This is a genomic window from Hymenobacter puniceus (genome assembly GCF_014333525.1).
Lineage (GTDB): Bacteria > Bacteroidota > Bacteroidia > Cytophagales > Hymenobacteraceae > Hymenobacter.
The window spans coordinates 403701-519043 of record NZ_JACSCX010000003.1 but is presented as its reverse complement, the minus strand read 5'-3'; the positions used below and the strand labels follow the sequence as shown (position 1 = coordinate 519043).

Sequence of the window (115343 nt, the reverse complement as noted above, 5' to 3'; positions counted from 1 at the left end):
CAGTTTATCCTCATCGACCTGCCCGGCAGTGAAGCCAACTATTAACCTTACGGCATGTCGCTAGAATTTCCAAAGTCCTTGATTCCTGAAAATGAGGCGGCGCGCCTGCGGACGCTCCATCATTACCAGATTGTAAATACCACTGCTGAGCCGATTTTTGACGACTACGTAGCGTGGTCGGCCCAGCTGTTTAACACTCCCATTTCGCTGATTTCCCTGGTAGATGACGACTATGTGCACTTCAAAGCTCTAACCGGGGCCGAGGGCGTACCCGGCCTCGTGCGCGGCGACAGTATGTGCTCGGCCGCTATCCTGTTGGATACACCTGTGGTAACAGGCGACTATTCGGCGCAGAGTTGCAGCCTGATCAGCACTGATGTGGCGCAGGCCCTGGGGCTGAACTTCTACGCCGGCTCGGCCTTGCGCATGCCTGATGGCTCCCGCATCGGGATGCTGGCTGTAATCGGGCGCGAAGCCCGCGGCCTGTCGCCGGTGGAAACAGGGGTGTTGACGGAGTTGGCCGGACTGGTAAGCCGCACAATTGAACTGCGGCTAAAGTATCTCAACTCGCAGCAGCCCGCCGTCTGGGAAGCCGCGCAGGAAGAACTAGCTGAGAACCTCGACGAAAACGCTGCTCTGGCCCGCTACCTCACTTCCCGCAACGGCCGCATCGACCTCGACGACGAGGACGTGCTGGCTTTAGTGCAGCGCCGCCTCAAGAGCGTGACGAAAGTATTGGACCGGCGAATGGCAGACTTGTCCAAGGCAGCCTAGTCAGCGCCGGGCCTACTTAGCGGGCACCGCCGGCCGGGGCTTGAACACGGCTCTGAAGGCGTGGAGGGCGGCCGGGTGATAGATAGTCAGGTGGGTTTCCTGCGGCATGGGCACGTAGTTCCAACTGATGACTTGGTTGGCAGATGCTTGCAAGGCGCGGGTCAGGCGGCCGGTTCCGGCCACAATTTCAGGCTCATTGCTGGTGGCCAGTAACAGCGTTTTAGGGCTTCCCTTATATGCGGCTAGCAGAGCTGGCACCTGCTGCACCAGCAGTTCGTTGTTCCACCACAGGCTGGGGTCGAAGGCTAGGTAGGTATCGAATAGGTCGGGTTCCAGAAACAGGGTTTCCACCACGAATAGCCCCGCCAACGACTCGCCCACAATGGCCTTTTCGTCGGTAGTGCGGTAGCGGCGCTTGATTTCGGGCATCAGTTCGGTGCGCAGAAACTGCCGAAAGGCCACTGAGCCGCCTACGCGAGGCGCTATCTTCTTGTCTTTTTCATTGGTAGTAGGGCCGGTCAGGTCGCGGCGGCGCTCGGTATTTTCGATGCCCACCAGCAGAAACGGCCGCATCGTGCCATTGCCGATCAGTACCTGCATCAAGCCCGCTACGTGCAGAAAATCCTCTCCCATTCCACCATCCGGCATGTACAGCACCGGCAACCGTTCTGTACCCTGCTCGGCATAGCCGGCCGGCAGATACACGTTGATACGGCGCGTTTCGCTGAGCACCCGCGAGTTCAGCGTAAACGTCTGTCCGATGGTTAGGGCATTGCTAACTGAGGCGGCATTTTGAGCGGATACTGCCAGAGGAAAGCACGTAACTAAGGCTGCGGCCAGCATCAGCCGTATGGCGCTTGAAAGGAAAGTCATAGAATCTGGATTTTACTCTCTCGACAATAGAAAAGGTGGCGCCAATAAGAATGACGCTGTGCATTGTCTTATTAAGAAAACGGCGTTGGACTGAGTCCAACGCCGTTTTAGCTTGTCGAATATAGCCGGGCAGCTGCTGCTCCTGGCTACATGGTGTATTTGCGGCCCTTGTTCTGCTCTTTCAGGTAGGCCATCAGGGGCTGGAAGTATTTTACCATGGCGCGGGCCGAAAGTTCTTCGCCGGTTTTCTCTTTCAGCACGGTACGCCAGTCTTTGCTGGCGCCGGGCCGCATGATGTCAGCCAGAAACGCGCCCACTTCCTTGCTGCCGTAGTAGTTGGTGGCGTGCGGGTCCTGCTTGAGGATGTTTTTGCTGATGTGGTCGTGGAGCTGGAACAGGATGACGTAGCTCAGGGCGTAGTCGTAGTACTGCGCGGGGTCGTCGTTGATGTGGGTTTTGGTGGCCGGGTCGAGGTACTGCTCGCCGCGCGGGGTGGGCGGCACAATGCCCTGATACTTTTTGGCCAGCTCCCACCACTTCGCGTTGAGCTGGTCGGCGGGCAGCTTGTCGGCGTAGAAGCTGTTTTCCCACTCGCTCATCACGCCCGACGCAAACGGAATGAAGGTGGCATAGTTGAGGGCTTCTTTGAGCAGCGTCTGCGTCTGGTCGGTTTTCGACTTGGCATCTACCAAGCCCAGGCCCGCTAGAAATGGTTTCTGGGTGGCCGCCAGCCCCATCAAACTGCCCATGGCCTCGTGGTAGGCGCGGTTGGCGCCGCCGCGCAACAGCACTGGCACGTCGGGGTTGGTGTAGGTGAGGTAGTAGTAGATGTGACCCAGCTCGTGGTGGGTGGTTTCGTACCACTCAGTGTTGCCTTCCACACTCATCAAACTGCGCACGTCCTGGTTGAGGTCCATGTGCCAGGCCGAGGCGTGGTTGTTTTTCTTATACGCCGCATCTTTCGGCAGCGGGTAGAGGCTGGATTTCTCGTAGAACACTGGCGGCAGGGCCGGAAAGCCCAGACTCTGGTAGAACCGCTCGGCCTGCTTCACCTGCCACTCGGCGCCCTTCTTGGCTAGCACGGGGTCGAGGTTGAGGCCCTTCACGTCCACCATGGCGCTCCAGTCCTGGCCCCAGCGGTTGGGCAGCCAGGAAGCCGGCAGGTAGTCGGGAACTTGCTTCTGGCCATACTTTTTGGCCAGCTCGTAGCGGGCGTAGGTGTGCAGTTCGCGGTACAGGGGCCGCAGCTCGGTGTTGATTTTGCGCACCAAAGCCAGCATTTCCTCGCGGCTCAAGCCGTAATCGGAGGCCTGGTAAGTGAAGTAGTCGGGGTAGCCGAGGGCCTGCACGGTCTGGTTGCGCAGGTCGCGCAGATTCAGCAGGCCGTCTTTGAGTGTAGGGCCGATTTCCTTGCTGGCTTCCCAGATCTGCTGGCGCTTGAGCGGATTCTTTTCCTTGCGCAGCAGCTCGTCCAGGTCATTGGTCGTCACCGATTTGCCGGCGTATTTGTAGTCGAAGCCGTAGAGTTTTTCGGTTTGGGCGGCTTCGGCCTTGATGCGGCGCTTCACTACGTCGGCAATGGTCTGGGGCGAGTTGGCGGCGTTGTAGAGGGCCGTTTGCAGCTGCTTCACCTGCAGCTCCGTGAGCTGGTCTTTGTGGTCAAGTAATTCCCGGAGCTCCTTGATATTGGTCGCCGAACCCGTGAAGGCCGCCATCCGCTCGTTGGCGCGGGCCGTGGCGCCGGCGTTGCTGGTGTCGCCGGGCACAATGCGGGTATTGGAGCGCCACTCGGCCTCTGTGGCCTGGGTGTAGAGGCGCTGATATTCGGTAGAATAAGCCGTAAGGAAGGTTTCAGCCCGCTCATCCCAACGGGGCACGGCGGGCTGGGTGGCCGGCTCGGGCGTAGCCGTGGGCGCGGTGGCGGTGGGCGTTTGGGCAGTGGGCGCGCAGGCCGTCAGCAAAGCCGCCGCTGTAAGGGTGGGCAGGAAGTAGCGTTTCATAGAGCTGGAAAAGCAGGAAATCGAACGAAGATAAAACAACGCTCCAGTTCAGGCCTAAGCAGGCCATTCTTAACCGAATGCGCCGCTACGCGGCCTGCGCTGCGTGTTGCTGCATGTGGCACTCTTTATATTTCTTGCCGCTGCCGCAGGGGCATGGGTCGTTGCGGCCGAATTTGCGGCGGCTGCGCAGGGTCTTTAGCCACTGCCGCGGGTCGATGCGCCAGCGCTGAAAGCGGCTCTTTGGATTCTGGCGGAAAGCCAGCAGCAGCAGGCCGTACAGCTCCGGATGGTGCTCTTGCAGCTTCTCCGGCTTCTCAAAGAAGTACTCCGTCACGACGGCAAAGAACTCGGCCTCGTTGGTGCCGGCGTAGTCGTTGATTTCTGAATGGCCGGCCCGGATGGCGGCAATTTCGCGCGCCATAACGGCCTCCCACTCCGGGCGTAGCGCCGCCGGAAATACCGTGGCGGGCACGCCATCAATCACGCCGTCGGCCTCATCCAGCAGGTGGGCAAACTCATGAATGCCTACGTTCTGCTTGTCCATCGAGTCCTGAAAGCCACGCTCCAGCGAGGCCTTCGAGAGGTGCATGTAGTGCGAAGTCTGGAAGTTGCGCACCGAGCCCAGCAGCGTGCCAGCCAGCGGCGCAGTTTCCTTGTTGGGGTCCTGCTGTTCCTTCCAGGCATCAGGCACTACCAGCACCTCGCTCAGGTTGCCATACTCCCAATCAGGGAAACCAAATACCGGAATTACAGCCGAGGCGGCTACCAGCACCCGCGTAGTGTCGTCGATGTCGGTCTGGATGCCGGTGATGCGCGTCTGGGCCAGAAATACCTGCAGGCGCTTTTCAAACCGGCTTTTTTCCACGGGCGTGAGCGAACCGTAGAAGGCAACTCGCTCCGCAAGAATCTGGCGCCATCCCTCGGAAAAGTCTTCGGCTAATGCGGCGGCCTTCCGGCGCGAATCAGCGGTAAGATAGCGGTAAAACAGGAAGAGCACTACGGCTACAATGGCCGCAAAAATAAGGTAAGGCATGGCCGGCTAAACGGCCGGAAGAGCGTTTGGTTATAAAAGTATGCCCCTACTCGCGTCTTGTCGTTAGCTCCCTGGCCTTTGGTTGGGGATGTTGTTTAGCTGGCGCGGTTCGGGCCGTTCAGCAACCAGACAAGAATACGCGTCTCTACAGGAAATCGGAAGGCTACAACTCCGGCAGGTGCTCCCGCAGCCGCTCGCGCAACAAGTCCTGCAGGATGTGGTCCATGAACTGAAATTTGTCGGGGATGCGCAGCACTACCAGTGGCTTGCCAGCCAACTCCGCCTGGAATTTCTGCCGTAGAATGTCAGCGTGCTTGCGCTCCATCACAAACACCACATCGGCCCAGCCCAGGTGCCCGGCCGTGACGCGCACCCGCGCCCCCGGCTCGGTGCCGGCCGAGCGGGCTTCGTAGGTTGGATGCCCGTCAAAGAGCCGCTCCGCTGTGAGGCTACGCCAGCGGTTCTGGCTGCAAATAAAGAGGAGCTGGTGGGGCATAATAGCGCCTAGATAGCACGTCATTCCGAGCTTGCCGAGGAATCTCGCGTGCTGAGGTTGAAATACTATTCAGACATCAGCACGCGAGATTCCTCGGCAAGCTCGGAATGACGTTCTGGAGTGTACCCGTTTTTTACTGGTTCTACCGTACTTCCGTCACGCGCACTTTTTTGCCTTTCACTTTAGCACCCAGCAGGCGCTGCACCACGTCCTGCACCTGGCCGCGCGGCACAGCCACGTAGCTGTAGTAGTCGAACACCTCGATGTGGCCGACCTGCTCGCGGGCCACGCCGCCCACATTCACGAAAGCCCCTACCAGGTCGTGGGCACTGACTTTGTCTTTCTTACCGGCCGTGACGTGCAGAGTCACGTTTTCGGGCTTGGGCGCTTTGGGCGCAGCGGGTGGCAGCTTGGGTGCCACCATTTGGCTCCACTTGATGCTTTCGGCAATGGGCCACTTTTTCACGTGGTCCTGCTCTTTGGGGGTAGCCAGGATGTGGGCCGTGCCGGCAGCGCCGGCGCGGGCCGTGCGGCCGGCGCGGTGCTGGAAGCCGTCGGCTTTGTCGGGGGCGTCGTATTGTACCACGGTGTCAAGCAGTGTCACGTCGAGGCCACGGGCGGCTACGTCGGTGGCTACCAGCACCTGGCTGGAACCGTTGCGCAGCTTGAGCAGAGCTTTGTCGCGCTCGGGCTGGGGCATTTTGCCGTGTAGCACCTCGGCCGCCACTTCGCGGCCCTGCAGGAAGCGGGCCAGCTCCATGCACCGGTCGCGGGTGTTGCAGAAGATGAGGGCGCGGCCGGTTTCGGGCTGGCGCAGGATGTGCAGCAAAGCCGCCGGCTTCAGCTCAATCGGGCCGACGTGGCCGAGCAGCGTGAGGTTCTCAGGCAGTTGGTCGTCGTCCTCGCCCAGGTTTATCACGCGGGGCCGGGTGAGGTTCTTACGGATCAGCTCCAGCACCTTATCCGACATGGTAGCCGAGAATAGCAACGTCTGGCGGCGGCGCGGCAGGCGCTTCACAATCTCCACCAGCTCGTCCTGGAAGCCCAGCTCCAGCAGCTTATCGGCCTCATCGAGCACGAGACTTTTGAGCTGGTTCGGGATGATGGTGCGGCGCTCCAGGTGGTCGAGGAAACGGCCGGGCGTGGCTACCACGATGTGCGGAGCCTGCGTGAGGGAGGCCTTTTCCTCGCCGAAGGCGTGGCCGCCGTAGAAGGCCGCTACGCGCAGGTTGGGCAGAAACTTACCCATTTTCTTGAGGGCGTCGCGCACCTGCAGGGCCAGCTCGCGGGCGGGCACCAGCACCAGCATCTGCACGGCGTCGTTTGTTACGTCAACCTGTTGCAGCAGGCCAAGGCCGTAGGCGGCGGTTTTGCCGGAGCCGGTGGGCGCCTGCCCGGCTACGTCCTGGCCGGCGAGCGTGAGGGGCAGCACCTGCTCCTGCACGGGCGTAGGCTGGGTGAACTGCAGCTCTTCGAGGGCTTGCAACAGAAAGGGCGCGAGGCCGAGGTCGGCAAAGGAGGTCATAAACTTGGAATTAGCCTGCAAAGGTACGCAGTTCTAAGGGCCTCCCCTCAGATGGCAGGGAGTGTAGCGCTAACCAGACACCTATGCATGACCCCAAGTATCATTCAGCATATTCATTGATTATCACTTTTTATAATTATTTATTTATTATTTATTAAATTATCGATACAATAAAGTCCGAGCCATAGCGGCTATCCCGCACCTATTCTCACCAGATTTCCCAACAACAATGAGAAAATATATCTACCCAGTGGCTGCACTTCCTTTGCTACCAGTAATTTTCTGCTTGGCAAGTTGCAATTCTAACCCTTCCACATCTAAGGCTTCTGATTCTCAGCCACCCACTATATTACCTACCACCCAGGCAGCAGTGCCCATACGCCCTGACTACCCGGGGGGCAGAGGATTTGGTAAGCCAGCCGATAAAATTAAGTTAAAGGACTTAACTCGGAACTATGCAGCAGTGCATTTTCCAGGCTCTACAAGGCCTTCAGAAGAAGATCCCAAAATCTATTACGTTGCCAAGGATACCATTGCCAAAATCCTAGCCCAAACCGGCTGTATCGGCATTCGCATCTATCCTGCATATAAAAACAGAATTCCCCCTTATAAACCCCGAATGATAATTGTAGGGGTGGAAATTGGCCCCAGCGGCAAAAACAGAGACATGGACGCAAACTACACCAGCAAGCAACTCGTGCCAATAGAATGTACAGTGATAGAAACAGACGACAAATGCCCTGACAACTGCGACGGCACCGCATTTTAATCTTTGATGTCGGAGATTATAAGTCCGTTTTCGCTCTCCGGCTACCCTGGTATAGTTCGTACTTCAGCAGGCGGCAGTCGATGGGGCCGTTATAGAGCGGAATGCGCCGCGAGGTTTTCAGGCCCACGCGCTTGGCCGCTTCCAGGTTGCCGGTGAAGATGAAGGCGTCGTAGCCCTGAAAGCCGGTTTTGAGCGTGTCGCCGATGGTTTTATAGAGGGCATCCATTTCGGCTTCCTCCCCGATTCGCTCGCCGTAGGGCGGGTTCATCACCACAATGCCTGGCTCGCCTTTGGGGGCGGTGGCGTCCTTCACGTCGCGCACAGCGAAGCGGATGAAGTCTTCGAGGCCGGCGGCTTCCACGTTTTCACGGGCCAGCTCGATGAACTCCGGCGAGAGGTCGGAGCCGTAGAGCATAGCCTGGGGCTCGTCGAAGCGGGCCTGCTCGGCATCAAGGCGCACCGATTCCCAAAGCGCCTTGTCAAAGTCAGCCCAGTTCTCGAATCCAAACTTGCCCTGGTGGTAGAGGCCCGGCGCAATGCGCTGGCTGATGAGGGCGGCCTCGGTGAGCAGCGTGCCGGAGCCGCACATGGGGTCTACAAGGGTCTTTTTGCCGTCCCAGTCGGCGAGCAGCAGGATGCCGGCGGCCAGGGCTTCGTTGAGCGGGGCCACGTTGGTTTGCTGGCGGTAGCCGCGCTTGTGCAAGGACTCGCCCGAAGAATCGAGGCTGAGCACCACCTCGTTGTCGAGCATGTGCAGGTGCAGGCGCACGTCGGGGTTCTTCACGTCCACGCTGGGGCGGCTGCCGGTGCGGTTGCGGAACTGGTCCACGATGGCATCCTTGGTGAGCTGGGCCACAAACAACGAGTGCTCGAAGGTGGACTTGTTGACGACGGCCGTAATGGCAAACGTCTGGTCGGGCTGAATGTAGTCGGCCCAGTCGATGCGGCCTACTTCACGATAGAGGCCTTTTTCATCGGGGGCGTAGAAGCCGGCGAAGGGACGCAGGATGCGCACGGCGGTGCGGCACCACAGGTTGGCCTCGTAGCACAGCTGCATGTCGCCGATAAATTCTACAGCCCGCTGGCCCACCTTCTCGATTTTGGCACCCAGTTGATACAGCTCTTCCGCCAGAATTTCTTCCAGCCCAAACTGGGTGGTGGCGGTCATGTAGAACGGGGCGGAGCGGCGGGCCTGGGCCATATGCGGGGTGTTGCGTGGAGGTTGAAGGTGCAAAGGTCGGGAAAGTAACGGGCTTCAGCCCCACCGGCTCTATCTTTACCTGTAGCCAGCCACGGTTGGCCGAGCTGGCTAACGACTTTATTCCAATGAAAGAACTATTTCGCTGGGTCTGGCTGATTACGCCGTTTGCGCTGGAATTTCCGGTTGATGCAGCCCAGTTTGTGTTGCGGCTACAGCCTCACGTGGCGCCTCCTAACCTGAATCCATTCGGCCGGCTGGGCCGCCTCTTTTCTCCCACTATTGCACCCTACAACGGGATAGTGCAGGCCAACTATGTGCGGCTAAAGCCGCTCCCCGATGGCAACCACCTCTTTTTTCCCGCTTTTGAAGGTGCCGTGCTGTCAATCCAAGCGGGCACACGCCTGGAGGGTGAGTTGAACGGGGCCTCCGGTATGCTTCTATTTCCTGCTTTTTTCTATCTGGCTTTCGTGCTTTTTGCTTTTGTATCACTGCTGGTGCGGGATGAAAGCACCACCTTAGCTGACGCGCTGATTACAATGGCCATGCTGTTATTCCAGGGGCTTTTGGTGGTAGGCATTCCGTACATAATAGCTCGAAGACGCCTGCAGAAAACAGCGTTTGAATTGGAGCGAAACCTATTTTACTTCATACAAAAGCCCTGATCCTCTGATCATAAGGCTGCAGCAAATTGGCATACAGGATACTACAGGGGGGCAACCACGCGCCGGATAGCTAGGTTACATCGTCTCCCTGCCTTCCGCCTGCCATGCGCCTTCCTGCTTCCCTCGTTCTGCTACTGTTCCTTTGGCTAGCTTTCCTGCCACCCACCCCAGCCGTGGCCCAGCCGGCGCCGCAAACGCAGGTGCAGTACCTCTCGGGGCGCGACAACCACCCGACCGTGCAGTGGGACTTCTTCTGCACCGGGGGGCGTCAAAGCGGCTTCTGGACCAAAATTGCGGTGCCTTCGTGCTGGGAACAGATGGGTTTCGGGAGCTACAACTACGGCCGCGACTACAAAACCTACGGCAAGAACTTCCGCTTCGCCGACGAGCAGGGCCGCTACCGGCACTCGTTTCAGGTGCCCGCCGCGTGGCAGGATAAGCAGGTGTTTATCGTGTTTGAGGGCTCGATGACGGATACCGAGGTAAAAATCAACGGGCAGGCAGCGGGGCCGGTGCACCAGGGCGCGTTCTATGAGTTCCAACACGACATCACCGACAAGCTCCAACCCGGCCGGCCCAATCTGCTGGAAGTGACGGTGAGCAAGATGTCGGCCGACAAAACCGTGAACAACGCCGAGCGGCTGGCCGACTACTGGGTGTTCGGGGGCATTTTCCGGCCGGTGTACCTGGCCGCGTACCCGAGGCAGTTTATTGCACGCACCGCCATCAATGCGCAGGCTAGTGGCGCGTTCAGCATGAACGTGTTTGTGCGCAACGCACCGGCCGGGGCGCAGGTGCAGGCCGAAATTCTGGATGCTGCGGGCCAGGTGATGGGCACGGCGCAGGCCGCGGCCAACCCACAGGATACCGTCGTGATGGTGCGCACGCAGGTGCGCCAGCCGCGGCGCTGGACCGCCGAAACGCCCTACCTCTACCGGGTGCGCACCAGCTTGCGGGCGGGCGGCACCACGCTGCACGAAACCACCAGCCGGTTTGGGTTTCGCACCATTGAGGTGCGGCGCAGGCAGGGCATTTTTGTGAACGGCACGCAGGTGAAGATGAAGGGCATCAACCGGCACAGCTGGTGGCCCGAATCCGGCCGCACGCTCAACGACTCCATCCAGCTGCTCGACGTGAAGCTGCTCAAAGAAATGAACCTGAACGCCGTGCGCATGGCCCACTACCCGCCCGACGCGAAGTTCCTGGACCTCTGTGACTCGCTGGGCCTCTATGTACTGGATGAGCTAGCCGGCTGGCAGAAAGCCTACAGCACCGCGGCCGGCGCCAAGCTGGTGCGCGAAATGGTGCAGCGCGACGCCAACCACCCCAGCATCCTGTTCTGGAGCAACGGCAACGAGGGCGGTACCAACAAGGAGCTCGACGACGATTTTGGCCGTTACGACCTTAGTAACCGGCCCGTCATCCACGCCCACCACCGGCCCGGCAACGCCCACAACGGCATCGACGGCAACCACTACGAGAACTACTACAGCACCCGTCAGCTCCTGGCCGACTCCCTGATTTACATGCCCACCGAGTTTCTGCACTGCCAGGACGACGGCGGCGGCGGCACCGGCCTGGCCGACTTCTGGGAGCTGCACTGGAACGCCAAACGCAGCGGCGGCGGCTTTCTGTGGGCTTTGCTGGACGAGGGTGTGGTGCGTACCGATCAGCGCAACATCATCGACGTAAACGGGGTGAATGCGCCCGACGGCGTGGTGGGCCCGCACCGCGAAAAGGAAGGCAGCTTCTACGCCATCCGGGAAATCTTTTCGCCCATCCGCATTGCGCTGCCGGAGCTGCCGGCCAAGTTCAACGGCACGCTGCCGGTGGAAAACCGCTACCACTTCACCAACCTCAACCAGTGCTTTTTCCAGTGGGAGCTAGTGAACTTCCGCTCGCCCACCGACGCCTTTCCGGGCGCGATAACGCAGCAGAAAAACCGCCTCAAAAGTCCTGATGTGAAGCCGCTAGGCACCGGGCGCTTGCAGCTGGGGTTGCCCAAAAACTGGCAGCAGTACGACGCGTTGGTGCTGTCGGCTTTTGATGCGCAGAAGAACCTAGTGTACAAATGGACCTGGAAAACCGGCGGCAACGCTAAGGTGTTGGCCGGCTTATTGGACCTGACCGCGCCCGGCGCCGTAGCCGCCACCGATACCGATTCGCTGCTAACGCTGAAGGCCGGCAATATCAGCGTGGGCTTCAGCAAAACCACCGGCCAGCTCACCGGCATCAGGGGCAACAATGGCGACAAGCTTTCCTTCGGCAACGGCCCGGTGCTGGTGAGTGGCGCGGCTGCCTTCCTGGGCCTGCAGCACCACACCGAGGCCGACGGTGAAGTGGTGGAGGCGCGCTACTCCGGCGACCTGAAAACGGTGCGCTGGAAGATGTATGCCTCGGGCTGGCTGCAGCTCACCTACGAGTACGCGCTGCCGCCCACCGACTATGCCTTTGCCGGCCTGAGCTTCACCTATCCTGAAAACTACGTCATCGGGGCGAAGTGGCTGGGCAAGGGGCCGTACCGGGTGTGGAAAAACCGCCTGCTGGGCGTGGCCGACAACGTGTGGGAAAACGCCTACAACAACACCCAGACCGGCGCCGCCCCCTGGATTTACCCGGAATTCAAGGGCTACTTCGCCGACATTGCCTGGCTGGAAATGAACACTGTAGAAGGCAAGTTCCTGGTGGCCAGCCCCGACCCCGGCCTCTACGTGCGCCTGTTCGACTTCTACGGCCTGTCGGGCGTGCAGCCCTCCCCCGTCCTACCCGTCGGCAACCTGTCGTTTCTGGACGCCATTCCGCCGCTGGGCACCAAGCTGGCGCTCAACATCGACGCCAACACCGCCAACCTGGGCCCGGCCAGCGAGCTGAACCACCTGCGCGGCACCCGCCAGCGCACCCTGTTCTTCTACTTCGGCCTCCCCAAAACCGACCGTCAGCCCCAGCCCTACACCGCCCCCGCCAAGGACGACCTGTTTTAGGGCCGGCGGAGAGTAAATATTGAATACTGTAAAACGTCATGCTGAGCTTGCCGAAGCATCTCTCCCGCTTTGCCTGAATGGTAATCAAACGAAGCGGGAGAGATGCTTCGGCAGGCTCAGCATGACGGTCTGATTACCAGTATGGCCTCCTCTCAGGTGGCCCCGGCTTACTTGCTCATTTCCATCTCCACGCCGGCCATGATGAAAGGGCCCACGCCCTTGAAATCGTTCTGCTGGAGTGGCTCGGAGAGGTAGTACTCGTAGCTGCCGTCGCGGTAGGGCGAGCCGCCGAGGCCGCCGACGCTCACGGTGCCGTTGAGAGTCAGCAGGCCGGTTGGCTCCTGCACTACAAACTGCCGCACGATGCCCTCGTAGCCTTTGCGGGCCACTTTGTTGTACTTCTTGTCGAGGTAGCCGAGGCGGCTGCCTTTGGCCAGGGCGTACACAAACATGCACGAGGCCGAGGTTTCGATGTAGTTGCCGGCGCGGCCCGCCTGGTCGGATACCTGCCACCAGCCGCCGGTTTTGGGGTCCTGGTAGCGGGCCAGCACCGGCGCGAGGCGCTGCAGGTATTGCACCAGCTTGGCGCGCTCGGGATGGTCCTGGGGGAAGTAGTCGAGCACGTCCACGAGGGCCATGGCGTACCAGCCCATGCCGCGCCCCCAGAAGTTGGGCGAGAGGCCGGTGGTCTTGTTGGCCCAGCGCTGCTCCCGGCTTTCGTCGTAGCCGTGGTAGAGCAGGCCGGTTTTAGAATCCACGAGGTGCTTTTCCACCTGCGCAAACTGCAGCGCCACGTGGTCGAAGTCGGCGGGTTGGTTGAACACCTTGGCGTATTCGGCCGCGAAGGGCTCGGCCATGTACAGGCCATCAAGCCAGATCTGGTGCGGGTAGCGCTTCTTGTGCCAGTAGCCACCCTCCTTGGTGCGGGGCTGCGCCGCCAGCTGCTGGTGCAGGCGTTGGGCGGCCAGGCGGTACTTGTCGGGCGCCAGCCCGGGCTGCTGGCTGAGCGTGAGCAAGGCGCGGCCGGTGTTAATGTTGTCCAGGTTGAAGTCCTCGTATTTGTAGCGCTGGATGGCGCCGTCGGGCCCGATGGAGTAGTCCAGAATCCGCACCATATAGTCCAGGTATTTCCGCTCGCCGGTTTGCTGCCACACCCGCTCGATAGCCTTGAGCATCAGCCCCTGCTCGTAGCCCCAGCGGGCCGCCTTGTTGTCGGCCAATCCCAGCGAGTCGGGGTAGCGGCGCATGAAGGAGTCGGCCATCTGGCGGACCAGCGGCGCCGAGGCTTTGGGCTTTTGCTGGGCCGGGGCCGCGGTGGCCACCAAGAGGAACAGCAGAACAAACAGGCGAAAAATCATAGGGCAGGGAAAGAGAGGGAGAACCAGGCGGTAGGACAGCCAGACAGGTGGAACCTATTTCTTGGCCACCGTGACGACCTTCTTCGACACCTTTTCGCCCAGCTCCAGCGGCTGCCTGGCCTGGGCGGGGTCGGTGTTGAGCAGGCGCACGTTTTTGGCCTTTTCGGCGCCCGACACGCGCAGCAGCGTGGCCGTGCCAACCGGGTACTTGATGCCGTCGAGGGTGATGTTGCGGCTGTTGTGCACTTCCAGCACCGGGTCGGTGCTGGTAGGCAGCAGCGTCACGTTTTTCAGCTGGATGTTGTCGGCCTCGATGCACACCAGGCCCTTTTCGGCTTGCAGCACGGCGTTTTCGATGCTGATATCCTTGATGGCCATTTCGGGCAGGCCGCGCACCAGGATGGCGGTTTTGGCGCCGTTGCAGGTGACGTTGCGGATGGCAATCTTGCGGAACTGCGGCGTACTCTCATCCACGGGCTTGGCCGGCGACACGGGCCGCTCCTTGGAACCCGCCACCTGCGGCGACGGGTCCTTGATCATGTAGTACATGTCAAACAAGATGGCTTCGCCCCCAATGTCCTTCATGTCCACGTTCTCAATAAAGATGTTCTCCACCACCCCGCCCCGGCCGCGCGTGGTCTTGAACCGGATACCAATGTCGGTGCCGAGGAAGGTGAGGTTCTGGGCGTAGATGTTGCGCGCCCCGCCCGACATTTCAGAGCCGATGACGAAGCCGCCGTGCGCCCGGTACACGGTGCAGTTTCGGATCAGTACATTTTCGGTGGGCATGGCCCGCGCCCGGCCCTGCTCGTTGCGGCCGCTCTTGATGCAGATGGCGTCGTCGCCCACGTCGAAGGTGCAGTTCTCCACGAGGGCGCGGTTGATGGATTCCAGGTCCAGGGCGTCGGTGTTGGGAGTGTAGGGGCCGTTGCGTACAGTCAGGCTGCGCACGGTCACGTCCTGGCTGCGCATGGGGTGCACCGTCCAGGCCGGCGAGTTCTGGAACGTCACGCCTTCCAGCAGCAACCGTTTGCAATTGTCAAGCACCAGAAAGTCGGGCCGCAGGTAGTCTTTCAGGTCGGCGAAGTCCTGCACGTTCGGCTTCTCGGGCGTCAGCACGCCAGCTTCCTTCACGGTGGTCCCCTTCAGGCTTTGCGCCGATGGATACCAACGGTCCTGCTTTTCGTTGAGGAAGCCACCGGAGGCCACCAGCTTCTTCCACTCGCCCTCGGGCGTGCGGCCTTTCTGCACCATCCACCACGCCTCGCCGGCCCCGTCGAGGATGCCGTGGCCGGTGATGGCCACGTTCTCCAGGTTCTGGCCGTAGATGAGCGGCTGGTTGCGCACGGCGTCGAGGCCCTCCCAGTTGGTTTTGATCAGCTGATAATCGGCGCGCTTGTTGCTGAACTGCACGAAGGAGCCCGCCGCCAGGTGCAGGTTTACGTTGGAGCGCATGGTGAGCGGACCGGTGCGCCAGTGGCCGCGCGGCACCAGCACCACACCCCCGCCCTTGCGGCTGCAGGCGTCGATGGCGTCGGTGAATGCCTTGGTGTTGGCAGTAAGGCCATCGGCCACGGCCCCAAACTGGGTGATGCGCACAGTGTCCCGGGGAAAACTGGTGGCACGAACCGGCGGCAGATTAGGCACGAAGGACTGAGCATAAGCGCCGGAAAAACTCAGCAACGCAACAGGCAACAGGTATTTCAGCATGAGAAGCAACGTATGTTGATTTGGGTGGCCGGTTCCAACTTCTGTGAGTTAGGAAACAGCTTCTTAGGTTCTAATCTTCGGGTTCCGTTACGGCATCTTGCTCAGTCCCTCCCACTTCACCTGCCAGCCCTTCGGGATGCCGGGGTTGGGGGATGGCGCGCCGTCGTAGCCGGCGCACATGAGGGCCACGGCCGCCAGCAGCCCCCCGTTGCCGGGCAGGTACACGGGCAGCCGGCCTTCCTGGTAGTTGTGGCCGTTGGGCAGGTAGGTGTTGGTGCGCACGGGCATCAGCAGGGCGTCCACGGCTTTGTCGGGGAGGCCCAAGCGGGTGGCCGTCATGGAGGTCATCGGGAAGTCCCAGCCCCAGGTTTTGTCCCAGCTCCAGCCTTTCCACACCAGATCAAACGTGCGGCGCATGGTGGCCGCATCCTGCTGGCCGGTGGCGGGCATCACGCCCAGCGCCGCCAGCACCGAGGGGTGGTCGGTCTTGAACTCGGGGTTGGTGTAGGAGTCGGAAGCCGACTCCGCGGCCAGGTACACGCCACCGGCCTGCGGCAGCTTGGAGAGCTTGGCCAGCACGTCGTCGTACTTGGCGCTGTGGGGCAAGCCCTGGCGGACGCGCCACTGCTGAGCGGTGGTCAGGGCCCAGTGCCAGTACACCAGCTCGAAGGTGGGGTTGAAGGTCTGCTCGGCCTTGAACCGCTCCTGCGCCGGAATCACGCCCGGCCCCAATATGTAGCGGCCCTTGTCCTGTTCATAAAACGGGAAGGACGCCATGAAGTCGGCGGTGGCGGCCACCCGGTCCTGGTACAAAGTCAGCGTGGCCTTGTCGGGGTGGGCGCGGTAGGCTTCCTCGGCAAAGTAAATCATGTGGGGCTGCTGCCAGATCAGGAACGCGCCCACCGACGACGGCCCTTCCTGGCCCCAGGGGTCGGTCATTTTCTGCCAGCGGACACCCTCGTAGCCCTGGCGCTGGGCAATCTTGCGAGCCTCGGCGCGCACGTCGGGGCGGGCGTACCACACCAGGCTTTTTTCCAGCAGCGGCGAGCGGCCCCACAGCGCAAAGTGCGCCGAGTGCCACCAGTGCATTTCGAGGTGCGGCCGGCCGTACCAGCTGTTAGTGAGCAGGCCGGTTTCCTGGGGTGGCTGCGAGCCGGCGTTGTAGAGTTTGGTGAGGTATTGCGAGAGCACCACGCGGCGCTCCAGCTCCTTGGCGCGCGGGTCGGTGGTACCGCCGAAGTCCACGGCGCCGCCGCTTTTCCAGAACGCCGCCCACTGCTGCTGGCTGTTGAGGCGGGTGGCCGCGAAAGTCGGCACCGCGCCCTGAGGCCGCGACGAGAACCGGGCGCTGACTTCCAGCACCTTGTTTTTCTTGCCGGGCGTCAGCACGAATTCGTGGGGCTTGGTGGCGGCCAGCGTGGCGCCTGGCGCCCAGCTCAGGGCCACGTAATAGGTGGTGGAGTCCAGCTGGTGCGAGACGAGCGCACCGGTCTTGGTCTGGGCACTAAGGGTCGACTTATGCTGGTCGGCGTGGGAGTAGTCGGTGCCCATGTCGGCCCAGCCGGCGGTAGGCCACGGCAGACGCAGCAATACCTGCAGGCGGCCGGTTTTCAGCAACTCCGACTCGACACGCGCGGCCACCACGTCCTGCTGCTGGTGGCCCACTGTCAGCACATCCACGGCGGTGCCTTCCAGGGTGAAGTGGCTCTTGATTTCACCAGTCCAGGGGTTGAGCTCCTGTTGGATGTCGCGCAGATCCTGGATGGTGGCGGGCTGGCCGTTGCGTTTGGTGAGTACGAAGCCGAGGTTGCCGAGCTGCAGCCGGTGCGGGTTGGCACGCAGGTAGTCCACGGCATCCTTATTGGCGGGCTCCTTGCGCTGCACGGCGTAGCTGATCTTGCGCCCGTTCAGGTCGTAGTCGCGCAAGCTTTGCTCGAACTGGTAGCCTTTTGGGTTGGGAAAGCTGTGCCAGCCCCACTCCGACTGGGTGCCCAGCGGCACGCCCTTCTCGTAGTGCGCCGGAAACGTCTGCAGGCCCGTGACATCCACGGTGTAGGCAAAGGCCCCGTTGCCCACCGACAGCGCCGACAGCGAATCGGTGGAAGTCAGGCGCACCTTGTGGCGCTCCACCACCGCCTGGCGGTTAATGGGCGCGCCCGACTGCGCCGCCAGCGGCAGCGCCCCGGCCAGCAGTATACTCAACGAAAGGATTCGAGGAAAGGAAAGCATAGAAGTGATTCTGGCTTTAGGAGGACGGTGTAGAGACGCACTAGCTGGCGTCTCGGCATTGCGAATGTTGGTAGCCTTACCAGCCCAGGCAGCGCGGGTGCGCAGACGCCAAGCGCCGCGTTTTGCCAGCGGGCGGGTGGCCGCTTACTGGCGCACCAGCGTCACGCTCAGCAGGCCAATGACCACGTCGTTGGCCAGGGACTGCACGGTGAGACTTTTGAGTTTCTTTTTGGGGTTTAGCGGCATGTCGAGGATGGTGGCGGCCCCGCCCGCAATGGCGCGGGTGCTGAAACCCTTGATACTGGAGTAGCTCTCCGGCGCCTCCCGGCTCAGCTGCCCCAACTGCAGATACAGCCGGTACGGCCTCGGCGCGCCGGTGCTGAAGGCAAACCCGTCGTCCAACAAATCCTGCTCAATGGGCCACCAGTTGGTGGGGTTGCGCAAGGCCAGCGTGTCGGCCGTACCGTCGGTATACTGCACCACGATGGCGCCGTTATCGAGCTGGCTTTGCATGGGATTGGTGGAGCCGGCCATCAACAGGTAGGCGTGCCGCGCCTTGCCCTTGAGCGGCACGGTGGCGGCGTCGGGGTAGTTGTCCCAGCGCGATACGAACAGCACGTTGGGGGCGGCGGCCGCGCCAGGCGTGCGGAAGGGCGCGCCCCAGGGGGTCTGGATTTCGTTGTCGGAACCCGCCGCTTGGCGCAAACCCGCATCGTTGATGTCGGCCTGGATGAGCGGGTAGCACCAGTTGCCGATGCCCTGAGTGGGCAGTTGCAAGGTTGGGCCGGCCGTCCGGGGCGTCAGGTACTTGTTAGGCTGGAAGATGTTGGTCAGCTTGTCGTTGAAGTAGGCCGTGAGGTCCACAGTTTCGCTTTTGGTGGCCGGCAACGCGGCTACTGCAGCGACCGGAGCAGCGGGCTGCACTTCCAGATGGATCGGTGCCCACCACGTCAGGTCGCCTTGCCGGAGCTGCACGAAGGCTGTGCGGCTGCCGGGCAGGCCAGCCACCTGGGCTTTCAACCACTGTCCGTTATAGGCCGTCGGAGCTACATTAAGTAAGGCGTGCTGAGGATCAGATACATTCTTAATAGTGGCATGGCGGAAATACACGGCAAAGTCTTCGCCGGGCGCGTAGCGGGCAGCCGGCGCGGCCACGTCCGGCGCATCGCCCTGCCACCGGATTTCCACCACGTATTTCGCCTGCGGGGCGCTGCTGATTTCAATGGCCGGCGTACCCACCGCCGCATCCAGGTTGCGCCACTGGGCCGGCTGCCCGTTCACCGTCACGGACTGCACCTGCACTGCCCGCGCCGGCACCTGCAGCCGGAGCTGCAACGGCTGGGCGAAGCGCGGCGTGAGCGTGTAGGTGTCCTGCTGACCAGCGCGGCGGAAGTTGAACGTGACGTCGGGCGTAGTCAGGGCGGCGGTGGGCCAGGCGGCGGGCAGGCCAGGCCGCACCATCAGCACGCCGGCCAGCGCATCGGGCTGAATCCCGAACAAGCCCTCCACCAGACTGCGCGCCGCCATGCCGATGGGGTCGGCAAAGTCGCGGTACAGCTCGCCGCGGTGGGCATCGTAGAACGACACCTGCTGGAAGTTGCCGGGGCTGCTGCCCAGGTACATGCTTTCCAGCAAGGCGCTTTTCCAGAGTTTAAAGGCCTCTTCGGCCCGACCCGCCTGCCAGTTGGCCAGGGTGGTGTGCAGCACCTCGGCCAGCGCCACGTTGTTGATGGACCAGTCGTAGGGCTGCCAGTTGGTGGTCGAAAGCAGGTAGTAGCCGTCATCGGGCAGGCCCGCGGCGCGCACCGGAATGTGCGGAATCTCGCTGTCCACGTAGCGCAGCGCCTGGTAGGCCTGGAACGGGTCGGCCACTTCCGAGTCGAGGGCGTGGTAGACGGTCCAGAGGCCAGCGGCGGGATGGCGCTGCCGCTGGCCCAGAGCGTCCTGGTATTCGGCGTACCAACCCTGCGCCGGCAGCCACAGCTGCGCATTCAGCGCCGCCTTTATTTTGTTGGCTTCCTGCTGATACGGGGTTGGGTTCTCCCCTATTTTGGCGGCCAGCTCGGCGGCCACGCGGTTTGCCCAGTAGTTGTAGGCGGAGGTGTGCGTGACGGCCCCGCCGCTGTACTGCAGCGCGTCGGAGGCCCAGATGGCGGCGTAGGCGTCGTAGAGGCCGTCGTTGTCGGCGTCGAAGTTGCGCTTCTCCCAGGCCAGGTGGCGGGTCAGCACGGGCCACAGCTCGCGGGCCAGCGCCAGGTCGCCGGTCCAGCGGAAGTGGCGCAGCAGCTGGTCGATGTAGCCCAGGTTCATGTCGTAGTGGTGGGGCCGGAAGTCGCCGCCGGGGTTGCGGCTGATGTAGCCGCTGCTGTAGACACTGGTGCCCAGCATTTCCTGCGAGCGGGCCAGGTTCAGGGCCGTGTCCATGGCCAGCACGCCCACAGCGGGGCTGGCCAGCTGCGACTGGGCGTAGGCCCGAAAGTGCGTACGGGCCCGGTCGTGCCAGCCCAGGGCGTCGGCGGCGTAGGGGCCGCGCCAGCCGTTGAGGCGCATGCGCCAGGCCACCGAGCCGTGCAGATACGTGGGAGTTTCCCAGATGGCATCGGCAGCTACGCCCAGCGCGCCGCCCAGCGTGTTGATATAGGGGTCGGGCGTGGTTACCTGAATGCGGCCGGCCAACACCTGCCGGGCAGCTTCGGCTTTCGCCCAGGCAGCCGGCAGGTCGGCAGTGCGCAACGCGGCGCCACTGCCGGGTGTTTGCACCGCGAAGTACAGCGTCTCTGCTGCTTTGGCCTTCACGGCGCCGGCCAGGGCAGGCGTGGCAGAGGCCCCGGAAGCCCACAACTGCTGCGGCGACTCCTGCTGCGTGGCATCGGCAACGTGCATCTCGGACGTTGCCGGCACCACGCCCAGCAGGGTTTTGCGCTCAGCTTTTGGGGCAGACTCGCCCGGCTTGGCTTTGCCAGGCAGGCCGTATTCCAGCGCGAAGCTGTTGTTTTTCAACGCAAACGTGTTGCCCTGGCAGTATTCCGGCTTTAGATAGAAGCTGGATTCGGGGTCGGCCCCAATGTCGCCGTCGCGGCTGAACTTGCGGCCCGTGACGCCGCCAAACGCCCACAGCAACCGCACACGGCCGGCCGGCACGTTCTCGAACTGCGCCTTCACCAGCACGCCCTCGGCATCGGCCATGGCCAGCACCTCCAGGTGCAGCGTGCCGCCGCCTAGCAGCGGGTCTTGAAGGCGGTAGCGCATGGCGCCGGGCCGGTAGCGGGCCTCAATGCTTTCAGCCTTGATCAGCCACTTGCTGTGCCCGCCGGCTAGCAGCCCGAACTTCAGGTTGCCGCCCATGCCGGGCAGGTAGAGCGCAAACTCCGGCAGGTCGCCGGCTTCCACGCGGAAGGCGGTGTTGGTGCCATACAGGGCGCGCGTGAACCGCTTGCTGCCATTCTGAATCACGAAGTCCGGGCCGTCGGGGCGGTAGCGCAGGGTGCGGGCCTCGTTGTGCCAAAGCGGCGCGGCGGGGTTGGCCTGCTGGGCCTGAACGGGCTCAGGGCACAGCCCGCCCGCCACCACGCCGCCGAGCAGCAAAGCCCGACGTACGCATCGCACAGCAGCAGGAAAAGACGAAGCAGATAGAATCATGCGGGGCGCAGTAACAGATTCGGCCTGAACCCCTCCGCAACCGTGCGAAAGCGCCCAGGCCGAGGCCGTTAGTTGGAGGTCAGGTTAGTAGCCAGGGTTTTGCTCGTAGAGATACGACGAAGCCGCCAGCTCATTTTGCGGTACCGGATACAGGATGTCGTTGGCCACGATGGGCTTGCGGATCCGGTTGCGGGTGTCCTCGGTGCTGGCCCAGTTGTTCATAATAGTCACAAGCTGGCCCGAACGGACCAAATCGTGCCACCGCAGGCCCTCACCGGCAAACTCGCGGCGGCGCTCTTCCATCAACTGCGCCAGCGTCACGCCGGTCAGCGGCGAGGCCGTCAGGCCGGCCCGGTCGCGCACCTGCTTCACCAGTCCGTCGGCCACGGCCGAAGTACCGCCTTTGCGAATGAGGGCTTCGGCCTTGAGCAGCAGCACGTCGGCGTAGCGCATCACAATGAAGTTGATGGGCCAGTCGGTGCGGGATGTGCCGCGCAGTGCACCGTTCACGTATTTTTTGAAAGCTGGACGGGTTTCCACGGCCACCGGCGTGGTGGTGGTCGTGAAGCCCACCTGCAACGTAGCTGCCTTGCGGGTATCGGCGGTGGCGTAGCTGGCTACCAGGTTGTCAGACGGTGGGCGCAGTTCGTCGCCGGTGCCGAAGCCGGTGCCGGCCCCAATCGACTGGAAGTAGTTGTTGGTGAGCAGAATCGAGGGAAATGAGCCGCCAATACCGGTGCCGCCGCTTACGTACTGCACATCGAAGATAACTTCCCGGTTGTTTTCGTTGGTATAGGAAAACACGTTGGCGTAGGGGCTGGCCGCAGTGCCAGCCGCCGTGATGAGCTGGTATTTGCCGCTGGCAATTACTTGGTCGAGCAGCGTGATGGCCGCGTCGTAGTCGCTGGTGCCGAGGCCGGGGCCCTGGATGCCGTACGTCGGGCCGGAGCGAGTGAGGTACACCAGTGCCAGCAGGCTTTTGGCGGCGTTGTTGGTGGCGCGACCTAGGTTAGCGGCAGTATGGGTGTCGGGCAACTTGGTGGCGGCGTCCTGCAAATCGGCAATAATCAGGTTATACACCTCCGCCACCGGCGTGCGCGGAATCTTCAGCACCTCCTGCGGCTCCAGCGGCCGGTCAATCAGCGGCACTTTCCCGAAGTAGCGCACCAAATCGAAGTAAAACAGGGCCCGCAGAAACTTGGCCTCGCCCTCGATGCGGGTGCGGTCGGTGTCGGTCAGGACCGTGCCATTCTTGGAGAGCTGGTCGAGCACGATGTTGGCCCGGAACACGCCCACGTAGTCGGTGGTCCAGGTGTCAGCCGGGTACTCGTTGGAGGCAATGGTAGTAGAGAAGTTGTTGATGGGCTCCCAGGTGCGGATGCCCTGGGTGCTCACGCCGTAAATGTTGTCGGAGCGGGTTTCCGACATGGTCAGCTGCCGGTCGGGGTAGTCGCGCAGGTTGCTGTACACCGAGTTGATGGCCTGCGTGAAGTCGTCGGCCGTGCGGTAGAAAGTCGGGACCGAGCCGCTGGAAATCGGAGCCTGGTCGAGGTCTTTTTCGCAGGCGCTCAGCACAAGTACACTGGCAGCCAGCAGCGAGAGGAAGGTCTTTTTCATGGTATCAGAGCAGCCAGCCGGCTAGAAAGTAAGGTTGAGGCCCACAGTCATTGATTTGGTCAGGGGCAGTCCGCCGTAGTCGGTACCCACCGAGAAGCCGCTGCCGCCGGTGTCGGAGTTGGTGGCGTCCACGTTGTAGCCGCCCACATAGGTATCGTGGCCGAAGAAGTTTTCCGCCGACACGTAAATCCGGGCAGCCTGCGCGTATTTCTTGCTCAGGACGCCACCCAGGTTATAGCCCAGCGTGATGTTGCGCACCCGGTAGTAGTTGGTTGAGTACAGCCACGAGTCGCTCTTGAGGGGCGAGAAGTTGGCTTGGGCCTTGCCCCGCTCGCCGGCGCCCGGGTCTTCCACGGAGCGCCACCGGTCACGCTGCAACCCCAGCACGTTCTGGTTGTAGCCCATGTTGGTGTTGTCGATGGCCCGCCCGATCAGCGAGTAGAGGCTGCCGCCCAGCTGGCCTTGCACCAGCACGCTCAGGTCGAATCCTTTGTAGCTGAACGTGTTGGTGATGCCGGCCGTCAGCTTTGGGTTGGGCTGGCCCACAATCACCCGGTCTTTCTCGTTGATGACGCCGTCACCGTTGGCATCGTTGTAGCGCGGGTCGCCGATGGTCTGGCCCTGGATGATGGCCTGGCCGTTGTCCAGGTCGCTCTGGGTGAGGATGCCGGTCTGCTCGATGGTATAGAACGAGAACATTGGCTTGCCCACCATCAGCAGCGTGCTCGACGCGCCATAGGGCGAGGCAATTTCGATGGTCGCGTCGCCTTCGCCGAGGTGCACCACCTCGTTGCGGTTGTGGCTCACGTTCAGCGAGGTACCCCACTGGAAGGCTCCGGTGGTGTTGCGCGAGCGAAGCTCCAACTCCAGGCCCTGGTTGAGCACTTCGCCGATGTTCACGAGCTGCGACGAGTAGCCGGAGGCGCTGGGGCGCGGCACATTCAGCAGCAGGTCTTTGCTGGTTTTGGTGTAGTAGTCAAACGAGCCCGTAATGCGGTTGTCGATGACGCCGAAATCCAGGCCGATGTCGATGGTTCGCGACTTTTCCCAGCGCAGCTCCTCGTTGGGCGCCTTGTTAGGCGACTGGCCCGAGGCCACCACCCCACCAAACGTGTAAGGGTTGATGCCGAGCGTGGCAATGCTGCTGTAGTCGCCGATACCGTTGTTGCCCGACAAGCCAAAGCTGCCGCGCACTTTCAGGTCGCTCACGATGGGTAGCGCCTTCATGAAGTTTTCCTGCGAAATGCGCCAGCCCACCGAAGCGGCCGGGAAAACACCCCAGCGCCGGGCCTCGCCGAAGCGCGACGAACCGTCGCGGCGCACGCTGGCCGTGGCCAGGTACTTGCCATCGAAAGCGTACTGCACGCGGCCGAAGTAGGACAGCAGCACGTTCTGGGTTTCGCTGGTGCCGTTGTCGGCGGTGCCCGTGATGTTGGTGGCGCCGTTGAGCGTGGTGACGGCGCTGTTGGTGAAGCCACCCGACGACCGGAGCCGGTCGGTTTCCGTCTTGAAGAAGTTGTAGGAGTAGCCCGCCAGCGCCGACACGTCGTGCTTGGCGGCAATGATGCGGTTATACGACAGCGTATTCTCGTTGACGAAGGCCTGCTTGCGGTAGCCGCTGAACGTGCCGGTAGCGCCCGAGCCCACCAGGCGGGAGTTCGGAATGTAGCTCTTGGCCCGCGAGTCGGTGTTGTCCAGGTTGAGCGTGGAGCGGAAGCGCAGGTCGCGCACCACCTCGTAGTCGCCGTAAATGGTGCTCAGCGTCCGGAACACGGTGGTTTGCTGCTGGCGGTTGCGCAGCTCGCCTACTGGGCTGATGCTGCTGCCGCCCCAGGTATACACCGGGTTGTCGCCGTAGTTGGTGAGCACACCCGCCGACGACTCGGCCACTGGCACCATCGTAATGAACTTCTGGGCCAGGTTGTCTTTGCCTTCCACGCCGGGGTCGTTGGACACGGCGTAGCTGGGGCTGATGTTGAGGCCGAACTTGAGCTTGTCGGAGGCCTTTACTTCCATGTTGGCGCGGGCCGAGTAGCGCTTGTACGCCACCCCAATCACAATGCCTTCCTGGTCGGTGTAGTTGCCCGACACGTAGTAGTTGACGTTGTTGGTGGCGCCGCTGGCCGAAATCTGGTAGTTCTGCACCTTGCCGGTGCGGAAGATTTCGTCCTGCCAGTCGATATAGTCGAGGCCGGGGTGGCCGGGCTGCAGCCACCGCTCGTCAATCATCTGCGACGGATCGATAGTGGTAATACCCCGGATGGCCTGCCGCTGCGCCGTGGTCTGGCTGGCCAGGCGCACGGGCGCACCCGGCGTGGTTGGCTGCGACCGGACCCAGTTGTTGTTGATGATTTCGGTGGCCCGCTCTACCCACTCTTCCGCCGAGAGCAAGTCTAGCTTTTTGGCCATCTGCGAGTAGCCGCCATACACGTTGAAGTTGATCTGGGGCTTGCCGGTTTTGCCGCGCTTGGTGGTCACCAGCACTACGCCGTTGGCAGCGCGCGAGCCGTAGATGGCCGCAGCTGCCGCATCTTTCAGTACCTCAATCGACTGAATGTCGTTGGGGTTGATGTTGTCCAGGGGGCTGCCGGTGGCGTAGTTGCCGTTGCCGTTGGGCGAGGTGCCTTCCAGCGGGAATCCGTCGATAACGTACAGCGGCTGGTTGTTGGCCGTGATGGAGCCGTTGCCGCGCACCTGCACGTTGAAGCCGCGGCCCGGCAGACCGGTGTTCTGCTGCACGTTCACACCCGCCAAAGTGCCCACCAGCGCCTGATCGACGCGCAGAATGGGCCGCTCTTCCAGCTTGGAGGCATCTAGTGTGGCAATGGCGCCCGTTACATCGGCGCGCTTCTGGGTGCCGTAGCCCACCACCACCACCTCATCCAGCGCCTTGGAATCCTCAGCCAGCTTGATGGTGAAGGTTTCAGCGCCAGAGAATGAGCGCTCCTGGGTGCTGTAGCCAATGAAGCTGAACACGAGCGTACCCGTATTCTCGGGGGCCGTGAGCGTGAAGCTGCCGTCGGCGGCCGTGGTAGTGCCGCGGGTGGTACCCTTCACTACTACAGTCACGCCCGGAATGCCTTCGCCGTTCGGGGAGGTTACTTTGCCGGTGAGAGGCACCTCAGCTACGGCTCTGAGCGAAGGGCGAGCCTGCACGGTAGCAATTCCCGGCCCCGCTAGCAGCAGCAACGGCAGGCAGGCTACCAACTGGCCCCGCCGACGGATGTAACTTTTCTTCATGGGATATTAGGGTAGGATTTTGGAGGTGTGTGCCTAAAGGGGAGTGCTTTAGTGTTGCTAAATTATTTCCTCTCCTAGCCCAAACTGTCCTGTAGACTACCGCCCGGAGTGATTACTCACAAATTATTTTTCCAACATTTAATTGAACCTGCTCCGGCCAGGGTTTCCGGCAGCCGACAGCACCCGTTTTTCTGCCTCGGGTCAGCCTGGCAAAGCAACTCCCGCCACCGAATGCACGGTAGCGGGAGTTGCCGGGAAAAGCACGTGAAAAGCTTAGCTGCCCAGGTAGTTACCCAGGCCCACTACCACCGTAGAGAGCACCACAATCAGGATGCCCAGCGAGATGGTGCGCATGGTGGGGCGGTTGGCACCGCGCCACTCGTGTAGCAATAAGCCCCACATGCTGCTGAACGCAATGATGAAGGCCATGTGCAGCGTCCAGCCCGAGAAGCGATACTCGCCCATCTGGCTGTCGCCCATGCCGTAGAAAAAGAACTGGAAATACCACGTAAAGCCCGCCAGCGCGCAGAAAATGATGTTGCGCAGAATGGGCGCCGACACGCGGGTATAATCAGTGTAGGTCTTGTTTTTGAGGTTGAGGTAGATGGTCCAGAAGGCATTGGTGGTGAGGCCCCCGAGCAGGATAACCACCAGAATGGCATTGTTGACATACAGCGGGTTGGTTCCGCTTTGCGCGGCCAGCTCCGCAATGGGCTGCCCGGCCGTCAGGCCAAACGACATGCAGGCGCTCAGCACGCCCGAGAAAACGGCCACCATCAGGCCCTTGCGCAAGTCGAATTCCGCCACGCCGGCCTGCTTTTCCTCGGTAGTTTGGCTGCGCTCCTTCATGATGCCGGCGCGGCCACAGATCAGAATGCCCACCACGCACACCAGCAGCCCCAGTAGTATTACCTGCCCCGACGTGGTGCTGAGTAGCGTCCCGAACGTGCCTTCCCAGATGGGCGGCACCAGCGTACCGAACACGGCGCACAAGCCCAGCGTCACGGCCATGCCCAGCGAGAGGCCCAGGTAGCGCATGGCCAGCCCGAACGTAAGACCGCCAAAACCCCACAAAATACCCCAGATGTAGGTCCAAACCAGGGTTTCAATCTTGGCCTGGGCCAGCACGCCCCACAGGTTGGGCACGGTCAGGTAGCCGATCAGGATGGGCGCCAGCAACCACGAAAACAGTCCGCCTACCAGCCAGTAGCTTTCCCAGGCCCAGCCGTTCACCTTCTTATAAGGCAGATAAAAGCTCCCGGAGGCAAAGCCCCCGAGGGCGTGCAGTAATACGCCAAGAAAAATACTCATGTGCAAGTAGGTTGGTGGGTTGAATTGTTCAAATCTGCCGGGATTCCAAACCAGAACCCTCCTGCTCCCTCCTGAAAGCAGGATACTACCAGTGAGTGAGTCATCACCTGGTAGCAGCAACACATTTTTTATTTCTCAACGGAGCAGGAGAGTGCAGGAGGTTTGACAAAGGGTTGGTAGCGTCCTTTGGTAAAGAAAAACACCTTATCCGGTTTCCGGCACCCAAATAGAAGCCTCCCAATGGAAAAAACCTTAACCTTTCAGCACGTCAGTTATCTGTGGGACGAGGCCAAAGCCCTGGAACTGGCCCACGACGAAGTCGCGCTGTTCCTGTACCGCTCCAATTTATTGGGCGCCGACTTGCGCCTGACCAACTATGCCGGCGGCAACACGTCGTGCAAGATTACAGAAATTGACCCGGTCACGGGCCAGCCTGTGGAAGTTATGTGGGTGAAAGGCTCGGGCGGCGACATTGGCACGCTCACCAAAGCCGGCTGCGCCAACCTGTATGTAGAAAAGCTGCACCAGCTGAAAAACCGCTACCGGGGCCTGGAATTCGAAGACGAAATGGTGGATCTGTTCAACCATTGCCTGTTCGACCCCAAGTGCGCAGCCCCCAGCATCGACACGCCGCTGCACGGCCTGCTGCCCTTTAAGCACATCGACCACCTGCACCCCGATGCTCTGATTGCCATTGCTGCCAGCAAAGACGGTGAGCAGATCATGCAGGAAATCTGGGGCGACACCATGGGCTGGCTGCCGTGGCAGAAGCCCGGCTTCGACCTGGGCTTGCAGCTGGAGAAAATTGTGGCCGACAACCCTGGCCTGCGCGGCGTGATTCTGGGCGGCCACGGCCTGTTTACCTGGGGCGACACCAGCTACGAGTCCTACATCAACACCCTGGAGGTGATTGAAATGGCGGCCACGTATCTGGAAGCCAACTACGGCAAAAAAGCCCCGGTTTTCGGCGGCATGAAGCTCTCCGCCAGCCCCGACGAAGCCACCCGCCGCCGTATGGCTGCCGACGTGATGCCGGTGCTGCGCGGTCTGGCCTCGGGCCACCGCCGCATGCTGGGCCACTACACCGACGATGCCCGCGTGTTGGAATTCGTGAATTCGCACGATCTGGCCCGGCTGGCGCAGAAAGGCACTAGCTGCCCCGACCACTTCCTGCGCACCAAAATCCGCCCGCTGGTACTTGATGAGGCCATCATGCACCAGCCCGCAGCGGCCGTGCAGGAATACCTGCAAGAGCAATTTGCGGCCTACCGCCAGGACTACGCAGCGTATTACGACCGCAGCAAACACCCGAATTCGCCCGCCATGCGCGACGCCAATCCGGTGGTGATTCTGTGGCCCGGCGTGGGCATGTTCACCTTCGCCAAAGACAAGCAGACGGCCCGCGTAGCCGCCGAGTTCTACACCAACGCCATCAACGTCATGAAGGGCGCCGAGGCGGTGAGCGAATACACGGGCCTGGCCGAGCAGGAAGCCTTCAACATCGAATACTGGCTGCTGGAAGAAGCCAAGCTGCAGCGCATGGCCCCGCCCAAAGCCCTATCGGGCAAGGTGGCCTTCGTGACGGGCGGCACCGGCGGCATTGGCAAGGCTATCTGCGAGGAGCTGCTGAAATCCGGCGCCTGCGTGGTGGCCGTGGACCGCGACCGGCTGGAAGAAACCCAGGCCGAGCTGCGCCAGCAATTCGGCAAAGACAGCGCTCTGACGGCTTCCATCAACGTAACCGATGCCGACAGCATTGCCGAGGCATTGCGGGCCAGCGTGCTGCAGTTCGGCGGCGTGGATATCGTCGTGAACTGCGCCGGCCTGAGCATCAGCAAGCCACTGGCCGACACCACCCAGGCCGATTGGGACATCCTCAACGACGTGCTCGTGAAAGGCCAATTCCTTGTCAGCCAAGAAGCCGTGCGCATTCTGCGGCAGCAGGCCTTGGGCGGCGACATCGTGAACATTGCCAGCAAAAACGGCCTGGTGGCCGGCCCTAACAACGTGGCCTACGGTACGGCCAAAGCGGCCCAGCTGCACATGAGCCGTTTGCTGGCCGCCGAGCTGGGCCCCGATAAAATCCGCGTCAACACCGTCAACCCTGATGCCGTGCTACGCGGCAGCAAAATCTGGGAAGGCGACTGGGCGGCCGGCCGGGCCAAGGCCTACGGCATTTCGGTGGAAGAGCTGCCGCAGCACTATGCCAAGCGCACCCTGCTGGGTGAGGAGCTGCTGGCCGAAGACATTGCCAAGGCCGTACGCGTGTTCGTGGATGGCAGCCTGAGCAAGAGCACCGGGAACGTGCTCAACGTGGACGGCGGCGTGGCCATAGCCTTCGTGCGCTAATTGGTTGCAAGGAAAAGGGACGTGAAAAGGCCAGCTGCTATGCTGGCCTTTTTATGTTTACCGGACTCCTTTACCCGACTCCAGAAAAGCCAGCTGATCTGGTAGTTTTCGGCAACGTTCCCGGTAACGATTGCGCAATTAAACCCGCCGTTTACTTCGGATTGCAGGCTAAGCGCTGTAATTTATCCCGTGACCAGCGTAGTCCCTCGCTCCTACCTACGCCGCACCCGGCTTCATTACTTTCCGGATCGGCGGCATCTGCTCTATTCCTCCCACCTAGCCCGCTGGTCAGCCGGCGCTATGCCCACCCTCTATCCGTCCGCCCAACCCATGTACAAGCTGCAGTTCAAGCCGTTCGACAAAACGCCGAAGTACAAGCAGATTGTGCAGTCCGTCATCACCGATATTGAGCGGGGTACGCTCCGCAAAGGCGACCAGCTGCCCAGCATCAGCGAGCTGAGCGCCGAATACTACCTGGCCCGCGACACCGTGGAAAAAGCGTATCGGGAGCTGCGGGAACGGGGTTTCTGCACGTCGGTGCAGGGCAAGGGATATTACGTGCAGGCCCCCGACAACAACAAAATCAAGATTCTACTGGTCTTCAACAAGCTCAGCTCCTACAAAAAAATCGTGTATTACGCCTTCCTGCAGGCGTTGGGCGAACGGGCCACTGTAGACCTGCAGATTCATCATTACAGCGCCTCCATTTTTCAGGAAATAATGGAGAAGAACATGGGCAAGTACAACTACTACGTGGTCATGCCCCACTTCACCCAGGACCTGGACAAAGCCGACTACAAGAGCATCCTGAACGCCATTCCGACCGACGAGCTGGTACTGCTGGACAAGGAGCTGCCCGAGCTGAAACAGCAGCCGCTGACCGTGTATCAGGATTTCGATAAAGACATTTTCACGGCGCTGGAAGGCACCAATGACCTGCTCGAAAAGTATCACCGCATGGTGCTGGTGCTGCCCAGCGTCGGCAACAACTATCCGGTGGAAATTGCCTGGGGCTTCCGCACGTTCTGCATCAACTATAACAAAGAGTTTTCGGTGAAGGAAAGCGCCATGAACGAGGTGATGGAGCCCGGCACTGCCTACGTGGTGGTAGAAACCACAGACCTGGCCGAGCTCATTAAGAAAGTGCGCCAGACGCACTACCTGCTGGGCCGCGAAATCGGAATTCTGTCCTTCAACTCCAGCACTCTGAAGGAGCTGCTCGGCATCACCGTCATCACCACCGACTTCGAGGCCATGGGCCGCACCGCCGCCGAGCTATTGCTGGAAAAGCAGCGCGTGAAGGTGAAAAACCCGTTCTACACGATTCGGCGCGGCTCGCTGTAGGCTACAGGTTTGTCTGGCGGATTTCCTGACCAGTGTAGAGACGCATCCTTGCGTCTCTACACTGGTTAGTTGACCGAGCTTCGCGCCACAACTCCAGAAGGATTTGGCCCAAGTTGCCGCTGAAAATACCCGGCATACAGGAGAGTTCAGAACAGTTCCGGCGGGGGCAGGTGGTAGGTTGCTTCTCTAAACCCGGCCTGCGCCGCACCCGTCTGGTGCCCGCAGTTAGCTGGCCGGCTTATCCCTCCCACCCTCGTCTTTTCCGCTATGCTCACGGATCAACAGATTCAGGACCTCAACCAGCCGCTGCTGGACGACCATCAGTTCCGCTATCAATTCCTTACCGAGCTGCTGGCCCGCCGTGGCGTGGAAGCGCCGGACGTGGTGCAGCAGCTGGTGGCGTTTCAGGTGGCTATTCCGAGCTGGGCGCTGGGCACGGGCGGCACCCGCTTCGGGCGCTACCCATTGGGCGGTGAGCCGCGCAGTTTGGAAGAAAAAATCCAGGACGTGGCCTTGCTTAACCGCCTCAACGGGTCGTCGAACTCAATTTCGCTGCACATTCCGTGGGACATTCCGCAGGATGTGCCGGCCTTGCAGCAGCAGCTGCACCAAGCAGGTCTGACGATTGATTCGATGAACTCGAACACGTTTCAGGACCAGAAAAACCAGCCCTACTCCTACAAGTTCGGCTCGCTGAGCAGCACCGAAACGGCCGTGCGCCAGCAGGCCATTCAGCACAACATCGAGTGCGTGGAATACGGCAAGCAGCTGGGCGCAAAAATCCACACGGTGTGGCTCGCCGACGGCTCCAACTTCCCCGGCCAGCAGCACCTGCGCCGCGCCTACCAGCGCACTGCCGAGTCGTTGGCCAGCATCTACGAGGCCATGCCCTCCGACATGACGATGCTGATTGAGTACAAGCCCTACGAGCCGCACTTTTACTCCACCGTCATTCCGGACTGGGGCACGTCGTACTCGTTGTGCCAGTATCTGGGCCAGCAGGCGCAGGTGCTCGTGGATCTGGGCCACCATTTGCCCAACACCAACATCGAGCAGATTGTGGGCCGCCTCAAGCACTTTGGGCGCCTGGGTGGTTTCCACTTCAACGGCTCGATGTACGGCGACGATGACCTGACTACCGGCAGCACCAAGCCGTTTCAGCTGTTTCTGATTTTCAACGAGCTGGTGGATGCCGCCCAGGACCAAACTCTGACCGAGGCCGCCGTGGCTTACATGATTGACGCCAGCCACAACACCAAAGACCCGCTCGAAGACCTGCTGCAATCCGTGGAAAGCATCCTGGGCGCCTACGCCAAAGCCTTGCTGGTTGACCGCGCCGCCCTGCACGAAGCCCAGGAGTCCAACGACGTGGTGCGGGCCGAAGAGCTGCTCCGCGACGCCTTCCTGACCGACGTCCGGCCGCTGGTGGCCGAGGCCTACCGCCAGGCCGGCGGGGCCCTGAACCCGGTGGCCGTGTACCGCGCCGGCCAGGTGCGCGAGCAACTCATTCAGCAACGCGGCAAACTCAGCCTTTCGACCGGCCTGTAAGCATGAAAAAATCCATCTACGCCGTGTTCGATGTTGGCAAGACCAACAAGAAAGTTATCCTCTTCGACGAGGACCGCCAGATCATCGACGAGCACCAGCAGGTATGTCTGGAAACCGTGGACGAGGAAGGCTTCCCGTGCGAAACCCTGACGCGCCTCTCGCAATGGGTGCAGGACCGCTGGCAGGCGCTCCGCCACGACACGCACTACAACCTGAAAGGCGTGAATTTCACGTCGTACGGGGCCAGCTTCGTGCATTTGGGGGCTAATGGCCAACCGATTATGCCGCTCTACAACTACCTCAAACCGCTGCCGGCGCCTATGCAGGAGCAGTTTTTTGCGGAGCTGGAGCAGAGCCCGGTCGATTTTGCCATCGAGACCTGCTCGCCACGGCTGGGCATGCTCAACTCGGGGCTGCAACTGTACTGGCTCAAGCAAACCCGGCCCGAGCAATACGCCCGCATCCGCACCTCGCTGCACTTGCCACAGTACCTGTCCTACCTCATCACGGGCGAGGCCTTCAGCGACTTCACATCGGTGGGCTGCCACACGGGGCTTTGGAACTTCAAGCTGGGCCGCTACCACGACTGGGTGTACCGCGAAGGCATCGACGACAAGCTGGCGCCGCTCACCAAAGACTCCATTGCCTCGGTGGTCGATGGCATTCTGGTAGGCGTGGGGTTGCATGACAGCTCGGCCGCGCTGCTGCCCTACCTGCAGGAAAACGAGCAGCCGTTTTTGCTGGTTTCTACGGGCACCTGGGCCGTCACGCTCAACCCGTTTAACCGCGAGCCACTCACGCCCGAGCTGCTGCGCCGCGACTGTCTGAGCTACCTCTCACCGAAAGGCGAAATGACCAAGGCTTCGCGCGTATTCTTTGGGCGGGAGCACGACTTTCAGGTGCAGCGTATCGCGCACTACTTCCACGTCAAGCCCGATTTCTACCACTCTCTAATGGTAGCGCGGCCATATGACGAGGCCTCGCTAAGCTTCCGGCCCTGGTGCATGCACGGCACCGGCCCCTTCCCCGAGCAGCCCGCTACCGAGTGGGACCTGAGCAATTTCAGCACCGCCGCCGACGCCTACCAGCACCTCATGCACGGCCTGATGCGCATCCTCACCGAGTCCATCAACCTGATTCGCAAGGACGAGAAGCTGATTTACGTGGACGGTGGCTTTGCCCGTAATCCGCTGTTCATGCAGCTGCTCGGCTGGAGCTTCCCCGACGCTAAAATCCGTACGCTGGAAGTGCCCCAGGCCACGGCGCTCGGTGCGCTCATGCACATGGAGCAGGGCGAAGCCTGGAAGAAAACGCAACTCTTGTTTAGTTGATTTTTCGCGTCACAGCGCCCTAGCAACTCGTTGTCATGCTGAGCTTGCCGAAGTATCTCTCCCGCAATAGTAGTCACGTTACTTTGGCGGAAGAGATGCTTCGGCAAGCTCAGCATGACGTTTAAAACAACGCATGAAAGTAGCCCTTTTCGTCCCTTGCTACGTCGACCAGTTTTATCCGCAGGTGGCCATTGCCTCGCTGCAGTTGCTGGAAAAACTAGGCGTGCGGGCGCATTTCCCGAAGCAGCAAACCTGCTGCGGGCAGCCGATGGCCAACAGCGGCTGTGAGCAGGACGCCAAGCCGGTGTACCACAACTTCGTGGATGCTTTCCAGGACTACGACTACGTGGTGGGGCCGGCTGGTAGCTGCGTGTACCACGTGCGCAAGCACTTCGACATCATCGAGCAGACGCCGGCGGTGCAGCACGTGCGCACCAACACCCTGGAGCTGTTCGACTTCATCATCAATGTGCTGGGCATCACAGAAATTCCGGGGTCATTTCCGCACAAAGTAGGGCTGCACCTGAGCTGCCACGGCCAGCGCGGCCTGCACCAAGCCAACGAATCGGAAATGACGCCGGTGCGCGACGGGCAGCTGCGGCGGCTACTGAGCGGTATGCAGGGCCTGGAGCTGACGGAGCTGAGCCGCAACGACGAATGCTGCGGTTTTGGGGGCACGTTCTGCGTGAGCGAAGCCGGCATTTCGGCGCGCATGGGCCAGGACCGGGTGCAGGACCACGTGCGCAACGGCACGCAGGTGCTGACCGGCGGCGACATGTCGTGTCTGATGCACTTGGAGGGCATCGTGCGCCGCCAGAAGCTGCCGGTGCGCGTGCTGCACGCCGCCGAAATCCTTAATGGGGTAATTATCAGTTGATGGCTGAGGGTTGATTGTTAGCTGATGGTTGTTGAAAATCGACAGTCGTCAATCACCAACCAACAATCAGCCATCAACCTACAACAATTAACAATCACCCCCCAGCCATCAACAAGCAAGATGAGCCATTCTGAACGCTCCGATATATTCCTGCTGGATGCTGAGCGCACCACCTGGCACGACGAAACGCTGTGGTTTGTGCGCGAGAAGCGCGACAAAGCGGTGTACGCCACGCCCGAGTTTCAGGAGCTGCGCCAGCTGGCTTCCGACATCAAAGACCACACGCTCAGCCGGCTGGATTTCTATTTGCAGCAGTTCGAGGAAAACGCCCGCCGCAACGGCGTGCACGTGCATTGGGCTGCCGATGCCGCTGAGCACAACGCCATTGTGCTGGGGCTGCTGCGCCAGCACGGCGCCACCCGCGTGGTCAAGAGCAAGTCTATGCTCACCGAGGAGTGCCACCTGAATCCGCACTTGCTGGCGAACGGCATTGAGGTGATTGATACGGACCTCGGCGAGCGAATCATTCAGCTGCGCGAGGAAGCGCCCAGCCACGTGGTGCTGCCGGCCATTCACCTGAAAAAGGAGGACGTCGGCGACACGTTTCATAAGTACCTGGGCACCGAAAAAGGCAACAACGACCCGCAACAGCTCACCGAAACGGCCCGCCAGCACCTGCGCGAGAAGTTTCTGGCCGGCCAGGTGGCTATTTCGGGCGTGAACTTCGCGGTGGCCGAAACCGGCACCGTGGTGGTGTGCACCAACGAAGGCAACGCCGACCTGGGCGTGAACCTAGCGCAGGTACACATTGCGTGCATGGGTATGGAAAAGCTGATTCCGCGCCTCTCCGACCTGAGCGTGTTCACCCGCCTTCTCACGCGTAGTGCTACCGGCCAGCCCATCACCACCTACACCTCGCACTTCACCCGGCCCGCCGAGGGCAAGGAGCTGCACATCGTCATCGTGGACAATGGCCGCACCCAGCAGCTGGGCCGGCCTGATTTCCGGGCGTCGCTGAAGTGCATCCGGTGCGGGGCCTGCATGAACACCTGCCCGGTGTATCGCCGCAGCGGCGGCCACAGCTACGACTTCACGATTCCGGGTCCGATTGGCGCGATTCTGTCGCCCAACATCGATATGCGCAAGCACGCCTCGCTGCCGTTTGCCAGCACGCTCTGCGGCTCCTGCACCAACGTGTGCCCCGTCAAAATCGACATCCATACGCAGCTCTACAAGTGGCGGCAGGTGCTGGGGAAGGCAGGCAAGCTGCCAGCCAGCAAGAAATGGAGCATGCGCCTGCTCAGCCGCGTGCTGGCCAAACCGGGGATGTACAGCGCGGGCGGCAAAGTGGCCCGGCAGGCGCTGCGCCTGCTGCCGCACGGCCTCACCCACGGCCAGGGCTACAACCCCTGGGCCATTGCGCGTGAGCTGCCGGAGCCGCCCCAGCAAAGCTTCCGCGAGTGGTACGCCCAACAACCCCAAAACGACCAGGCATGAGCAGCCGCGAGAAAATCCTGGCCGCCGTGACGGCCAATCAGCCCGCCGAAATACCGCTGCCCACCGTCCCGTTTTTCGAGGGCGACGCCTCAGTGGAAAAGTTTACGGCGCTTGTGCAGGCCATTGGCGGGCGCGTGGTGGAAGTCGCCGCCTTGGCTCACTTGGAGGAGGTTGTCCGGCAGCTGTTCCCGGCGGACTACCGCGTGGCCTCCCCCCTGCTCTCCTCTGCCAACGTACCCGTTGATGCGCAAACTCCGCTGGCGGTGCTGGCCGACGTAGAACTGGCGGTGTTGCAGGGCGAGTTTGGGGTAGCCGAAAACGGTGCTATCTGGCTGCCGGAAGAAAACATGCTGCACCGCGCGCTACCCATCATAACGCAGCACCTCGCCCTGGTTCTTAGCCGGCAGCAGCTGGTAGCCACCATGCACCAAGCCTACGCCCGTCTGGCCACGGTGGGTGGCTACGGCACGTTCCTGGCCGGCCCCTCCAAAACCGCCGACATCGAGCAGTCGTTGGTGATTGGCGCGCACGGCGCCCGCAGCCTGACGGTGCTGCTGGTACCTTAGGCTGCGTCTGAAAAGCCGTTTAAAGCGTAGTAAACGTCATGCTGAGCTTGCCGAAGCATCTCTACCGCTTCGTTAAGATTACCACTGCGGTAGAGATGCTTCGGCAAGCTCAGCATGACTGTTCTGGAGTTTTCAGAGCCAGCCCAGTCAATTCTACAGCATATGACCAGCCGTTATTCAGGCATTGGCTAGGGCCCGGTCGAGGTGCACGTAGCCGCCATCGACGTGCAGGATCTGGCCGGTGGTGTGGCTGCTGCGGGCCGAGAGCAGGAAGGCCGTGGTGTTGGCAATTTCCTCGGCCGTGGTCATGCGGTTTTCCAGGGGAATTCGGGCGGTGATTTCGCGGAGCTTTGCGGCCGGATTGGTAAGCGTCTGAATCCAGGATTCGTATTGCGGCGTCCAGCACTCGGCCACCACCACGGCATTCACGCGGATACCGTACTTGAGCAGCTCCACGGCCCATTCGCGGGTGAGGGCATTGCGGCCACCGTTGGCGGCAGCGTAGGCCGATGTATTTCCCTGGCCCGTTTCGGCCGTTTTCGAGCTGATATTGACGATGCTGCCCCGCGACTTTTTTAGCTCCGGCAGCGCGTGGTGCGCCAGCAGGTAGTAGTGCACCAAGTTGCGGTGCAGACTCGCCACAAACCCCTCGTAGCTACCGTGCTCCAAACCCACGCCGTCGTTCACACCGGCATTGTTCACCAGCCCATCCAGGCGGCCAAACTGCGCCACGGCGGCCCGCACGGCCGATTCACACTGCGCCGGTTCCGACAGCTCGGCCACCACCTGGCCGGCGCGGCCACCTGCCGCTACCACGGCCGCTACGGCAGCCTGATTATCGGCTTCGTTGCGGCCGATGATAATCGGCACGGCGCCTTCCCGCGCCAGCACCTGCACAATACCTTCGCCGATGCCTTTGGCGCCGCCACTCACGAGAATCACCTTGTCCTGAAGCTGTAAATCCATGGCTGAAATGACTTATAAGTGGTACACCCGCGCGGCGTTTTCGCCCCAGAAACCGGCCTGCTCCGCCACCGAAAAACGCGTTACGTAGTCCTGCACCAGCTCCACCACGCGGCCGTAGCTGCCGGCCACGTTGCACACCGGCCAGTCGGAGCCAAACAGGACGCGGGCGGGCCCGAAGGCATCGAACACCACATCCAGATAAGGCCGAAAATCCTGCGGCGCCCAGTGCTGCCAGTCGGCTTCCGTCACCAGCCCCGACACCTTGCAGACCACGTTTTCGTGCGCGGCCAGGGCCTGCAGTTCGCGCCGCCAAGGTTCCAGCTCACCAGCTTTAATGAGGGGTTTAGCTAGGTGGTCAAGCACGAACAACTGGTGCGGAAACTCGGCGGCCAGCTTCGCCGCGAACGGCAACTGGTCGGGCTGAATAAGCAGGTCGTAGGTGAAGCCGTGAGGCTGCAACGCTGCAATGCCGCGCCGGAAATCCGGCCGGAGCATGAGGGCGCGGTCAGTTTCGCCCTGCAGAATATGCCGGAAGCCTTTCAGCTTATCGAACTGCGCGTAGTGCGCCAGTTGCTCGGCCACGTTTTCGGCCTGCAGATCAACCCAGCCCACCACGCCCCGGATGAAGTCGTGGCGGGCGGCCAGTTCCAGCAGGAATTCGGTTTCGGCGGTGCTTTGGCTAGCCTGCACGGCCACGCAACCGTCGAGGCCGTGGCGGTGCAGCAGCGGCTCCAAATCCGACGGCAGAAAGTCGCGCTGGATGGCAACCATATCGGGCGTTATCCAGGTGTCGCGCCGGGCGTCGAAGTGCCAGAAGTGCTGGTGCGCGTCAATCCTTGGCATAGGCCTTCAGCTGCTGCCGGGACGTGCCCAGCCCGTCGATGCCCAGCTCCACCACGTCGCCGGGCTTGAGGTACACCGGCGGGTTGAAGCCCAGCCCTACGCCGGCCGGGGTGCCCGTAGAGATGATATCACCGGGCAGCAGCGTCATGAACTGGCTGATATAGCTGATCAGAAACGGAATCCGGAAAATGAGGTTGGCGGTAGTGCCGTCCTGCATCATCTGCCCGTTCACGCTCAGCCACAAACGCAGGTTATCTACGTCCGGAATTTCGTCGGGCGTGGCCAGCCAGGGACCGATGGGCGCGAAGGTGTCGCAGCCCTTGCCTTTGTCCCAGGTGCCGCTGCGTTCCAGTTGAAACTCGCGTTCCGACACGTCGTTGTGCAGCGCGTAGCCGGCAATGTACTCGTGCGCTTCGGCCTCGTCCACGTAGGAGGTGCGCCGGCCAATCACTACGGCCAGCTCCACTTCCCAGTCGGTTTTCACCGAATTTTTCGGGATGATAATGGCGTCGTTCGGCCCTACCAGCGCCGTGGTGGACTTGAAGAACAGCACCGGCTCGGGCGGCGGCGTGGCCCCGGTTTCGCGGGCGTGGTCGGCGTAGTTGAGGCCCACGCACACGATTTTGCTGGGCCGCGCCACCGGGCTGCCCAGGCGTACGTCGTTGGCCAGTTCCGGCAGTTGGCCTGCATTGGCCTGCACAAACTCCGCCAGCCGCGCCAGGCCGTTCCTGGCAAAAAACGACTCGTTGTAGTCTTCGCCGAAAGCTGAAACGTCATACCTCCGGTCGTTGAGAATGATGCCGGGATGCTCCTGCTCAGGCCGGCCGTGGCGGATTAGCTTCATATGATGGATGTTGATTGGTGATTGTTGGGAGTTGATTGTTGGGAAGGTCGGGCAGATGAGTCGGATGTTGCAAAGCACGAAACAATTAGCTTCCACCAATCATCACTTGACAATCAGCCTCCAACAATCACCAATCAACAACCAACAATCAATTATTCAGCGTGATGAAACCGCCATCCAGCGGGTAGTCGCAGCCGGTGACGAAGCCGGCTTCAGCGGAGCACAGGTATAGCGCCAAGGCAGCCACCTCGGCGGGCGTACCCATGCGGCCGATGGGCTGGCTTCTGGAGAGCTTGTCGAACAGCTCCGCCTCGCGGCCGGCGTAGTTTTTGGCAATGAAGCCCTCCACAAACGGCGTGTGCACGCGGGCCGGCGAAATGCTGTTGCAGCGGATGCCCGCCGCCAGGTAGTCGCGCGCCACCGACAGCGTCATGGCGTGGATGGCGCCCTTGCTCATGGAATAGGCAAACCGGTCGGTGATGCCGACGTGGGCGGCAATGGAGGCCATGTTGAGGATGGCACCGCCGCCGTGCTGCTGCATCAGGGGCACGGCCGCAAACAGGCAGTTGTAGGCGCCCTTCACGTTCACCTGATACACCCTGTCGAAGTCGGCCTCGGCGGTCTGCGCCACATTGCCGACGTGGGCAATGCCGGCATTGTTGACCAGAATATCCACTTGGCCGATGGCCTGAAACACGCGCACTACGTCGGCCTGCTGGCTGATATCGAGCCGGTGTGCCTCCGCCGCGCCGCCGGCCCGCTGGATTTCGGTCACGGTTTGAGTGGCCGCCGCCTGGTTGAGCTCGATGATGTGCACACGGGCGCCCTGCTGCGCAAACAGCTGCGCAATGGCCTGCCCGATTCCGCTGCCACCGCCCGTCACGACGGCGCTTTTGCCTTGTAAACTGAACATGAAGGTCTGATTTTAAAGAAGGTAGCCGCGGGCTCAATGTCCGGCCGCCAGGGCCGTAGCCGGTGGCCCCACCGGCACCCTCACGTTGCGGAGAGCAAAGTACAGCACCACCAGAAAGCACGCGCCCGGCACCACGTAGGCCGTTTGGATGGAGCTGGCATCGGACACGCGGCCCATGAGCACCGGGAACACCGCGCCGCCCACAATGGCCATAATCAGCAGCGAGGAGCCATCCTTGGTTCTGGGCCCCAGCCCGCGGATGCTGAGCGAGAAGATGGTAGGAAACATGATGGACATGAAAAACTCCACGCCCATCAGCGCAACCACCGGCAGCTGGCCTTCCAGCGTCACGGCCAGACCCACCAGCAGCACGTTCAGTAAGCTGCACGCCGCCAGCAGTTTCGCCGGGGCCACCACCCGCATCAGCGCCGTCCCGATAAAGCGGCCCGCCATAAAGCTGAGCAGCGCCCCCGACAGATACAGCGTAGCCGTCTGCTCCGGAATGCCGGCCACACTGCCCGCAAACCGAATGAAAAAGCTGCTGATGCACACCTGCGCGCCCACGTAGAAAAACTGCGTCAGCACGCCCAGCAGCAGGTTTTTCTCCTGCCACAACGAGCCTTGCGCGCTGGCATCGTCAGGGGCCGCCGCTTCGATGATATCGGGTAGGCGGGTGAAGTAGAGCACCACGGCCACCAGCAGCACCACGGCCCCAATTACCAGATACGGCAGTTGCACTGCCGAAGCCTCTTGGCTCAGGTAGGCCTCAAGCTGCGCCGGGGCCATGGCCGCCTGCTGCCCGGCCGTCAGGCTCTGGCCCGACAGAATCAGCTTGCCGCCCAGCAGCGGCGCCAGCGTGGCGGCCAGCCCGTTGAACGACTGCGCGAAGTTCAGGCGCTGGGTGGCGCCGGCCGGGTCGCCGAGCACGGTGATGTAGGGGTTGGCGGCCGTTTCCAGGAACGTGAGGCCACTGGCAATGATGAACAGCGCCACCAGAAAGAAGCCGTAGGTTCGCGTTTCGGCGGCCGGATAAAACAGGAACGCGCCCGTTGCAAACAGCCCCAGCCCCACCAGAATGCCGCCTTTGTAGCCGAAACGCTTCATGAACTGCCCGGCCGGCAGCGCCACCAGAAAGTAGGCCGCAAAGAACGCCGAATCAATCAGCGCCGACTGCGTATCAGTGAGCTGACAGGCCTTCTTTACATGCGGAATCAGCACCGGGTTCAGGTTCACGGCAAAGCCCCACAGAAAAAACAGCGAGGTAATCAGCGCTACCGCAAACAGGTTCTGGTTTTTCTTCATCGGTGGCAGAATGAGCAGCAGCAGCTAGGTAACTGTCATCCTGAGCCCCGTGAAGGACCTTGTCACGGCTGGATTAGCGTTGACCGGTTGCCGTTCTGGTCTGATAAGGTCCTTCGCGGAACTCAGGATGGAACTCAGGATGACAGGCGAACTACAGACAGTTTTAGAACTTCATACCCGCGCTGTTCTGCACGGCCACTGGCTCTTGGTCGTCGGCCTTGATGTCGAGTCCCTTAATGCTCCAGCCCTGGGCGAAATCGATTTTGCCGGCTTTCTTGCCCGTGATGCTGATGTTTTCCAGCGTGAAGTTTTCCAGCATCGAAACGGCCAAGCCCTCGGCCGAAATGGCTTCACCGGCCCCGGTGGCGCGCAGGTTGCTGATGCGCACGTTGCGAAAGTGCGGGGTGCCACGCTCTACGGGCTCCACTTTGGCCAGCATCTTCTTCCAGTGCGCAGGCAGCGTGGCCTCGGTATAGCCGGCCGGCAGCGTGGAGTAGCTGTAGGCCGGGTTCCAGTTCATGGTCATGATAATGGGCACGCGCACGCTATCCATCTGAATGTCTTCCACCACAATATCCTCCACCACGCCGCCGCGGTTGGTGGCCGATTTCAACCGGATACCGTACTTGGTGCCCTTGGCCTTGAGGCCGCGGGCAATGACGTGGCGGATGCCGCCCGACGTTTCGGAGCCGCAGGTGAACAGCCCGTCGCCGGCCCCGGCCACGCAGTTCTGCACGAGGATGTATTCGGTGGGGCGGTTCACGCGCAGGCCGTCCCAGTCACGGCCGGCTTTCAGGCAGAAGTTGTCGTCGTTGCAGTCAATGTCGCAGTTCTGCACCAGCACGTAGGAGCTGGAGTCGATGTCGATGCCGTCGGTGCTGGGGCCGTGGCCGCCGATGTTGTTGCGCACCACCAGGCCGTCGGCCGTCACGTGCTTGGAGTACAGAATATGCACCGTCCAGAAGCCGGCGCGCTGCAGCGTAATGCCCTTGAGCGTGACGTTACGGGAGTTGGAAACCAGCAGCGTACGGGGCCGTTTGGCGTCGTAGTCGACAATCCAGCGCAGGCCTTTGGCGTCGTACTCTTTGCGCATGGCCCAGTACTTGTCCCAGAACGGCTTGCCCTGCCCATCGACGGTACCCTGACCAGTAATAGCCACGTTTTCCTGATCAAGAATGTTGATGAGGGCCGCGGGCCACACCATTTCCACGCCCGCAATGCGCGACGGAATTTCGGGATAATCCTTCAGCTCCTGGCTGCCGAGCAGTGTCACGCCCTGCGGAATGTTGAGCGTCACGCCCTTCTTCAGGAAGATAGAGCCCGTGAGGTATTGGCCCGGCGCAAACGTCACGACGCCACCCTTTTTGGCCGCTGCGTCAATGGCTTTCTGGATGGCTTGGGTGTTGAGGGTTTTGCCGTCGGCCACGGCGCCGTATTTGGCGACCAGAAAGGTGTTTTTGGTCGCGGGCATGGAATTAGCACCCACTTCCTTCACCCAGGCGGGGTCGGCGGGGTCGGCGGGGGCAGCCGCGGGTGGCGTCGCAAAGGAGTTTAGCCAAGCCAGCAGCGGCAACAGCAAAGACAACATCAGGTTCATATCGGAAAGCAGATGGGTTGGCAGATTGGGAGAAACTTATAAAGCACAAAACCTGATGGTAGCCGGGCGTTGTGGAACAACGGATTCCCACGGCCGCGGCTCCGATGCCCAGCTACGCATCAGGTTTTTGCTCTCTCACTTCACTCATCCAAAGCTGCCAATTTCCGTTCTCGGCACCCTCCCGCACTCACCTGCAATTCGCTTTTTACAAAAATTTTGTTGGTGAGTACTTACTTTTTATCCTGTGTGGGCGTGGGCCAGGTGTCGGTGCGGAAAGGCGAAGCCGGCAAGCCGGCGGCATTGAACAGGTTCGGCATCGGCGACTTGCGCCAGCCGAAGCGCACGGTCACCGGCTGCGGCACCTGGGCGCTGCTTACCACCACCGTATTGCCCTCGATAACAGCCTGGGCAGGATAAAAAACACCGTCGGCACCCGCCACGGTGAACTCGCGTAGCGTCCCGCCTTCCGCTTTCAGGCCCTCGGCGTAGTCGAAGCTGAGGCGGGCGGTGTTCTTGTCGATTTTCATGGCTTTGTAGATCGGGCCCGAAGTGACGAGCTTTTTCTCGCCGTATTCGTTGCGCAGTGCCCACAGCGCCAGCCGGTGCCCCACGGCCTGCTTATTGCGCGGATGAATGTCCAGCGAGTCGCCCACGTCGGTCGTGACGACCATGCCGGTGTGCGGCACGGTTTGCCAGGACAGCAGCTGGGCTTCACGGATTTCGGGGTTCTGGCCTTTGTGGGGCGTGATCTGCACGAAGTAAAACGGCATGTCGGGCTGCTGCCAGGCCTGGCGCCAGCTGGCAATCATAGCCGGAAACAGCGTGCGGTACTGGTAGGCGCGCTCGGCGTTGCTTTCGCCCTGGTACCAGATGGTGCCGCGCAGCGTGTACGGCTCCAGGCCCCGGATCATGCCGTTGTAGAGCTTGGCCGGCGACTTGTTGCTGGTGGCGCTCAGCGGCTCGCTGGGTTTAGGCTGCTTGGTCTGGGGATTACGTTCTTTCTCCAGTTTCCAGGCGGCCAGCGCGGTTTCGTAGGCGGGCCGCTGGGTGAGGCCGTCGGCGTAGCGGGTCAGAATCGGGCGCAGCGTGGGGTTCTGGTCCAGCACCTCGCGCCGCGTCCAAGACTCGGCCGGCGTGCCGCCCCACGACGAATGGATCAACCCCACCGGCACGCCGGTTTTCGCCTGAATTTCCTGCCCGAAAAAGTACGCTACGGCCGAGAAGTTGCCCACCGTCTGGGGGCTGCACACCACCCAACTGCCCTGCACGTCGCGCTGGGGCTCGTCGGACACGCGCTGCGCTACCGTGAACATGCGGAGGGTGGGCTGGGTGGCTTTCGGCACCACTTCGGCCTCGTTGAGTACGCCCGTCATCCATTTGGCAGCGCCTTTGGCCAGCGGAAACGCCATATTCGACTGCCCCGAGCATAGCCACACTTCCCCTAGCAGCACGTTGCTGACGGTAAGCTTGTTGTGGCCCTGCACCGTGAGCGAGTAGGGGCCGCCGGCTTTGGTGGTAAGCACGCGCACTAGCCAGTTGCCCTGCGCATCGGCCGTGGCCTGCACGGGCTTTTTCGCCCAGCCGGCCGTCACGGTCACGGCCTCGCCGGGCGCGGCCCAGCCCCACAGCGCCACCTCCGATTTCTGCTGCAGCACCATGTTGTCGGTAATAAGGGCAGGCAGCGTGACGTCGGCCAGGGCAGTGTGGGCGCCGGCCAAAAGCAGGGCTGAGAGGAAGCCGGTGAGTCGGGAAGAATGATACATAGTGCGTGGTTTTTGGCGGGGAGTATAAGACGAGGGGTGTATTATGCTAAGCGTAACGCATGCTAATCAAGGTAGTGGCCGTCATGCTGAGCTTGTCGAAGCATCTCTACCGCTTCGTTGGGTTGGCATTACAACGAAGCGGTAGAGATGCTTCGACAAGCTCAGCATGACGGCCTATTTGTTACATGCAAGCCTTTGCCCGCATGATGTTCTGCGAATTGAATTTCTCGCTCACGTAATCCGAAACACAAACGAAGAGGCGGTCATGTATTTGCCGCCTTGCGAGGCGCAGAACAGGTATTCGGGTTTGCCGTCGCGGAGCAGGAGTTGGGGGCGTTCCAGACGGCCATAGCGCTTGAGTTTGGGCGGAGCGGGCGGCTCCTGCACGTCGTAGTCGCGCAGGGCGCGGAAGGCAATTTTGGGGTAGCTCCACTCCTTGCCGTCGCGGGATTCCAGGTAGAGGCCAATTTCGTGGTTGTACACGCCCATATCGCGGGCCAGCAGACAGAAACGGTCGTTTTGTCGCCACACAAAAGCATCCTCGAACTGCTTGTTGTGGCCTTGCCGGGAGAAGTCGATGACGGGGTTGCCGGCGTACTTCACGTAGGGCCCTGCCAGTTGGTCGGCCACCGCCAGCCCGTACTTGCGGTTGCCCCGAATCATGGGGTCTATCGAAGCCACGTACTCGGCCGTATTCCACGACTTGTAGTACAGCCAATATTTGCCCTCGTGTTTTACAAAGGCAGGGTTGGTGGTGCAGTGGTCGTCCCAGGCGCCAGTGGGGCCGGGTAGCAGCAACGGCGCGTCGGGGCGAGTCCAGGGGCCTTCGAGGGTGGGCGCAGTGGCCAGCCCGATGCGCTTGGTGTCGGTTTTGCCGTTGCTGGTGCCCATGAAAAACAGGCAGTACTGGCCGTCCACGAGCTGAATGCTGGGATTGTGGCAGGTGGTAGCGTCCCAGAAGCCAGGGCCGCGCGGGGCCAGCACGGTTTCCTGGTACACAAACGGCCCGGCGGGCGTGTCAGCCACGGCGCGGGCTATTTCGCAGCCGTTGAGCCAGCCACCCATCCCCTTTCGGGCATCCCAGCGCGAAAAAAACACGTGCACCCGGCCATCGGGCCCGTAAATCGGGCTGTTGCACCACACGTAGTAGCCCTCCATTTCCAGGGCCCGCCCAACAGGCTGTAGGTGCTTGCTGAATTTGGCAAAGTCTGCCTTCGGGAAGTCAATCAGCCGGCCCGCCGCAAAGCCAGCCGCCATCCGGGCGAACGGTGCCAACGCAAGGGTAGCAAGAAAGTGGCGGCGGGTAGGCATAACTAATGAAGAAAAACATCCTGTCATCCTGCGCTTGCGAAGGACCTTATCCTGCATGAACGACAGCCATTGCGACGTCTCGTTCTCCTGTGACAAGGTCCTTCGCAAACTCAGGATGAAAGAGTTGAATTGCGTTTTACCGATCTATTGCATCTTGCCCGAGCCGCCGGCTGTTACCGGCGTGAGCGTTACTGGGCCCAGCAAACCAGACTCCTTCGGGTCCCATTTCTCGGCGGTGAACAGGCCGTCGGTGCCCCGGTTTTCCTTGAGCTTCGACGACATATTGATGTTGTAGGCATTCTTGTAGGGCACGTGGTTGCGGTCCATATCGATGATGCGGTTGGCCATGCCGTTGCTGACGCTGACCGTGAGGGTGTTGCGGGCCTGCAGCTGGCTTTTCGGGATGAACACCTGGTAGCTAGGGCCGATGAGCGTGCCCAATTCCTGGCCGTTCAGCTGCACGCGGGCACTTTCGGCCACGAGGCCCAGGTTCAGCAGCCAGCCCTCGCCGGTGCCAGTGGGTTGCGGGAAGCTGATGGTGTACGCCGCCGTACCGGAGAATTTCCGGCCGGCGTCACCGCCGAAATCCGTCCACGATTTCAGCTCCGACATCTGCGCCGGAGCCGGCAGCGCCGGCCCGCCCGACACGAAGCGCACGTTCCAGGTGCCTTGTATAGGCTGCGCAGGGCCAGCGGCCTGATGGTAGGCATACAGGGGGCCGGTCAGGGCGGCGCCGGTGGTTTCCAGCAAACACGACTCGCCGGGGGCCAGTTGCAGGCGCACCTCCGGCGTACCCTTCGCCGACTGGCGCCAGTTAGCCAGCCCCAGCTGCTCGGTCATGGGGTTGTAGAGCGCCACTGATTTGGCGGCGGTTTGCAGCGGCACCCAGGCATCCAGCGGTTTGTCGGAGGAGTTAGCCAGGAAGTAGTAGTGCCCGGCGGCGTGGCGGCGGCGCACGAACTGCAGGCCGCTGTCGGTCAGGGCTTCGCGCTGCACGCCGGCGGCCGCCAGTAGTTGGCTTACATCTTTGCCCACCAGCACCGCGCCCTTGCCCACCGTTGCTTTCTGCACGCCGGCCGTGCCGCTGGGCTGAAATTTCAGCTCAGCCAGCAGCTTGCGAAAGGTGGTGCGGCGCTTATCGAGCTGGCCCAAGCCGGGCACATCGGTGGGAAGCTGGTTTTGCACTACCAGCGTGGCGCCGTTGCGGGCCAGCTGCAGGTAGTGTTCCAGCGTGGCCAGCGGCACGAGGCGCGCATCGGGCAGCAGCAAGGTTTGGTAGGCGGTGCCGCCGCCGGTTTGTAGGGTGCGGCCGGTAGTTTTCGTTTGCCGCAGCTGCTTGTCAGAAATAAAATCGAAGCCATAGCCCTGCTTCAGCATCTCCTCGCCGGTAGCGCCCATCTGCATGCCCTTGAAGCCGTGACTGATGCCGTCGAAGTGCTGCAGCAGTACCTTGCCGGGGCGGGCATAGGAGTCGTAGATGGGCAGATACACCAGCACATCGTTGGCGGGCTGGCCGGCCTGCAAAAAGCTCTGGCAGTGCGCCACGTAGCGGTTCAGCTGCCCGAAATCGTTCCAGAAGGTGTTGTTGGGGTTGAAGTGCACGGCCGCGTAGAACAGCCAGCCTGGCCACGCCGCAGCCTGCGGCGAGTAGTTGGTGCCGTGGTAAAACGTGTGGTTCACGCCCCCGAGCAGCATCATGTCCATGGCTTTCTTCACGTCGCTGAGCTTCGAGAGAAAATGGTCATTCTCCCAGGTCGCCGACTCCGACGAGGTAAGCTGCTTGCCGGTAACGTGCGCCGCCGATGAGGCGAATTTCAAACGCAGCAGATCCTCGCCCTCGGTTTCCGGGATATCGGTGGCGGCGTACAGGTCGAGGATGTTGGCCGGGGAGCCGTGGGCCTGGTTGCGGATAAGCGCGCCGTGCGTTTTGGCCCAGTCGTGCCAGGTTTGGGTGTAGTTTTCGAGCAGCAGCTCCGACACCGTTTCGCGGTAGTCGCTGAGCACACGCTGGTGCTGCTGGTCTTCGGCCTCCTTGCTGAACAAGGCCGGCAGATGCTGGCGCAAATCGTAGCCGCGGCGCTTTTGGAATTCACTGAACATCTGCGGCGTCCAGTTGCCTTCGCCCTGCGCGTCGTCTACCTCATACGAATCGTTGAAAAAAGCCCGGATAGACTGCACGTTGCGGCCCTTGAAGGCCTCATCGAAGCGCGCCAGGTAGTGCTGGGTGGCGGTTTTGGAGAAGTGGTCGATGACGTCGCCCTCGCCGCCGGGGCCGGCGCGCTCCACCTGCTTGCCGTGCCAGCCCTCAAACACGGCGTAGAGCGTCCAGGCGGCACCCGTCGGGGCAGTCCAGTTTAGTTTACCGGCGGCGTCCACTTTGCGGGTCAAATCCAGCGTCTGGCCCTTGTCGGAATACGCCACCAGGGCCTGCAGCGGCAGCAGCTTCTCGAAGCGCACCTGGTCGAAGGCGTGCAGCTGCAGATTCGGGTTTTTGGTGATAGGGTCAGCCAGCTGCTTGATGTCGATGGGCTGGCCGACGGTTTTCACCAGCGGCTTCTGCAGAAAGCGCACGGGCTCCTGCAGCTGGGCGCCGCCCGCCACGGTGTAGGTCTGGTGCGCCACGTACTTACAGGCGTCGTCGGGCGTCACCCAGGGCCCGCCAAACGGCCAGCCCGACGCCTGCGCCATGTCCACGCCCAGCCCCAGCCGCCCGGCCTCCGTGAGCGTGTGCTGCAGCATGTCCATCCAGCGCGGCGCCAGGAAGCTGATGAACTGGTTTTCGGTGCCCTTCACGCCATAAATCGGCGTGATTTCCACGCCCCCCAGCCCCGCCTGCTGGTACTGCGTGAGCAGGCGCGTGAGGTCCTGCTCGTTCACGGCGCTGCCCTGCCACCACCAGCGCGTCCAGGGCTTGTGCTGCTGCGTGATTTCCGGCCAGCGCGGCGCCTGTTGGGCACGGGCGGGCGCCTGGGCTAGAGTGGCGGCAACGAGCAGGGAAAAAGCGAGAGTGGGTTTCATGGGGGCGGGGTGGCAATGGATATTTCAGAACGTCATGCTGAGCGAAGTCGAAGCATCTCTGCCCCTGGCTAGCTAATGCTATTGCAACGAAGCGGTAGAGATGCTTCGACAAGCTCAGCATGACGTTCATTTCTTACACTTTTACTTCATTTTCACCAGCTCCGTGCCGGCGAGCAGGAAGCAGCCGAGGCCGTAGTCCTCGAAGTCGGGCTTGCTGGTGTAGCTCACGGGCTGGCCATCTTTGGGCTCCTTGCCGGTGCCCTGCACGTAGCCCAGGAAGCCGTTCGGGTGCACGCATTCGGTGGCTAGGGCGTTCCAAGCTTTCGTGATGATGGGCTGGTACTGCTTGGCGTCGAGCAGGCCGTGGTTGATACCCCAGGCCATGCCGTAGGTGAACAGCGCCGTGCCGGTCAGCTCTTTGCCGCCGTAGTTGGTGGGGTCGTGCAAACTCACGTTCCAGTAGCCGTCAGGGCGCTGCAGCGGTGGCAGGGCCTTCATCATGGCCAAATACATCTGCTCGTATTCTTCGCGGTGCGGGGCTCCCTTGGGCATTATTTCCAGCACGCGCACCATGGCCGCCACCACCCAGCCATTGCCGCGGCTCCAGTAGCAATCCTCGCCGTTAGGCTCCTTGTAAGGCGGCACGAAGTCTTTGTCGCGCCACCACAGCTGGTCCTGCGAGTTGTAGAGGCCGTTGCCGCCGTGCCGGGTTTTCGAGTAGTTGTAGAGGCGGTACATCTTCTCGTAGTAGGCCGTATCCTGGGTGATGGCACCCAGCTTGGCATAGATAGGCATGGCCATTTGCAGGGCGTCAATCCACCACCAGTCGTCTACCTGCGGGCTTTTCACCATCAGGTCAATGCTGGCTTTGATGTCGCGCATCCGCTCGGGCTGCGGGTCCAGTTCGTAGAGGGCGAGGTAGGTCTGACCGGCGCACTGGTTGTCGGCGTTGCGGGTTTCGATGCCGCGGTGCAGGCCCCACTGGTGCTTCTGGCTCCAGTCCACGGCGTAGTCGTAGTAGCGCTGCTGCTTGTCTACGCTGTGCAGCGCCAGCAGGCCCTCGTAGTACACGGCGCGGGTCCAGATGTGGCTGGGGCGGGTTTTGTTGGTCGTGATTTCCTTGCCGGTGTCGGGCCACTTCTGCATGAAGTAGTCGTTGGCGCGGGTCATCGTTTTGAGGATGGCCTTCTTTTTGGGCAGCTTCTGGGCCTGCGTCGTCAGCGTAAGCAAGGCCAGCAGGCAGGCCGTGAGAATGGATTTGAGCATTGGGTGGGTTTGAGGTCGTCGGTTATGATACCCAGTTCGTCATGCTGAGCTTGTCGAAGCATCTCTACCGCAGTGGTAATCTTAACGAAGCGGGAGAGATGCTTCGACAAGCTCAGCATGACGGTGTTTTGTGTCGGTTTCTACGAGGCGGCTTTGGCTATTTCCACGGCGTACACTTGGTTTTCGCCTTCGAAATTGGCCCGAAAGATCAGCCATTTGCCGTCGGGGGAGAAATGCACGTTGGGCTCCAGGTGGTAGTTGTGCTTGGCCAGGTTCACCAGCTTCTCGGCTTTGAATTTGTCGTTATCAGGCCGGAACAGGTAGATCCACTGGCCGTTGGGCGAGTGCGCCACCGAGCTGGGGTAGCCGCCGTCGCCAGCAAACGTTTTCTGGTCGGGCGAAATGGTGTAGTGCACGCTCCACTCGTCGCGGGTCAGCTCGTACTTCTTCTCTTTGCCGGTTTTCAGGTTGGTGCCCGTCACGAAGAACGTGGCGCCGCGCGGCAGCTGGTGGTCAAACCAGATGGTTTTGCCGTCGGGCGCAAACCACTCGTGGCCGAATATTTCGCGGTCCATCGTGCGCTTGTGCACCAGCTTCACCGCCTTGGTTTTCGTGTCGATGGTCCAGATGCGGTCCACCAACTCCCAAGGGCCTTCGTGGCAGAACATGAGCAGCTTCGGGTCAGTGGGCGAAAACTGCACGTGGTTCAGCCAGGCCGTGTCCGTGAACAGCTTGCTGAGCTGGCCGCCCTCGGTGCTCACTGTGAATAAGGTGCGCGGCAGCTTCGATTCGTAGATGCGGCGGAAGTAGTCCTTTTTCTCCGGATACTGCCGCGAAATCTCCTTTTCCGCATCAGAAGCCCAGGCCCCGCCGAGCTGAGTTTCGTCGGCGTTCAGGGTGGTGATGCTGGCCCGGAAATCTTGGGGAAACACGAATACCAGCCGCGTTTTTCGAGTATCGACGTGGGTGGCGTATACCGAGTCGCCGGTCTGGTAGAACACCTCCCTGCGCTTGGGGGCTACAATTTCGCCGCTCATCTTCTGGAAGTAGCGCGTGAGCGGCTGCACCGCGCGCGTCTTCAGGTTGATGGTGCGCAGCTGCTTGCCCTGGGCATCGGAATGGTAGAACACCATCTGGTCGCCGTCGCTGCCTTTAGCCGCCAGAAAGGGCTTATTGTGGAAGTAGAAGCTGTTGTTATTGCCGCCCAGCGGGGTGAGGCGCATCACGCGGTGGCCGGTGTCCTGGTCGATCCACTCGGCGGCGGGCATGGGCATTTGCGCCCCAGTCACGAGTGTAGCCTGGGCCAGCGCGCCGGTACTTAGCAGTGCCAGGCCGCTCAGCAACGCAATAAACGGGTGGGGTTTCATAGGGCAGAAAAGAGGTTAGGGCGGGGAATACAACTCAAGGAAGTGGTATCTGCTGGGCCAACCCTCCTGTACTGTGCGGTGCGCACCGCTTGACCCGGCTTGTCCGCCGTTATACTTGGTAATATTAGGCCGCCAACTGTCTCCCCTGCTATGTCCCGCTCTACCTTCCTCTTCGACCCCAACAAAAGCTCCCTGTTCTATCTGGTGCTGTTTCTGGCCCTGATTGTGCTGGGGCTGACCGCTTACGAGGCGATAAACGGCCATTACTCCATTATCGGCAGCGTCGCGTCGTTTCTGGGTCTGTTTGTGGCGTTTCAGAGCTGGAAAGCGGCCGATGATGCCTCCCGCAACACCGACCAGGCCCTCACCCAGATGCAGCAGCTGGCCCAGGAAACCCGGCAGCTGGTAGAGCGCAGCAGCGCCGTGGAAGAGCAGATCAAAAGTGCTGTTGTGACCATCAGCGACGCCACGCGGGAGCTGTACAAAGGTTTTCAGCCGATTATGCTGCGCATGGCGGAGTTTCTGGAAGAGTCGGCCGGCAGCGAGTATCTGGCTTTGATGACCGACTCGGCCGCCATCGGCACGTTTTATGCCCGCCACCACCGCCCCGAGCTCAACCAGCGCGAAATGCGCGCCCTCACCGACCGGATCCACGACCTGCTGCTGGACCGCGCCCGCGACGCCCGCGAATTCTACCTGGCCACGCTAGCCGCCGACGAACTGCCCGAAACCCAGCCCCCGACCGCCGACCAGCACGGCCGGCTGCACCATTACGTACAGGGTGTGTGGCAGCAGTTTCATCCGGAAGCCGAAAGCGTTGACCTTGACTACTGGACCGAGCACCGCGACCAGCACCTGGCCACTCTGCGCCAACTCGACGATGCCTTCCAGACGCTCTCGGAGCACCCCGAGCAGCGTGCGGCCGGCCTGGGCATCCATCAGCTAGTACCGGTGCTGCCCCTGCAGCTGCTGCTCCGCTTCGATGCCGAAGCCAAGGAGCCGTTTCGGGCGCTGGTGGTGTTTCTGGGCCAGTACAACCTGGATCGGGTGGCCGAGGCCCGGGCCCTGCAAACCACCGACCCCGAGCTGGTGCGCACCTTTATCAGCATGTTTGAGAGCCTCACCAGCCTCGATGACCACCCCGGCTACCAGCAGCTGCGCCGGCAGTTTCCGCTCTAAGCCGGAAATTCCGTTTGTTTGCGGCGGCCGCCCCAATCCGGCGTGCTCTGGCCGGCCGTATGCCTCGCCATCCTATTTAGTCTGATGTATGCAGCGGTACGTTTCTGAGGTTCTGGGCACCTTCGCCATTGTGTTCTGTGGCACCGGCGCCATCATCATCAACCAGGAAACGCACGGCGCCATCACGCACGTAGGCGTAGCCATGACGTTCGGGCTCATCGTGAGTGCCATGATTTATGCGCTGGGCAACGTGTCGGGCGCCCACTTCAACCCGGCCGTGACGGTGGCCTTCACTGTTGCAGGGCGGTTTGCGGGGCGGCAGGTGCTGCCCTACATCATCAGCCAGCTGATAGGGGCCGTGCTGGCCAGCGCGGTGCTGCGCTACCTATTTCCGGCCAACGAACTGCTGGGCGCCACGCTGCCGGCCGGCCCCGAGGGGCAGTCATTCGCGCTGGAATTTATTCTCACCTACTTCCTGATGCTCGTAATTCTGAACGTGGCCTGCGGCTCCAAAGAGCAGGGCATGTTTGCGGGGCTGGCCATCGGGGCGGTGGTACTGCTGGAAGCCATGTTTGCCGGCCCCATCTGCGGCGCCTCCATGAACCCGGCCCGCTCGCTGGCACCGGCGCTGGTGTCGGGGCATCTGGAGCACCTGTGGCTGTATCTGGTGGCACCTACTGTGGGCGCCATTGCGGCCGTCTTCACCTGGAAGTTCCTGACGCGGCCGGTGGTGAAGGCGGAGGAGTGCGAATAAGTCGTAAAAGCTCGTGTTCAGTGAAAGACACAATCAAGCTCCTCAATAGCTATTTTGGCGTTGCGTTAGTAGCACTACTACTCTATTTCTCTTGGTGGCTTTTCGTCGTGCATTTTCTCTACTGGGAAGAATACTCTGAGGATAATAATTACGCAACGGCTACCGCGGGTCTAGGCCTGTTTTATAGCACAATTGCGTTGCTGGTTATGTACGAAATCGGCTTTATCGTAGCAGCCATTAAAGCAAAATCCAAACGTCTCTTCTACCTGGCGGTGCCTTTCATTCTCCTGCTCCCAATGCTAGGTATTTGGCTGTTCGAAACGTTTGGCCGGCGTTAGCAGAAAGTGAGAATAAAAGCTCCATATTTCCTTGTGAGTAAAACTCTGAAGCTGGCTGCTTTATTTGGTTGAGTTCACCTCCCGCTGCACTTCTGCCAAAAACTCCGTAGCATTGCTTAGCCAGCCCCGGGCCGGCTTTTTTTCTTTCTACCCCGCTCCTGCATGGCTGCTCCCGTTACGTCCTCCACCCCGCTTGCCACCGCCGGCACCACCCGCTCCTACGCGGGCCCGATGGTGCTGATGACCACCCTGTTCTTTCTGTTCGGGGCCGTCACCAACTTCAACGACGTGCTCATGCCCTACCTCAAGGACGTGTGCCAGCTCACCGACTTCCAGTCGACGGCGGTACAGTCGGCCTTTTTTGGGGCGTATTTTCTGATGTCGCTGCCGGCGGGCAAGCTGCTGGAGCGAATGGGTTTCAAGCGCGGCATTGTGCTAGGGCTGCTGATTATGGCCTGCGGAGCGCTGCTGTTTGTGCCGGCCGCCAACTCGCGCACGTTTGCCCTATTTCTGCTGGCGCTGAGCTTTCTGGGTGCTGGCATCACGCTGCTGCAGGTGGCAGCCAACCCCTACGTATCGGTGCTGGGGCCGGCACGAACGGCGGCCAGCCGGGTGAGCATCGTGGGCGTGGCCAACGGGTTGGGCGGCACCATTTCGCCGCTTATTGGCGGGCTGATTCTGTTCGGCGGCTCGGCCGTGCTGAAGGCCCGTCTGGCGCAGCTGCCGCTGGAGCAGCGCCTCACCCAGGAAGCCACGCTAGTGAAGCCGCTGTATTTGGGGCTGGCGGTGTTTCTGGCGGTGCTGGCGGCACTGTTTTTCCTGGTGCGCCTGCCTGAGGTAGAGAGCCTGCCCGCCGATGAAGAAGCCGCCGCCGCGCAGGCCGCCGCCGAAACCGGCCGCCGCTCCGCCCTCGATTTCCGCCACCTGGCCCTGGGCGTGGTGGCCATTTTCACCTACGTGGGCGTGGAAGTTGGCATTGGCTCGTTTATCATCCGCTACGGCGAAAGCCAGAACATCAGCCAGCTTAGCGGCTTTACGCAAGAGTTGGTGCGCGGCCTGAGCGTGGCCACCAGCTGGGCCGCCGCTTTGTTCGGCAACACCCCCGACCCAATTGATACCAGCAGCGGCTTTACGAAGGCCGTGGGCGCGGTGCTGGTGTCGTCGTATTGGTTTGGGGTGATGGTCGGCCGCATCATCGGCATTCCGCTGCTCACCCGCTTTGATGCCCGCAAGCTGCTGGCCGGCGTGTGTGCCGCCGGTACGCTGTTCGTGCTGCTATCCATCATTAGCACCGGCGAAACGGCGCTGTGGCTGGTGGTGCTGTGCGGCCTCTGCAACGCCATTATCTGGCCGGTGGTGTTTCCGCTGGCCATTACGGGCCTCGGCAAATTCACCAAGCAGGGCTCCTCATACCTGATTATGGCCATCGTGGGCGGGGCCATCATTCCGCCGCTGATGGGCTTGCTGGCCACGCACGGCGGCGGCATCCGGGTGGCGTTTGTGCTGCCGGCCCTCTGCTATGCCTACCTGCTGTTTTATGCCCTGAACGGTTACCGGGTGCGGTAGCGCAGTTGGTTGCTCCCTGCCCGAAAGGCGCGGGGCCATGTCGGACTTGGTCCGACATGGCCCCGCGCCTTTTTTATGCCCCTTGCCCTCACCTCTCCTGTTCTGGTTTTTGTGAGCAGCACTTCCAACTCATTTTTTATCATTTGTTTAATCTTTTACCCATTAAAGTTAAACATTTATACATCTATACTATTTAATACATGCATTCATTTCTCACTCTTTTTCCCCACTCTTATGCGAACCATGTTGCTCGACGTCATGCGTATACCGGTTGATGACCCCGTGGCTTTCACATTTTTCACGGGGTACATGGCCATGGCAGCCGCGTCTGTCTTTTTCCTGCTTGAGCGGAGTACCGTAACCGACAAATGGAAGACCTCGCTGCTGATTTCGGGGTTGATTACGGGCATTGCGGCCGTGCATTACTATTACATGCGCGACTACTACGTCTCAACCAATGAAACCCCCATTGCTCTGCGCTACATCGACTGGACCCTCACGGTGCCGCTGATGGTGGTGGAGTTCTACCTGCTGGTGCGGGCGGCGGGGGCTAAAGCAGCCCTGCTCTGGAAGCTGATTCTGGCGGCTGTCATTATGCTGGTTTTTGGCTACATCGGTGAAGCTTTCACGGACGGCTCTATGGGCCACTCGGTGTTGTGGGGCTCCCTGTCTACGGTGGGCTACGTGTACATCCTGTATTCGGCCTGGATGGGTGAAGTAGCGCAGCTGGCGGCGGCTTCCAACTCGGTGGCGGTGCAGAAAGGCGTGCGGGCCCTGGCCTGGTTCGTGCTGGTAGGCTGGGCAATCTATCCTATCGGCTACATGGCTATGCCCGGCGGCTGGCTTGGTCCCGACGGGGCCGGGCTGCTCCGTCCTCACGACCTCGATCTGCTTTACAACATTGCCGACGCCATCAACAAAATCGGATTTGGCCTGGTAGTATACGGCATTGCCCGCAGCGAATCGGCGGTGAAAGTGGCGCCGGCCAACGCCGCTTCGGTGGTGTAGCGGCGGCCTGCCTTACCGGCAAATCCCGCATTTTTTGGAATTCACCGGCCAGCAGGCTGAGTTGCCCGGCGCCGCGCAATTCAGCCTGTTTGCCTTTCCATCCGCTTCGTATGCCTTCCTCCTTTCTCGCCGGTACGGCGGCGGCCATCGGGCCCCCGCGCCACTACTCCTACGCGGCCGTGCTGCTGTTCATTGTGCTGGGGCGACTATTTCCGGCGCAGGCCGGGCTGGTGCTGGGCGTGCCGCTGGCCGTGGGTATGGTGGCACTGGGCGTGGCCCACGGCGCCTGCGACCAGCTGGTGGTGCCGGCGCAGGCACCGGCCCGCAACCCGTTGCGCACCTGGCGCTACTGGGGGCGGTTTCTGGCCGGCTACCTGGGTCTGGCGGCCGTAGTGGGCCTTTTCTGGTGGCAGTGGCCGGCGGCTACCGTGGCTCTGTTCTTCCTGCTGACCATATGGCATTGGGGCTCAGCTGATGCACCCGAGCTCAACCAGATTCCTGTGGCGGGCTGGCTAAGCCACAGCTTGCTACGTGGCATGCTGCTGTTTGCGGTGCCAGCCGCCTGGTGGCCTACCGAAACGGCCAGCATCGTGAATGATTTGTTGCGTTTCACCGGTGCCCGGCCCGTTTCTCTGTCTACTTTCCAGGCCGTGGCGGGCGGGCTAGGCATGTTAGTGGCCGCCGGGCATGGGCTGCTCTGGCTGTGGTATGCATTGGACGGCCGCTGGGGCCTTCTGCTCCGCGAGCTTACGGAATTGCTGGTGTTGGCCGCGCTGCTGCTGCTGCTGCCGCCGCGCTGGTCGGTGGTGGTGTACTTTGTGTTCTGGCACAGTCTGCAGCACGTGCTGCGCCTCACCGGCTGGCTGGGCTACGCTGGCAGCTCAGTTCCTGCCCGGCGGGCACTGCTGCCGCAGCTCTGGTTTTATCTGCGGCAGGCAGCGCCCTTGCTGCTGCTGAGCTGCGTGGCGCTGCTGGGGCTAGGCTGGATGCTGGCTGGCCGCCTGCCCGATGCATCGGCTTGGTTTAGCCTGGCGCTGGTGGTGGCCTCCATCGTGACGTTGCCGCACGCGCTGCTCGTGACGCTGGTAATGGATGCGCCCCAGTGGCTCCGCGCTGCAACCCGCCCGGTGGCCTGACTGGCGGTCTGCGCCGCCTGATCTGCTACTACAGGCTTCTACGACATGCCGCCTGGTTTCTTGCTCCTTCGGAGCCGGAGAGCCGGGCGGCATTGGGTTGGGCGTGAGCGAGCCGGCAACAACCCGTTACCTTTGCCGGGCAACCCTTTCCGCTTATTGCTACCCGTATGAACCCGGCTCCCGTTCTGGAACACCACGTTTCGCTTCGCCCCTACAACACGTTTGGCCTAGATGTGCAGGCACGCCTTTTTGCTCGCTTCAGTTCAGTGGAGGAGTTGCGTGCTCTGCTGGCACTGCCCGAAGTGCAGGCTGCCGAGAAGCTGATACTGGGTGGCGGCTCCAATCTGCTTTTCACGCGCGACTTCAATGGTGTGGTGCTCAAAAACGAAATCCGCGGCTTGGAAATCGTGCAGCAGGACGACGACAGCGCCCTCGTGCGTGCCGGCGCCGGCGAAAGCTGGCACGAACTGGTGCAGTACACCCTCGACCAGGACTTAAGTGGCATCGAAAATCTATCGTTGATTCCGGGTACGGTGGGCGCCGCGCCGCTGCAGAACATTGGGGCGTATGGTGCCGAGCTGAAGGACACGTTCGAGCAGTTGGAGGCGCTGGAAACGGCTACGGGCCTGCTGCGCACGTTTTCGGCGGCCGAATGCGGCTTCGGCTACCGTGAAAGCGTGTTCAAAGGCCCGCTTAAAAACCAGTTTATCGTGACGGGTGTGCTGCTGCGCCTGCACCGCCGCGCCAAGCCCAACGTGCGCTATGGCGACATTCAGACCACGCTGCAGGATATGGGCGTGGCCGACGAGCCCACGCCGCGCCAGGTGAGCGAGGCCGTGAGCAGCATCCGGCGCAGCAAGCTCCCCGACCCAACCCAGATCGGCAACGCCGGCTCGTTTTTCAAAAACCCGGAAATTTCGCAGGCTCGTTTCGACGACCTCAAGCGCCAGTACGAGGGGCTGCCGGGCTACCCGGTGCCCGGTGGCGTGAAGGTGCCGGCCGCGTGGCTGATTGAGCAATGCGGCTGGAAAGGGTTGCGCCGGGGCGGCCACGGCGTACACGACCGGCAGGCGCTGGTACTCGTTAACCACGGTGGCGCGCAGGGCCAGGATATCCGCGACCTGGCGTATGAAATTATTGCCTCGGTTCGGGAAAAATTTGGCATCGAGCTGCATCCTGAGGTGAATATTATGTAGGCAGAAAGCCATCAATTGCCACATTAGGCAGGAATTTGCAGCTTTGCGGATAGGGGTGCATTTTGCGTTTCGTTTCGACATTCCCCTGCATGCCGCCCCGCTTATCTGCGCTATTCTGTTGCCTGTACTTCTTTCTGCACATCTCCCTGCCAGGCCTGGGCCAGACAGCGCCGCTGCTCCGGCTGGGCCAGGCGCGGCGCGCTAGTCTGGGCTCGGTGCTCACGGTGCGCGGTGTTGTTGCCAACGGCCCTGAGCTGGGCGGAGTACGCTACCTTCTCGACCAGACAGCCGGACTGGCGGCTTACTCCACGGCGCCGGCCTTCGTGGCGCTGCAGCCGGGTGATAGTGTGGAGCTGCAGGGCACGCTCAAAAACTACAACGGCCTGCTGGAGCTTACCACCATCACGCGGGCCCGGCGGCTGGCCCAGCGCCGCCCGCTGCCCTTGCATGAGGTGGCCTTTGCCGATCTGGCCAGCGTGTACGAAGAGGCATTTGAGAGCCGGCTGGTGCGCATCACCGGCGTACCCTTCCTGACATCGATGAACGGCGTGGCAGTGCGCGTGCTGGCCGGCAGCACCAGCTATCTGCTGGGTGGGCAGCGCGGCGCAGTGCTGCGTGTGCCGGCCGCTTCGGGTGGCACGCAGGGCCTGGTGGGTGCCCCGGCACCAACCGGCGAGTTTACGGTAATCGGGCTGATGGGGCAGTATGCTCCCAATGGCCATGGCTCCTACCAGCTACTGCCCCGCACCTACGCCGACCTGGAAGTAGGCCACGGCAAGCCAGTGGTGGTGGGCGTGCCCGTGGCCCTTGAAACCAGCCCGCAAACCGTGAAGCTACAGTTTACCACCCTCAACCCCGGTGATACCCGCATCGACTTTGGGCGCGACGGCGAGCTAAGCTCGGTGGTGACCAATGCGGCCCTCACGACCACGCACGTTATTACGCTCACCAACCTACGGCCCGGCACCACTTACCATGTACGGGCGTCATCTACCAACGCCGCCGGCAACTCGCTGAGTGCAGTCGTGCTGATTGCCACCGACTCGCGCCGCCGCAGCGCCGCCAGCGCCGGCGAACCACTTGAGAAAGCACAAGCTCCTAAAAACTAAGCTTATCACGCCTGAATCACTTGCTGCCAGCAGCCTATCTGCGCCGGTAGCACCTAGCCGGCACCAGATGTATGGGCAGCCGGCCGCATCTAACCGGCAGGGTAGCACTGTGCTCCTGCTGCCTATGGAAGAAAGAGCCCCGAACTCTGTGGCCTTTTCCAACCATTTCTGGTTATTCTTATTGCTGCCAAAAGCGGCCCGGCCAAGTGGCGGCAACAGCAGCAGCAAGTTGCGGGCATTGGCACACCATTGGGCGGTATTCCGACTGAAAATCAGGATATTTGCAGCCGCTTTCATTTTGTACACTCCGCCTTTCCTTTTCTTTTCTCTGCATGAAGAAATTTACTCTGCTGGCTTTGCTCTGTAGCATGGCTGCTTTCCGGCCAGCACAGGCCCAAACTGCCATAACGGTTGCGGCAGCCAGGGCGCAGGCTCCTGCCTTCAACACGTCCGGCGCCACCGTCACGGTGCGCGGCATCGTCACGAACGGGCCCGAACTGGGCGCCATCCGCTACATCCAGGACGGTACGGCCGGCATCGGCGTGTACTCCACTACGCTCACCACCGGCATTGTGCCCGGCGACTCCATCATCGTGACGGGTACGCTCAAGGACTTCCGCGGTTTGCTGGAGCTGGACCCGGTTTCGTCGCTGACGGTGCTGGCCGGCAACCGGCCGCTGCCGGCGCCGGTACAGTTTCCGGCGGGCAGCTTCACGGCCGCCTACGCCGAGCAGTACGAAGGCCGCCTGGTGCAGCTTACGGGTGCCACGTCCATCAACACAGCTACCGGCGCCCCTGTTACTTCGTTCAGCAGCACCACGTTCCGCATCAACAACAACGCCGCCACGGTGCTGTACGTGAATGCGGCTTCTACCGGCCCGGCCGGCCTCATCGGTAAGCCTTCCCCAAGCGGCACGTTTGATGCTGTGGGCATCATGAGCCAGTTCACGACGACGGCGCCCGGCCCTACCGGCCCCGGCTATCAGCTGCTGCCTCGCCTCTACGAAGACTTTCGCCAGGGCAACACGCCCAACGTGTTAAACACACCCTTCCCGACCAACATCAGCACGTCGGGCTTCACGGTGAACTTTGTAACCCAGAACGCCGGCAACACCAGGTTGGAATACGCTACCAGCGCCACTGGCCCCTTCACGGCCGTAACCAGCGCCGCCAGCACCACCAGCCACAGTTTGGCCATTGCGGGTTTGCAGCCTGCTACGGTGTATTTCGTAAAAGCCAGCTCCACCAACGCCACTGGCCTGTCGGAGTCGCGCGTGGTACCGATGATTACGGCTTCGCTGTCGTCGGGCAAGATGCGCAGCTACTTCACCGGCACAGTAAACAACGCATTGGCGCTGCCCGGCAACAATGCGCTGTTTCTGCCCAGCGGCGCTATTGCCGATACGCTGGCCCGCTACATCAACCGCGCCACCGCCACGCTCGACATTTCCATCTATAACTGGAACAGCCCCACTATTCTGGCAGCCGTAAATGCCGCCCAGGCCCGCGGCGTGCGGGTGCGCGTGATTTATGAAGATGATAACAACAACGTAAGTGTACCCAGCCTGAATGCTGGCGTGGCTCGCCTGGCCCGCACCCAAACCGGCTCGGGTACCATTCAGGGCATCATGCACAACAAGTTTGTGATTATTGATGCCGAAAACATGAACCCCAACGTGCCGTGGGTATGGACTGGCTCCACCAACTGGACCCAGGCGCAGCTTTCCACCGACCGTAACAACTCCATTGTCATTCAGGACCAGGCCCTGGCCCGCGTGTACAAGATGGAGTTCGAGGAAATGTGGGGCGGCAGCGGCGCTACTTCGGGCGCCGTGAAGTTCGGCTCACGCAAAACCGACAACACCCCGCACTACCTCAACATCGGCGGTAAGCTGGTGGAGTCGTGGTTTTCGCCGACGGATAATGTGAACGGCCGTCTCATCGACGCCATTCGCACCGCCGACTTCGACCTGCACATTGCCACTATGCTCAACACCCAGCTCGACATCGGCCGTGCCATCCGCGACCAGGTGCTGCTGCGCAACATTGCCTCCTGCACCGAGGTGCTCAACAACGACACCAGCTCCACCAACTCGGGCCTGGTGCTGCGCACGATCCGGCAGGCCATTGGGGCCCGCGGCATGGTGAAAAACACCAGCGGCATCATGCACCACAAATACGCCATCATCGATGCCGGCGCTTCGCAGTCGGACCCGCAGGTGTTTGTGGGCTCGCACAACTGGAGCCTCTCGGCCAACACTGAAAATGACGAAAACACGCTCATCGTGCACGAGCCGCGCATTGTGAACCAGTACTACCAGGAGTTTGCAGCCCGCATTGCGGAGCAAAACCGCGGTGTGCAGGTCTGCAACCTAGTGCTGAGTAACAAGAACGCCACGGTGCAGCAAAGCAGCGTGCAGGTGTATCCGAATCCGACCCGCGGCCAGTTTGCCGTGCGCCTGCAGGCCGGCAAGGCCCGCACCGCCACCATCACCCTGCGTGATGCCACCGGCCGCGTAGTGCTCAACCAAACCAGCACGCTCGCCGGCCAGGACGTTTCGGTGGATGCCTCGCAGCTGCCCGCCGGCCTCTACATGGTGCAGATCGTGACGCCCGAAGCCACGCAGGTGAGCCGTGTGGTTGTGGAATAGTCTCTCTGTTTCCAACTCATTAAAAAAGGCGGCGCCCAAATTTGGGTGCCGCCTTTTTTAATGATGTTTCTAAATTTTATTTCTCTTCAAAACAGTCAATGGCTAGCCCTATTCCACTTGCCCCCAATCGAAGCATTTCTTGGGCGCTAAATCCCAAGCTGCATTGCAGTGTGTAGATATAAGTAAGCTGAAAACTGATATAATCTTTTTCGATTCCGATTTTTTGTAACTCCTTAAACTGCGGCTCCAATAAGTCGAGAAAGACATTGATGAAGTCAAAATAAGATTCCTCACCATCCGAGGCAACCAAATATGACCATATACTTGGCTCATTTACGCTAAAAGGCTTCGGCTTCCACGGCTCCGGACTCACCCCCATAATTTGGGTGATGACGTTGAAAGTTTTGAAGCTGGGCTCACTGAAGCCAATATGTAGCCAATAGCACTTCATTTCCAGCGGCGCGCGGCCCAGGCTTGCTGCTGCTCGGGCGTCTGGAAGGTCCAGGCCACGAAGCGGGTGGCTTTCTGGCCGTGCGTCATGTCGATGGTTTTCACTTCCAGCGCGCCCGCCTTCTTGAGGAAGTGGTAGATACTGGGCAGGGTTTCCTTCTTGGAAATAAGCGTGCTGAACCATAGTACGCGCGGCCCCAGCGGTACGCTCTGCTCCACCAGATTGCGCACAAAGGCTTCTTCGCCGCCGGTATACCACAGCTCGGTGTTGCGGCCACCAAAGTTGAGCACCGGCTCCGGGGTGCGCGGCTGGCCCAGGTTGCGGGTTTTGCGCTGGTTGGCGGCCAGCGCCTCTTCCTCCGAAGCATGGAACGGCGGGTTGCACACCGTCAGGTCGAACTCCTCGCGGGGCTTCACAATGCCGTCGAAGATATAGTTAGCGTGGGTTTGCTGGCGCACTTCCACCCGGCCAGACAAGCCAGGGTTGGCCGCTACCAGCATCTTCACCGACTTCAGCGCCACCGTATCGATATCAGAGCCGACGAAGCGCCAGCCGTAGTCGTGAGTACCGATGATGGGATACACGCAGTTGGCCCCAATACCGATATCAAGCACGTGCACCTGTTTGCCGCGCGGCACGGTGCCGCCATTCAGGGAACCCAATAGGTCGGCGGCGTGGTGCAGGTAGTCGGCCCGGCCCGGGATGGGCGGGCACAGGTAGCCGGCCGGAATGTCCCAGAGCGCCACGCCGTAGAACTGCTTCAGCAGGGCCTGGTTGAGGGCTTTCACCGCGGCCGGGTTAGCAAAATCGATGGTTTGGTCGCCGTGGGGGCTGGCCGTGACGAATGGCGTAAGCGCCGGGCTGGCGGCAATCAGCTTCGGAAAATCGTAGCGGTCGGCGTGGGGGTTGCGGGAGTGCATGAATCGCAGATGTTGCAGAATAAAAGGATGTCACAGATTTCGTCGCGCAGTCAGTCAGAAAGAGCAATCTGCGCAATCCTTTTAATCTGCAAAATCTGCGATATTATTTGAGCACAGCCACCGTGGCGCCGTCACCGCCGCGGTCGGCGTGCTCGTCGGCTACGCTGGCCACCTGGCGGGTGCGGTGCAGGTAGTCGCGCACCACCTGGCGCAGCACGCCGTTGCCGCGCCCGTGCAGGATCTTGATTTCGGGCACGCCCAGCATCACGGCATCATCCACGTAGGCCGTGATTTTGGTGAGGGCATCCTCGGCCCGCTCGCCGCGCAAATCCAGCGTAGGGCTGAAGCTCGACATCTTGCCGGTGGTGTCGAAACCGGCGTACTGGGCCGGGGCCCGGCGCGCCGACTCTTTTTCCCGCTCCCGGATTTCGGAGCGGGTCAGCTTTTCGAGCTGGCTGATCTTGACGATGGTTTTCATGCCGCCGAAGCTCACCTCGGCGGTTTTGCCCTTCACGCTCATCAACTCGCCGTAGCCTTCCTGCCCAATCAGCGCCACTTTGTCGCCTACTTTGAGTGTGCCGGCTTCGGCCAGCTCGCGGGTAGCTTTGGCTTTGGGTGGCTCGATTTGCAGCTTCTCGCGCACGAAAGTGTCGAGCTTGCCGCGGGCTTCCTTGGTGCGGTCCTTGTCGGCTTGGCCGAGGCGGATTTCCTGAATGGTAGCCTCAATCTGCTGGTTGGTGTCGCGCAGCAGCAGCTTGGCATCTTGCTTGGCTTTGCGCAGCACTTCCAGCGTGGTGTCGTCGAGATACTTCTTGAGGTCGTGGTATTCCTGGGCGGCTTTTTTCAGGCGACGCTCGGCTTTGGCGGCTTCGGCGGTGCGGGCTTCCAAGTCCGACTTCTCCTTTTCCAGGCCTTCCAGCAGCCGGTCGTAGCGGATCTTGTCTTTGCCGACAAGCTGGGTGGCGCGCTCCACCAGCTGCTTGGGCAGGCCGATTTTGCGGGCAATTTCGATGGCAAACGACGAGCCCGGCTTGCCGATTTCGAGGCGGTAGAGCGGCTGCAGCTGCTCGGGGTCGTAGCGCATGGCCCCGTTCACGATGCCGTCGGTGCGCTCGGCGTAGTTCTTGAGGTTGGTGTAGTGCGTGGTGATGACACCGAAGCTGCGCGCCCGGTTAAGCTGCTCCAGCACCGCCTCGGCAATGGCGCCGCCCAGCGCCGGCTCGGTGCCGGTACCAAATTCGTCGATCAGCACCAAGCTGCGCTTGCCGGCCAGCGTCACGAACTGCTTCATGCTCAGCAAGTGCGACGAGTACGTACTCAAGTCGTTTTCCAGGCTCTGCTCGTCGCCGATGTCCAGGAAAATATCATCGAACATTCCGGCTTCCGAGCCTTCGCCAGCTGGAATCAACAGGCCGCACTGCAGCATGTACTGCACCAGTCCCACCGTCTTCATGCTCACCGACTTACCTCCGGCATTCGGCCCCGAAATCAGCAGAATCCGCTGTTCCGGCGTCAGCTCGATATCGAGCGGCACCACTTCGCGCGGGTCGTCTTTGGCGTGGGTCTGGAAGGTGAGGTACAGCAGCGGGTGGCGCACCTGCTTCCAGAGCATCTGGGGGCGCGGGTGCAACTCGGGCAGCATAGCTTCCAGGCGCAGCGCCAGGCGCGCCTTAGCCCGGATAAAGTCGATCAGGCCGAGGTACTGGTAGGCTTTGCGCAGGTCCGGAATGTGGGGCCGTAGCTGGTCGGTGAGGGCAGTCAGGATGCGGATCAGCTCGCGCTGATAGGCGTTTTCGAGGTCCTTGATGTCGTTATTGAGCTCGAACACCGGCTCCGGCTCGATGTACACCGTCTGGCCCGAAGCCGACTCGTCGTGAATCAACCCTTTCACGCGGCGCTTGTGTTCGGCAATGACAGGCAGCACCAGCCGCCCGCCCCGGATGGTCGGCTCGGCATCGCCGGGAACCCAGCCTTCGTTTTTGGCGTGGCGCAGGATGCCCGCAATCTGCTTGCGTAACATTACCTGGCGCGTAATCAGCTCCTGGCGCAGCTGGCGCAGCAGCGGCGAGGCATCGTCGCGCACGAGGCCTTCGTCGTCCACCACTTTGTCGAGGGCAGCCAGCAGGTTGCGGTCGACCTGCACCCCAATACCGAGCAGACGCAGCGTAGGGTACAACTCTTCGGCGGCCTGCGTGAAGAAAGTGAGGGCCTGCCGGATGGTGCGCAAGCTCATCTTCACGGCGAAGAAAGCGGCCACATCGAGGTAGGCGCCGGGCAAGCTGGCGCGCACCAGCTGCGGGTTTACGTCGTGGTAGTGCTGGCTGGGAAAGTCGGCTCCGCTATGCAGCAGGAAGCGGAACTCGTCGGTCTGGAGCAGCAGCTTCTGGAGCTGGTCGTGCTTGGTCTGGAAGCTCATCTTGGCCACAAACTGGCGGCCCAGGGCGCTCAGACACATGCCTTCCAGCATCTCACGCAACTGCGCAAAGCCTATTTTCTGCTCGAAGTTCTGAGGTAAAATCAAATCGGGGAGTCTTGGAAATCGGGATGGAGTGTAAAGGTAAACAGGATATAGGACGGGAAAGATTCAGTCCAACTGAAAGTGCCGGAAACCGGGTCGGATTCCGGTAAATAATCACGGCGGCGGCTTCAATTATCCTGTGGCCTCTTCTATATTTGACCTCTCCTTATTCTTTGTATGAATAGAATTTTATGCTGTTGCGGCATGTTAGCCGGCCTGCTGCTAACCAGCTGTGCGCCAGATATAACAATACTTGAAAAGCACGCCACCATCCGCTACCAGAATCTTGCTGTGCCGCCTGCCGTAGCGGGCGCCACGTGGCTGAGCGTTGATTTTGTTGGTTTGTCTACCGGCTTCATCGGGGGCGAGAAAGGCGCACTGCTGAGCACCACCACTGCTGGAGCCAGCTGGCAGGAGCTAACGGATACTGCTTTAGGCGACATCCTCCAATTGCATTTTTCATCGCCGAGCACTGGCCTGGCCCTGACCACTACGGGGTTGTACCGCACCACTGCTGCCGGCCGCAGCTGGACGCGGGTGAAGCACCTGCCGCTGATTACGGATGTGCAGATGCTGGATGCCTCCACGGGCTTTCTGGTGGGCGAAAAAGGTCTGCTCAGCAAAACCACCGACGGCGGCCGCACTTGGCGGGACTACGTGTTTCCGGTCTGGCCGCCGGTAAACACTGATTTTCGGGCCGTGGCCTTTGCCACCGAGCAAGTGGGCCTGGCCGTGGGTGCCAATCAGTGCTTCCGGACCCGCAACGGCGGCAGCACCTGGGAGTCAGTGGAGTGGCCCATGCCCTACCGCGTATTCGATCTGCACTTGTATCCGAACGGCACCGATTACCTGGTCAGCGGCATCGACGACCTGGGCCAGGGCAAATCGTTTCGGGCCATGACCTACGATGCCGCCACCCGGCAGTACCAGCAGGTGTCGGCGCAGGATTTGCTGAATGTGCCGGTGTATGATTTTGCGCAGTGGCAGGGCGAAGTGGTAGGCGTGGGCTGGAAAACTGTGCTGCGCAATTTCCCGGCCTATGCCGCCCAGCCCGAAGTAACGCCCTGGGTGAATCTGGCCGGCTCGACGGGCCAAAGCCTGCAGCACGTGTACCGCAGCGCCGATTTTGCCGATGCTACCACGCTTTATGCGGTGGGCGAGGCCGGCACTGTTTCCCGATTTGACTACCGCTAAGTATGGCCCGTTTCTATTCAGTAGGGCTGGCCATGGTAGCCGCCTGTCTGGGGGCCGTTGGCGCCGCCTGCGCCCAGACCAGCAACTTTTCTATGTATGTGGGGGCCGGCACGGTGCCAGTGCGGGCGTCGTACGTGGAGCTGCTGGAGCAGCCCACCGCCACCCAAGCCCGCGGCGAATACGCGCTTACCACGGTTCGGAGCCGGGCGGTGCTGGCTTCGCTGGGCCTGGCCTTTGATGCGCCGCTGTGGAAAATCAGTGCCGACCAAGCCGTTGGATTGTCGCTGAACGTGGCCGGTGGCCTGCTGGGCGCGCCCCGCGAAATCTACGGGTTCAATGGGTCGGCGTTGCTCGATTTTCCGGAATACGTAACCTGGCGCTACGGCTGCAAGGCCACCCACGAGTCGGACAGCGCCTGGGGCGTGGGTGTGGGCGCCGGCTACCGGTATGCACTCTACAGTTTGCCGTTTCGCTCGCCCAGCCTGATGCTGGAAGGCGCGCACACCTTCGGGCGCAGCAATATGTACCTGCGCCTGTCGGCTGATGTGCTGCCCAGCCGGCTGTATGCCGACTATTCCAGTGAAGGCCCGGTGGAAGCTATTGCCATCCGGCAGCAGCTCACGGCCGTCATGGGGCTGTCTTTCTGAGGCGGCCCAGCCCCAATTTTCTGTTTGAAATTCTCTCTTTCTGATATGCTCTTTTTCTTTCAACGCCAGCCCGTTACCCGGTATGGTGCAATTGCGGCCAGCAGCCTGCTGAGCGTTTTTTCGTTGTCGGCGCCGGCCCAAACCAAGCTGGCCGCCACCATCACGCTGGATAAAAAGGAAATACCGGGCGCGGCGCTGCAGCTTCAGAATGGCAACGTCGCGCTGTTCGTTTCCAAGCCCAAGGAAAGCACCGTGCGGGTGCTGCTGATCCAGCCTAACGGCCAAGTGAAATGGGAAAAGTCTGTCAGGAAGATGCAGGGTCTGCAGGTGTTGCGGGACCCGCAGCAGCCGTCGGGTCCGTTCAACCGGGCGTGGGTGGAAGAGCTGTATCCCACGCTGGAGCCGCTGGAAGTTTTTGCCCAGGGCAACACGCTCTACGCGGCCGAGGTGGTAGACAAGGACCTGGACCGCCTGGACAAGAAGGATGATATTCGCCAGCACGATATTCTGCTGCAGCGCCTGGATTCGACCGGGGCCGGGCAGCAGCTGGTATTGCCATACGCCAAGATTCCGCAGCATACCACCGTCAAGAGCGTGCTGAGCTACGTGGAAGGTAACGTGTTCTACCAGATCAGCCGCGAGCGGAACACCCGGCAGGATACCGACGAATACGTGCTCAACGCCTTCGATCTGGCCCGCAAAACCACGCAGCGCACGCCGCTCAATCTGGCCGCCCTCAGCAACAGCCGATGGGCACCAAACTTCAAGGAGTTCTGGGCGCCGCTCACGCACTACAAAGGCATCACCTACCTGTACCGCCGCTACAAGTCCAACACAGGCACCACCCCCGAGCCCATCATGCAGCAGCAGTACGAGCTGCTCGGGTTCGATAACCAGGGCCGGCAGGTGTCCCGCATGCAGCCGGGCCAGGGCCTGGGCGACTACCGGATTATGGGCAAGCTGCTGCAGCCCGCCGCCTTCTCTCTGGACCCGACCACCGACCAGCTGCTGGTGAGCGGGGCCTACCAGCAGACGGCCAAAAACCGGCTCATGCAGGACCCCGTCACTGCCGGCTTTTTCCTGGACCGCTACACCCTCACCGGCCAACTGGCGTCTCATCAGCAGGTAGCTTACGCCAACGTTTTGCCGGCGCAGCAGAAAAACCTGCTGAAGCAGCTAGGCGAAAGTGACGGCGTGCAGGTGTTTCAGGACCCGGTGAGCCGCCAGTTCGTGGCTGACGCCGTCATCAAGGATGGCCACGCGGTGCTGTACTTCAGCCCCGAGCTGGCGTTTGAGAAAGTGGTGGTGACGCCGGAAAAGGATCGGCGCAAAACCCAGCTGGCCGACGAATACGTGTACCAGCTGGCCCCGACGGTGAAGCACTTTTCCTACAATACCCAATACATCAGCACGCCGGTGATGGGCGAGATTCTGCCAGCGTACTACTTCCAAACTGGCACTCCGTTTTACAAGCAGGCTTACGCGCTGGTGCTCAAGGCTAAAGACAAGCAGCCGTACCGCCGCTACATCAGCGCGCTGGCCGGCGGCACCACGCGCCTGCTGCTGGAAGTAACCGAAAGGCAGGGCGGCACCATCAAGCTATATACGCTGCAGTAGCCGGCCGCCGCTCACACCCTGCGCAAAGCCTATTTTCTACCCGAAGTTCTGAGGTAAAATCAAATCAGGGAGTCCTGGAAATCGGAATGGATTGTGAAGGGAAACAGGATATAGGCCGGGACAGATTCGCGCAGGGTGTCTATCGTTTGGCGGCCTCTCGGTTCTTGATACGCTGGTCGATGTGCAGCAGCCAGGGAATGAGGTAGAACACCCAGCCACCAACAAAAAGGCCCAAAAGCCCGGCATCATCAGTAAGCGCAGCGGCCAACAAAGCCAGTGCAAGTGCACCTGTTATCATCCAGAAAAAGACGGTGGATATTGGTTTCTCCCAGAAGCTTTTTTCGTGGGCCATCACCTCCCGGTCGGGGTGGCGTTGTTGAGCCACAGACAACTCTGCCGGTATAGTGGGCCCTGCGGAGTCAGCAGTCGGCCGATAGTGGCGCTCCACTATCTGGTTGACGGCATGCACTAACTCCCAAAACTCAACCCTGCCAGAATCCGCCACAATTCTTTGCCGCGTTCCATCAAAAAATTTGAAACGCAGTTCATCCCAATTTCTGTTTGACTTGTGCCGATACGAGGCCACCTCAGCAAAAGCAATTACCATAAGCAGCTTGCCATTCATGAGGTGCAAATTCAGGCCGCTGGGAGTAACTGTTGCAACGGCGCGGTATACCGCCAGCCATTGCATAAAAAAAATGCCCGCCAGTGCGCCACCAGTCATGGCCACAATCAAGCCCATCTTGCCCACATTGAGGTGTGCCGCTGCGACAAAGGACAATAGCACTATTACAATTAAAGCCAGTAAGCCTACCCAATATTTAGGCAGGCTGATGAGCTTCATATCAAATGTTTGCGTGGTCATCTGCTGCTCCATTTTCAGAACGCTTTTCTTCTACATCTCCCCTTCCACACCCAGTCCGAATAGAGCAAAATCATACTTCACGGGGTCCAGCGGGTCGAAGGTGCGTAGGTGGGCGGTGAGGTCTTCGGCGGCCAGCCAGTCCAGCTGCTTGCGCTCCAGTAGGCCCAGGCGGCGCGCCACGCGCTCCACGTGCACGTCGCAGGGGCAGATGAGGTCGGCCATGGGCAGGCGGCGCCAGAGGCCGAAGTCCACGCCGTGCGCGTCGTGGCGCACCATCCAGCGCAGGTACATGTTCACGCGCTTGCAGGCCGAGCCGCGGGCCGGTGTGGCCACATGCTTGCGGGTGCGGTGGGGCGCGTCGTCGAGGCTGAAGAATAGATTATGGAAGTTTTCCAGCCGCTCTTTCTGAGTGTTACCCACCAAAAATGCCTCTTCCAGCGTATCGTGGCGGCTGTAGAACCAGTGCAGCCAGTGCACAAAGTAGAGCAGGTCGGTGTCGCAGAAGGTGCGGTGGCAGAAGCCGAGCAGACGCTTAAGGTCCTCATCCTGATGCTGCAGGATGAACTGGTGGGGCGCGTTGTCCATGCGCTGCAGCAGCTCGGTTACCTTGCTGATGATGGTGGGCCGCCGCCCCCAGGCCAGCAGCGCCGCAAACAGCCCGCTGATTTCCACGTCTGGCCGCTGCGTGAAGCGGTGCGGAATCTGGATGGGGTCGTTCTGGATGAAAGCTGGTTGGTTGTAGCGGGCGTAATTCTCTTCGAGGATAGTGCGGACCTGAGCGTGGTTCATGGAGGAGGAAGGTGTAGCACCAAAGAAGCACGTCATGCTGAGCTTGCCGAAGCATCTCTACCGCTTCGTCGTAACCATTGAGTTACCCTCGGTAGAGATGCTTCGGCAAGCTCAGCATGACGTGCTGGTATTATTCGACTGCGTTACTCTTACCCCTACGGCACGTAGCTGGTTTCCACGCGGAAGCGGGCGTCGGGCGTGGCCAGGCGCTGCACGGCGCGGGGCGAGAGGCGCACCAGGATGTTGCTGTTTTCGCCGGTATCCGGCAGCTTCCCGATAACGCGCACGTACACCGACTGCCCGTTCATGATGTTGCGCACCTGCATGATGGTGCCCACCTCGGCCGTTTTGTGCAGGGCCAAGTACTTGTCGGTGGTGCTGTTGGGGATGCTGGTAGCCAGCCCGGCCTCGGTCACGCGGCGCACAATTTCACTGGCCCGGGTGGGGGCACGCTCCTCGGGCTTCTCCTTTGGAGTGCTGGCAGGGTTAGGCGTTGAAGTAGCCGAGTCGGCGGGGCGCGGCGGGGCGGCTTCCGGGCGCTCCGGACGGGGTGCCGGCGCCGACGGTGGTGGCGTTTCGCGGACGGGTGCCGCGGCTACGGCTGGCTCGCGCGTGGCCGGAGCGGCAGGCGTTTCGCGGCGTGCGGGGGCGACAGTGCCAGCAGCAATGATGAGCGTCTGGCCCTGGCGCACGTTGTAGGTGGGCGCGAAATTGTTCAGCTCGGCCAGCGCCTGCGGCGTAGTGTTGAATTTGCGGGCAATAGCAAACAGCGTCTGGCCGGCTTCCACTTTGTACACGCGGTTGCCGCGGGCATCGGTGGGCAGGCTGCGGGCGGCGGTGCCGGCCGCGGCGGGGCGCGGGTTGTCGGAGGCGTTCATCACCGCGCGCTGGCGCGGCACCAGCACAATCTGGCCGGTGGTGAGGGCGCCTTTCTGGCCATTATTGGCTTCCACAATCTGTTCTACGGGCACCCGGTAGCGGCGGGCGAGGCCGTAGAGGGTTTCGCCGGGCGCTACACGGTGCCGGATGAGCATTTTGCCACTCCGGTATTCCACCCCAATAGAGTCGGGCAGCGCTACCAGGCCGGCGGCGGAAGCAGTGAAACCAGAAAAAACCAGCGCGGCGGACAGCAACGAGAATCGGAACATAAAAACAACAGGCAAGAACAGCTACGGCCAACAAACGGCGAAAAACCGGGGCTGTGCATAAATTCTGCCGAAAGTTAGGCATTCGGGCGCAGTAGCCGAGCCTTACGGTATCAGTGCCGCTTTTTATTGTTTGTTTTGAAGATGGAAGCGCGCAATTTCTGCTTCTGCTTGGCGCGCCGTTGCTGGCTTCCGTCTGTAGCAATACTCGTTTAAATCATTCGCGCAGCTAAAACTTTGCGCTACTCCCTCCCATTATGCTTGCCATCGGTATCATTCCCGCCCGCTTCGCCTCCACCCGCCTGCCCGGCAAGCCCCTCGTGGACCTCGGCGGCCACTCCATGATTGAGCGGGTAGTGCGCCAGGCCCAACAATCCAACCTCAGCCGGGTGGTAGTGGCCACCGACGACCAGCGCATTCTGGCGCACGTGCACAGCTTCGGCGGCGAGGCCGTGTTGACCAACCCCGACCACCCCAGTGGCACCGACCGGGTGCGCGACGCCTACGAGCAGCTAGGTGTACAGGCCGACTGCATCATCAACATTCAGGGCGACGAGCCCTTTATCCACCCCAGCCAGATTGACGCGCTAGTGCAGCTGTTTGCGGTGCCCGAGCCGCCGCAGCTGGCCACGCTGGTGAAGCCGGTAATCAGCAAGGAGGAATTGTTCAGCCCGCACTTGCCCAAAGTGGTGCTGAACGCCCAGGGCGAGGCTCTATATTTCAGCCGCCACCCCCTGCCCTACCAGCGTCAGCACGCGCCGGCCGAGTGGCTGCAGCACCACGGCTACCTGCGCCACATCGGTCTCTACGCCTACCGCCCCGATGTACTGCACAGCATTACCCAGCTCCCACCCTCGCCACTGGAGCTGGCCGAGAGCCTGGAGCAGCTGCGCTGGCTGGAAGCCGGCTACCGCATCCAAACGGCCGAAACCACGCTGGAAACTATCGGCATCGACACGCCGGAAGACGTAGAGCGGGCGTTGCGGTATCTGGCGAGCAGGAACTGATTTCCTGAGTTAATCTACCTGCTGCTTCCAATTCCCTGGGCGGCTGGGCTAAGACGAGGATGGCGCCAGCCGAATGGCTTTGGCAAGGCGCATGAACTGCTCCAGCCGCACTTCGGGCTGTTCATAGGCGCGGCCGTCGAATACGATTATCCCGCTGGGGGTGCTCAGCAGCAGCACTAGGGCCCGGCCTTCCTTGCCCGCGTAGTTGAAGGTTATCACGTTTTCGTAGGCGTAGTGGCCGTTGATGGTGCCGTTGATTTCCTGCACGTTATCCACGCTAGCCACCGTACGGTATTCCCGGATGATGGACAGGGCTATGTCCTGAATTGTTGTGCGCTCGGCAACGGGCGGCAGCGTTGTTACCCGAAACAGCGTGGCGTGCGCCGTGTCGCCTTCAGCCCCGATGCGGCCCTGGGGCGCATAGACCGTCCAGCGCCCGAGCTGCGGGCTTAGCTGCCGGAAGTCAGTATCCAACATGTTGGCTTGGAAGCCTAGCGCCTCCTGTTGCTGCACTTTCACGGCGGGGTCGTAGTGCGCCGTGAGCAGTATCTGCTGGCAATCTGCGGCTGCACCGGGCAACATTTTCGGATACACCCCGACCAGCAGCGTCACGCGGCTACTGTCGCCGAAAGCCAGCAAAGCGGCCGTCAGACCGGGCCCGCGGCGGTAAGGCTGCGTCAGGAACACGGCTGGAAGGCCGTTGTAGGTGAGGCGGCGCAAAGCCGTGGCCGGAATATCGGGCTGGCCGGCCAGTTCTTTCTGCAGCTGCGTCAGATACGCGGCAAAATTCACCCCAGGCATTTCTACCACCTGCACAAACTGCAGCGGATTGAGGCGTAGCAGTTGCTCCTGAGGATTGAACTTGTACTCGGCGGGAGTGGCCAGCAGCATGTGAGTACCTGGTACGCGCCGGTGCTGCGGCGTGGCTTTGGTAGTAACAGTAGCCGGAATTTCTTCGGGGGTGAAGCGGCAGCTGCCGCACAACAGCAGCAGCGCCCACAGCAGGGATGCTACAACGCGCCTAGCGTTCATAATAAGCACTAACTAATAGGTTGGCCGGAGTTCCGGAATTGCAGTAAAGCTACGCTTTCTGACTTCATACAACAACGGAAAAGTGCTGCTTTTTCGGGTAGCTCCGTGGCTGGCAGAGCGGCCGCCCCAGACGCCAAAAGCCCCGGCGGAGCAGCCTCACCCCTTGCGTGGTAGGCCGCCCCGCCGGGGCTTCTTATAGTAGTGGTTCAGCCCTATTTACCGGCTTCTACCACGCTGATGGCGTAGCCGCCGCCGGGGGCGCAATACTGCGTGAGCTTGGATTTGCGCGTCACGTTGAGCTTGCGGATGGTGTAGGCTTTCGGGTTTTTCTCGTAGTGCGCGTCCTTGGCATCAGCGTAGATGGTGGCCACGTACTTCTTGCCGGAATCCAGAAAGCTTAGGTCGATTTTGGAGGTGCGGCCCTGTTCGTCGCAGGTGCTGCCGATAAACCAGCTGCTCTTGCCCTTGGCTTTGCGAGCGTAGGTGATGTAGTCGCCGGGCTCGGCTTCCAGCACTTTGGTGTCGTCCCAATCCACGGCCACGTCCTTGATGAACTGGAAGGCGTCGAGGTGCTGGTTGTAGTGCTCGGGCAGGTCGGCGGCCATTTGCAGCGGGCTGTACATGGTCACGTAGAGGGCCAGCTGCCGGGCCAGAGTGGTGTGGACGAAGGAGTTGTTGCTGGGGTTGAGCTTGCTGACTTTCGTCTCGAAGATGCCCGGCGTGTAGTCCATCGGGCCACCGATGAGGCGGGTGAAGGGCAGAATGGTGGTGTGGTCGGCGTTGTTGCCGCCGAATGCTTCGTACTCGGTGCCGCGGGCGGCCTCGTTGCCAATTAGGTTCGGGAAGGTGCGGCTCAGGCCGGTGGGGCGCACAGCTTCGTGGCCGTTCACCATGATTTTGTGCTCGGCAGCCTGCTCCAGCACGTAGTTGTAATGGTTGATCAGCCACTGCCCGTAGTGGTGCTCACCCAGCGGCAGCACGTCACCGACGTAGCCGGTTTTCACGGCGTTGTAGCCGTTGTCGTTCATGAACTGGAATGCCTTTTCCAGGTGCCGCTCGTAGTTGCGCACCGAGCCCGAGGTTTCGTGGTGCATCATCATCTTCACGCCTTTGCTCTCGGCGTAGCGGTGCAGCTCCTTCACGTCGAAGTCGGGGTAGGGCGTCACGAAGTCGAACACGTAGTCCTTGTGTTTGCCAAACCAGTCTTCCCAGCCGGTGTTCCAGCCTTCCACCAGCACGGCGTCAAACCCGTGCTTGGCGGCGAAGTCGATGTACTCCTTCACGTGGGCGGTGTTGGCGGCGTGGGTGCCGTTGGGCTTTACGGTTTTGTAGTCGATGGAGTCGAGCTTAATATTATCCTGGTTGGTATACGACCACGAGCTTTTGCCCGTAATCATCTCCCACCACACGCCCACGTATTTCACGGGCTTGATCCAGGACACGTCCTTGAACTGGGTAGGCTCGTTGAGGTTGAGCACCAGCTTGGACTGCAGAATGTCGGCCGCTTTGTCGCTGACAATCACCGTGCGCCATGGCGACTGGCAGGGCGTCTGCAGGTAGCCCTTGTTGCCCACCGCGTCGGGAGTCAGGTGCGACTCCAGCACGAACGTCTTATCGTCCAGCTCCAGGTGCATGGCCGAGTAGTCGATCAGGCCTGCCTCGTGGATGTTCACGTATAGCCCATCGGGGCGCTTGAGCATGAGCGGCGTTTGCAGGCCGGTAGCCGAAAACGGCGTTTGGGAGGCGTTGGGCGTGGTCGAGGCCTTCATCAGCCCGCGCACCTGTGACAGATTCGACGTGACGGTGCTGTACTCTTGGGTGTCGTAGTCGCCGGGCAACCAAAAGGCTTTGTGGTCGCCGTTGAGGGCAAACTGGGTTTTCTCTTCCTTCACCACGAAGTAGCCCAGTTCGGGCTGGCGCGGAAATTCGTAGCGGAAGCCCAGGCCGTCGTCAAACAGCCGGAACCGCACCCGCATTTCGCGCTTGGTAGCAGGCTGGGTGAGCGTCACGGCCAGCTCATTGTAGTGGTTGCGGATCGTTTTCACTTCGCCCCACACTGGGTTCCAGCTCTCATCCACGGAGCGGCGGGTGGCGGCAGTTTGGGTGAAGCCGCTGGTGAGGGCTACCGCGTTTTGCAGCTCCAAACCCAGCTTGCTGGTGTTGAGCACTGGCCGGCCCTTGTAGCTCAGGCTGTAGGTGGGCACGCCGTTGGCCTGCACGTTCACGCTCAGTGTCAGCTGCTTGTTCGGCGACTGGATGTCTTCGGCCTGGGCCGTGGCGCCCCACGCCAGCAGCGCCAGCAGCAGGCCCCGGCGAGCGGCGGGCAGAAAGGAAATAGTGGAAATATTCATGCGGAGAAGGTGGGAATAAAAGTGGTTCGGCCCACCGGGCCAAGGGTCAGGGAATGCCGGCTGCAAGTTGCGTTGTTGCCGGGGGTTTTGCTACCGTTCTGTTGCCCGGTTTACCTGCGGTATTGATTTTTGGCACGTGTGTTCTCGCCGTACGGCTTACTTTGGCAGTCGTATGGTTGGTGACCAATAACAAGTCTGGGGTGCCGCCTTTCATTTGCTTCCCTTGAAAATAGCTACCATAGGTGCCTCAAAAAGGTAGCTACCGCGCAGATTTTGCCGCGCGTGAGCCAGACTGAGAGTCCTTGCGTAAGCACAGTACATAACGCAGCACTTATGAAACCAGCAACCATACTTCCGGCCGTAATTTTGGGGACGCTTTTGGCCTATGCGTGCAGTAGCTCTCTGGGCAAAGCGCAGGATACCGCGCCGCAAAACATGCTTATCCGGCTATCAGAGCTGGAAATCGAGCCCCGTTACTTGGCCGAGTATATCGCCATTCTGCGGGAGGAGTCGGCAGCATCGGTGCGGTTGGAGCCCGGGGTTATTTCCATCTATCCGATGCAGCAGCAGGCGGCCCCGCAGCAGATCCGAATTCTGGAGATATATGCGAATCAGGAAGCGTATCAGGCGCACCTGAAAACGCCCCATTTTCAGAAATACAAAACCTCAACGCTGCATATGGTAAAGGCGTTACGGCTGCTGGATATGAATGCCATCGACCCAGCGACGATGCCCGCGTTGTTCAAAAAGCTGCAACGCTAAATACAGCCGCCGACCCGGTTCATCGGCTGACTTTATACAACCATTCTATGCTACGTGAAAAATTTGAAGCCTGTTTGCTGGCCGGGGCCATTGGGGATGCCTGGGGTAGCAGCTTCGAAAACGCGCCGCACGCCGACAACACACCTACTTTTTACCTCGGCGGTAAGCCGGCTCCAATCCGGCGTTGGGCCATTACCGACGATACGCAGCTGACACTGGCCACTTGCGAAGTGCTGGCAGCCGGCCCCTTTGACCCCACCCGGCTGGGGCAGCAGTTTGTGTCCTACTACCAACAAGGGCGGCCCACTGGCCTTGGGGCCAGTACGCTGCAAGCCATCCGCAACGCGGAGGCGGAAATGTCCTGGACGCAGACCGGCCGCCGGGGGCAGTACGCGGCGGGCAACGGGGCGGCTATGCGTATTGCGCCCTTCGCCTTTTACCCCGCCACCACCCGGCACACTATTTACGACGCCTGCTACCTCACGCACCAAAATGAGGATGCTTATGCTGGTACGCTGGCCGTGTACCTAGCCATTCGGGCTGCTTTAGACCACACCTGGACCGGCCATAATAACCTACTGGCACTGCTGCTGCCGGACCTACCGGATACCAACCTCACGGACCGACTGCGGGAGCTGAGCTTCTACCCGGCCAACGCCACAATTGCCGAGGCCGCCCAGCTGGGCAACAACGGGCACGTCGTCAATTCGGTACCGTTCGCCCTGTTCTGCGCCACTAAAATCAGGGGATTGGGATTGACGCGGCTATTGCAGCAACTTATTGCTACTGGGGGCGACACGGATACCAATGCCTCCCTGGCGGGGCAGGTGGCCGGGGCGTTGGCGGGGCCGACGGGCCTGCCGCCGGAGTTGCTACAGCGGCTGGCACAGCTGCCGGAGTATCCGTGGATCAGAGAGATTATAGAGCGCACTAAGCCTATCGTTTCGTAATACGATAGAGTTTTCACGCTTCATTCGGCCTTCATGAAGCTGGCGGTTGCTTTGTCCCATTCAAATAAGGATGGCACGCAACGCGCATATGAAAACAAGGTTTTTGCTGACGCTCATGGGCGTGGGCGTACTGTACGGCGGCACTAGCTGCTCCAAGGAACACAAGGAGAAAGAGGAGAAAATCAAGTTCCTCGTCACCAGCCCGCTCCAGAAAGACACGACCATCACCAAGGAGTACGTGTCGCAGATTCACGCCTACCAGCACATTGAGGTGCGGGCGCTGGAAAAGGGCTACCTCCAGAAAATCTACGTGGATGAAGGCCAGGCCGTGCGCGAGGGGCAGCTGATGTTCCAGATCATGCCGATGGTGTACAAGGCCGAGCTGCAGAAGTCGAAGGCCGAGGCCAGCTACGTGAGCCTGGAATACCAGAACACCAAGAAGCTGGCCGATAAGAACATTGTATCGGGCAGTGAGCTGGCCCTGGCCCAGGCCAAGCTCGACAAGGCCAACGCCGAAGTCGGGCTGGCCAAAACCCACCTCGATTTCACTACCATCCGGGCCCCATTCAGCGGCATGATGGACCACTTCCAGGCCCGCCTGGGAAGCCTGGTGGATGAGGGCGACCTGCTCACGACGCTTTCCGACAACAGCAAGATGTGGGTGTACTTCAACGTGCCCGAGGCCGAGTACCTGGCCTACAAAGCCCACGCCCGCACCGAAGCCGAAACCAAGGTGAAGCTGCGCATGGCCGACAACGAGGAGTTCAAATACCCCGGCGTGGTGCAGACCATCGAGGCCGACTTCAACAACGAAACCGGCAACATCGCCTTCCGGGCCACCTTCCCCAACCCCGACGGCCTGCTGCGCAACGGCGAAACCGGCTCGGTCCTGATGACCGTGCCGTTGAAAAACGCCCTCATCATCCCGCAGAAAGCCACTTTTGAGGTGCTGGAGAAGAAGTTCGTGTATGTGGTGGACGAGAAGAAGAAAGTGCACCAGACCGAGGTAACCGTGGCCTCCGAAATGCCCGACCTCTACATCATCTCGGCCGGCCTGAAAGCCACCGACAAAATCATGCTCGAAGGCATCCGCAAGGTGAAGGAAGGCGACAAAATCCGCTTCACCTACGCGGAGCCGAAGTCGGTGATTTCGCACCTGAAAGTGTATTCGGAATAGAACCTTGCTTCAGAGGCAGACCGTCATGCTGAGCGAAGCCGGAGGCGCAGTCGAAGCATCTCTACCGCTTCGTTGCAGCAGTAATCTAACGAAGCGGTAGAGATGCTTCGACTCCGCTCCGCTGCGCTCAGCATGACGCCCCAATAGTCACGAACAGCTCCTCATTTCATGTTCAGTAAATTCATTCGCCGACCCGTGTTTGCCATCGTTATTTCGGTGGTAATCATGTTCCTGGGTATTCTGGCAATCAATACGTTGCCAACGTCCCAGTTCCCCGAGATTTCGCCGCCGATGGTGATGGTGAGTACGGCGTATCCGGGCGCCAGCGCCAAGGTGCTCACGGAGTCGGTACTTATCCCGCTGGAGCAGGCCATTAATGGCGTGCCCGGCATGAAGTACATGACCTCCGACGCCGTATCGGCCGGCGAGGCCAACATCCAGATTGTGTTCAACCTGGGCACCGACCCCGAGCAGGCCGTGGTGAACGTGAATACGCGCATTGCGCAGATTTTGAACCGTTTGCCGGTGCTGGTGCAGCGCGAGGGCGTGGTGGTGAACCGCGTGGTGCCCAATATGCTCATGTACGTCAACCTCTACAGCAAAGACAAGAATACCGACATGCGGTACCTCTTCAACTTTGCCGGGGTGAACATGCTGCCCGAAATCCAGCGCATCGATGGCGTGGGCCGGGCCAGCATTCTGGGCTCCCGCCAATACGCCATGCGCGTGTGGCTGAAGCCGGACCGCATGCGGGCCTACAACCTGTCGGTAGATGACGTGATGGAGGCCCTCAACGACCAGAGCGTGATTGGCTCGCCGGGCCGCATCGGCCGCTCCGACGGCAAGGAGGCCTCGGCGCTGGAGTACGTGCTGACCTACAAGGGCCGCTTCAACGACGTGGAGGAGTACAAGAACGTCATCATCAAGGCCAACGCCAACGGTGAAACGCTGCGTCTCAAGGACGTGGCCAACGTGGAGCTGGGTTCGGAGTTCTACGACATCTACTCCAACCTCGACGGCTACCCTTCGGCGGCCATCATGCTCAAGCAAACCTACGGCTCCAACGCCCTCGACGTAATCAAGAGCGTAAAAACCAAGCTGGAGGAGCTGAAGAAAACCATGCCCCCCGGCATGGACTACAAGATCAGCTACGACGTGTCGAACTTCCTCGACGCCTCCACCGAAAACGTAATCCACACCCTGCGCGACGCCTTTATTCTGGTGGCCCTGGTGGTGTTCCTGTTCCTCGGCGACTGGCGCTCTACGCTGATTCCGATACTTGCCGTGCCGGTGTCGTTGGTGGGCGCGTTCATGGCTATGCAGGCGTTTGGGCTCACCATCAACATGATAACGCTGTTTGCGCTGGTGCTGGCCATCGGTATTGTGGTGGATGACGCCATTGTAGTGGTGGAAGCCGTGCACGCCAAGATGGAGGAGAAGCACCTGTCGCCCTATGGCGCGGTGCGCGAAGTAATTGGGGAAATCAGCGGGGCCATCATTGCCATTACCATCCTGATGACGGCCGTGTTCGTGCCGGTGGCCTTCATGAGCGGGCCGGTGGGCATTTTCTACCGCCAGTTCTCCATTACCATGGCCGCCAGCATCGTCATTTCGGGCATCGTGGCCCTGACGCTGACGCCGGTGCTCTGCGCCATGATTCTGAAGAACAACCACGGCCAGCCCCGCAAGAAAACGCCCATCAACCGGTTTATCGACTGGTTTAACCGCGGCTTCGAGCGCCTGACCGGCCGCTACACCAACCTGCTGGAAAAGGTAGTAGACCGCCGCGTGCTCACCTTCACGGTGCTCATTGCCTTCGGGCTGGGCATCTTCGGTATCTCCACTACCCTGCCCTCGGGCTTTATTCCGGCCGAAGACCAGGGCATGATTTACGCCGTGCTCCAGACGCCGCCCGGCTCCACCCTGGAGCGCACCAACGACCTGTCGCAGCGCCTGCAGCAGCTGGCCGAGAAAGTACCCGGCATCGAGAGCATATCCACGCTGGCCGGCTACGAGATTCTAACCGAAGGCCGCGGCTCCAACGCCGGTACCTGCATTATCAGCCTCAAGCCCTGGAATGAACGCAAGGAATCGGTACACGACGTGATTATGTCCCTGGAAGAAAAGGCCAAGGAAATTCCCGGCGCGACCATCGAGTTCTTCGAGCCACCGGCAGTACCCGGCTACGGCGCGGCCGGCGGCTTCCAGCTGCAGCTGCTCGACAAAACCGCCACCGGCGACTACAAAGCCCTGGAAAAAGTAAACGAGGAGTTCATGGCCGCGCTGCAGAAACGCAAGGAGCTGGCCGGTCTGTTTACCTTTTTCTCGGCTAACTATCCGCAGTACGAGTTGCAGATTGATAACCAGCTGGCCATGCAGAAGGGCGTGAGCATCGGCAACGCCATGAACACGCTGAGCATCATGGTGGGCTCGACCTACGAGCTGGGTTTCATTAAGTACCAGCGCTTCTTCAAGGTGTTCGTGCAGGCCTCGCCGGAGTACCGCCGCCTGCCCAAGGACATTTTGGACCTGTGGGTGAAGAACGACAAGGGCGAAATGGTGCCGATGTCGGCCTTCATGAAGATTGTGAAAGGCCAGGGCGCCAACGAAATCAACCGCTACAACATGTATCCCACGGCCTCCATCCGCGGCGACGCGGCCCAGGGCTACAGCTCCGGCGAGGCCATCAAGGCGGTGCAGGAAGTGGCCGCCAAAACCCTGCCCCGCGGCTACGATATCGACTGGGGTGGCCTCTCAAAGGACGAAGTGGGCCGCGGCAACGAGGCCATCTACATCTTCCTGGTCGTGATTGTGTTCGTGTACCTGGTGCTGGCCGCGCAGTACGAGAGCTTCCTCCTGCCGCTGTCCGTGATTCTGAGCCTGCCGGCCGGGATTTTCGGCTCCTTCCTGCTCATCAAAACCATGGGCCTGGCCAACAACATCTACGCCCAGGTGGGCCTCGTGATGCTGGTGGGTTTGCTGGGCAAAAACGCCGTGCTAATTGTGGAGTTTGCGGTGCAGAAGCACGAGGAAGGCATGAGCGTGCGCGAAGCCGCCATTGAGGGCGCGAAAGTACGTTTCCGGCCCATTCTGATGACCTCCTTCGCCTTCATTGCCGGCCTGATTCCGCTGGTACTAGCCCACGGCGCGGGTGCCATCGGCAACCGCACCATTGGTACGGCGGCGCTGGGCGGCATGCTGTTCGGCACCGTGTTCGGGGTGATTATCGTGCCCGGCCTGTACTACATCTTCGGCACCATGGCCGCCGGCCGCAAGCTGATTGATGATGAGAATGAGAACCCGCTGTCGGAGTTTGAGCCGCACGTATTAGTTGATGAAGAAGTTCCGAGCCATAGTCATGCTTAACAAACGCATTTATCAGGGGCTGAGCGCCGCGGTGCTGGCCTTGTCGGTGGGGGCGTGCAAAATGCCCGAGCTGGCCACCAAGGCCGCCGGCCGGCCGGTACCCACCACCTACGCTACCACCACCCCGGACAGCACCAACACCGCCCGCAACCAGTGGCGGCAGTTCTTCACCGACCCCAACCTGGTGGGCCTCATCGATACGGCCCTGCAGCGCAACCAGGAGCTGAACATCTCACTGCAGGAAATTCAGATTGCCCGCAACGAGGTGCAGATCCGCAAGGGCGAGTACCTGCCCTTCGTGGGTTTGGGGGTGAAGGCCGAAACGGCGCGGGCCAGCAAAAACACGCTACAAGGAGCCATCGAGGAAGCCATCAACATCCGGCCCGAGCACCGCAACCCCAACCCGCTGCCCAACTACCAGATCGGGGCGTTTGCCAGCTGGGAGGTGGACATCTGGCACAAGCTGCGCAACGCCCGCAAGTCGGCCGCGCTGCGCTACTTGGCCACGGTGGAAGGCCGCAACTTCACGGTCACGAACCTGATTGGCGAAATTGCCACCTCCTACTACGAACTGCTGGCCCTGGATAATCAGCTGGCCATCGTGCGCCAGAACATCGAGCTGCAGACCAACGCCCTGGAGCTGGTGAAGCTGCAGAAGGAGTCGGCCCGCACCACCGAGCTGGCCGTGCAGCGCTTCGAGGCCCAGCTGCACAACACCCGCAGCCTGCAGTACGGCATTCAGCAGCGCATTACGGAAACCGAGAACCGCCTCAATTTCCTGGCCGGCCGCTACCCCCAGCCCATTGCCCGCAACTCGGCGGCGTTCAATGAGCTGCTGCCTGCCCCGGTACAGGCCGGCGTGCCGGCCCAGCTGCTGCATAATCGCCCCGATATCCGGCAGGCCGAGCAGCAGCTGGCCGCCGCCAAGCTGGATATTCAGGTGGCGCGGGCCAACTTCTACCCGGCGCTGCGCATCACCGGCGGGGCCGGCTTCGGAGCCTTCAAGCCCGGGCTGCTGTTCACCACGCCCGAGAGTATGCTGTACTCCCTGGCCGGTGACTTGGTGGCGCCATTAGTGAACCGCAACGGCATCAAGGCCGTGTACGGCAACGCCAACGCCGTGCAGATTCAGGCGGCCTACAACTACGAGCGCACCATCCTGAACGCCTACGTGGAAGTAGCCAACCAGCTGGCCAGCCTCAACAACCTGCAGCAGAGCTACAACGAAAAGGCCAAGGCCGTGCTGGCCCTCAACCAGTCCACCAGCATTTCCAACAGCCTGTTCCGCTCTGCCCGCGCCGACTACACCGAAGTCCTCTTCACCCAGCGAGACGCCCTGGAATCGAAGTTCGACCTCATCGAAACCCGGATGCAGCAGCTCAACGCCTCCGTAAACGTGTACCGCGTCCTGGGCGGCGGCTGGAAGTAAGCCGGATAACACCAGAACGTCATGCTGAGCTTGTCGAAGCATCTCTACCGCTGGCTAACTTTTTAGATTAGCACTGCAGTAGAGATGCTTCGGCAAGCTCAGCATGACGGTCTAGGTTAAAGCAGGCGGGAATCGTGCGGCTCCTTTCTACCCACCAGCCTTCTTGGCTTTGTAGCCTTTTTCCAGCAGCACGGCCATCACCTTGTCGCGGAAGTCGCCCTGGATGATGATTTCGCCGTCTTTGGCGTTGCCGCCCACGGCGCACTTGGTTTTGAGCAGCTTACCCAGTGTCTGCAAGTCGGCATCCTGGCCTACGAAGCCCGTGACGAGCGTAACCTGCTTGCCGCCGCGCGCTTTTTTGTCGAGCTGGACGCGCAGGTTCTGCTGCTGCGGGGGCAGCGTAACGGCGGCCGGCTCGTTGGTATCCTGGTACTCAAAATCGGGATTCGTAGAGTACACCACGCCTTCCCGGCGGTTTTTATCGGCTTTCATGTCCGAAATGTAGCAGAATCGGCCCGGACGGTCTAACCCTGCCCGCTATCCTATAGTGCCTGGCTGCTGCAAAGAAGGAGCTTTTAAGTATAGTAAAAACCATTTATAGTTGCATCTTTAAAGCACGTCTTTGCTCCCGCCGCTTAGGCCTGCCTGGCCCCTGGGTGCACTATTGCGTTACTACCCTCCTGGCCCAGCCAAGCCCTGAGTCAGAAGACAGTTGCTGTCCTGCCATTTCTGCGCAAATGCTCATGAATGCTGCTGTTTTATTTAACTCCGTCGTTATTGAGTCGCAGCTTCCTTCTGTGAATGGCAACATCGTGTTTGGGGTGCTGATGGCGATGCTGATGGTGCGGCTGCTGCGGCGGTTCCTGGATCTGCCTTCGCGCCTGCCGCGCCATAACGCCTTTCTAAGCCGGATCTGGCTGCCCGGAGTTGTCTTGTTTGCGTTGAGTTTTCTGCCTGGCTGGTTTTCCGGTCAGGCAGACGAGTTTTATTACCTGTTTGTGTACGCGGCACTGGCCGCCACGCTGCTACGGGCCTACAACTACCGCCCGGCCCGTACGCTGCTGCTGGCGCTGGGGCCGCTGCTGCTGCACGCCGTGGCCGAGTTGCTGCTGGCACTGCTTGGCTCCCGCCTGTCCAAGACGTATTACGAATTAGTGGACACGGCGCAGGGCTTTGTTATTATCTGGTTTATCACGTTTGTCATCCTGGCCCGCAACCAAAAGAAGCAGCTGGAAAAAGAGCGGCTCCAGCATGAGGAAGAGGAAAAAGCACGCCGCCTGGTAGAAGCTCAGAATGCCGAGCTGGAGCGGCTAGTAGCCGAGCGCACTGCCACCCTCCAACAGCAGACCGAAGAGCTGCAGCAGGCCCTCACCGCCCTCAAAAATGCCCAGGCCCAGCTGATTCAGAGCGAGAAAATGGCCTCCTTAGGCGAGCTGACGGCCGGTATTGCCCACGAAATTCAAAACCCGCTGAACTTCGTTACCAATTTTGCCGATGTCAGCACGGAGTTGGTGCAGGAGCTGGAAGCCGAGCAGCACAACCCGATCCGTAATACCGAGTTGGAGCCGTTGCTGCTGCAGGATTTGCGGCAGAATCTGGAGAAGATAACCCACCATGGCCACCGGGCGGCCAGCATTGTGCGAGGCATGCTGGAACACTCCCGCGCCCAAAGCACTGAGCGCCAGCCCATCGACCTTAATACCCTCACCGACGAATACCTGCGCCTGGCTTACCACGGCCTGCGGGCCAAAGACAAGACCTTCAATGCCTTGCTCCTCACCGACTTCGATCCGGCTGTGGGCCAGGTGGACGCCGTAGGCCAGGATCTGGGCCGTGTGCTGCTCAACCTGTTCACCAACGCCTTTTATGCCGTGCAGAAGCGGCAGCAGCGACAGCCCGTAGGCTTCGAGCCCACCGTGCGCGTGCGTACGCGCCGCCTGCCCACCGGCGCCGTGCAGATAGGCGTGCAAGACAACGGCGACGGAATTCCGACGGCGGTGCGCCAAAAGGTTTTCCAACCGTTTTTCACCACCAAACCCACCGGCGAAGGTACCGGCCTGGGCCTCTCACTTAGCTACGACATCATCACCAACGGCCACAACGGCACGCTTACTTTCGAAACTGAAGAAGGCCGCGGCACCGAGTTTGTGGTGACACTGCCAGGCGCCGCCTGAGTGAATTTTCTGCTTCTGCTGCACTAAACAGCCACTTCCAGCGCCAGCGGGTGCAGCAGCACCTCAAAATCGGTGGCATCCTCCACGTAGTCGCCATCCACGTGGAAGCCCAGCGGCGTGGCCGACTGCACCCGCACCTGCTGCGTGGTGTGGTACACCGCCCCGCCCGAGGTAGGCAGCGTGCCCAGCGCCAGCCCCAGCCCCACCCGCACCGCCCGCGGCAACGACAACCCATCAATCAGACACAAGTCCAGCAACCCGTCCTGAATATTGGCGCGGGGCGCGATATAGGCGTTGTTGCCGTACTGCGCCGCGTTGGCAAAAGCTAGCACGTAGCAATGCGTGTCGAACAGCTCCTGCCCCTGCAGCGTCACCTGCACCGGCACCGGGCGGTAGCGTCGATACTCGCGCAAGGCCACTTTTATGTATGTACTAAGGCCCCGCGTGCCGGCCCGCGCAAACATCTTACTGACGTGGGCATCAAACCCCAGCCCGGCCGTGCAGAAAAAAGGCCGCCCGTTGATTTCACCCGTATCGATGCGCTGGAAAGTGGGCTGGCAGGCGCGGCGCACGGCTCCCGGCAAATCCAGCGGAATGTGCAGGTGGCGCGCCAGCCCATTGCCGGAGCCGCGCGGCACAATGCCCAGCGCCGCCGACGTGCCCAGCAGGCCGCGCGCCACTTCGTTTACGGTACCATCGCCGCCCACGGCCACCACCACCCGGCAGCCCGCGGCGGCCGCCTGCCGGGCCAGCAGCTCGGCGTGCCCGGCGTGCGTTGTGGGCTGAATCTCAAAGTCAGCTCCCGCAGCCGTAGCGTAGCGGGCAAGCAGCGCCGGAACGTCCTGCGTGCGGTTGGTGCCGGAAGTTGGGTTCAAAATAAAGCAGATGCGCACAGCGAAGAAATGAGAAGGTAGTAGACAGAACGATAAATATACTCTTGTTGGGCGCTTACGTATCGGCTGCCTGGGCCGGCTTTCTATCACGCAAAATAAAAGCCGCCTGCCCGGTTTCCCGAGCAGGCGGCTTCAGTAGCTTCAGCGGAAACCCGAAGGGTTAGCCGTTCATCTTCGCGCCCAGCTTCTGGATCAGGTCGGCGGTGCGGGTGGAGTAGCCAGTTTCGTTGTCGTACCAGCCTACTACTTTCACCAGCGAACCGTTGGCCGAGGTTAGCTCCGAGTCGAACACGCACGAGTGCGGGTTGCCGACGATGTCGATGCTCACCAGCGGGTCGGTGCTGTATTCCAGGATGCCTTTCATCGAGCCCTCAGCGGCCGCCTTCATGGCCGCGTTGATTTCCTCCTTGGTCACCTCGCGCTTCAGAATCACGGTCAGGTCCGTAGTCGAACCATCCGGAATAGGCACGCGCATGGCAATTCCATCGAGCTTACCCTTCAGCTGCGGCAGCACCAGGCCTACGGCCTTGGCAGCACCGGTGCTGGTGGGGATGATGCTGTAGGCAGCAGCGCGGGCGCGGCGCAGGTCTTTATGCGGCGCGTCCTGCAGGTTTTGGTCGGAGGTGTAGGCGTGCACCGTAGTGATGTAGCCTTTCTCGATGCCGAAAGCATCATCCAGCACCTTAGCCATGGGAGCCAGGCAGTTGGTGGTGCATGAAGCGTTGGAGAGGATGGTTTCTGAACCTGTCAGGATGTCTTCGTTCACGCCCAATACCACCGTCGGGATGTTGCCGGTAGCGGGAGCCGAAATAACCACTTTCTTGGCGCCTGCGGTGAGGTGCTGGCCAGCGCCGGCCTCATCCACGAAGCGGCCCGTGCTTTCCAGTACCACGTCCACGCCCATGTCGCCCCACGGGAGCAGCTTGGGGTCACGCTCGGCCAAAGCCGCAATGTGCTTGCCGTTTACGGTCAGGCTATTCTCGTCATAGGTTACGGTACCGTTGAAGCGGCCATGCACCGAGTCAAACTTGAGCAGGTGAGCCAGCGTCTTATTATCGGTGAGGTCGTTGATGGCCACGACTTCCACGTCCTCACGCTCGAGCAGCGCTTTGAACGTCAGGCGGCCAATCCGGCCGAAACCGTTAATGGCAACTTTGATTTTAGCCATAGTTGTATGGGGAATGGGGAGTGTATCGGCCCCGAGTGGACCGGTGAAAACGCGCAGCGAAGGTAACGGGCTTGGGGTACTTCGCCAAATCGGGTGCCCGATACGGACGGCAGCGACTATTTTGCAAAAATTTCCTGCTGACTGTCAGGTAGTTTTGCGGGTTGAGGCAAAAATTTTATTCCTTACCTCTTGCCCACTGTCAAGCTGTGGCTATCTTTGCACCACCAAAACGGAAAACGCCGTTTACCATGGTCCGTTCGTCTAGGGGTTAGGACAGTAGATTTTCATTCTACCAACAGGGGTTCGATTCCCCTACGGACTACAAGAAACACCCGCTCTGATTCATATCGGAGCGGGTGTTTCGCGTTTCGGGCCCTTAAGCTACAGGCAGCGTATCTTGCCGGCATGCACCCACTCCGCGCTTATATTCACCGCTTTGTGCCACTCACGGATGCGGAGTGGGAGCCGCTGGCCGCTGCCCTGACTGTGCGGCAGCTGCGCCGCAAGCAGGATTTTGCCACCCAGGGCGCAGTATCCTCCGAGCTGGCCCTGGTGCTGTCCGGGGCGTGCCGCCTCTACTACACCCGCCCCGATGGCGAGGAGCGCACCACGTACTTCTTTTTCGAAAACCACCTGATGGGCAGCTACCAGAGCTGCCTCACGGGCCAGCCCAGCCAGTTCAGCATTCAGACGCTGGCCCCTACCGAGCTGGTGGCACTGCCTTACGCCGTACTGCGCAGCCTCTACGACGCGTTTCCGGTGTATGAGCGGTTTGGCCGGCTGCTGGCCGAATACCACCTGCTGGGCACCGATGCCCGGCTGGCCGAACTGTTGCTCTCAAGCCCCGAGGAGCGCTACCGGGCCTTGCTGCGCAGCCACAAAACCAAGATTCCGGCCCGCATTCCGCAGCAGTACATTGCCTCTTATCTGGGCATAACGCCGGTTTCGCTGAGCCGCATAAGGGCGCGGGTGCTGGCTGAGGACGGGCGCGTTTCTTAGCGTTTGTTAACAACTTTCGGGTTGATGGGGGCTGACCTTTGGCAGGTTGTTTCACTTCACTCCTTGCCCGATGAAAACGTTGCTCAAACTTGAAGAACTTGCCGAGCTGCTGGTTGCCACCCTGGTATTTGCGCAGCTGCCCTACGCATGGTGGTGGCTGCCGGCCCTATTTCTACTTCCCGACCTAAGCATGCTGGGCTACCTGGCTGGGCCCCGCGTGGGCGCCTTCTGCTACAACCTCGCGCACCACAAAGCCGTGGCACTGGCCGTGGGCGCGGCGGGCTGGTGGCTCACGCAGCCGCTTCTGCTGCTGGCCGGCGCCGTGCTGCTGTTTCATGCTGCCTTCGATAGGCTGCTGGGCTACGGACTGAAGCACGGCAGCAGCTTCCACGATACACACCTGGGGCGTTCCGGCCCCGCAGTCCACCATGTGGAAAAGCGCCCACCAGCACCCGTGGCGCTAGCTCAACAGTAGCGGCGCAGTAAGAAAACTGGCGAGAAATAATAATGACTTGCCGCCGATTTCTCCCGTAAGCCTATGGGTTCACCATCCCCAACGGCCCATGTCCCGTACCCTTATCGTCTCGAACCGCCTGCCCACAAAAGTCCTGCGTACCGAGGAAAGCCTCACGTTTCAGCCCAGCGAAGGCGGGTTGGCTACTGGCCTGGGCTCCATCTACCAACAGGATGACAACGTGTGGGTTGGCTGGCCGGGACTGTACGTGGAAGATGCCGCCGAAGAAGCCTACGTGTGCGAGCAGCTGGCCCACAACAGCATGGTGCCGGTGTTTCTGACGGAAACCGAAATCCGGGACTTTTACGAGGGCTTCAGCAACTCCACGCTCTGGCCCACTTTCCACTATTTCACGCAGTACGCCACCTACGAGCAGGCGCACTGGGAAGCCTACGTGGCCGTGAACGAGAAATTCTGCCGTGCCGTGCTGGAACTGGCCGGCCCCGACGACACCATTTGGATCCACGATTACCAGCTGCTGCTGCTACCGGCCCTGCTGCGCCAGGCCCGCCCCGACTGCACCATCGGCTTCTTCCTGCACATCCCGTTTCCGTCCTACGAGCTGATTCGTGTGCTGCCGTGGCGCCGGGAATTGCTACAGGGCATGCTGGGCGCCGACCTGATCGGCTTTCACACCTTCGGGTACATGCGCCACTTTTTGAGCGCCGTGGCCCAGCTGCTGGGCATGTCGGCGCAGAACGGGCAGATTGAAACCGGCACCCGCACGGTACTGGTTGATGCCTTCCCGATGGGTATCGATTACGAACGATTTGCGGCCACTGCCGCTTCCGAAGCAGCTATTCGGCACGAAGCCAACTACCGCGAGGCCCTGCGCGACGTGCGCGTGATTCTGAGCATCGACCGGCTCGACTACTCCAAAGGCATTGCGCAGCGGCTGCGCGCCTTCGAGCTGCTGCTGCAGCGTTACCCCGAGTGGCGCGAGCAGGCCAGCCTACTGATGGTGGTGGTGCCTTCCCGCGACCAGGTGGCCCAATATGCCAGTTTAAAAGAGGAAATCGACGAGCTGGTGGGCCGCATCAACGCGCAGTACCGCACCATCTCCTGGACTCCGATTCACTACTTCTACCGCTCGTTCCCGCTGGAAGAGCTGTCGGCGCTGTACCGGCTGGCCGAGGTGGCGTTGGTAACGCCCATGCGCGACGGCATGAACCTGGTAGCGAAAGAGTTTGTCGCCAGCAAGCTGAACCAGCGCGGGGTGCTGATTCTGAGCGAACGGGCCGGCGCCGCGCGTGAGCTGTCCGACGCTATTATCATCAACCCCACCGACACCGGCCAGCTGGCCGAGGCCATGCACGACGCGTTGGTGATGCCCGAGGAAGAGCAAATACACCGCATGAGTGCCATGCAGGCCCTGGTGCGTGAGTATAACGTGTTTGCCTGGACCCAACTATTCATGGACCGGCTGGCGTACGCGAAGATCAAGCAGCACACCTTGGCCACTGAAATCCTGCTGCCTACTGTTACCAGGCAGTTGGTGGAAGAATATCGGGCCGCTTCTTCCCGCCTGCTGTTGCTCGATTACGATGGCACGCTGGCTTCGTTCCACTCAGACCCGCAACGGGCCCGCCCCGACCAGGAGCTGCTGCTGCTGCTCAAGGCCCTTGCTGATGTGCCGCAGAACCGGGTAGTTGTTATCAGTGGCCGCGACCGGGCTACGCTGGAGTCCTGGCTGGGGCATCTGCCCATCGATTTTATTGCTGAGCATGGCGTCTGGCTGCGGCCGGCCGGCGAAGACTGGCAGATGTTTCAAACGCTCAGCAACGACTGGATGCCGGAAATCCGCTCGATTCTGGCACTTTACGTAACTCGGACAGCTGGCTCATTCATTGAGGACAAAGAGTTTTCCTTGGTATGGCATTACCGCCGCGCCGATGCCGAGCTAGGCGCTGTGCGGGCCCGCGACCTGCTCAATCATCTTACTTTTATGACCTCCAACGGCGACCTGCAGGTGATGGAAGGCAATAAGGTGATTGAAATCAAAACGGCCGGCATCAATAAAGGCACGGCGGCAGCCCGCTGGCTGGCCACCTATCAGCCGGATTTTACCCTGGCCATCGGCGACGACCGCACCGACGAGGACACGTTCCGGGCAATGCCGCCCGAAGCCTATACTGTGAAGGTGGGCACCACCACCCGCTCCCTGGCCCGCTACCACGTAGCCGGCACGCCCGACGTGCGCCGCCTGCTTCGGCAGCTGCTGTAAGTGGGCAGTAGCGCGAACTTTGTAGTTCGCGTCCCCGCACCGTAAAAACGAAATCGTCCGAGCGGCGCGGGGGCGCGAACTACAAAGTTCGCGCTACTGCTTCCCCGCCAAGCCCCGGCGGGGCGCTACCTTGCCCAAGCGGCCAGGGTGGCGCCCCGCCGGGGCTTGCTGCAGCTAAGCTCGTAGCTTTGCAACCGATGTTTCGCCCCTCCATGGCTCCCTGGCAATTGCAACGTCAGTCATGCGTTACTCCACCAACTCCCCACTCCACCCAATGCCCCAGTTGCTGATCGACGACTTGCCCGTGGAAGTGGTGCGCAAGAATATCCGGACGCTGCGCCTGAGCGTGCATATGCCCGACGGACGGGTGCGGGTTTCCGCGCCGCTGCGCACGCCTGACGCCACCATCCGGGAGCTGGTGCTAACTCGCCGCGACTGGATTATCAAGCACCAGACCCGCTTTGCCGCCCGCGAAGTACCTGCAGCGCTGGCGTACGTTGCGGGCGAGCTGCACCCGTATCAGGGTGAACTGCACGCATTGCAGGTGTACCCCACCGCCGGCGCCCCCCGCGTGGAGCGCCACCCGGAAACCACGCCGCCCACCCTGGCCCTGCACATCCGGCCCGACAGCACGGCGGAGCAGCGCCGCAAGGCGCTGGACGGCTGGTACCGCCAGCAACTGCGCCAGCAGCTGCCAACACTGCTGGCTGCCTGGCAGCCGGTGGTGGGGGCGCAGGCCACTAGCTGGGGCATCAAGCAGATGAAGACCCGCTGGGGCACCTGCAACATTCAGGCGCGCCGCATCTGGCTGAACCTGGAACTGATCAAGCGGCCTCTACCCTGCCTGGAATACGTTGTGGTACACGAGTTGACCCACCTGCACGAGCGGTACCACAACGCCCGCTTCTGGGGCCTGATGGACCAGTTCATGCCCGACTGGCGCCAGCACAAAGCCGAACTGAACCGCGTACACCTACGCGCCGCCGACGCGGATTAAAAGCCCAATAGGACAAGCAAACGGCCAGCTTCTCTAGGTGAGAAGCTGGCCATTTTACTTTCAGTTACAACTGATATTACACGAACGTGGGGCGGTCCAGCTTTTTGGAGATGCGGTAGGCGGCATTCACAAGGCCCACGTGGCTGTAGGCCTGCGGGAAGTTGCCCCACTGCGAGCCGGTTTTGGCGTCCACGTCCTCCGAGAGCAAACCCAGGTGGTTGGTGTAGGTGATGAGCTTCTCAAACTCGCGCACGGCATCGTCGAGGCGGCCGACGCAAGCCAGCGTCTCCACATACCAAAAAGAGCAGATCAGAAACGTCGTTTCGGGCGTGCCGAAGTCGTCGGGGTGGCGGTAGCGGTAGAACAGGCCTTCGGGCGTCATCAGCTCCTTTTCCAGGGCCTGCAGGTGGCGGTGGGCGCGTTCGGTGGTGGGGTCGAGGTAGCCCATCATAATCAGCTGCAAGGTGCTGGCATCAAGGTGCGGCGAGTTGATGGCGTTGGCGTAGGCCTGGTGCTTCTCGCTGAAGCACTGCTCGATCCGCTCTTCGGCGGCGTGCATGAGGCGCGTGGCCAGGGCCTCCATTTCGGGGTTCTGGAGCTCTTGGGCAACCTTACGGGCGGCGTGGCTGCCGGCCCAATGGAAGAGGTAGGTGTAGCAATGGTACTGCGCAATGTGGCGAAACTCCCACAGGCCGGCGTCGGGCTGGTCCATGGTTTTCTCGATCATGCGCAGCGTGTCGAATACCAGCTTCTCGGGGCTGTTGCGCTCGGGGCTCACAAAGCGGGCATCCACGTAGAGCGGAAGCAGCGCCACCAGAATCTGGCCGTACACGTCGTTCTGGATGTGCGTGAAGGCGTCGTTGCCGATGCGCACCGGCTGGTTGCCGAGGTAGCCAGCCAGCGGTAGCTCGTGCTCCGTCAGCTCCGAGGCGCCACTGATGCCGTAGAGCGGCTGGTATTTGTCGCCACTGACTTTGCTGGTGATATTGGCGATGTAGTGGAAATACCGCTCCATCTCCTCGAAATGGCCGATGTTGTTGAAGGCCGTGAGCGTGTAGAACGTGTCGCGCATCCAGCAGTAGCGGTAGTCCCAGTTGCGGGTGCTGCCGGGCGCCTCGGGCAAACTGGTGGTGCTGGCCGCAATGATGGCGCCGGTGTCTTCGTACTGGTGCACTTTCAGGGCCAGTGCCGACCGAATGACGGCCTGCTGGTGGAAGTTGCTGATGGTGGTGCTTTTCACCCACTGGCGCCAATAGTCGGTGGTGGCGCGCAAAAAACGCTCGGCAGTGCTGCTGAGCGCCGCTTCCAGCGGCGCGCCGTAGGTGAGCACCAAGTAGCGGGTCTCGCTAAGCACAAAGTCTTCGCCGTCGGTGATGTAGGTGAGCGGAATGTCGGTGGTGAGGCGAATTTCCTCTTCCAGTCCCAGAAACGCAATGTGGTTGGAGCTACGGCGGCGCGTGAGCTTGGTTTCGCCGTAGTTGCCTACCGGGTTGCAGGCCACCCGGATGCGGGGTGTGCCGGCCAGTGGCTCCAGCTTTCGGATCAGCATCAGTGGCTTGTAGTAGCGCTCATACTGCGGAAAGCGCGGCGCAAAGTCCGTGACGCGGTAGCGCCCGTCCTCACTCTCGATTTCGGTGCACAGCACGTTGGTGTTCTGCAGGTAGTATTGGTGTGTTTCGAAGCGGCCGGGCGCGGCGGGCTTCACGCTGAACTCGCCGCCCTTCTGGCCGTCGAGCAGGTCGCCGAATACAAAGCTGCTGTCGAAGCGGGGCCAGCACATCCAGGCCACGGAGGTATCCTTGCGAATAAGGGCGAGAAAGGCGCAGTTGCCAATCAGGCCCATGTCGTAGGTGTGTTTGATCATGCGGAAAAGTACTAGGGGATGAGGGTGAGGCGACGTTCGTTCAGTGTCTCACTCACCACCTAGTACCCCGTGCGCACCACCGGGGTTGCGGCAGCCCTGGCGCGCCGGGTTACGTAGAGCGTGTCTAAAGCTCATTAGCACTGCCTGTTTTCAGCCTGTATTTAGGTGCTGCCAGTACAATTCAGGGCTCGTTTCTTCACGCTTATACTTACGTATGCCCGCCTCTAAAGCACGCTCTCGGCATGTACCGCTCTATATTTCCCTGGCCTTCCTGGCAACGGTGGTAGCTGCATATTTTTTCTGGCCCGCATTTCAGGTAGTGGCGAAAGAAGGGTTTCAGGTGCTGAAAAGCGGCGAGCAGGACCAGATTGCGCAGTGGATGGCACAGTTCGGCAACTGGGGGCCGGTGGTAGTGGTGGGGCTGATGGTGGTGCAGATGTTTCTGTTCGTGATAAACGTGGTGGCTCTCATTCTGGTGGCCATTCTGGCATATGGGCCGTGGTGGGGCTCGTTGCTGGCCCTGGCGGGCATTGTGGTGGCCTCCACGGTTGGCTATGGCCTGGGCCGGGCCATGGGCGAATCCTTTGTCAGCCGGCTGCTGGGCAAGAAAACCGAGAAAAACGTCATCGATATTGTGCAGCGCTACGGCGTGTGGGCCATCATCATTGCGCGCCTCTCCCCTGCCCTCTCCGACGACGCCATCAGCTTTGTAGCGGGGGTGGCGCGCCTGGGCTACTGGAAATTTATGGCCGCTACGGTGGTCGGTGTTGTGCCCCTGATTGCGCTGCTGGCCTACCTGGGCGAAGAAAGCAACCGCCTGAAAACCGGCCTGCTATGGGTTTCCGGAATAAGCCTGGTGCTGTTCGGCGGCTATGTGTGGTGGGACCGGCGTCGGCAAAAATCCCATTAAATCCTTGCCTGGGACTTGCAGGATAGATTTTTAGTACCTTATCTTTGCATCACCAAAACGGAAAACGCCGTTTACCATGGTCCGTTCGTCTAGGGGTTAGGACAGTAGATTTTCATTCTACCAACAGGGGTTCGATTCCCCTACGGACTACAAGAAACACCCGCTCTGATTCATATCGGAGCGGGTGTTTTTGCGTTCTGGGCAACCGATACAGTCCAAAACCACCACGTCGGCCTTTTTAAATAAGAGGCCGGCCGTGGTGGTTTTAGGTGAAGGCCGAAAACGGGCTTGGCTACTTGCGGCGTGCAGCCAACAGCCACACACCACCGGCCAGCAGCGCCAGAATGCCACCCACCACTGCCACGGCCGGCACCTGTGAAGGCTGGCCCTTGTGCGGCCGTCGCGCTGCAACGGAAGCGTCGGAAAAGGCCTGCCCGCTGGTAGCGGCCAGAATAAGTTGAACGGTTTCGGTTGGCTGGTCCCACTGCGGAAAATGGCCACAGTTATCAAACCAATACAGGCGGGCGTCCGGAAATTTCGCTAGCGCCAGCTTGGCCTGGCTGGGCAGACACACCCGATCCTGCCGGCCCCAGCCAATCACGAGCGGCTCCGGGATGCTGCCTTTGGGCGCGGCCTTTTGCGTCTCACCGTGGGCTAACTGGTCGAGCAGTTCGTCGAATACGGGTGTGTGGGCGAAGGAGTGCATTTCTTCCTGCGCCTGCCGGGCATCTACGGCCCAGGGCCGGGCCGAAAACTGAGGCAGCAGCACGGTGCGGCCCACAGCCGAGCCGGCCAGCGCGGGCATTACTGGCTGCAGCGCCTTTACCAGCTTCACCGAAGTTGCAACGGAATGATAGAAAAACGGCACTTCCCAACCTTGCCAGAAGCCACCGGGGTCCAGCGACACCACGGCCCCCACTACCCCACCGCGGCGGGCTAACTCCAGCACCAGCCGGGCACCCATTGAGCTGCCGACCACATCAATTCCGAGCAGGTCATGCTGGGTCAGGAAGCTGGTGAGGGCGTCGGCGAAGGAGCTGATGGAGTTTTCGCCCGGTAGCTTGGGCGTTTCGCCGTGGCCGGGCAGGTCAACGGCAATAACGTCGCGCTCGGCGACCAACGCTGCCAGAACGGTGTTCCAGGAGCGCCAGCTGCCGCCGAGGCCGTGCACCAGCAATAGGGGCCGGCCGCTACCGCGGCGGATGTAATGCATATTCATAGGAAGCGAGGAAGAAAATGGTGGAAAAAGCAGCAGACGCCAGGCACCTGAACCAGTGCCTGGCGTCTGCTGCATCATGGGTTTGTTTACAATGTTAGCCCGCATTTGTTCGGATAAGAACCATAATCAAGCTGCTGCCAGTCTGGCCGGGCTTGGAGCCCGGATGTTTTCCCACTGCTCTATCACCTAAAACACTGCATTGGCTACAGCTTTGGCCAAAACCAGCTGGCAGACGGCGGCGAGGCCAGCGGAATGGGCGGCCAGAGCGGCTTGAAATCAAGTGAATTTTCCTGGCTGGTCTGCAGCGCGGGAGCTTACCTTTGCGGGCTTATGGGCCGCTGCCTTGGGAGTGGCTTGCCCCAATTGCTCATCTATTTTACGCCGACTACCCGTGCGCCTTTCTCCGGGATTTCACCTTTCGCGCCGTTTTGCGCTGCTGGTGCTGCTGTTTGTTTGTTCTGTGGCGGCCGTAGCCCAGTCTGGTGGCAGCGGACATGGCCCGCTGCTGCGCGACCTGGCAATCCGCACCGACACTACCCGCTACCTGCTCAGCCGCCATGCCGTGCTGGTGCAGAACGAGCCCAGCCTGTATTTCTACTACCGTCAGGAAGACGAAACTGCCGAGCTGGAAGTGTATCCGGCCGCCACTCCCAGCCGCCGCCCGCTGCGGCTGGTGCGCTCCGCCGATTTTCTGCTGCTCGACTCGCTGACGGCGGCCACCGGGCCGGCCGGGCCCTACTACCGCGCCAAAGTGCGGTTCAAAGAGCTGACGGCGGCGCGTTTTCTGCGCCTCACTTTCACGCAGGCCAACGACTCGGTGGGCGCGGCGCCGCTCACGCAAACAGTGAACCTGCTGCCCGTGACGCGCACCACGCTGGAGCTGCGGCCCACCGATTCGGAGCTGTTTGTGGGCGAGGAAAAGGTGTTTGAGCTGAGTTCCAACAACCTTAAAAATATCCGCACCACCGCCGACTGGACCAAGGGGCGCGACATCGACTACCGCATTACGCAGGAGAAGGGTGGGCTGCGGCTGCACGTGCTGCCCAACGCCACCGGCACCCGCCTGCTCACGGTACAGCCCCAGACCGAGCGGCCCTTCCTGACTGATAACAACCGCCGCGTGAGCTACGCGCTGCCGCCCATCCGGCAGGAATTCACGGTGAAGGCCTCGCGGCTGCGCTTTCTGAGCGTCGACAAAAAAGAAATAACCCTGGATGAAGTGTCGCGGCGCAAAGGCGTGGAGCTGATTCTCGACAACGGCCGCACGTTTGATTTAAAGCGCACCTACCGCATTGAGGAACAGGAAGAAGCGGGCGGCTCGCTGGTGGCCGAGCTGTTTACGCGCCAATACCTCACCAACGACCGGGTGCTGTGCTGGCTGCGCGTGTATAACACCCACCGCCAGACTGATAGCTACCTCTACATCAAGGAAAACGACCAGGCTAAGTACATCACCAACTTCAACATCTCGCCCAAAACTACTATTGCGGCTGTGAGCGTGCGGCACCGCGGCGGCGACTGGACCAGCAGCCTGAACGTAAACCCCGGCGAGACGGTGGACGTGCGCCTGGAGGGCGAGTCGCTGGCGCGGGCCCGCTTCCACTTCGAGGATGTGCAGGTGATTCCGTCGGACTCCAGTGTGCGCTCTGATGCGGCCGTAGTGTACCGGGTGCAGGTGCCCGTCACCATCGACAAAAAGCGCATCACCATCTTCAACGCCGGGCAGGCCACGGGCCACAGCCTGGCCGTGCGCGAGTTTCAGCGGCCCCACCCGCTGGACTTCGTGAGCGTGACGTTTGGCGAAGCGCCGCGGCCCGTGACGCGCCTCAACGGGCCGGTACTCTACGACCGTACCGTGAGCGACGTGGTGTTTGGCTTCAACAGCGGCGGCATCGACTCCGACAAGCAGCTGTTTGGCAAGCAGTACCTGATTTTTGATATCCGGACGCAGAACGCTAAGGGTGAGCTGATTGAGCTGCGCACCGTGGACAACGTGGTGGTGTGCCCCGACGACAACTCGGTGCGGGCCGCTTTCTACCAGGACAAGCAGTGCCAGGTGGGCAACATCAGCCTGAATAGCTTGCTGGGCTCGCGCAAAACCTACGCCCTCGACGACTGGAGCACCATTATCGTGACGGTGCGCCACAACCCGGCCCAGTACCAGGAGGCTGGCTTCTCGCAAAAGCTGGAGCTGGTGCTGCAGCGCCGTGTGAAGTTCGATATCGACATCAGCTTTCCGGCCGGTTTGCTCACCAAGCAGCTCAACGCCAAAAGCGGCGAAAACAACAACTACACAGCCTTCAGCGGCATCAGTCTGGCCACGCTGGCGCAATTCAGCTTCTACCACCCCACTAAAATCAATAAGCTGCGGCCCTACAAGGTGGGCGCCGGCTTTGTGGCCCTGAACGCCTTCAACCTCAACCCCAACAGCACCGCCGGCCGCGACCTGGGCATTGTGGTGCTGGGCTCCGTGTACCCTACCCGCTCCGATGCCAAGCTTACGTTCCCGCTCTACCTGGGCGGCGGCTACCTCGTGAGTACTGGCCGCCTATTTTTTCTGTTCGGGCCGGGCATTGGGGTGAGACTGTAAAGGAGATTAGGAGTGAGTTGGCGTCAGCAAGTTGTGTAGCGCGGCCGGCAGCGCAATCAGTTGGTCTGCACAACGTGCTACCCCAACCAGCCACAGGCATCTACACCTCTCTGACCAGTAAATTGATTTGATAAGCTAAATACGTCAGCGCTTCATAGCGCTGGAGCAGCCCCTGGAATAACACGGCGTAGGCATAGCCCCCGCAAAAGCACTGGTAATACTTACCGGGTTTTGCGGGGGCTAACTTGTGAAATACCTGCGCTGCTTCGGGAAATACGGATGACCTCCATGAGCACTTTTCAGTAGTAATACATTATCTACCAGCTATATAATATTCGTTAAAGGATTACTAGGCCGCCGATGTAGAGCAGCGTAAGCAGCAGTATATCAGCTCGCAAATCAGGCCACAGAGCACACAGTAGGCAGGCAATGCTGACTAATTATCACCTATTTATTTAAGCCATGAGAATGCTACGTTTTGAGCTGCGGCATTCTATTAAGGGAGGAAGCTATCAGCATCTGGCTTTGTTTGGGCTGCACAGTCCTGCTGGCACCCCGCCGCAGGCGCACTGGATTCTTCCCCACGAATGCCCGGTAATTCCGGAGCTAAAACACGCGCTACTGCTCACCGAAGCCGATGCCTCCACCATGCCCGAGCAGGTGCTGGATGAAGGCCCGGCGGGGCTTTCCATCATCAGGTTTCCCATTCAGCGCAGTGTTTTCCAACTCAAGCTGATACTACACGGGCAGCACATTTCCGGGCAGTTTGAGTTGCAGCGCCTCGAGCCGGGTGGCAGCTTATGGCTGCTCGATCCGGTGGCAACATTGCCCCCCAAGCCCCGGAACGCCGCGCTGTCAATGCCTCCCCTATACTGTACCTATGCACCCTAAGGCACTTGGCATAAGCGGCTTATACGTAGTTTCAATTTGGTAAGTAACCCTGATTTATGTGGCTTTCTCAACGGATACTTTTGCTTCTATACGTTCTACATTTTTTCAAAAGCGTCCGGTAGCAGCTCATTCATTTCTACTTCAACCACCCTTGGCCTATGTCTTCTAACGCCCCTTTTTTCTCGACGCCTACCTATGTAGTCGACGTAAATCTGGCTGACCCAGTGGAGGTGGTGCGTAGTCTGCGAAAACGTAACCCCACCGAACGGCCCAACCTGCTGATCGACTGCCAGCAGCTGCGCTGCCTGCGCACGCGGGGCGTCAGCTTTCTGGTGTCACAGCTGCTGCTTGCCCGTGCGGCTGGCGCCGAACTCCTGCTCTATAACGTAGGCCCTACACTGCTGCGGGTTTTGCAGCTGTTGCAGCTGCAGCAGCTGTTCCGCATCTGGCCGGCAACGACGAAAGCCAACAGTTAGCTGGCTTTGTCCGGATTCCAATTATCCTTTCCACTCCTCACCTTTTCCACCCTTATTTATGGCTACTTCCCGCTCTTCTGCCATTAAGCCTGCCGATTCAGCAGCTCCAACCAATACTATCAGTCGCCGCGGCTTTGCCTCCATGGACCCCGAACTACAGAAACGTATTGCCCGGGAAGGTGGTAAAGCCTCCCATGCCAGTGGCCGTGGCCACCGGTTCACGCCCGAAGAAGCCCGAATTGCCGGGCGCAAAGGCGGGCAGGTTCGGCGCCCAGCTCTGTAGCCACTTGTCTACTCTTCCAGCTGTCTTTCCTCTGGCAATACCTTCCGAGCCCCGGTGTGTTCCACGCCGGGGCTTACTTTATAGGCAGCTCGCCGGCCGGCCAGGTGACAAAGTCCGTCCCGCACCTGATCAGGCGAGCTTGCTAGTCGCGGAGCTGGCAATTACGTAGTAGGCTGGTTTCCGCCTTTGTTTGTATGCCTGCCTCTACCCTGCCGCTCCTGCCTGCTGCTTCCCCGTTTACTCCGCTGCGCATTCCTATTTTCCGGATGCTCTGGATTGCGTCGTTTGTGAGCAACATTGGCACCTGGATGCAGAACGTGGGGGCCGTGGGGCTGATGACAGAGCTGACGCCCTCGCCAGTGCTGGTAGCCTTGCTTCAGACGGCTTCAGCACTGCCCGTGTTTTTGCTGAGTCTGCCTGCCGGTGCCCTCGCCGACCTGGTGGACCGCCGCAAAATGCTGCTCATCACTCAAACCTGGATGGCGGCAGTGGCGCTGTTGCTGGCAGCCAGCACGCTGCTGGGGTTCAGCAACCCGTGGCTGCTGCTCACGCTCACGTTTCTACTGGGCTTGGGCGGCGCCCTCAACAACCCTGTCTGGCAAACCGTAACACCCGAGCTGGTGCCGCGCACCGAGCTGGCCCAGGCCATTGCGCTCAATAGTGTAAGCTTCAACCTGGCCCGGGCTTTCGGGCCGGCACTGGGAGGCCTGGTGATTGGGTACTTCTCGGCGGGGGCAGCGTTTCTGCTGAATGGACTGTCGTTTCTGGCCACCATCTACATGGTGTATAGCTGGAAGCGGGCCCCACAGGCCACGTCTTCGCTGGCCACGGAGCGGGTGGTGGCCGCCATCCGGGGCGGGATACGCTACGCCCGCTTTTCCCCCCCGGTGCAGCACATTCTGGTGCGGGGCGTGTGCTTCACGTTTGGAGCCAGCGCGTTGCTGGCTTTGATGCCGGCCGTGGTGGTGCGGCAGCTGCAGCTACCCACCTCGTTCTACTCCATTCTGCTGTCGTGTATGGGGGCCGGGGCGGTGCTGGGGGCGCTGCTGCTACCACGCCTCAACCAGCGCCTCAGCATCGACTGGCGCGTAACGCTGGCTACGGCTGCGTTTGCGCTGGGGCTGCTGGGCTTGGCCTATTCGGGCAGCAAGCCGCTGCTGATGGCGCTATTGGTGCTGGTGGGGTTGGCCTGGATGCTGGTGCTCAACTCGTTTAGCGTGGGCGTGCAGACGGTGGTGCCGCGCTGGGTGCAGGCCCGCACCATCAGTTTGTACCTGCTGACCATTCAGGGCGGCATGGCGCTGGGCAGCGTGGTGTGGGGTGCGGTAGCCAGCCGCTGGGGACTGCCAGTGGCACTGGCCGGCGCCGCCAGCTGGCTTACACTCAGCACCCTGCTGGGGCTGCGCTTCTCGCTCTATAACGCCCCCGAAACCCTCGACCACACGCCCGCCCCCGCCCCGAACCGCAGCTGGCCGAAGCGCCCGCGCCTACTGCCGGCCCGGTTATCATTACTACCACCTACCACGTCGCGCCCGAAAACCGCCCCACCTTCACCTACCTCATGGACCGGTTGGCTGACATCCGGCGGCGCGAAGGAGCTATTGGCTGGGGCCTGTACGTGGATCTGGCTGAGCCCACCCGCCTGGTGGAATACTTCATGACCGAGTCGTGGGAGGAACACGCCCAGCAGCATGAGCGGGGTGTGAGCCGCGACGAAGCGGCGCTCAAAACCCAACTCCGGGCGATGCACCAGGGCCCGGAAGCGCCAGTGGTAGCGCACCTTCTGGCGCAAGCCTACCATGATACCTCGCCGCCCCCGCTCATGGTGCCCGGCAGCACCCGCCTAGTAGCCAGCACCGCCGGCGAGGCCACATAAGACGCCAACTTACCCACCGGCAGGTACTTTGCTAAAAGTATAACAAGCCACTTTCCTATAAGAAGTGTCCTGTTTCAGTTGCCGAAAGTAAGCAGATGGAGTATTTTCCGGGCCGGAGGTGAGCTACCGAATGCGGGGGAGCTACAGTTATTGGGCCGGTCATGGGCAACTGGCGTCGGTACTACCGTCGTGTTTCCTACCCGGCCAATACCTGGCCTAATGGCAGTCAGCCGTCGGGCCGGGTTCCGCGTTAGCGTGGCGTAATCGGGCGCAAACGCAACAGTAGCAGCCCCAACCCACACACAGCGGCCACGCTTAACAGCAGCTTCAGCAGCCCGTGTTGCGCGGTGGTCAGTTCGGGCGTGCTCGTGAAGCTATGTGTTGGCTCGCGGGCGTAGTCGGCGTGGGTAAACTCGACTTTGTGGAACAGAAACGGGTAATAGAACGCCCGCAATGAGTCGTGGTAGCGGGTGGCGCTGCGCTGGAAGGCCAGGTGGGTGGGCAAATCGGAGCCGGCCAGGGCGTTGAAGCTGCTCTGGGCGTTGATGGCGGGTGACAGCAGGTTGAGCTGCTCTACCAAATCGTAGCGGGCCTGCAGGCCGTGGGCGTAGGCGGCGGCCTGCGGAGCCACGGCTTGGTCGCCGAGGTGCTGGAAGGCGTAGTACCAGCGCCACACGAATCGCTCCCGAATGATGGTCGTGTCGCGCCACTGCGGGTAGAGGGCGAAGAAGCGGTTCATAGTTTCAGTTTTGGGCTTGTCCCAGCCGGCGTGGATTTCCTCGCGCTGCCGGATGGTCAGCTCCAGGCCCTGGGGCACGGGACGGGCCGCCGCCACGGCCAGGTTCAGCAAACTGGGCACCAGCACTACCAGCACCAGCCACACGCCCAGCAAGGCCACGGCATTCACGGCCGAGGGCCGCTGCCAGGCCGTAACCACCAGCACCACCCCAAACCAGAACAGGCAGTACAGCACCGTCAGGGCCAGCCAGCTCGCCACGCGCCCATCCAGCGGCACCCCGGCCCAGAGCATCCCGGCCACCGACAGCAGCCCCGCCAGCCCCAACACCAGCGCCAGCCGAAACGCCAGCTTGGCCGCTACCACCGTCGCAGGGCGCACCGGCTGGGCCGGCAGCAGCGTCAGGATGCCTTCTTCCCGCTCCGCCGACAGCAAGTTGAAGCCCAGCGCAATGATCAGCAGCGGCAGTAGGTACACCAGCACGAAGGCCAGGTCGAAGTTGCCGCTAAGCAGCTTCATGGGGTTAGCGTTGTCGGTGGCGTAGAGCTGGTTGTGCAGGCCCAGCAGGCGCAGCTTCACGTAGCTCGGGTTCACGTCGCGCAAACCCAGCGAGAGGGCGGCCCAAGCATCAGGATGGTGCACGGCGAAGGTGCTGTGGTAGTAGCCGATGTCGCCGGCGTCGGCGGGGCCGGGGAATTTCACTTGCAGCTCGGCCACATTGCGGCGCGTCAGCTCGGGCAGGGCGGCCAGCTGGGTGCGTTGGCGGGCTATTTCGGTGGTGCCGTAGTAGATGCCGTAGAGGCCGGTGGCCAGCAGTAGCCCGCACAGTAGCACGAGGCCCCGGGCAGCGCGAAAGTGCCGCCACTCGTAGTAGAACAGGATTCGGAACAGGTGCATCAGCTTACTCAACAGAGGTTTTAGAAATCAGCCGCAGCCCCAGCCAGCTCAGGCCCGCGGCCCAGAGCAGCAGCGCGGCCACCGGCAGCAGCAGGCGCGGCAGCGCCCACCCCACGGCGGGCGCCTGGTAGGTAAAAACCGGCAGCTCGCGCCAGGTAGCAGCGTCGAGGCGGCGCTCCTTGTCGCCGTGGCCCATGCCGGCCTGCAGGCCGTTGAGGCGCTGCACCAGCGCGTAGCGGTAGGCTTCGGCGGCCTGCTGAAAGTGCACGGAGTGGGCGAAATCGGAGCCGGCCAGCCCCATCGAGAGCGGCCGGATGGCCTGGTACGGGTTCAGCAGCCCGGCCCAGTCGGAAAGGCGGTTCTGGTGCTCGTAGGTGGCGTTCAGCTCGGCAAAATGCTGCTGATAGACTTTGGCGGAATATTCCTCCCCGGCCGCCATCTGCACCCCGGCCAGACTCACGGGCAGCTTCTCTTCGGAATCGACGCCGTACTGCTTGAGCAGGCCAGCTTTCAGCGCCTCGGCGCGCTTATCGTGCGGGTCGTGGCCGTCGATGCCGTGCTGGGCCGCCTCGTGCACGTCGGCATCCAGCTGGGCCTTGGTGATGGTGGGGTACAGCGTGGCGCCCAGATTGGCGGTGGCCTTGGGCAGGATGATGCCGCCCAGAATCCAGAGGCCCAGCAGCAGTACCAGCGCCGCGCGGGAACTGCTTTGCCGCGCCGACACCACCACCGTGCCCACCACCATCAGGAAGAAATACACCGCGTAGCCGAGCCCGAACAGGACCAGCCGCGCCACCAGGTCAGTATTAGAGGCAAACTCCTCGCCGGTAAACAGCAAAGCCGCCGCCAGCGCCAAAGCCGGCGTGACTACCAGCGCCACGGCCTGGCCGTAGCCCGCAATCTTGCCCCAGGCCACCTGCCGCATACTCACGCCCTGACTGAGCAGCAGCTTGAGCGTGCCGGTTTCACGCTCTTGGGTAAAGGCCCCGAAGCACAGGAAAATAATGAGCAGCGGCACCAGCAGCTGCAGGACAAAGGCCACGGTCATCTCCCCGAACCGGATGAGGGAACCCGACTGCTGGGCTTGGCTGAAATTGACGCTGTTCTGCTGGTGGGCCTCCAGGTACACGGCGCTGCCGGTAAACGAGTCCACCCCACCATCGAGCAAGCTCAGCCCCGATTTGGGCCGGAAGGCAAACGAGCCGTAGTGGGCCACCCGGTGCGGGTGCCGGGCCGGCTGGTTGCGAAACTGCGCATTCACGGTGCCCTGGGCCGTCTGCCGCTCCCGCTGCAACGTGCGGAACGAGGCGCGGCCCACCAGCGTGGCGGCCAGCAGCAGCACCAGCACCAGGGTACTCAGCACCGCAAAGCGCCGGTCGCGCAGGGTGCTGATGAATTCTTTTTGGGCAATGCTTCGGATCATCGGTTTAGTGCATGTAGGTGAGGTAGAGCTGCTCCAGCTCCTGGGCGTTGAGGGCGGTGGTGGGGCGCACGTCCACCAGCTCGCCCTCGCGCATGATGCCCACGCGGGTGCCCACTTCCTTGGCCCGGAAGATGTCGTGGGTGGCCATGAGCACGGCCGTGCCCTCGCCGCTAAGCCGCCGCAGCAGTTCCGAAAACTCGTTGCTGGCCTTGGGGTCGAGGCCGGAAGTGGGCTCGTCGAGCAGCAGCACCTTGGCGTGCTTGGCCACGGCAATGGCAATGCCCACTTTCTGGCGCATCCCTTTGGAGTAAGCCCCCACCCGACGGCGCACGGCCTCGGCCGGCAGCCCGGCGTCGGTCAGGTAGGCCAGCAGCTCACTTTCCGAATACTTGAAGCCCGCCAGACTGCTGAACAAGGCCAGATTCTCCAGCCCCGTCAGGTGCGGATACAGCATCACGTTTTCCGGAATGTAGGCCAGGTGCCGCTTGATTTCGAGCGGATGGGCGGCCACTTCCAGCCCGTTCACGAAGGCCGCGCCCGCGGTGGGCTGAATGAAGCCCAAAAACAGGTTAATGGTGGTGGATTTGCCCGCGCCGTTCTGGCCCAGCAAACAGAAGATTTCGCCCGGCGCAATCTGCAGGTTCAGCCCGCGCAGGGCCAGCTTATCGGCGTACTGCTTGCGCAGCGCCCGGGCTTCGAGAAGGTAGGTCATGGGTTAGGGAAGAGTATTGTGTCCTGATAAAAGCCCGTCATGCTGAGCTTGCCGAAGCATCTCTACCGCTTCGTTGCAAGGGTATTGAGTAGCGCTGCAGTAGAGATGCTTCGACTCCGCTCCGCTGCGCTCAGCATGACGTTCTGGTTGGCTCGGTACGGCCGATCTTCTGCCGGCCTAGAACGTGTAGCCCAGCGTGGCCATGAAGTTGCGGGGCGCGCCGGGGCTGGCCCGGAAGAAGTCGTAGCCGCCCACGAAGTAGTAGGTGTCGAGCAGGTTGTTCACGTTCACGTGGAAGTTGAACTTGCCGGTGGTGTAGAACAGGGCCGCATCCAGCGTAGTGTAGCCGGGCCAGTAGGCCCAGTACAGCTCGCCGGTGCGGGTGTTCTGCACCTGGTTTTCGGTGCGGCGGCGGCCCACGGCGTTGCCGCCCACGGCCACGCCCAGTCCGCGCAGCGCGGGCGTCACGAAGGTGTACTTGGTCCAGAGGCCGGCGGAGTGGCGGGGCGAATTCGCTAGGGGTTGGCCTTCCTCCACCGCCAGGGCCGCATCCAGCACCTCGGAGTGGTTGAAGGCGTAGGTGGCGTTCAGGTTGAGGTTGGGCAGCAAGTTGCCGGTCAGCTCCAGCTCGGCTCCGCGCGAGCGGACCAAGTCGTTCTGCCGGTACACGGTGGTGCCGTCGGGCATCAGGTCGTTGGTGGGCACCAGCTGGTTGCGCTTCTCAATCTGGTAGGCCGCCACCGTGGCCAGCAGGCCCTGGTTGAAGAATTCGCCCTTGAGGCCGGTTTCCAGCTGGTAGCTGGTTTCGGTATCGAAGGGCGTGCTACGGCCGTAGCGCTCCGGAAACCGCAGAAACTCCGGCTTCAGCGGCCGGAAGCCGGCGCTGTAGCTGATGAAGTAGTTCAGGTTATCCCGCAGGGCATACGTGAGGCCGGCGCGGGGCAGCAGACGGCGCTGCGGAATGGTTTCCTCGCCGTTGCCGTAGTCCCGCTCATCATTGAACAGCTCGTAGCGTGCTCCCAGCAGCACGTTCAGGCGGGGCGTCACGGCCAGCTGGTCCTGCACGTACAGGCCGGTAGTGTGGTAAACGGAGTTGATATAATCGACGAAAAACTGCGGCAGCGGCCGGCGCACGTACTTCGTGGGGTCTTGGATTTCGTAGAGTGGCTTCTTCAGATCCAGGGTCAGCGGCGTGGCCACGCCGTTCACCAGTTTCTGCCGGGCCTCAAACATGGTGCTTTGCGGGTCGGTGGTGAAGCGGATGTAGTCTACGCCCGCCACCACTTTGTGCTGCACCGGGCCGGTGGCCACGTTCAGCACGAAGTAAGAAGCTAGGTTCTTGGTGTACTCCTCGGCCCGCCGGTCGAAGTAGCGCAGGTTCATCACCGTGTTGGCGGGCGCATCGGCGTAGGTGTTCAGGGTGCGGTGCTCGCTCAGATTCTCGTTGTAGGTGAAATCGAGGTAGGAGGCGTTGAACGACAGCCAGTCGGTGAAGCGGTGGTTGAGCGAGGCGTTGAGGTAGTAGGTGCTGGTGCGGAAATAGTCACTGGGCTGGCTGAGCGTGAACGAGCGGGGCAGCGCGTACAAATCCCCGCCCCGAATAGTGATGCCCCGGTCGAGGTAGCCGTCGATGTGGGTGTACACCAGCTCGGCGTTGAGCGTGGTGTTGTCGGTGGGCCGGAACGTGACGGTAGGCGCCACCATCAACGAGCGGGTATCGTTCACGCTGCGAAACGTATTCGACTTCTCGAAGCCCGCATTGAAACGGTAGAGCACATTTTTCTGCTCGTTCACCGGGCCCGTCAGGTCGGCCGTGGCCCGCATGGTGTTGAAGCTGCCGGTGGAGAAGGTAACGGCCTGCCGGGCCACGTCGAGCGGCTTTTTGGTGACCATGTTCACCGTGCCGCCGGGGTTGATGTCGCCGTAGAGGGCCGCGCCGGGGCCCTTCAGAATTTCCACCCGCTCCAGGTTCACCACCAGCGGGGCCGTGAAAAACGCGTTGCCGTAGCTGAAGCCCGAGCGCAGCCCGTTCAGCAGCCGGAAGCCGCTTTCGTAGCCGTTGCGGAAGCCCCGAATCGTGAGGTCGTCGTAGTGCGAGTACTGCGTCACGCCGGCCACGTTCTTCACCACGTCGGTCAGGCGCAGGGCCTGGCGGTCAGCCATCAGCTCCTTCGTCACCGTTGAAATCGACTGCGGCACGTCGATGGGCCGGGTGGCGGTTTTGGTGCCCACCAGGCTATAGTCGCTCTTGTAGGTGGTTTCCTGGCGGCCCAGCACCTCCACTTCCTGCAGGGCCGTGGCAATGGGCTGTAAGTTGAAATCCACCGTGAGCGTGGGCGTTTCGGGGCTCAGTACCACTGTGCGGCGCTGCTCCTGATGGCCCAGGCCGCGGGTGATGAGTGTGTATTCGCCCAACGGCAGGGTAAGGGAGAAATGCCCATCGGCCCCGCTCAGGGCCGAGAAGCGGCCGGAAGTTTCCACTACGGAAATGCCTTCCAATCCGTGGCCGTTCGGGCCGTTTACGTGGCCATCGATGTGGCCCGTGGAGGCTTGGCCCAGCGCCAGGAACGGGCCCAGCACCAGGAAAAACAGGAAAAGTCGGAACATGAAAGAATGCGCATACCCAGGCCCGGGGCCGCGAAGCCGCCGGGCGGGTTGAAGTCAGAAAGGAAGAGGAGATGCCACTCAAGGGCAGCAAAGTGCTCCGTCCGGAAACCGGCGGGCAGTCAGCAAACAACACCTGAAATGCGCAGTAGCAGCGGGCTGCCCCGGCTACCGCCGCGCGCCATGCCGGTCAAAGCCGCACACGCAGTTCGCAGAAACACGAGCCGGGCCGGGCGCTATCTTCCAGGAAAAGACGCTGAATCAGGCCTGGCGGGCCGGCGGGCCGCGCAAGGACGCCCCGTCGAGCAAGTGGGAGGCCCGGCATACGGGGGCCTGCGGGCGGTACACGGCGTAAGGCTGCAGCTGAACCGGCTGGGGCACTACAATAGGCGCGGCCGGCTGGAACGGAGCATCAAACAGATGCTCTGTCTGGCAATGCTGGTGCTTGGCCGCAAGAACAGCCTTGGCGCCTGCCTGAGCGGCGTACCGCACGATATGCGTATCATCGGTGTGCCGGTGAAAGTGCGCGCGCAGTACGGCCGCCTCGGGAGTGAGCACTCGCAGCAACAGTAGCATCAGCCACCAGGCAAACAATTTACGCTTGTTCCGCACGCTTCACCACCTTACTTGATGAGCGGCAAAGGTACTTGAGAATCCTGCAAATGCAACCTAGTTACATTAATAAAACAAACTTTTATCCAGTACTCAGACCAGAATGCTATGCCCACTCCCCTCGATCTACCGCTAAAAAATCCTGTTTTTGTACTACCCAATGACGACGCAGGCTGCTGTTGCCTTGCCTTACTTATTCCCACTATCGGCCCCAACTGTCTGCTACCTAGAATAAGTCTTTACCCAGGCGATTCTGTGCGACCTTTGTCCGGCCTGAACATTTCGCCTGTCGCGGCGCTTGTACCTTTTCTGTCCTCTAAATCCGAATGACTCTTCTCTACCGCTACCTGCGCCACTACTGGGGCCTGCTGGCGCTGGCTTTGCTGCTGGCCGCCATCAACCAGGTTTTCTCGTTGCTCGACCCCTACATTCTGGGGCAAATCATTGACCGATACGTGTCGCCGGCCCTGAAAAATTCTCAGAAGCCTACGTTCTGGGTGTTTCTTATGGGTGGCGCCGGCCTGCTGATTCTCAAAGCGCTGGGCGTGGCTATGGTGTCGCGCATTGCCAAGAATTTCCAGGATTATTACACCAACGTCATCACCCAGCGGCTGGGGGCCGAGCTGTATTCCGACGGCCTGCGCCACTCGCTGGAGCTGCCGTACCAGGTATTCGAGGACCAACGCTCGGGCGAGACGCTGGGCAAGCTCCAGAAGGTGCGCACCGACGTGGAGAAGCTGATTCAGAGCTTTATTAATATCCTGTTCATTTCCTTGGTGGGTATCATTTTCGTGACGTGGTACGCCCTCAGCGTGTACTGGCCCATTGCGCTGGTGTATTTTCTTACCATTCCGCTGCTGGGTACACTGAGCTTTTTTCTGAGCAAGCGCATCAAGGTGATTCAGAAAACCATTGTGGCCGAAACCACGGCCCTGGCTGGCTCCACCACCGAGAGCCTACGCAACATCGAGCTGATCAAGAGCTTGGGGCTGGCGCAGCAGGAAACCCAACGCCTGAACGCCACCACCGAAAAAATCCTGAAGCTGGAGCTGAAAAAGGTGCGCTACCTCCGCTCGTTGTCGTTTGTGCAAGGCACATTTGTGAACCTGATGCGCAACGTCATTCTGCTCATGCTGGTGTTTCTGGTGGTGCAGGGCGTGATTCAGCCGGGCAAGTTCATCACCTTCTTTTTCTACTCCTTCGCCATTTTCGGGCCACTGCAGGAAATGGGTACCCTCATCAACATCTACCGCGAAACCGAGGCCTCACTGGCCAACTACCAGCAGATTCTCGACACGCCCAAGGAAGTCAAGCCGGCCCACCCCAAAATCATCGAGCAGATTGAAACCCTGGCTTTCAACGAGGTGCACTTCCAGCATCTCACGGCCAGTGCCCCTGCCCTTGATGGCATCAGCTTCCAGACCAAGCTGGGCGAGACCATTGCGTTTGTGGGTCCTTCGGGCTCGGGCAAAACCACGCTCGTGAAGCTGCTGGTGGGCCTGTACCCGCCCGCCCAGGGCCAGATTCTCTACAACGGCATCCCCGGCCCCGAGTTGGACCTCGACACGCTGCGCGAGCAAATCGGCTTTGTAACCCAGGATACGCAACTGTTTGCCGGCACCATCCGCGAAAATCTGCGCTTCGTGGCTCCTCACGCCACCGACGAGCAGTGCCTGCATGCCCTGCACCAAGCCGCCGCCGACACGCTGCTAGCCCGCGCCCCGTTGGGCCTAGATACCATTATTGGCGAGGGTGGCGTGAAGGTATCGGGCGGCGAAAAGCAGCGCCTCAGCATTGCCCGCGCTCTGCTGCGCCGCCCTACCCTACTGGTTTTCGACGAAGCCACTTCGGCCCTTGACTCTCTTACCGAAGAAGAAATCAGCCAGACGGTGCGTGAGCTGTCGGGCTCGCGCCGGCACATCACCATCCTCATTGCCCACCGCCTGAGCACCATTCTGCACGCCGACCGCATCTTCGTGCTGGAGCGCGGCCACGTGGCCGAAGCAGGCCGCCACGAGGAGTTGCTGGCGCAGCGCGGCCTCTATTACGCCATGTGGCGCCAGCAGATTGGCGAGCGGCCCCAAGCTGCTATCCGGCCGCAAGCTCAACCCGCCTAAGCAGTAGCTTACCACGCTGATGCTATCTAGGAAGCTGAAAAAACGTCCTGAGTAGCGACAAAGCCAAGGGCCGGGACACTGCAACCTTCTATTGAAGATTGCGGTGTCCCGGCCCTTGGCTTTGCAGGCTCTTTTTACTGAAAGAGCAAACCACGTTTTCAGTGCTGCACTACAATCCGGTGCGTGCGCGGTGCGCCACTCGCAGGCACCCAGCGCAGCACGTATACGCCGTTGCGCAGGTCTGCTACGCTGAGCGCCACCGTGCCAGTGGCTGCAAGCACGCGCAGTTCCCGCACCGGCCGGCCAGTAGCATCCAGCAGTAGCAGCTGCCCGCCTTTTTCAGTTGCCGGCACCCAAATGTGCAGCACGTCAGCCACTGGGTTCGGGTACGCTTCCACCTCAGCTGCGTCTGTTCCGGAGTTTTCTACTGTCACGACAGGTGAGAAGCTGGTTTGTCCGTCTTGGTCTACTTGGCGCAGACGGTAGTACCGTAGGCGCTTAACAGGCAGCGGGCGTTGGTCGGTGGCGGTGTAGGTGCGGCGGCTGATGCTCTGGCCGGCAGCCGATATTCGCGCCACTTCACGCCAGTTGTCAGCAGCAGGCTCATCGGTGGCCTGCACCACAAAGTAGGCGCTGTTCTGCTCGCTGGCAGTTGCCCACTCCAGCTGCGTGCCGGGCAAAGTGGCGTTGTAGCGGGCGCCAAATGTTATCAGCTCCACCGGCAGCGGCGCCACGCTTTGCAACTGAATCAGGGCCTCGCCGCAGGGGTTGGGGCTGTTGAGGCTGAAATCAGTAACGGCCCGCCCGCCCGCCACGTCGCTTTCGGGGCTGAGCGTGCGCGACTGCTGGCTGTTGGCAATGGCGTAGTGCATAACAGCGCCCGGCCGGATGATGTGGCCCAGCTGATGGCCATGGCCCAACTCGTGCAACGCCACACTCTCGAAGTCGAACTGCGAAAACGCGGGTGCCCCAGGCCCAAAGTTCCAGGCGGCGCCGTCATCGAAAGCATAATCGGTTTCTGTTAGCTTCCAGTAAGTTACTCCATTGATAATACAGCCCGAATAGCGGGAAGTGGCCCGGCCCAGCACACCGGCGGGCAGCTCGGCTCCCACATCAAACCGCACGATGTTCACATTGTCGGCGGCAATGGTGCTGGTGCCGGCAACTGCCCCAATGCCACGCACCAGGCCGGTAGCCAGCTGCCAGCTGTTGAGGGCACGGCTGAAAGCCGCCGAAGCCGCTGCATTGCCATTCAGGTCGGCATCGTACTGCAGCGTGTAGCCGCCCAGGCCGTTGTCGTTGATGAGCCGCGCCCGTGTCGCTGGCGTGCCAATGTTGCTGTAGGCATACAGAACAGCAAGCGGCGTGGCGCTACTGACTGCTGTGCCGCCGTCGGGCGTGACTCGGAATATACCTGAGCCAGCGCCCCCGCTACCGGCACTCGACGGCACCCGCAGTTCAATTTGGGTGTCGGTCCAGGAAACATAATCGGTGGCATTAGCGGCCACGTAGGAATTGCCGCCTGCATCAGCGTTTGGGAACTCCACGCGGCTGCCAGCGCCGCGGGTGCCAAAGCCCGTACCGGTAATGGTAAGCAGCGCCCCGGTGCCAGCCGCCAAACTGGCGGGCGCAAAGCTGCTGATAACGGCTGCCGCGGCGCGGCCAGCTACTGGCTCCGCCTGCAGTGCGTCATTGGCCTGCACCTGTTGCCACCGAGTGCCCCGCAGCTGCGCCAGGGCCGGATACAGCTCCCGCTCGATGGAGCTATAGCGGGTGTAGGGGTCTGTTGCGGTATGGTCGGGCAGGTTGTAGCGAAGCAGGCCCTGTGGGCCAGCCACCAGGCGGTAGGCCCCGCGGGGGCCGGTGGGGTCGGGCTCCAGAAAAAAT

The 115343-nt window shown here is 61.3% G+C and carries 85 protein-coding genes, 2 tRNA genes and 1 pseudogene (2 of these 88 cut by a window edge); 46 read left to right on the top strand and 42 right to left on the bottom strand.

All coding sequences use genetic code 11. The features are described 5' to 3' along the window. On the top strand, positions 1-45 hold the end of the coding sequence (locus H8B14_RS10855) for a pirin family protein (protein ID WP_187315655.1). The gene continues 675 nt to the left of window position 1, outside the view; the window shows 45 of its 720 coding nt (coding positions 676-720); its start codon lies beyond the left edge, outside the window; the stop codon is at positions 43-45. 9 nt (positions 46-54) lie between these two features. Then, complete coding sequence (locus tag H8B14_RS10850) at positions 55-774, top strand: hypothetical protein (protein ID WP_187315654.1); 720 nt, start codon at positions 55-57, stop codon at positions 772-774. Between the two features lie 12 nt (positions 775-786). On the opposite strand, the gene H8B14_RS10845 is transcribed toward H8B14_RS10850, so the two are convergent. The 5 genes from H8B14_RS10845 to H8B14_RS10825 all read right to left on the bottom strand — a co-directional run bounded on the left by H8B14_RS10845 (position 787) and on the right by H8B14_RS10825 (position 6701). Beyond that, complete coding sequence (locus H8B14_RS10845) at positions 787-1647, bottom strand: alpha/beta hydrolase (protein ID WP_261989966.1); 861 nt, start codon at positions 1645-1647, stop codon at positions 787-789. Between the two features lie 146 nt (positions 1648-1793). Then, on the bottom strand, positions 1794-3647 hold the full coding sequence (locus H8B14_RS10840) for a M2 family metallopeptidase (protein ID WP_187315653.1): 1854 nt from the start codon (positions 3645-3647) through the stop codon (positions 1794-1796). A gap of 85 nt (positions 3648-3732) precedes the next feature. Then, entirely contained in the window at positions 3733-4680 is a 948-nt protein-coding gene (locus H8B14_RS10835) for a M90 family metallopeptidase (RefSeq protein ID WP_187315652.1), read from the bottom strand. A 163-nt stretch (positions 4681-4843) separates the two neighbouring features. Further along, a complete protein-coding gene (locus H8B14_RS10830) occupies positions 4844-5176 on the bottom strand; it encodes a low molecular weight protein tyrosine phosphatase family protein (RefSeq protein WP_187315651.1) in 333 nt (110 codons plus the stop codon). A 142-nt stretch (positions 5177-5318) separates the two neighbouring features. After that, positions 5319-6701, bottom strand: coding sequence for a DEAD/DEAH box helicase (locus tag H8B14_RS10825; protein WP_187315650.1), 1383 nt, complete (start codon positions 6699-6701; stop codon positions 5319-5321). 229 nt (positions 6702-6930) lie between these two features. Here H8B14_RS10825 and H8B14_RS10820 point away from each other — a divergent pair, with 229 nt between their 5' ends. After that, on the top strand, positions 6931-7470 hold the full coding sequence (locus H8B14_RS10820; RefSeq protein WP_187315649.1) for a hypothetical protein: 540 nt from the start codon (positions 6931-6933) through the stop codon (positions 7468-7470). Between the two features lie 16 nt (positions 7471-7486). Here the strand turns inward: H8B14_RS10820 and H8B14_RS10815 are convergent, their stop codons facing one another. Continuing rightward, positions 7487-8704 carry a THUMP domain-containing class I SAM-dependent RNA methyltransferase gene (locus H8B14_RS10815; protein WP_261989965.1) on the bottom strand — a complete coding sequence of 406 codons (1218 nt, stop codon included), beginning with the start codon at positions 8702-8704 and terminating at the stop codon, positions 7487-7489. 92 nt (positions 8705-8796) lie between these two features. Between H8B14_RS10815 and H8B14_RS10810 the strand changes: the two genes are divergently transcribed. Further along, the gene (locus tag H8B14_RS10810; protein WP_187315648.1) at positions 8797-9333 is read left to right on the top strand and encodes a hypothetical protein; all 537 of its coding nucleotides are present in this window, start codon (positions 8797-8799) and stop codon (positions 9331-9333) included. 104 nt (positions 9334-9437) lie between these two features. Next, complete coding sequence (locus tag H8B14_RS10805) at positions 9438-12314, top strand: glycoside hydrolase family 2 protein (protein ID WP_187315647.1); 2877 nt, start codon at positions 9438-9440, stop codon at positions 12312-12314. Between the two features lie 167 nt (positions 12315-12481). On the opposite strand, the gene H8B14_RS10800 is transcribed toward H8B14_RS10805, so the two are convergent. From H8B14_RS10800 to rhaT, 7 genes are all read right to left on the bottom strand, one after another. Beyond that, entirely contained in the window at positions 12482-13672 is a 1191-nt protein-coding gene (locus H8B14_RS10800; RefSeq protein WP_187315646.1) for a glycoside hydrolase family 88/105 protein, read from the bottom strand. Positions 13673-13726: 54 nt separating this feature from the next. Further along, entirely contained in the window at positions 13727-15382 is a 1656-nt protein-coding gene (locus tag H8B14_RS10795) for a glycoside hydrolase family 28 protein (protein WP_187315645.1), read from the bottom strand. An 87-nt stretch (positions 15383-15469) separates the two neighbouring features. Then, a complete protein-coding gene (locus H8B14_RS10790; RefSeq protein ID WP_222840583.1) occupies positions 15470-17611 on the bottom strand; it encodes a hypothetical protein in 2142 nt (713 codons plus the stop codon). A gap of 144 nt (positions 17612-17755) precedes the next feature. After that, positions 17756-21250 (bottom strand): DUF4450 domain-containing protein, encoded by a 3495-nt coding sequence (locus H8B14_RS10785; protein ID WP_187315644.1) that lies wholly within the window; start codon positions 21248-21250, stop codon positions 17756-17758. A gap of 84 nt (positions 21251-21334) precedes the next feature. Continuing rightward, complete coding sequence (locus H8B14_RS10780) at positions 21335-22867, bottom strand: RagB/SusD family nutrient uptake outer membrane protein (RefSeq protein WP_187315643.1); 1533 nt, start codon at positions 22865-22867, stop codon at positions 21335-21337. A gap of 21 nt (positions 22868-22888) precedes the next feature. Continuing rightward, entirely contained in the window at positions 22889-26107 is a 3219-nt protein-coding gene (locus tag H8B14_RS10775) for a SusC/RagA family TonB-linked outer membrane protein (RefSeq protein ID WP_187315642.1), read from the bottom strand. A 273-nt stretch (positions 26108-26380) separates the two neighbouring features. Next, a complete protein-coding gene (gene rhaT / locus H8B14_RS10770) occupies positions 26381-27418 on the bottom strand; it encodes an L-rhamnose/proton symporter RhaT (protein WP_187315641.1) in 1038 nt (345 codons plus the stop codon). A gap of 240 nt (positions 27419-27658) precedes the next feature. Here rhaT and H8B14_RS10765 point away from each other — a divergent pair, with 240 nt between their 5' ends. The 7 genes from H8B14_RS10765 (at position 27659) to H8B14_RS10735 (ending at position 36930) form a co-directional block, all read left to right on the top strand. Next, on the top strand, positions 27659-29767 hold the full coding sequence (locus H8B14_RS10765; RefSeq protein WP_187315640.1) for a bifunctional aldolase/short-chain dehydrogenase: 2109 nt from the start codon (positions 27659-27661) through the stop codon (positions 29765-29767). A gap of 300 nt (positions 29768-30067) precedes the next feature. Continuing rightward, positions 30068-31111 (top strand): GntR family transcriptional regulator, encoded by a 1044-nt coding sequence (locus H8B14_RS10760; protein WP_260625883.1) that lies wholly within the window; start codon positions 30068-30070, stop codon positions 31109-31111. A gap of 267 nt (positions 31112-31378) precedes the next feature. Beyond that, positions 31379-32659, top strand: coding sequence for a TIM barrel protein (locus H8B14_RS10755; protein WP_187315639.1), 1281 nt, complete (start codon positions 31379-31381; stop codon positions 32657-32659). A gap of 2 nt (positions 32660-32661) precedes the next feature. Beyond that, positions 32662-33990, top strand: a complete 1329-nt coding sequence (locus tag H8B14_RS10750; RefSeq protein WP_187315638.1) for an FGGY-family carbohydrate kinase — start codon at positions 32662-32664, stop codon at positions 33988-33990. 133 nt (positions 33991-34123) lie between these two features. Then, complete coding sequence (locus H8B14_RS10745) at positions 34124-34867, top strand: (Fe-S)-binding protein (protein WP_187315637.1); 744 nt, start codon at positions 34124-34126, stop codon at positions 34865-34867. A 120-nt stretch (positions 34868-34987) separates the two neighbouring features. Beyond that, a complete protein-coding gene (locus H8B14_RS10740) occupies positions 34988-36364 on the top strand; it encodes a lactate utilization protein B (RefSeq protein WP_187315636.1) in 1377 nt (458 codons plus the stop codon). Continuing rightward, positions 36361-36930 (top strand): LutC/YkgG family protein, encoded by a 570-nt coding sequence (locus H8B14_RS10735; protein ID WP_187315635.1) that lies wholly within the window; start codon positions 36361-36363, stop codon positions 36928-36930. The genes H8B14_RS10740 and H8B14_RS10735 overlap by 4 nt, the downstream gene beginning before the upstream one ends. Positions 36931-37107: 177 nt before the next feature. Here H8B14_RS10735 and H8B14_RS10730 read toward each other — a convergent pair whose 3' ends face one another. The 11 genes from H8B14_RS10730 to H8B14_RS10680 form a co-directional block, all read right to left on the bottom strand. Continuing rightward, positions 37108-37896 carry an L-fucose dehydrogenase gene (locus H8B14_RS10730; protein ID WP_187315634.1) on the bottom strand — a complete coding sequence of 263 codons (789 nt, stop codon included), beginning with the start codon at positions 37894-37896 and terminating at the stop codon, positions 37108-37110. Positions 37897-37908: 12 nt separating this feature from the next. Continuing rightward, complete coding sequence (locus tag H8B14_RS10725) at positions 37909-38739, bottom strand: amidohydrolase family protein (RefSeq protein ID WP_187315633.1); 831 nt, start codon at positions 38737-38739, stop codon at positions 37909-37911. Continuing rightward, entirely contained in the window at positions 38726-39583 is an 858-nt protein-coding gene (locus H8B14_RS10720; RefSeq protein ID WP_187315632.1) for a fumarylacetoacetate hydrolase family protein, read from the bottom strand. Before H8B14_RS10720 ends, H8B14_RS10725 begins: the two co-directional genes overlap by 14 nt. Before the next feature lie 148 nt (positions 39584-39731). Further along, positions 39732-40496 (bottom strand): SDR family NAD(P)-dependent oxidoreductase, encoded by a 765-nt coding sequence (locus H8B14_RS10715; protein WP_187315631.1) that lies wholly within the window; start codon positions 40494-40496, stop codon positions 39732-39734. Positions 40497-40529: 33 nt separating this feature from the next. Further along, positions 40530-41798, bottom strand: a complete 1269-nt coding sequence (fucP, locus tag H8B14_RS10710; protein WP_187315630.1) for an L-fucose:H+ symporter permease — start codon at positions 41796-41798, stop codon at positions 40530-40532. A gap of 163 nt (positions 41799-41961) precedes the next feature. Then, positions 41962-43395: a glycoside hydrolase family 28 protein gene (locus tag H8B14_RS10705; RefSeq protein ID WP_187315629.1), complete on the bottom strand. Its 1434-nt coding sequence runs from the start codon at positions 43393-43395 to the stop codon at positions 41962-41964. A gap of 230 nt (positions 43396-43625) precedes the next feature. Beyond that, complete coding sequence (locus tag H8B14_RS10700) at positions 43626-45158, bottom strand: sialate O-acetylesterase (RefSeq protein WP_187315628.1); 1533 nt, start codon at positions 45156-45158, stop codon at positions 43626-43628. A gap of 231 nt (positions 45159-45389) precedes the next feature. Continuing rightward, positions 45390-46469, bottom strand: coding sequence for a glycoside hydrolase family protein (locus tag H8B14_RS10695; RefSeq protein ID WP_187315627.1), 1080 nt, complete (start codon positions 46467-46469; stop codon positions 45390-45392). Positions 46470-46613: 144 nt separating this feature from the next. Beyond that, positions 46614-49487 (bottom strand): glycosyl hydrolase, encoded by a 2874-nt coding sequence (locus tag H8B14_RS10690; protein ID WP_187315626.1) that lies wholly within the window; start codon positions 49485-49487, stop codon positions 46614-46616. A gap of 141 nt (positions 49488-49628) precedes the next feature. Continuing rightward, positions 49629-50753 (bottom strand): glycoside hydrolase family 88/105 protein, encoded by a 1125-nt coding sequence (locus H8B14_RS10685; RefSeq protein WP_187315625.1) that lies wholly within the window; start codon positions 50751-50753, stop codon positions 49629-49631. A gap of 140 nt (positions 50754-50893) precedes the next feature. Beyond that, entirely contained in the window at positions 50894-52120 is a 1227-nt protein-coding gene (locus H8B14_RS10680; RefSeq protein ID WP_187315624.1) for an oligogalacturonate lyase family protein, read from the bottom strand. A 150-nt stretch (positions 52121-52270) separates the two neighbouring features. Here H8B14_RS10680 and H8B14_RS10675 point away from each other — a divergent pair, with 150 nt between their 5' ends. The 10 genes from H8B14_RS10675 (at position 52271) to H8B14_RS10630 (ending at position 63057) form a co-directional block, all read left to right on the top strand. Further along, positions 52271-53299, top strand: coding sequence for a hypothetical protein (locus tag H8B14_RS10675; RefSeq protein WP_187315623.1), 1029 nt, complete (start codon positions 52271-52273; stop codon positions 53297-53299). Between the two features lie 88 nt (positions 53300-53387). Then, positions 53388-54053 carry an aquaporin gene (locus H8B14_RS10670; RefSeq protein ID WP_187315622.1) on the top strand — a complete coding sequence of 222 codons (666 nt, stop codon included), beginning with the start codon at positions 53388-53390 and terminating at the stop codon, positions 54051-54053. Between the two features lie 20 nt (positions 54054-54073). Next, positions 54074-54391: a hypothetical protein gene (locus H8B14_RS10665; protein ID WP_187315621.1), complete on the top strand. Its 318-nt coding sequence runs from the start codon at positions 54074-54076 to the stop codon at positions 54389-54391. Between the two features lie 162 nt (positions 54392-54553). After that, complete coding sequence (locus H8B14_RS10660) at positions 54554-55957, top strand: sugar MFS transporter (protein WP_187315620.1); 1404 nt, start codon at positions 54554-54556, stop codon at positions 55955-55957. 234 nt (positions 55958-56191) lie between these two features. Further along, the gene (locus H8B14_RS10655) at positions 56192-56965 is read left to right on the top strand and encodes a bacteriorhodopsin-like (RefSeq protein ID WP_187315619.1); all 774 of its coding nucleotides are present in this window, start codon (positions 56192-56194) and stop codon (positions 56963-56965) included. Positions 56966-57075: 110 nt separating this feature from the next. Continuing rightward, the gene (locus tag H8B14_RS10650; protein ID WP_187315618.1) at positions 57076-58101 is read left to right on the top strand and encodes a Brp/Blh family beta-carotene 15,15'-dioxygenase; all 1026 of its coding nucleotides are present in this window, start codon (positions 57076-57078) and stop codon (positions 58099-58101) included. Between the two features lie 167 nt (positions 58102-58268). Beyond that, positions 58269-59297, top strand: coding sequence for a UDP-N-acetylmuramate dehydrogenase (gene murB, locus H8B14_RS10645; protein WP_187315617.1), 1029 nt, complete (start codon positions 58269-58271; stop codon positions 59295-59297). An 89-nt stretch (positions 59298-59386) separates the two neighbouring features. Next, positions 59387-60406, top strand: a complete 1020-nt coding sequence (locus tag H8B14_RS10640) for a hypothetical protein (RefSeq protein WP_187315616.1) — start codon at positions 59387-59389, stop codon at positions 60404-60406. 124 nt (positions 60407-60530) lie between these two features. Continuing rightward, positions 60531-60773 (top strand): hypothetical protein, encoded by a 243-nt coding sequence (locus H8B14_RS10635; RefSeq protein WP_187315615.1) that lies wholly within the window; start codon positions 60531-60533, stop codon positions 60771-60773. Next, a complete protein-coding gene (locus H8B14_RS10630; RefSeq protein WP_187315614.1) occupies positions 60739-63057 on the top strand; it encodes a phospholipase D-like domain-containing protein in 2319 nt (772 codons plus the stop codon). The genes H8B14_RS10635 and H8B14_RS10630 overlap by 35 nt, the downstream gene beginning before the upstream one ends. Before the next feature lie 447 nt (positions 63058-63504). On the opposite strand, the gene rlmF is transcribed toward H8B14_RS10630, so the two are convergent. Next, entirely contained in the window at positions 63505-64428 is a 924-nt protein-coding gene (gene rlmF, locus H8B14_RS10625; RefSeq protein ID WP_187315613.1) for a 23S rRNA (adenine(1618)-N(6))-methyltransferase RlmF, read from the bottom strand. Positions 64429-64531: 103 nt separating this feature from the next. Continuing rightward, positions 64532-66949 (bottom strand): endonuclease MutS2, encoded by a 2418-nt coding sequence (locus H8B14_RS10620; protein ID WP_187315612.1) that lies wholly within the window; start codon positions 66947-66949, stop codon positions 64532-64534. A gap of 201 nt (positions 66950-67150) precedes the next feature. On the opposite strand from H8B14_RS10620, the gene H8B14_RS10615 reads away from it, so the two are divergent. The 3 genes from H8B14_RS10615 to H8B14_RS10605 are packed head-to-tail and all read left to right on the top strand — an operon-like array spanning position 67151 to position 70404. After that, entirely contained in the window at positions 67151-68140 is a 990-nt protein-coding gene (locus tag H8B14_RS10615; RefSeq protein WP_187315611.1) for a WD40/YVTN/BNR-like repeat-containing protein, read from the top strand. A 2-nt stretch (positions 68141-68142) separates the two neighbouring features. Then, positions 68143-68787 (top strand): hypothetical protein, encoded by a 645-nt coding sequence (locus tag H8B14_RS10610; RefSeq protein WP_187315610.1) that lies wholly within the window; start codon positions 68143-68145, stop codon positions 68785-68787. Positions 68788-68832: 45 nt separating this feature from the next. After that, positions 68833-70404 (top strand): hypothetical protein, encoded by a 1572-nt coding sequence (locus H8B14_RS10605; protein WP_187315609.1) that lies wholly within the window; start codon positions 68833-68835, stop codon positions 70402-70404. A gap of 139 nt (positions 70405-70543) precedes the next feature. Here H8B14_RS10605 and H8B14_RS10600 read toward each other — a convergent pair whose 3' ends face one another. The 3 genes from H8B14_RS10600 to H8B14_RS10590 all read right to left on the bottom strand — a co-directional run bounded on the left by H8B14_RS10600 (position 70544) and on the right by H8B14_RS10590 (position 73206). After that, positions 70544-71281 (bottom strand): hypothetical protein, encoded by a 738-nt coding sequence (locus tag H8B14_RS10600; RefSeq protein WP_187315608.1) that lies wholly within the window; start codon positions 71279-71281, stop codon positions 70544-70546. An 18-nt stretch (positions 71282-71299) separates the two neighbouring features. Beyond that, on the bottom strand, positions 71300-72058 hold the full coding sequence (locus H8B14_RS10595; RefSeq protein ID WP_187315607.1) for a TIGR02757 family protein: 759 nt from the start codon (positions 72056-72058) through the stop codon (positions 71300-71302). A gap of 155 nt (positions 72059-72213) precedes the next feature. After that, a complete protein-coding gene (locus H8B14_RS10590; RefSeq protein ID WP_187315606.1) occupies positions 72214-73206 on the bottom strand; it encodes a LysM peptidoglycan-binding domain-containing protein in 993 nt (330 codons plus the stop codon). Positions 73207-73460: 254 nt separating this feature from the next. Between H8B14_RS10590 and kdsB the strand changes: the two genes are divergently transcribed. Beyond that, the gene (gene kdsB, locus H8B14_RS10585) at positions 73461-74210 is read left to right on the top strand and encodes a 3-deoxy-manno-octulosonate cytidylyltransferase (protein ID WP_187315605.1); all 750 of its coding nucleotides are present in this window, start codon (positions 73461-73463) and stop codon (positions 74208-74210) included. Between the two features lie 48 nt (positions 74211-74258). Here kdsB and H8B14_RS10580 read toward each other — a convergent pair whose 3' ends face one another. Beyond that, positions 74259-75242 carry a hypothetical protein gene (locus tag H8B14_RS10580; RefSeq protein WP_187315604.1) on the bottom strand — a complete coding sequence of 328 codons (984 nt, stop codon included), beginning with the start codon at positions 75240-75242 and terminating at the stop codon, positions 74259-74261. 212 nt (positions 75243-75454) lie between these two features. Beyond that, entirely contained in the window at positions 75455-77593 is a 2139-nt protein-coding gene (locus H8B14_RS10575) for a glycoside hydrolase family 97 protein (RefSeq protein WP_187315603.1), read from the bottom strand. A gap of 435 nt (positions 77594-78028) precedes the next feature. Here H8B14_RS10575 and H8B14_RS10570 point away from each other — a divergent pair, with 435 nt between their 5' ends. The 5 genes from H8B14_RS10570 (at position 78029) to H8B14_RS10550 (ending at position 85277) form a co-directional block, all read left to right on the top strand. Next, positions 78029-78355, top strand: coding sequence for a putative quinol monooxygenase (locus tag H8B14_RS10570; RefSeq protein ID WP_187315602.1), 327 nt, complete (start codon positions 78029-78031; stop codon positions 78353-78355). Between the two features lie 47 nt (positions 78356-78402). After that, positions 78403-79305 (top strand): ADP-ribosylglycohydrolase family protein, encoded by a 903-nt coding sequence (locus H8B14_RS10565; RefSeq protein ID WP_187315601.1) that lies wholly within the window; start codon positions 78403-78405, stop codon positions 79303-79305. 88 nt (positions 79306-79393) lie between these two features. Beyond that, positions 79394-80482 carry an efflux RND transporter periplasmic adaptor subunit gene (locus H8B14_RS10560; protein ID WP_187315600.1) on the top strand — a complete coding sequence of 363 codons (1089 nt, stop codon included), beginning with the start codon at positions 79394-79396 and terminating at the stop codon, positions 80480-80482. Positions 80483-80650: 168 nt separating this feature from the next. Next, positions 80651-83848 carry an efflux RND transporter permease subunit gene (locus H8B14_RS10555; RefSeq protein WP_187315599.1) on the top strand — a complete coding sequence of 1066 codons (3198 nt, stop codon included), beginning with the start codon at positions 80651-80653 and terminating at the stop codon, positions 83846-83848. Further along, positions 83841-85277, top strand: coding sequence for a TolC family protein (locus tag H8B14_RS10550; protein ID WP_187315598.1), 1437 nt, complete (start codon positions 83841-83843; stop codon positions 85275-85277). Before H8B14_RS10555 ends, H8B14_RS10550 begins: the two co-directional genes overlap by 8 nt. Positions 85278-85424: 147 nt before the next feature. Here H8B14_RS10550 and H8B14_RS10545 read toward each other — a convergent pair whose 3' ends face one another. Continuing rightward, positions 85425-85769 carry a translation initiation factor gene (locus H8B14_RS10545; RefSeq protein ID WP_187315597.1) on the bottom strand — a complete coding sequence of 115 codons (345 nt, stop codon included), beginning with the start codon at positions 85767-85769 and terminating at the stop codon, positions 85425-85427. A gap of 251 nt (positions 85770-86020) precedes the next feature. Here H8B14_RS10545 and H8B14_RS10540 point away from each other — a divergent pair, with 251 nt between their 5' ends. Then, positions 86021-87451, top strand: a complete 1431-nt coding sequence (locus H8B14_RS10540; RefSeq protein WP_261989964.1) for an ATP-binding protein — start codon at positions 86021-86023, stop codon at positions 87449-87451. A gap of 23 nt (positions 87452-87474) precedes the next feature. Here H8B14_RS10540 and H8B14_RS10535 read toward each other — a convergent pair whose 3' ends face one another. Both H8B14_RS10535 and gap read right to left on the bottom strand, forming a co-directional pair. Beyond that, positions 87475-88344 carry a diacylglycerol/lipid kinase family protein gene (locus H8B14_RS10535; RefSeq protein ID WP_315984819.1) on the bottom strand — a complete coding sequence of 290 codons (870 nt, stop codon included), beginning with the start codon at positions 88342-88344 and terminating at the stop codon, positions 87475-87477. A 160-nt stretch (positions 88345-88504) separates the two neighbouring features. Then, positions 88505-89512, bottom strand: a complete 1008-nt coding sequence (gene gap / locus H8B14_RS10530) for a type I glyceraldehyde-3-phosphate dehydrogenase (RefSeq protein ID WP_187315595.1) — start codon at positions 89510-89512, stop codon at positions 88505-88507. Between the two features lie 250 nt (positions 89513-89762). Between gap and H8B14_RS10525 the strand changes: the two genes are divergently transcribed. From H8B14_RS10525 to H8B14_RS10505, 5 genes are all read left to right on the top strand, one after another. Further along, positions 89763-89834, top strand: a tRNA-Glu gene (locus H8B14_RS10525). Between the two features lie 83 nt (positions 89835-89917). Beyond that, a complete protein-coding gene (locus H8B14_RS10520; RefSeq protein WP_187315594.1) occupies positions 89918-90511 on the top strand; it encodes a Crp/Fnr family transcriptional regulator in 594 nt (197 codons plus the stop codon). A 70-nt stretch (positions 90512-90581) separates the two neighbouring features. Further along, the gene (locus tag H8B14_RS10515; RefSeq protein ID WP_187315593.1) at positions 90582-90986 is read left to right on the top strand and encodes a DUF4260 domain-containing protein; all 405 of its coding nucleotides are present in this window, start codon (positions 90582-90584) and stop codon (positions 90984-90986) included. Between the two features lie 88 nt (positions 90987-91074). Continuing rightward, positions 91075-93249: a bifunctional alpha,alpha-trehalose-phosphate synthase (UDP-forming)/trehalose-phosphatase gene (locus H8B14_RS10510; protein WP_187315592.1), complete on the top strand. Its 2175-nt coding sequence runs from the start codon at positions 91075-91077 to the stop codon at positions 93247-93249. Between the two features lie 241 nt (positions 93250-93490). Beyond that, positions 93491-94246, top strand: a complete 756-nt coding sequence (locus tag H8B14_RS10505) for a M48 family metallopeptidase (protein WP_222840581.1) — start codon at positions 93491-93493, stop codon at positions 94244-94246. A gap of 76 nt (positions 94247-94322) precedes the next feature. Here H8B14_RS10505 and H8B14_RS10500 read toward each other — a convergent pair whose 3' ends face one another. Further along, positions 94323-96110 (bottom strand): glycoside hydrolase family 15 protein, encoded by a 1788-nt coding sequence (locus H8B14_RS10500; protein WP_187315591.1) that lies wholly within the window; start codon positions 96108-96110, stop codon positions 94323-94325. Between the two features lie 214 nt (positions 96111-96324). Here H8B14_RS10500 and H8B14_RS10495 point away from each other — a divergent pair, with 214 nt between their 5' ends. Next, the gene (locus H8B14_RS10495; protein WP_187315590.1) at positions 96325-97020 is read left to right on the top strand and encodes a TVP38/TMEM64 family protein; all 696 of its coding nucleotides are present in this window, start codon (positions 96325-96327) and stop codon (positions 97018-97020) included. 78 nt (positions 97021-97098) lie between these two features. Continuing rightward, positions 97099-97170 (top strand) — tRNA-Glu (locus H8B14_RS10490). Positions 97171-97312: 142 nt separating this feature from the next. Here H8B14_RS10490 and H8B14_RS10485 read toward each other — a convergent pair. Next, positions 97313-98233, bottom strand: coding sequence for an alpha/beta fold hydrolase (locus H8B14_RS10485; protein WP_261989963.1), 921 nt, complete (start codon positions 98231-98233; stop codon positions 97313-97315). A 397-nt stretch (positions 98234-98630) separates the two neighbouring features. Between H8B14_RS10485 and H8B14_RS10480 the strand changes: the two genes are divergently transcribed. The 6 genes and pseudogenes from H8B14_RS10480 to H8B14_RS21115 all read left to right on the top strand — a co-directional run bounded on the left by H8B14_RS10480 (position 98631) and on the right by H8B14_RS21115 (position 104355). Continuing rightward, positions 98631-100829, top strand: a complete 2199-nt coding sequence (locus tag H8B14_RS10480; RefSeq protein WP_187315588.1) for a hypothetical protein — start codon at positions 98631-98633, stop codon at positions 100827-100829. 462 nt (positions 100830-101291) lie between these two features. Next, entirely contained in the window at positions 101292-101720 is a 429-nt protein-coding gene (locus H8B14_RS10475; RefSeq protein ID WP_187315587.1) for a hypothetical protein, read from the top strand. Between the two features lie 158 nt (positions 101721-101878). Further along, positions 101879-102196 carry an STAS domain-containing protein gene (locus tag H8B14_RS10470; RefSeq protein ID WP_187315586.1) on the top strand — a complete coding sequence of 106 codons (318 nt, stop codon included), beginning with the start codon at positions 101879-101881 and terminating at the stop codon, positions 102194-102196. A 58-nt stretch (positions 102197-102254) separates the two neighbouring features. Continuing rightward, entirely contained in the window at positions 102255-102479 is a 225-nt protein-coding gene (locus tag H8B14_RS10465; RefSeq protein ID WP_187315585.1) for a con-10 family general stress protein, read from the top strand. 194 nt (positions 102480-102673) lie between these two features. After that, a pseudogene (locus H8B14_RS10460) lies at positions 102674-103897 on the top strand (MFS transporter); the annotation flags it as partial. 50 nt (positions 103898-103947) lie between these two features. Next, on the top strand, positions 103948-104355 hold the full coding sequence (locus H8B14_RS21115) for an MFS transporter (RefSeq protein ID WP_261989991.1): 408 nt from the start codon (positions 103948-103950) through the stop codon (positions 104353-104355). A gap of 250 nt (positions 104356-104605) precedes the next feature. Here H8B14_RS21115 and H8B14_RS10450 read toward each other — a convergent pair whose 3' ends face one another. The 5 genes from H8B14_RS10450 to H8B14_RS10430 all read right to left on the bottom strand — a co-directional run bounded on the left by H8B14_RS10450 (position 104606) and on the right by H8B14_RS10430 (position 111303). Then, a complete protein-coding gene (locus H8B14_RS10450; RefSeq protein ID WP_187315582.1) occupies positions 104606-105988 on the bottom strand; it encodes an ABC transporter permease in 1383 nt (460 codons plus the stop codon). 4 nt (positions 105989-105992) lie between these two features. Continuing rightward, the gene (locus tag H8B14_RS10445) at positions 105993-107411 is read right to left on the bottom strand and encodes an ABC transporter permease (RefSeq protein WP_187315581.1); all 1419 of its coding nucleotides are present in this window, start codon (positions 107409-107411) and stop codon (positions 105993-105995) included. A gap of 4 nt (positions 107412-107415) precedes the next feature. After that, complete coding sequence (locus H8B14_RS10440; RefSeq protein ID WP_187315580.1) at positions 107416-108123, bottom strand: ABC transporter ATP-binding protein; 708 nt, start codon at positions 108121-108123, stop codon at positions 107416-107418. A gap of 177 nt (positions 108124-108300) precedes the next feature. Further along, positions 108301-110730 (bottom strand): TonB-dependent receptor, encoded by a 2430-nt coding sequence (locus H8B14_RS10435; protein WP_187315579.1) that lies wholly within the window; start codon positions 110728-110730, stop codon positions 108301-108303. Positions 110731-110988: 258 nt separating this feature from the next. Continuing rightward, positions 110989-111303 carry a hypothetical protein gene (locus H8B14_RS10430; protein WP_187315578.1) on the bottom strand — a complete coding sequence of 105 codons (315 nt, stop codon included), beginning with the start codon at positions 111301-111303 and terminating at the stop codon, positions 110989-110991. Positions 111304-111665: 362 nt separating this feature from the next. On the opposite strand from H8B14_RS10430, the gene H8B14_RS10425 reads away from it, so the two are divergent. Beyond that, positions 111666-113456, top strand: a complete 1791-nt coding sequence (locus H8B14_RS10425) for an ABC transporter ATP-binding protein (RefSeq protein ID WP_187315577.1) — start codon at positions 111666-111668, stop codon at positions 113454-113456. Between the two features lie 158 nt (positions 113457-113614). Here the strand turns inward: H8B14_RS10425 and H8B14_RS10420 are convergent, their stop codons facing one another. Then, positions 113615-115343, bottom strand: the 3' portion of a protein-coding gene (locus H8B14_RS10420) for a matrixin family metalloprotease (protein WP_187315576.1). The gene runs 335 nt beyond the window's last position; the window shows 1729 of its 2064 coding nt (coding positions 336-2064); the start codon falls outside the window, past its right edge — the gene reads right to left on this strand; its stop codon occupies positions 113615-113617.

Excerpts from the sequence above, each read along its gene's own strand:
- H8B14_RS10730 (WP_187315634.1), bottom strand. The coding sequence starts at position 37,896 with ATGGATTTACAGCTTCAGGACAAGGTGATTCTCGTGAGTGGCGGCGCC.
- fucP (WP_187315630.1), bottom strand. The coding sequence starts at position 41,798 with ATGAAGAAAAACCAGAACCTGTTTGCGGTAGCGCTGATTACCTCGCTG.
- H8B14_RS10615 (WP_187315611.1), top strand. The coding sequence starts at position 67,151 with ATGTTAGCCGGCCTGCTGCTAACCAGCTGTGCGCCAGATATAACAATA.
- H8B14_RS10570 (WP_187315602.1), top strand. The coding sequence starts at position 78,029 with ATGCTTATCCGGCTATCAGAGCTGGAAATCGAGCCCCGTTACTTGGCC.
- H8B14_RS10565 (WP_187315601.1), top strand. The coding sequence starts at position 78,403 with ATGCTACGTGAAAAATTTGAAGCCTGTTTGCTGGCCGGGGCCATTGGG.
- kdsB (WP_187315605.1), top strand. The coding sequence starts at position 73,461 with ATGCTTGCCATCGGTATCATTCCCGCCCGCTTCGCCTCCACCCGCCTG.
- murB (WP_187315617.1), top strand. The coding sequence starts at position 58,269 with ATGAACCCGGCTCCCGTTCTGGAACACCACGTTTCGCTTCGCCCCTAC.
- H8B14_RS10670 (WP_187315622.1), top strand. The coding sequence starts at position 53,388 with ATGCAGCGGTACGTTTCTGAGGTTCTGGGCACCTTCGCCATTGTGTTC.
- H8B14_RS10790 (WP_222840583.1), bottom strand. The coding sequence starts at position 17,611 with ATGCTTTCCTTTCCTCGAATCCTTTCGTTGAGTATACTGCTGGCCGGG.
- H8B14_RS10845 (WP_261989966.1), bottom strand. The coding sequence starts at position 1,647 with ATGACTTTCCTTTCAAGCGCCATACGGCTGATGCTGGCCGCAGCCTTA.
- gap (WP_187315595.1), bottom strand. The coding sequence starts at position 89,512 with ATGGCTAAAATCAAAGTTGCCATTAACGGTTTCGGCCGGATTGGCCGC.
- H8B14_RS10485 (WP_261989963.1), bottom strand. The coding sequence starts at position 98,233 with ATGCATTACATCCGCCGCGGTAGCGGCCGGCCCCTATTGCTGGTGCAC.
- H8B14_RS10590 (WP_187315606.1), bottom strand. The coding sequence starts at position 73,206 with ATGTTCCGATTCTCGTTGCTGTCCGCCGCGCTGGTTTTTTCTGGTTTC.
- H8B14_RS10475 (WP_187315587.1), top strand. The coding sequence starts at position 101,292 with ATGAGAATGCTACGTTTTGAGCTGCGGCATTCTATTAAGGGAGGAAGC.
- H8B14_RS10630 (WP_187315614.1), top strand. The coding sequence starts at position 60,739 with ATGAAGAAATTTACTCTGCTGGCTTTGCTCTGTAGCATGGCTGCTTTC.
- H8B14_RS10555 (WP_187315599.1), top strand. The coding sequence starts at position 80,651 with ATGTTCAGTAAATTCATTCGCCGACCCGTGTTTGCCATCGTTATTTCG.
- H8B14_RS10575 (WP_187315603.1), bottom strand. The coding sequence starts at position 77,593 with ATGAATATTTCCACTATTTCCTTTCTGCCCGCCGCTCGCCGGGGCCTG.
- H8B14_RS10610 (WP_187315610.1), top strand. The coding sequence starts at position 68,143 with ATGGCCCGTTTCTATTCAGTAGGGCTGGCCATGGTAGCCGCCTGTCTG.
- H8B14_RS10830 (WP_187315651.1), bottom strand. The coding sequence starts at position 5,176 with ATGCCCCACCAGCTCCTCTTTATTTGCAGCCAGAACCGCTGGCGTAGC.
- H8B14_RS10450 (WP_187315582.1), bottom strand. The coding sequence starts at position 105,988 with ATGCACCTGTTCCGAATCCTGTTCTACTACGAGTGGCGGCACTTTCGC.
- H8B14_RS10560 (WP_187315600.1), top strand. The coding sequence starts at position 79,394 with ATGAAAACAAGGTTTTTGCTGACGCTCATGGGCGTGGGCGTACTGTAC.
- H8B14_RS10780 (WP_187315643.1), bottom strand. The coding sequence starts at position 22,867 with ATGAAAAAGACCTTCCTCTCGCTGCTGGCTGCCAGTGTACTTGTGCTG.
- H8B14_RS10825 (WP_187315650.1), bottom strand. The coding sequence starts at position 6,701 with ATGACCTCCTTTGCCGACCTCGGCCTCGCGCCCTTTCTGTTGCAAGCC.
- H8B14_RS10640 (WP_187315616.1), top strand. The coding sequence starts at position 59,387 with ATGCCGCCCCGCTTATCTGCGCTATTCTGTTGCCTGTACTTCTTTCTG.
- H8B14_RS10675 (WP_187315623.1), top strand. The coding sequence starts at position 52,271 with ATGTCCCGCTCTACCTTCCTCTTCGACCCCAACAAAAGCTCCCTGTTC.
- H8B14_RS10470 (WP_187315586.1), top strand. The coding sequence starts at position 101,879 with ATGTCTTCTAACGCCCCTTTTTTCTCGACGCCTACCTATGTAGTCGAC.
- H8B14_RS10835 (WP_187315652.1), bottom strand. The coding sequence starts at position 4,680 with ATGCCTTACCTTATTTTTGCGGCCATTGTAGCCGTAGTGCTCTTCCTG.
- H8B14_RS10720 (WP_187315632.1), bottom strand. The coding sequence starts at position 39,583 with ATGAAGCTAATCCGCCACGGCCGGCCTGAGCAGGAGCATCCCGGCATC.
- H8B14_RS10695 (WP_187315627.1), bottom strand. The coding sequence starts at position 46,469 with ATGCCTACCCGCCGCCACTTTCTTGCTACCCTTGCGTTGGCACCGTTC.
- H8B14_RS10700 (WP_187315628.1), bottom strand. The coding sequence starts at position 45,158 with ATGTATCATTCTTCCCGACTCACCGGCTTCCTCTCAGCCCTGCTTTTG.
- H8B14_RS10735 (WP_187315635.1), top strand. The coding sequence starts at position 36,361 with ATGAGCAGCCGCGAGAAAATCCTGGCCGCCGTGACGGCCAATCAGCCC.
- H8B14_RS10715 (WP_187315631.1), bottom strand. The coding sequence starts at position 40,496 with ATGTTCAGTTTACAAGGCAAAAGCGCCGTCGTGACGGGCGGTGGCAGC.
- H8B14_RS10445 (WP_187315581.1), bottom strand. The coding sequence starts at position 107,411 with ATGATCCGAAGCATTGCCCAAAAAGAATTCATCAGCACCCTGCGCGAC.
- H8B14_RS10725 (WP_187315633.1), bottom strand. The coding sequence starts at position 38,739 with ATGCCAAGGATTGACGCGCACCAGCACTTCTGGCACTTCGACGCCCGG.
- H8B14_RS10510 (WP_187315592.1), top strand. The coding sequence starts at position 91,075 with ATGTCCCGTACCCTTATCGTCTCGAACCGCCTGCCCACAAAAGTCCTG.
- H8B14_RS10750 (WP_187315638.1), top strand. The coding sequence starts at position 32,662 with ATGAAAAAATCCATCTACGCCGTGTTCGATGTTGGCAAGACCAACAAG.
- H8B14_RS10515 (WP_187315593.1), top strand. The coding sequence starts at position 90,582 with ATGAAAACGTTGCTCAAACTTGAAGAACTTGCCGAGCTGCTGGTTGCC.
- H8B14_RS10425 (WP_187315577.1), top strand. The coding sequence starts at position 111,666 with ATGACTCTTCTCTACCGCTACCTGCGCCACTACTGGGGCCTGCTGGCG.
- H8B14_RS10435 (WP_187315579.1), bottom strand. The coding sequence starts at position 110,730 with ATGTTCCGACTTTTCCTGTTTTTCCTGGTGCTGGGCCCGTTCCTGGCG.
- H8B14_RS10820 (WP_187315649.1), top strand. The coding sequence starts at position 6,931 with ATGAGAAAATATATCTACCCAGTGGCTGCACTTCCTTTGCTACCAGTA.
- H8B14_RS10545 (WP_187315597.1), bottom strand. The coding sequence starts at position 85,769 with ATGAAAGCCGATAAAAACCGCCGGGAAGGCGTGGTGTACTCTACGAAT.
- H8B14_RS10430 (WP_187315578.1), bottom strand. The coding sequence starts at position 111,303 with ATGCTACTGTTGCTGCGAGTGCTCACTCCCGAGGCGGCCGTACTGCGC.
- H8B14_RS10520 (WP_187315594.1), top strand. The coding sequence starts at position 89,918 with ATGCACCCACTCCGCGCTTATATTCACCGCTTTGTGCCACTCACGGAT.
- H8B14_RS10850 (WP_187315654.1), top strand. The coding sequence starts at position 55 with ATGTCGCTAGAATTTCCAAAGTCCTTGATTCCTGAAAATGAGGCGGCG.
- H8B14_RS10505 (WP_222840581.1), top strand. The coding sequence starts at position 93,491 with ATGCGTTACTCCACCAACTCCCCACTCCACCCAATGCCCCAGTTGCTG.
- H8B14_RS10550 (WP_187315598.1), top strand. The coding sequence starts at position 83,841 with ATGCTTAACAAACGCATTTATCAGGGGCTGAGCGCCGCGGTGCTGGCC.
- H8B14_RS10635 (WP_187315615.1), top strand. The coding sequence starts at position 60,531 with ATGGAAGAAAGAGCCCCGAACTCTGTGGCCTTTTCCAACCATTTCTGG.
- H8B14_RS10800 (WP_187315646.1), bottom strand. The coding sequence starts at position 13,672 with ATGATTTTTCGCCTGTTTGTTCTGCTGTTCCTCTTGGTGGCCACCGCG.
- H8B14_RS10840 (WP_187315653.1), bottom strand. The coding sequence starts at position 3,647 with ATGAAACGCTACTTCCTGCCCACCCTTACAGCGGCGGCTTTGCTGACG.
- H8B14_RS10605 (WP_187315609.1), top strand. The coding sequence starts at position 68,833 with ATGCTCTTTTTCTTTCAACGCCAGCCCGTTACCCGGTATGGTGCAATT.
- H8B14_RS10580 (WP_187315604.1), bottom strand. The coding sequence starts at position 75,242 with ATGAACGCTAGGCGCGTTGTAGCATCCCTGCTGTGGGCGCTGCTGCTG.
- rlmF (WP_187315613.1), bottom strand. The coding sequence starts at position 64,428 with ATGCACTCCCGCAACCCCCACGCCGACCGCTACGATTTTCCGAAGCTG.
- H8B14_RS10795 (WP_187315645.1), bottom strand. The coding sequence starts at position 15,382 with ATGCTGAAATACCTGTTGCCTGTTGCGTTGCTGAGTTTTTCCGGCGCT.
- H8B14_RS10500 (WP_187315591.1), bottom strand. The coding sequence starts at position 96,110 with ATGATCAAACACACCTACGACATGGGCCTGATTGGCAACTGCGCCTTT.
- H8B14_RS10660 (WP_187315620.1), top strand. The coding sequence starts at position 54,554 with ATGGCTGCTCCCGTTACGTCCTCCACCCCGCTTGCCACCGCCGGCACC.
- H8B14_RS10680 (WP_187315624.1), bottom strand. The coding sequence starts at position 52,120 with ATGAAACCCCACCCGTTTATTGCGTTGCTGAGCGGCCTGGCACTGCTA.
- H8B14_RS10765 (WP_187315640.1), top strand. The coding sequence starts at position 27,659 with ATGGAAAAAACCTTAACCTTTCAGCACGTCAGTTATCTGTGGGACGAG.
- H8B14_RS10495 (WP_187315590.1), top strand. The coding sequence starts at position 96,325 with ATGCCCGCCTCTAAAGCACGCTCTCGGCATGTACCGCTCTATATTTCC.
- H8B14_RS10705 (WP_187315629.1), bottom strand. The coding sequence starts at position 43,395 with ATGAACCTGATGTTGTCTTTGCTGTTGCCGCTGCTGGCTTGGCTAAAC.
- H8B14_RS10440 (WP_187315580.1), bottom strand. The coding sequence starts at position 108,123 with ATGACCTACCTTCTCGAAGCCCGGGCGCTGCGCAAGCAGTACGCCGAT.
- H8B14_RS10685 (WP_187315625.1), bottom strand. The coding sequence starts at position 50,753 with ATGCTCAAATCCATTCTCACGGCCTGCCTGCTGGCCTTGCTTACGCTG.
- H8B14_RS10595 (WP_187315607.1), bottom strand. The coding sequence starts at position 72,058 with ATGAACCACGCTCAGGTCCGCACTATCCTCGAAGAGAATTACGCCCGC.
- H8B14_RS10760 (WP_260625883.1), top strand. The coding sequence starts at position 30,068 with ATGCCCACCCTCTATCCGTCCGCCCAACCCATGTACAAGCTGCAGTTC.
- H8B14_RS10650 (WP_187315618.1), top strand. The coding sequence starts at position 57,076 with ATGCCTTCCTCCTTTCTCGCCGGTACGGCGGCGGCCATCGGGCCCCCG.
- H8B14_RS10810 (WP_187315648.1), top strand. The coding sequence starts at position 8,797 with ATGAAAGAACTATTTCGCTGGGTCTGGCTGATTACGCCGTTTGCGCTG.
- H8B14_RS10655 (WP_187315619.1), top strand. The coding sequence starts at position 56,192 with ATGCGAACCATGTTGCTCGACGTCATGCGTATACCGGTTGATGACCCC.
- H8B14_RS10540 (WP_261989964.1), top strand. The coding sequence starts at position 86,021 with ATGAATGCTGCTGTTTTATTTAACTCCGTCGTTATTGAGTCGCAGCTT.
- H8B14_RS10775 (WP_187315642.1), bottom strand. The coding sequence starts at position 26,107 with ATGAAGAAAAGTTACATCCGTCGGCGGGGCCAGTTGGTAGCCTGCCTG.
- H8B14_RS10465 (WP_187315585.1), top strand. The coding sequence starts at position 102,255 with ATGGCTACTTCCCGCTCTTCTGCCATTAAGCCTGCCGATTCAGCAGCT.
- H8B14_RS10785 (WP_187315644.1), bottom strand. The coding sequence starts at position 21,250 with ATGATTCTATCTGCTTCGTCTTTTCCTGCTGCTGTGCGATGCGTACGT.
- H8B14_RS10740 (WP_187315636.1), top strand. The coding sequence starts at position 34,988 with ATGAGCCATTCTGAACGCTCCGATATATTCCTGCTGGATGCTGAGCGC.
- rhaT (WP_187315641.1), bottom strand. The coding sequence starts at position 27,418 with ATGAGTATTTTTCTTGGCGTATTACTGCACGCCCTCGGGGGCTTTGCC.
- H8B14_RS10805 (WP_187315647.1), top strand. The coding sequence starts at position 9,438 with ATGCGCCTTCCTGCTTCCCTCGTTCTGCTACTGTTCCTTTGGCTAGCT.
- H8B14_RS10745 (WP_187315637.1), top strand. The coding sequence starts at position 34,124 with ATGAAAGTAGCCCTTTTCGTCCCTTGCTACGTCGACCAGTTTTATCCG.
- H8B14_RS10690 (WP_187315626.1), bottom strand. The coding sequence starts at position 49,487 with ATGAAACCCACTCTCGCTTTTTCCCTGCTCGTTGCCGCCACTCTAGCC.
- H8B14_RS10755 (WP_187315639.1), top strand. The coding sequence starts at position 31,379 with ATGCTCACGGATCAACAGATTCAGGACCTCAACCAGCCGCTGCTGGAC.
- H8B14_RS10600 (WP_187315608.1), bottom strand. The coding sequence starts at position 71,281 with ATGGAGCAGCAGATGACCACGCAAACATTTGATATGAAGCTCATCAGC.